This window comes from Alkalicoccobacillus murimartini, assembly GCF_030813245.1.
Classification (GTDB): Bacteria; Bacillota; Bacilli; order Bacillales; family Bacillaceae_D; genus Alkalicoccobacillus; species Alkalicoccobacillus murimartini.
The window spans coordinates 1-115,343 of the sequence record NZ_JAUSUA010000002.1; the positions used below are offsets into that span (position 1 = coordinate 1).

The window sequence follows — 115,343 nt, forward strand, 5'->3', positions numbered from 1 at the left end:
GCTGCATAATGATCAAATGTTGCTTGCACGTCATCTTCATGTGCTACAAGTGCTTCCTCTGCAGCTTCTTTCGGAAGATTTCCTTCTGTTGCCCCATCAAGGAACGTTGAGAATTCATCAGCGAAACCTGCGATGTTATCTTCTGCTTCTTGTTTAGCTGTATCATCACCATCTTTGACAGCTTTTACGTAATCATCGGTATATCCATTATGTGATTCAAAGATTCGAACGAATTCGTCTGCACCTTCTTCACCATATAAGGGCTCAAGGGCTGTCCCCATGTCCTGAACATTTTCATCAAGTGCCCATTCGACTTCTTCCCAATCTGGTGATTCATCGTATGCTTTTTGCATGGATGAAACGGCTAGAACAAAGTGCTCCGAAAGTAGATGATCAAGATCGGCACGTAAATCAGACGCTCCTGAGAATTGGCTTTCTCCTCCGTCTGCGGCTTGTGCGAATGATGGTACTACGAGTGCTGCACCAAGTGCAACGGCTGTGAATTTTTTAAACATGATTTGTTCTCCCCTTTTTCATTTTGGTTAAGCTACTAGGGTAACGAGAACTTTGGGCAAGTGGATCACTGTATATCAAATTAATTTCAAAGAATTTTTCTCCACATAAAAACAAAACAGCGGGAACCCTTATATAATAAGGCCTCCCACTGTTTTTAATGTGCTGATATGAGTGATGATTGTTGTTCAAATAATTTTACGGATTCTAGTAAAGACCTTTCAATAGGAAGAGATAACGGATTTCCTACTGATTGAACGCCTTCAATTTGTTGATTAAAATTCATTAAATGACTCACATCAATCGAGCGCAGTTCTCCACTTTCAAGCTCTTTTTTGACAGCTAGTTTCGGTAAAAACCCAATACCCGCTCGGTTAACAATTAATGATTTAGCGACTTCCATGTTTCCAACCCTATGCCTAATTGTTGGTTTCACATTGTGTGCTTCAAAAATTTTATGAACAAGATTCCAGTTAAAAGCTCCACATTCAAAGAAAACAAGTGGTTCTCGGGCAATTTTGTGGGCCGTGTACTGTAAAGTCGAGGAAAAGTGATGATCAGGGTGCACTACTAATAAAATCGAATTATCTAGAAATGGTCGAATAATTAAATCATCTAACTCCTTACCCTGCTGCCGAACAAAAGCAATATCTATTTCATTTCGGCTCACGGCTTCCATCATGCTTTCATTTCCTCCACAAACAACATCATATTCTAGATCGGGCTGCATCTCTTGAAAATAGCGTAGAAAATGAGGAAGTACATATTGAGCGGTAATAATATTGGCACCAAACGTAAACTTTCTTTCATCTGTTTTCGTCTGAAGCTTTTGTTTGCTTTGCTGATAGGTTCGAATCATTTGTTCTGCGAACGGAATAAACTCCTTACCCTTAGCTGTTAAGGTAACTCCTCTTCCTTGTCTTGTGAAAAGCTGGGTTTCAAGCTCACGTTCCAATCCTTTTATTCTAGCTGTAATAGATGGTTGAGATAAGTATAGAGCGTCGGCTGCTTTATGAAAGCTCTTAAATCTTACAACATACATAAAAGCTTCTAAGTAGTCAAAATTCATGAACCTTCCACCTCTTTCTTTATATATATCTACATCTAATGATTTGATTATGTCTTATTATCATATACCCAACTATTCTTATAAGCAATTAGTATTTTAAGGCAACCGCATCATTGATAGGTTTTTTTTATGGTTCCTCTCATAATCCTATCATTCTACCTGTTGATCTTTCTTTCATATAGGCGTAGGATAAACGAAATTATATTAATCCTACCTGTTAAATAGGAAAAGTTGATTTAGATCAAATTTATTGGAGGAGAGTTATGAAAAAAAACAACCAGTCCCTTTCACGTTCCGTACTCGTCTTAACCACAGCTATTGTTGTGCTTGCTGGCTGCGCAAGTGGAACCAGTCAATCCGGTGCAACCGAGGTAGAGCCAGAGGATACTACAAAAGGAGGAGACCTTACATATGCATTGGCCTCTATCCCTTCTAATCTAGATCCTGCTCGCAGTGGCTGGGCCGTAGAAAGTCGAGTGTATAAGCAGATTTTTGAAGGTCTAGTCACAAAACTACCTGATAATACAATCGTTCCTGAACTCGCGACCGATTGGGACATATCGGATGATGGGAAAACCTATACCTTTACCCTTCGAGAGGATGTTACGTTTCATGATGGAACGCCTCTAAATGCCGAAGCCGTTCAATATAGCTTCGATCGAATTCTAGATCCAGAAACACAAGCAGGAAATGCATTCAGTAGACTTCAACCTTATGAATCATCTGAAATCATTGATGAGTATACGATCGAACTGCACCTATCTACACCATCCGTTCCATTTATAGATAACTTAACTCAAGCCAACCTTTCTATTGTTTCTCCATCTGCTGCCGAGGAAAATGGTGATCAATTTGGTCAGAACCCAGTTGGTACAGGTCCTTTTGAATTTGTAAGTTTACAGGAAAATTCAAATATAAAATTGAAACGCTACGAGGATTACGATTGGGGCTCTGATAAGTACGAGAACAAAGGTCCTGCTTATCTAGATACATTAACCTTTAACATCATTACCGAAGAATCTACACGAATTGGGAGTTTACAAAGTAGTCAGGTATTAGCAGCAGAAGCGATCCCACCTCAAAATATTGAAGCTTTTGAAAGCGACCCTTCTCTCAATCTCTTAAGTCAGAATATCGAAGGATTGCCCTACACTTTATTTATTAACCCAGATCATGAACCGTGGGGAGAGCTTGAAGCTCGTCAAGCCTTGCAATACGGCATAGATGTCGACCATATTGTTGAAACACTTTATTTTGGCACTTACGACCGTGCATGGTCAGCCATTACACCTGGACTTCTTGGGTATGACGAATCACTTGAGGAATCCATTGAACCAGACGTTGAAAAAGCAAAAGAACTACTAGAAGACATTGGTTGGGAAGAAGGCAGTGATGGCATTCGAACACGTGATGGTGAACGTTTGACACTTCAGTATGTTGACATCACACCAAACCGTGAAAAACGAAACGACATTGCTGTCATGATCCAACAACAGCTAAAAGAAATTGGCATTGAAGTAGACATTGAATTAACAAAAGATGTAGCGACTACTATACACACCAACGGCGCTTATGATCTATACGGAAACAGCCAAGTAAATGGAGATCCAAATGCGTTGATTCAGTTTTACCATTCTCCAGCCGAAGGGGCGAGAGACACATTGTCAAAAGTAAATGACCCAGAAGTTGATCAATGGCTTCAGGATGCTGTAACTGAACAGGATGAGGATAAACGAGCTGAGTTGTACAAGAATGTTCAGCAATATATTCATAATGAAGCGATCATCCTTCCGATTTATGTACCAAATTATACGGTAGGTACTCAAGAATCGGTTCATGATATTACCTTTGATTATCTTGGTTACCCTCAATTTAATGATGCGTATGTTCAACCTTAATGCGATAAGGAGTTGGTATCATGGCTCGATCAATCATTGAACGAATCCTTACTGCCTTATTGGTTGTGTTTGGTTCAACCTTTCTTGTTTTTACTATCTTATATGTTCTTCCCGGTGATCCTGTTGACACTATTCTTGATCCTTCTGTCTCAACACCCGAAATGATTGAAAAGCTGCGTCAAGAGTTAGGCGTCGATCAACCTTTCCATATTCAGCTTTTTCAGTACTTTTCTGATTTGTTTCAGGGTAATTTTGGGCACTCTTTGGTCAACTCTACACCTGTGTTACCACAAATCTTAGAGCAGTTTCCTAAAACACTCGCATTAACATTAGCTAGTGCAAGTATCTCCATTGTCCTTGGATTAACACTTGGTGTCTTGTCAGCAATTCATCGCAATAAAGCGATTGATATTCTGGCGCGTGTCATCGGATTATTTGGCATCTCCATGCCAACCTTCTGGACAGGAATTCTTTTGATTCTTATCTTTTCCGTCCACCTAGGTTGGTTCCCTTCCCTAGGGTCTGATGGATGGCAGACACTTATCCTACCTGCTTTTACTCTTGGTGTTATTGGAGCAGGCTCTATCATTCGTATGGTTCGAAACAGTATGTTAGAGGTCATAAGTGAAAACTTCATTACAACACTTCGTTCAAAAGGATTGTCAGAGCGAGTGATCATGTATCGACATGCATTACGTAATGCGCTCATTCCTGCTCTCACAATGATGGGAATGATTATTGGCGACATGTTAGCAGGTACTGTAATCATTGAAACCGTGTTTTCCAGACAAGGTATCGGTCGGTTAATAGCTGATGCCATTATGGCTAGTGATTTGCCTGTTGTACAAGGCGTGATCTTTTTTACAGCGATTCTGTACATCACGATCAACTTGATTGTCGATATCTCGTACACGATCATTGATCCTCGTGTTAGAAGATCTATTTAATCGAGGAAAGGAGGCTTCAGATGAGAGAGACAACTTTAGAAAAAGAGTTTCTTACTACCCGTGAAAAATCACATGTTTCTAGTCAAAAACGGACTTTTTTTGGACTAACTGAACTATTTGTGGGAGCGGCAGGACTAGTCATTCTCATTATCATCATTTGTGCCCTATTCCCACAGCTTATCGCCCCTTATTCGCCAACAACTATGTCTCAAGATGCCATTCTTCAGCCACCAAGTTTGGCTCACCTCTTCGGCACGGATCAATTTGGCCGTGATGTCTTTAGTTTAGTTGTTTATGGAAGTCGTGACTCGCTTTTTATTGGAGTCTTATCCGTTATCGTTGGTGGTCTTGCAGGAGGAGGTATAGGTGCGCTCTCAGGATATCTCGGAGGTCGTATAGACGGAGTTCTCATGAGATTAATTGAAGTTCTCATGACCATTCCAGGTATCCTCCTGGCCCTGGCAATTGCAGCTTCACTTGGTCCAAGTCTTTTAAATATCGTCTTAGCCATTGCTATCTCTTCAATACCTGGATATGCCCGAGTCATGCGAGGACAAGTGATGAGCATAAAAGGTCGATCCTTTATCTCAGCCTCTCATTCGATTGGCGTATCAAAATGGAAGATCTTTACCTCACATGTTCTTCCTAACTCTTTTTCACCTATGCTTGTCATGGCGACGCTAGGAATCGGTTCAGCTATTCTTGCCGGTTCAGGATTAAGTTTTCTTGGCTTAGGTGTATTAAATGAAATTCCAGATTGGGGAGCGCTTCTTTCACAAGGAAGAGGATTTCTAACCGTAGCATGGTGGATCTGTACGTTTCCTGGACTTGCCATTACACTCTTTGTTCTCTCAGTAAACATAATAGGTGATTGGTTAAGAGATTACCTAGATCCAAAAAAACAACGAGCATAGGAGAATGAATAATGACTAACGTATTAGACATTCAACAATTAGATGTTGGATTCAATAATAAAAGTCGGAATCTCCAAGTACTCGACAATGTCTCTTTAACGATTAAGAAAGGAGAGACAGTCTGTCTTGTTGGAGAATCTGGTAGTGGTAAAACAATCACGTCTAAAGCAATTATGCGCTTAATTGATTACGAGCATGGATCGATAACTGGTGGTTCGATTAGCTTTAATGGGCAAGATATTGCTTCACTGTCACCTAAAGAACTGCTTGCGATTCGTGGCAAAAAAATCTCTATGGTGTTTCAGGAACCGATGTCTGCATTTGATCCAGTCTATACAATTGGGTTTCAATTAATAGAAACCATCATGAAACACGAACGAGTGAGTAAAAGAAAAGCTTGGGACCAAGCAATCAATCTGCTTACCCGGGTTGGCATTCCAGAGCCAGATGTGAGAATGAAGCAATATCCAGGTGAATTATCAGGAGGTATGCTTCAACGCGCGATGATTGCCATGGCGCTTTCCTGTAACCCAGAGTTACTTATTGTAGACGAACCCACTACAGCACTAGATGTAACCATTCAAGCTCAAATCCTGTTATTGTTGCAGGAACTTAAAGAAGAATTAGATATGTCAATTTTACTTATCACTCATGACCTCGGAATCGCGGCTGAAATTGCTGATCGAATCGTGGTGATGTATGCAGGCAAGGTATTGGAACAAGCAGATACCTTGTCTCTATTTGAAGCCCCATTCCACCCGTATACAAAAGGGTTACTGCAATCCGTCGCCACATTAGAAAAAAAACAAGATACAGAACTCTTTTCGATCAAAGGGACCATTCCTAGCTTAACCAATCTTCCATCAGGATGTTTATTTCACCCACGTTGCTCACATGCAACAGAGCTTTGTAAAACAGATGTTCCGCCATTAATCGAAAACAACCAACGGGAAGTGGCCTGCTGGCATGCAGAAAAGCTCAGGAACGAAACACCGAATGAAGAATCCAACGTAGCAGCACATACAACCTTTCAGCAGAAACCTGACACAGAGACACTTTTTGAATTAAAAAACGTCAGTAAGCACTATCCAGTTAAAGGACCTATTTTTTCACGTACACGGGAGCTCCGGGCCGTAGATAATATCAGCTTTTCCATTCAAAAAGGTGAAACCTTTGGTTTAGTAGGAGAATCAGGTAGTGGAAAGTCGACACTTGGTCGTATCCTATTACAGTTAGAAGCTGCAACAGCTGGGCAGGTGTTATTTAACGGAGAGGATCTGACTTCTCTCAGTTCTTCTCGTCTAAGATCATCACGGCAGAATATGCAAATGATCTTTCAGGATCCCTATGGCTCTCTCGACCCGCGATGGACCGTCGAAGAAATTATCTCAGAACCACTTCGTACTCATCAAACACACACAAAAAAGCAGCTAGCTGAACGTGTCGCAGAGCTACTTACGGCCGTAGGCTTAGATCCTGAATATGCATCTAGGCATCCTCATGAGTTTTCAGGTGGTCAAAGACAGCGCATTGGCATCGCTAGAGCCATTGCCTTAGAACCGTCATTTATATTAGCAGATGAAGCAGTGTCTGCTCTTGATGTCTCTGTTCAAGCTCAAATCGTTAACTTGCTTAAAGAACTGCAGAAGAATTTAGGGTTAACGTATCTCTTTATTGCTCATGGATTAAATGTTGTTCGATACATTTCAGATCGTATTGGTGTGATGTATTTAGGAAATATGGTGGAGGTTGGCCCAAGTGAAGAGCTCTTTCAAAACCCGGCACATCCCTACACTAAGGCTTTAATTGAATCAAACCCTAAATCAAATCCTAAAGAAAGGCGTTCTCACGTATCAATTGAAGGAGAGATTCCCTCTCCAATCAACCCACCTTCTGGATGTCGTTTCCACACTCGTTGCCCTTTTGCAACAGACACATGTCGAACTGAACAACCAAGCCTAGTTCCATACAAAGAGAATCGTTATGTCGCGTGCCACTACCCTCTCTAAAAGAGAGAACACCACTAGGAGGAGATTATTATGACAAAAAATCATCTTATTATTGGAACCATTCTACATGGAGCTGGAGGCAATATGGCTTCTTGGAAGCACCCTTCTGGACCGGCCGATGCAAGTGTAAATATTAAGCACTACCTTAATCTCGTTGAAAAAGCAGAAGGAGCTAAGTTAGACTTTGTTTTTGTTGCAGACGGCTTAGCAATAAATAAAGATGTCTTGCCTCACTTTTTGAATCGCTTTGAACCATTGACGATTCTTTCTGCACTAGCATCCGTTACATCCCATATTGGCTTGGTTGGTACCCTTTCGACATCATATACCCAACCTTTTACCGTAGCCCGCCAATTTGGTTCGCTCGATTTAATTAGTGGAGGAAGAGCCGGTTGGAATGTTGTGACCTCTCCTTCAACAGGAGCCGCTCACAATCATAGTCAATCTACTTTTCCAGACCATGCGCTGCGTTATGAAATAGCAGAAGAACATGTAGAGGTTGTAAAAGGATTATGGGATTCCTATGAAGACGACGCTTTTTTGTATGACCGTGAAAATGACACCTACTTTGATCCAGATAAAATGCACGCGATCCACCATCATGGCAAACACTTTCAAGTGGAAGGGCCACTAAACATTCAACGATCCCCCCAAGGACAAACGGTTGTCTTCCAAGCTGGCTCTTCCGATGCAGGACGAGAGCTCGCTGCAAAAACAGCTGATGCTGTATTCACAGGTCACAAAGATCTTGAACAGGCGCAGGCCTTTTATCAGGATGTGAAAAGCAGAGCAGAAGCCTATGGACGAAACCCAGACGAGATTGCCATCCTTCCTGGTATTGGGCCAATTATTGGAGAGACCGAAGAAGAGGTTGAAGAAAAATACGCAGCGTTGAGAAATGGTGTTTCCATTGATACTGCCTTAAATTATCTTGGTCGTTACTTTGATCACTTTGACTTTAGCGTCTATCCATTAGATGAACCGTTCCCCGATATTGGAGATGTAGGAGCTGAAGCATTCAAATCTATGACAGATCTAATCAAGACTGATGCTAAGCTACACGGCAAAACCTTACGTCAGATCGCTCTTGAAGCAACAACGCCAAGAAGCGCATTCTCCGGAACACCAGAGCATGTCGCTAATGAAATCGAAAAGTGGTTTAATGCCGGTGCCTTTGACGGAATTATATTCAGCTCACCTCTGCTGAATGACGGCATCCATTTATTTATTGAAAAAGTCTTACCTATCCTACAGGAGCGAGGAATAGCACAAACCGATTATGTAGGAACCACACTACGCGAGAACCTTGGTCTTCCATTTAAACAAAATCGATATACAAGGACACCAAGTAAAACGAGCGTATAATAATCCTAGAAAAGAACAGGAAAGTTAAAAAGCGAAGTCGAGATTACTCGACTTCGCTTTTATAAATGAACCTATGTTTACTTTAATTCCTCACCAGCTAATTGTAAGACACGATCGATCCGTTCTGTGATCTCAGTGGAAATGATAAACTGATCTTCTTCCACTCGTTCAATATGCGAATCTAGCACATAGGCTCCGCTTAATATATTCGTTGCACCAAGTGATGATAAAACAGGCTTAAGGGCATAATCAATTGCCAATAGGTGGCCAAAGGATCCACCTAGAACTAGCGGAAGAAGTGTTTTTCCTTCCAGTCCTTTTTGTGGTAGAAGATCAAGATAGGTTTTAAGAATACCTGAATACGCAGCTTTATAAACAGGCGTAATCACAACAACTAATGATGCTTGTTCTACTTTTGCATTAGCTTTTTGAATGTCTTCACTAGCAAAATTTGCAGTGATTAAGTCCTCAGCAGGCAGCTCATGAACAAAGATAGAACTTGTTTCATGACCCTCCGCTTTAAAATAACCCTCTGTTTTCTCAAAAAGTGCCTTTAATCTCGAACGATGACTATTTCCTCCGTATATGATGACTACATTTGCCAAAGTTGAATCATTCCTTTCCACTTAGATTTTTCGGTACGTTCAACTAGAGATGAACTGTACTAGGAGGTAACACGTTGTTTTTGATGAAGTTCCTTTAATAGTGTAGAACCACTCGTATATAAATATTCCGCTGCTTTAATAATTGCTGTTTCATCTAAGGTAAAGGCTGGATGATGCCAGTCTTCTGTACCACTCGTACCAAAAAAAGCAAAAGATCCAGGAATATCCTGTTGATACATTGAAAAATCCTCACCAGCCGTCGAAAGTGCGGGTTCAATTATTTGCAATCCTGCCGACTCTGCTGCTTCCTTTGCGATCTCTGTCACCCATGCATCATTTGACACAGGAGGTGCACCAGCGAACCAACGAACAGCTGCGTCTACTTGGTAGGCTTGACCAATTGACTCAGTTATCTCATAAAAACGCTTCTTCACTTGTTTGCGAGTTTCTGTATCAAATGTTCTAACTGTTCCTTCAAGCTCCACCTCTCCAGGGATGACATTCCATGTGCTTCCTCCAACAATTTTGGTTACACTGACGACAGCCTGATCCAGAGGGGAAACATTTCGACTAACAATAGACTGCAACGCTGTAATCATCTGAGCAGAAGCTACAATGGGATCCGTTGCTTTTTGCGGAAGACCCGCATGTCCACCAATCCCCTTAATTTTCACTGTAAAACGGTCTACTGCTGCCATTAAGGGTCCTTCCTTTAACCCAATTGTTCCAACCGGCAAATCCGGCTTATTATGTAGCCCAATAATCGCGTCTACTCCATCAAGCTGACCGTCTCGAACTACTTTTTGAGCACCTGCACCGATTTCCTCTGCTGGTTGAAAGATTAAACGGATCGTTCCGGCAAATTCTTGTTGATTTTGCTTAAATAGATAAGCCGCACCGATTAACGCCGTTGTATGAAAATCATGACCACACGCATGCATCTTGCCACTTACCTTTGAGGCATAAGGCAAATTCGTTTCTTCCTTAATAGGCAATGCATCGATATCGGCACGAATTGCAACTGTTGGACCTGGTTCGGCTCCAACAATGTCTGCAAAAACACCCGTTTGCAAGGAGGTTGATCTACTAATGATACCTTCCTCCTGCAACCAACTCTTTATTGATTTTGTCGTCTCAAATTCTTCTCTCGAGAGTTCCGGATACTGGTGCAGATGTCTTCGAATCGAGATGAGTCGTTGCTCTAGTTCCGGCAATATGTTCACGCTCCTCACTTAGATCAAAGTAATAACATCTTACAAGCGAGTTTCCATTACTAAATTCATTCTTCTGATCCCGTTTAAACCCTAACCACTCATAAAGAGCTCTTGCTTTTTCCATAATGTCACCCGTATGAAGATACAAATAGCTAGCCCCTCTAGATGCTGCAATATCTAAGCTCTCTCTTAATAAGATTTGAGCAACGCCAAGTCCGCGTGCATTAGGATGCACAGCAAGAAGCCGGACGACTGGATGCTGAATATCCAGTTCCGGCCGTTGATACGCTTTTTCACCTGACTCAAAAAATTGAATGGACCCTAAAATATTCTGCCCCTGCTTCGCAACTAAGATCTGCTCTACATTTGGGTTATCTAACGAGGATTTTATATTCTGCAAGTAGTTCTCCCATGCTTCTGGGCTTCTAAATACTTCTTCGTATTGGCTGTAGCTATCTATTAGTAGCTCTTTCACAATGTCTTTATCTTCATTCTGTAATGTACTCACCACAATTGGTTGAGGCATTGATCTAACCCCCTTATCGAATCTACTCACAGTATAAGACATTATTCCAAAGCACACTAGATATACAACTTGAAAAGTGTACTAGACGCCCGAAAGGTTTAACTAGGCGTTTCTTCAACCTGCAAAGCTTCTTTCAGGTATTCTAATCCTACCTTTGTGATCCCTTTATAAGTATGGCCTTCTCCAATTTCAACAACTGGCACATGTCGTACTCCATATTTAATGTCTAAAATATCGCGTCGTTCATCATGATTTGTTACATCAATGGTTTGATACGGGATGGATTTCTCATGTAAAAAATCTTTTACCTCTGCACAATAATGACAACCTTCCTTTGACCACACAATAACGGATTGAATCTCTGACATACTTTTTCCTCCTCCTGTTTACAATCATCTATTTTAGTATTGTTAGACCCCTTGGAAAAAAGTAAACTGAGTAAGAAAACGCTCTTTGAACTCAGCGTCCTCCTTTTGAGTATCATGTATCCATTCTTCTTTGCTTGCTTCATAGACCTTACCTAGCATTAAGGTTCGTGAAGCGATCCATTTCTCTTTTGTCATTCCAATTACACGTCTTATCATTTCATCCACTCCCTTTAATACTAAGTATATCAATAGGTTTTATTAGTTATTTCTTTTTTACATCGTATCGCTCTGTTGTTTTTACGTCAATAGATGAACTGATAGAATCATTCTATCAATTCACATCAATCTCTATAAGCGCCGAGAAAAGATACTAAAGAGAGCTGGAACAAATCTAAAACGAACGATCAGGTAGAGGGTTTATCTCACCGATCCAGGATAATCTATACTTAAAAAAACAAAAACAACGAACGGTCCCTTAAGGATTCGTTCGTTGCTTTGGTTCGTATACTTTTGTTCAAGCCTCTACTTGGTCAGACCATTATAAATCAGGTACCCATTGCAGAGTCTCATGATAGTACCGTAGCAACGTCCATCTGTCTCGAAGGTGATACGCCTTTAACAGACTCAATTGAATGAGCTCTTCGTCAATGGGTGCTTGTTCAGGATGCCAACCTGCTTTCCTAAGCAGTGCTTCAACCTCTGACACTTCTGGTAGTGAGTCGATTAGACTAATCAGTTGCTCACTTTTCTTATTTGCTTCGGTGCGTAAGCTTGCTCGAACAATTTCTTTATAATATTGAATAATTAGCAACGTAGACCGTCCAATTTTTGCCCCATGGTAAAGTTGCTTATGCCCTTCTTCTAAAAAGTGCATTTCCCAGTAATGAGACAAATGATGCTCAGCTCCAGAAGCGGGATGAGAGGCACCAAAAGCAGCCATCGCGATCCCTGATAGAACTAAGGCATTCATTAACGTTTCAATACCTTCTTTCTCTCGGTTCCCAATCTGATCTGCGACTTCAACACATGATTCCAATGCTTCTCTTGTTAAATCTGCAATCTCTTGGTCGTATGGCTCATTAGCAATAGCCGCGCCTGCCTGCCAATCTATTAAAGAAGTATACTTCCCAATCATATCTCCAAATCCTGCTGCAACAAGTGAACTAGGAGCCTGACAAAGAACCGTTAGATCAGCGAATAAAGCCACAGGAGATACCGTTTGAAAGGTAGTTTTTATGCCTTTTACAATAATCGGAGCTCCCTTAGAATTAAATCCATCAACAGAAGGAGCTGTAGGTACTGAAATAAATGGTTTCTCTGTTTTGGCACTGACAAAACGAACAACATCGTGAATCGTTCCAGAACCCACCGCCAGTAAACAATCGGTTTCAGGTTGAACATGGAGTAGGACATCAACAATTGACTGCTCATCTGCAATCACATCACCTTGTTGATTGGGTTGCAAACAATGAGTGGCTACTTTTATACCCTTTTCCGTCAGCATATGACCTACTTCTTGTCCTGCCGCTTGTAGCGTCTGCTCATCCACAACAACCAAAAGATGTTGAATGGGTTGCTCTGTTACATAGTCTACTAACGATTGTAGGGCACCTTCAGAAATAACAATAGGATTTGTCGACTGTGTAAATGAAGACTGAGTCAAAATCTCATCTAATCGTTTTTTTAGTTTCATAATTCTCCCCTTACATCAGCTAAACTTTGAAACACATAGTCCGGTTTACTGCGAGGTGCAGCCTGCTCTGCCATCGTTTGGGTTGTATTACCCGTCAAGACAAGTACAGTCCTCATTCCTTGCATTCTACCCATGGAAATATCAGTCCCTAGGCTATCACCGATTACCATACACTGAGAGGCCCTAAGGCCAATTTGTTCTAGTGCCGCCTCCACCATAAAACAAGAGGGTTTACCAATCACTAATTCTGTTTTTTGTCCGGTCGCAGATTCAATAGCTCCGATAAACCCGGCCACGTCAATAGCTGGCCCATTCTCATCTGGATAGGTCTTATCACTGTTAGTAGCAATGATCCTTGCTCCCGCTGAGGTAGCTCGAAACGCATCATTTAATTCAGCATAGTTAATTTCATCATGGAGTGTAATTACAACAAAATCCGCGTCCTCGGGTCTAGTAGATAGGGTCACATGATGCTCCACCATCTCATCGGCCAAACCTTTGTTACCAAGTATCCATACTTTAGCAAGTGGATAGTGTTTCTTAATAAACTGTGCTGTGACTGTTGATGAAAAGATGATGTCTTCCTTTTCAACGTCGATTCCGTGTTCTCTTAGCTTTGTAAGCCCAGCATTTCTCGAATGATTTCCTCTATTACTTAGATAAACTACTTTTCGTCCACTTTTTTGAATAGCAGATATTGCTTCTGCCGTTCCTTCAATTAGTTCTTTCCCTTGGAAAACGGTCCCATCTAAATCAATGAGTGCTCCTTCAATTCCTTCAAATAATGACACCTGTTACCCTCCTTAGGATAAGGAAGCTGGGCGATGCTGGGCTTTGTCTGCTTCTTTTGCATTAAGGGATGCCTCTTCACGGTTTTCCTTCATCTCATCGACAGACTTTGTTTTCAGACGGGCTGCTCCCTCATAAGTCTTGGTAGGAAGACGTGTTTCTGTTGTTCTTCTTACTTTCGCTTCCTGAATGCTTTTGCTGTACTGCGGAAGCCACTTCTCACCTGCAATGATCATGTCATCGACCATTTGCCAAATCTCAGGTGGTGTACATACGGCCCCAACTAACGGATCCATCATAAATGCCTGTCGTAATAACTGATCATTTCCTTCAATGGCTGCTTGAACAGCTAATCTCTGAACAGAGATACTTACTTGGCAAACAGCAGCACATCCAAGTGGCAACTCTCCTACTTGGGGCATGCTAATTCCATTTCGATCGACATAACCCGGTGCTTCAACAATTGCATCAGCAGGAAGATTAGAGATGATTCCGTTATTAACCGTATTAAAATGTCCCCGATAAGGTCGACCTGTTTCAAGAGCCTCAATGATATAAGAGCCGTGTTCTTCTCCACGCTTGTCGTCCTTATACTCATAGGCTGGTTCCTTTAGCCAATTTGGAAAGTCCTCCAGAAACCAATTACGCCCCTCCGTACACACCCTTAAATACCCGCCTGTTTCGCCATTTATCCAGCTTCCCAAATCAATCCAGTTTTTTATTTCTTCTGGTCTTTTTCGGTACCATGGTACATATTCACTTAAATGCCCGTTCGACTCTGTACTGTAATAACCAAAACGTCGAAGCATATCAATTCGAACTTTTTCCGTTTGACTAAACTCTTCATGCGCTTCAAATGCATCCAAAAGCTTACCTGTTAAGTCCTGTCCCTCATGCTTGATTTGAATATACCAGGTTTGATGATTAATTCCCGCACAGATAATATCCACATCTTGTTTCTCCAAACCAAACACGTCAGCGATTTGTTTGTGTCCACCTTGTACACCGTGACAGAGCCCAATCGTCCGAACACCTCCATAGTGGTTGCATGCCCAAGTAAGCATGGCCATAGGGTTCGCATAATTTAATAATAAACAGTCTGACTCAGCTACTTCACGAATATCTTGGCAAATGTTGAGCATCTCATAAATGCCTCGTTGCCCATACATAATGCCTCCAGCACTAAGTGTATCACCCACACATTGATCAACACCATATTGAAGAGGAATCGAGATATCTGTCTCAAATGCTTCTAATCCTCCAATGCGCACCACTGAAAAGATGTATCTCGCATTCTCTAATGCCTCACGTCGGTTAAGCGTAGATTGAATTGTGATTTGTAATCCATTTTCATCGATATCCCTTTGACAGAGCTCCGTCACCATCTGAAGATTTCGTTCATCAATATCAGTAAAAGCAACCTCAACGTTCGAGAACTCTTGAACAGCTAAGACATCCCTTACTAATGAACGGGTAAACCCAATACTACCTGCTCCTATAAAAGCAATCTTAAATGACACCGCCAATCACTCCTTCTTTTTTCGGTATTATCGTATCACTCCCCTTTAGATAACGCTTTCATTTTTCTTACCTTTGATTAACAGAATGTATAAAATGCTCACCTGTTGTTTCCGTATAGTCTCTAAATCTCGATTCTTTTCGATATTGTTTAGGTGTTGTACCTGTTTGTTGACGAAAGATCGTACTAAAATATTGCTGAGAATTCATTCCAATATAATGTGGAATGTCTGTAATTGTAATATTCGTTCGTGTTAATAACTCTTTCGCTTTATCCATCCGATGATTAATGAGGTACCCATTCACCGACGTGCCCATGGACTTTTTGAAGATGCGGTGAAGATAGCCTGGATGAAGGTGAACCGCATCTGCTACATCCTTCACACGGATGTCACGATCATAATTTCTGTGCATGTACTCAATTGATTTTTGGATGTACACATTTTGTTCTGGTGTATCCTGCTCCTGAGCCGCAAGTTCAGCCATTCTGATCAGGATCTGACTAAGCAATAGCTGCTGGGTAAATACCGAGTTCGTTTCCTTTCGGTCAAGCTCCAGGATCAGCGCATGCATGCATTGAGAGATATCACATGAATCATGAAATAACAGATACGAATGTGGGTTTTCGGTAAGTAACTTTAACGGATTATGTTCAGACACGATATCCTTAAAAGGTGGAAACACTGTCTGTAACTGTTGAAAATTAAATTCAATATTACTCATTCTACACGTCTTACCTGGTTCTACTTGAAGCCTATGGGGAATGTTTCCATCAATAAAAATAAACTGTCCCTTCTTAAGCTTAAGCATTTGTCCATCTACTTCAATTAAACAGTGTCCGGACAATACATACATGATTTCGATTGCTTCATGAGAATGAACAGGCATCTTAAAATCCCGCCACTCTTTGTAATAATAAAATCTAACGACAGGATAATAATCTTCTTCAAGAAGATAATGATGATAAAAACTCATTCAAATACTCCTCTCTTACGTATGAATCAAAACCGTAAATTAGTTGTAATACAAACGAAAATCAATATCCTGATTATAATTACCAAAAGAAGACCCAAATAATGTTACTCCACCAACGTATTGGGCAGAATCAGGAACGGCAATGGAAAAGATCCATTGTGGGTTGTGTATCTGTACTTGATGAATGGACACATCTGATATTTTCACACCATCAATAAATGTACCTCGCTCATTAATCCTTATCACTTTCAGTAAACCATACTGATTAACGGACCTCGGCCACCAATTAGGTGTATAGCGTCCAACTTGATCTCCAAAATCACCTGGGCTCCTCCATGTTCCTAACTCAACACGATTAAAGGAAAAAAGAATATCTGAAGGCCAATTTTCGTTTGTGAATGGAGCCTCAGAAGAAATTTCAAAAGAAATCTCAAGTTCCTTAGCTGTATGAGATGAGTGCAAAAAGTTTGGCAACTTATACTCAACAAAGCCTTTATAGAACCATAAAATCTTTGCATTCACCCGTTCTGTGTCCAAAAATGATCGCGGCTCATCAAACTCTCCAATAATTCTGTGTTCGGTAGCTAATCCACACGTAGGCTCAACATGAAAGTCAGTATAATGGCCAACAGACAACGTTGATTGCATATATGACCTTTGTTTTTTGGGACCAACAGGAAATCGGATATGCGCCTCTTCAAATCCTAGCGTACATAGCTTTTGTCTACCTGCTTTACCTGGGACCATCTCCGTCTGAATAAGTTCAGCTACCTCTAGCTTCTTAACATGTTTCGTCATAATTGCACTACTGAGGTTCAGAGCTTCAGCTAATTCTTTTACATTCATTGGCTTCTCACCAAGAAGCTTCAGGATACTCAGCCTTACTTCACTAGCCAAAGCCTCGTACACTGGCAAAGACTGCTTCGACCAATCTAAGGTTCTCATCGTTTCCACCTGCATCTTTCATTACGTGCAGTAATCATCTTAATATCATTATAGTATAGCTGGAACAAAAAGGAGAAGCAACGAAAAAAGAGACAGGTGTGAACCCATCTCTCACTAGGTTATTTGCCTAAACGAATGACATTCCATGAAGCCTTGGATAAATGGGTACATATGGTTCCCTTATCTAATGAGGCATCACCATTAGAATGCGGTTTGACAGCTTCTTGACGTACTGTATTTACTGCTTTCAAATCATCATTCTCTAACACGATATGTTCTTTCAGTTTATACTCTTCAAAACTTCGGACATCAATTGTTAAATCCAATGCATCCTGTAAGTGGCGGTTCAATAGGAAGATGGTTAACTCATCCTTCTCCTCATTCCAAACAACAGCTGAATCTAAGTACGGTACATCTGTAAAATCCTTTGAATCATATTTTGGAGAGGAAATGACTGGTTTTAGAGAAGTCCCTCGGCCAAAGATTGATACGTGCATATACGGATAGAAAATAGTCTGTTTCCACGCACTACCACCTGTCTCAGTCATAATTGGCGCAATCACGTTAACCAGTTGAGCCATACATGCCATTTTCACTCGATCAGCATGACGAACAAGTGTCATTAGAATGGACCCAACTAGGAGTGCATCTTCAAATGTGTACACATCTTCAAGCTGTGGCGGCGCAATACTCCAAGGTTCAATCTCTTGATCTGCCTGATTGGAATGAAACCATACATTCCATTCGTCAAAACTCAAATGCATTGTCTTCTTGCTGCGCTTTTTCGCTTTGATATAATCACAAGTTGCTGTAACTGTTTTGATGAAGTCATCCATTTCTAATGTCTTGGCCAGATAATTAGCTGTATCACCAGACCGATTCCCGTAGTATTGGTGGAGCGATAAATAGTCAACTTCTTCATACGTATGTTCAAGAGTTGTTGCTTCCCACTCAGGAAAAGTTGGCATATTAGCATTCGAACTACCGCAGGCGACAAGTTCAATCGTTGGATCAACAAGTCTCATCGCTTTCGCTGTTTCTAAAGCTAACCTTCCATATTCATCCGCTGTTTTGTGTCCTACTTGCCAAGGACCATCCATTTCATTTCCTAAGCACCATGTCTTAAACTTATGAGGCTCTTTATAACCATGGCTGCGTCGAAGGTCACTCCAATAGCTGCCACTAGGATGATTACAATATTCAAGTAAATTTCTCGCTGCATCGATTCCTCTTGTTCCTAAATTCACTGCCATCATTACTTCTGTGTTCGCTAGTTTGGCCCAATCAGCAAATTCATTTGTCCCAATATAATTTGGCTCGACAACACGCCAAGCGAGCTCTAGCTTTTTAGGTCGTTCTGAAACCGGCCCAACTCCATCCTCCCAATTGTAGGCAGAGACCATATTGCCTCCAGGGTACCTAACAATCGGTACTTGCAATTCCTTTACAAGCTCTATAACATCAGTCCGAAACCCTTGCTCTGTAGAATCTGGATGATTTAACTCATAGATTCCGCCATAAACTGCTCTTCCTAGGTGTTCAATAAACGAACCATATAATCTCTTATCAATGTCACCAATTTTAAATTCACGATCAATCGTTACTTTTGCTTTAAGTTGTTGTTCCGCCAAATGAACCAACCTCCTAGTATAAATTAGATAACGCTTACATTTTTCTGAATATAGTTAACAAAAACATTAATGATTAATACTTATGTTACTTACCCTCATTATAAGGAGAGCCTTTTCAGGCGTCAATCTTTATTTTGACAAAAAAGCTTGTCTTCATCACCATGAAGACAAGCCACTATTCCTCTAATTTGAGAGACTTTTTTTATTACTCATTTTCAACGTACGTACATCATATTTTTCTAACGTTACAGTAGTTGAGAGAGGTTTATCATCGATTAGATCGCTGACCTCACTACTGTCTGATAGATGGACTGTTTGTGTAGTCTCTGTAAAGTTCATCAGAAATACATAACTAGATTCACCATCTGTTCTTGTCTGAAGGCTTACTCCTTCAGGAAGCTCGGCACCCAGCAAATTACTTAAAGAATGCTCTTTGGCTAGTTTAAAGTAAAAGGTATCAAGGCATTTAGTTTCCATTCGTGCTGTCATATAATACGCCTTGCCTTCTTTATAATGATTTAATGTGAAGGCAGGAGTCCCTTTGTAAAAATCCTGCTCATACTCAGCCAATACTTCAGCAGAGGTTGGGGTTATGATTTCACAGAAGTCACTCGCCTCAAATGACTCTCCCTCCCATTTAATCGATTGACGATCGGTTTTATACAAGCTGTCAATCTCGTTCACTCTTAGCCCTAATACTTGATAAAGAGGATTAGGATCACTTTCAATGTAACAAAGGTCCGTTTCATCCACCATTCCGGACATATAGGTAGAAATGTATGTCCCGCCTTGCTCAACAAAAGATTCAATAGCTTTTGCCGTTTCACGCTTTAGCATATAAAGCATTGGAGCAATCACGATCTTATATTTACTAAGGTCATAATGAGCCGGAATGACATCAACAGGAATACCTTGCTTCCAAAAGGATTGATAATGCTCTTCGCATGTTTTCACATAATCCAAATGCTGCTTCGCAAATCCCTGTGCATCTTCCAACGCCCAACGATTCTCCCAATCATAGATCACTGCCACATGTGCCTCAACAGATGCCCCGGCAACCTCAGAAAGAGATTTTAATTGACTGCCTAGCTCGGCTGCTTCTTTGAACACACGTGTATGCTCGTTCCCATAGTGATCCACCACTGCACCGTGTAGCTTTTCAGATGAACCTCTTGATTTTCTCCACTGAAAGTACATCACGGCATCTGAACCATGCGCAACGGCCTGAAGCGATGACAAGAGATTCATTTTAGGACGCTGTAGCTTGTTAACCGGTTGCCAGTTTACCAAACTCGGTGTACTTTCTAGCAACAAAAACGGTTTGCCTCCTTTTAATGAACGATACAAGTCATGCACAAATGCCGTGTTCGCTGCCAACTGCCATGTCGCCTCACGATTATTATGCCAAGCTGGATAAGCGTCCCACGTAATAACATCCACATCATCTGCAAATCGACTGTAATCCAATCCACCAAACGGTCCCATATGTGGATTCTCACCCATGAAGTTTGTAGACACAGCAATGGTAGGTGTAAATTCTTTTAAAGGCTTAATTTCATTCCGGTAAAAATCTACAGTTTGAGCGGTCACAAAACGCTTCCAATCTAAAGTAAGACCGTGCAACTGATTTTCCCCTATGGAAGAAGGTGATTCTATTTGGTCCCATGATGTATAGGTATGGCTCCAAAAAGTGGCCCACCAAGCATGATTTAATTGATCCAAACTATTATTATACTTACCCTTGAGCCATGTTCTAAAAGCAGCTTGACACAAGTCACAGTGACAATCTCCGCTATATTCATTTGAGACGTGCCACATAATTAGAGCTGGATGGTCTTTATACCGTTTCGCCAGCTTTGAATTTAGCTCACTTGTTTTCTCACGATAGATAGGAGAAGTAAAACAATGATTATGTCTTTGTCCATGCAACTGCTTCTCACGCTTTTCACTTACACGTAATACTTCTGGATATTTTTTCGATAGCCACGCAGGTCGAGCCCCACTTGGTGTTGATAACAGGACATGTCCATTTATTGCAGCCATGCGGTCCATAATATCATCGAGCCATTCAAACGTATATGTTCCCTCTTCTGGTTCAAGTGCCGTCCAGCCGAAAATATTCACTGAGACTGCGTTGGCATTTGCAAGCTTCATCAATTCAAAGTCTTTATTAATGACTTCAGGATATTCTAGCCATTGGTCCGGGTTGTAATCACCCCCATATAATAAACCTTTTACACTCGGATGAATAAGAGGAAATCTTTTCATTCTTAGAACACTCCCTATGAATTAGTATGAATCTAATAAAGCCGTGCTGACATGCCTCCATCCATCGAATACCGTTGCACCTCTGTCTCAGCCATTACCTGAGCAATCGCATGTACAATGCCTTTTTCTGCTCCTGTAACAACATCCAGCTTTGTATGTAGATCCATATTAGATCAACTCCTGATGGTAACGCTTTCATATCATTATAGTAATAGAGTTCACTTTATGAAGTCAAGGATTTACTTAAGTTAGTTTAATAAATAGAATAATTATCGAGTTACTTCTATTATTTTTTGAGAACTCTAAAAAAAACGCCGATAAGGGCGCTAAATATTGGTTCGTATATTATCTAATCATCGATTAACCACTTTGAATTTACTATATAATTCTAATACCATGTTCATCCAATAACCAGAAACGATAGAGCAGATGATAACTGTAAATAACGTTAGTTGACTAGTAAAATCAAATAACCAGAAACAAAAAAACATGATTGAACAACAAATAATGAGTCTACATATTCCTTTCATTGTATCCCTCCCAAACGTCATTCAAAATTCTGCTTCGTATATTCTTCAATTTCAGCCTCAGTGAGAAGGCGATTTGCCTTTCCAATTGTGCCATCCTGTATATCCCAGATCTTGTTATGGTCTGCTACCGCATTGGAAAAATCATTTTCATTCCAACGTCCAAGCATTTCGATGTATAACTCACCGCGATCATATGTATCCTGCTGTTGTTCAGCGACCCATAGTAACCGTTCTACACGATCTTCAGTTATCTCAATCTTTCCCCATTTTTGCTCCGCTTGAACCAAGCCATGTGACATATGATGTATCGTATCCTGCATTTCCTTTTCAGTCATATCATCTGGGAACAATTCTTCCAAATTCTCGTTAATCGTTTCTTTAAGAATCACTTCTGGCACATCAACATCATCTATTACTTCCGTTTCTTCTGCTTCTACCGTTTTCGGTTCGACCGGTTTCTTTGCAAATTCTAGCATTCCAACTGACAAAGCAGCTGTAAGTGTTAAACATGCCAAAGTGATCCCGCTAATTTTAATTATTTTTTTCATCTTTTTGCTCCTATCTATGGATAATATTGTAGAGTATAAATGGGGAGTAAATGATTAGTAGAAAAGTAGGTCTCTTTTACAACCAATGTACCCATTGTACATTTCTAAATAATGGATAACAAGTGGTAAAACGGAAATTTTACAAATGGTCTTACTTGTAGGAATGATTGTAGCGTTTAGTGCGGTCTGTAGCAGCTGGCAGCCGCGCGAAGTGGTTTGAAGAGAGAATCTAAAGCTAAAGATGCCTACCTGGTTTTTCACTTCGAAAAAACTCTTGATGATTTGTCTTCAGTACTATATACTAATTGATGACAGATGTAGCGGAACGGTTGGTACATCGGTAATTTTAACGGGGCCATAGCTCAGCTGGGAGAGCGCCACGCTGGCAGCGTGGAGGTCAGGGGTTCGAGCCCCCTTGGCTCCATCTACTTAAAAACCTTGAATAATCAAGGTTTTTTCTTTTTGTCTACTTCTCTTTAGTCATCGTATTTTTTCCTCTTGAAGTAACATTTAATAATGAATACGTTGGATGCAGGCAAAGTTTATGAATAACATTATCAGTCTGTATTCATTGGCGTACTTGTCTTTCTGATCTCTTACCTTGTTCTCATACGTAGATCATAGTAAAATTGAACTATATTTTATTTATGTATGGAGGTAATCAAATGAAAAAGCTACTAGTTGCTTTAGGCTTGTCTACATTCTTAGCACTCAGTGCATGTAATACAGATAATCTAGAGGGCTCAAATACAGATGACTCAATTGGGGCACAGGATGACGTTTCTGAAGAAGTTGTGGATGCATCCGATACAGACTCTTCCAGTGAAGATCTCGAGGAAACAACGGATGTCGAAGAGTCTGATAGCTCGGTTGATGAGGATGAAAAAGCTCAACCATCTGATGATGATCGATATGAGTTATATGACTCATATCAAAACGAAATGGATTCCGTTTATTATTCGCTAGAAGAACTAAAAGCTGTATTATATGTAGGCATGAATTATGTCACATATCTTGATGAGACAACAGGAGAATTTCCGATCCTAGAAACATTTACAGATGAAAACACCGGTGACATTCTAGATGTTTTTATCGCTAATGACGGATTCTTAGGCGTTTTAAACACCCCAGAAGAAGGCATCAAAAACCTAATAAGTTTTCATGATATGCATGAGGCTGCTGATTATTTTGAGGAATGAAGTAAAAAAACTTAATAAACCTTTTTTACCCTTTAAGTAGAAGTAGCTCATTTACTGATCAGCTTAAACCCTCACCAGCCAGCTCGCGGGTGTGGAGTGTAGGTCCGGAGCGGTGGCCTTACTCTCATTTTATTGAAGAAAAACCGACCCACTATGCATAGTGGGTCGGTTTTTATAATGAATAAAACAGCTTTTTCTTCTTTAATCAATTCTGACGTGATAGTCTCCTACAGTTTCTTTCTCCTTTTTCAACTGTCCAGTGTTCACCATATCATCAATTATTTCATACGCCTCAAAAGATTCTAGATTTCTTGAGTGAATCATTTTTTCAGCTAATTCTATTTTCGTTGTGACTCCGTCTTTGATTGCTTTTATAATATCTTCTTCAATGTCTTGTTTTCTTCCCATGAGCATGTACCTCCAATGTTTTTATCTTCTATACCCTAAACATTTTAAATAAAAACGATAACTAGACCTTTTGATCTGGAAAAATTCTATGTTTTTAGTCTCTCTTTTCTGGGTATTAGATTGTTAATTAGTATTATTAGGAGGCGTACATATGAGCGTAACGAGTAGTAAGTTGTTAGACGGAGTGATTGCAGGGTTGTTTACAGCTGTTCTCTTAACGATGAAAGATCTAGTCATGTATCAAGTGGTGAACTGGTCTCTCACAATGACGATATCACTAGCTGCTTTTGCCGTTTGTGCATTGGTATTACCTACACTAAGGAAAAAGCCTCAGAGTAGAAGTCGTAGAATTGCAGGTTAGCTCTTATCCTTCTCTACATGATTCTTAAAGTATTCGATTATCTCAGCACGTTGTTCATTTGCTTTGCTTAATTTGCGCTCAATGGCAAACAGGGTAGACATTAGCAAGGCAAATGCAATAATTAACATAATAAACATATTCCTTTCACCTCGCTTTACATATCACATCATACCACTTGAGCCAAACTAAGAAAGTGGCATACAAAAAATACCTGAAATCCAAGTAGCTGGAGTTCAGGTATTTTTTTTAGTCAAAACAACCATTCAAGAAGAAACCAAAAGATCGCACCAACAAATCCGGCTACGAGTGATGTAACAATGGTTTCCATCTGAAGCTTCTTATGTTTTACAACATCTAAAATAATCCACCCTAAAAAGATGGCTACGCCAAATATAATTGCTGTGGTCATTCGTTCCCCCACTCTGCTCTTTTTCGTCAGTGTAACAGGTGAGTTCAGCAAAGACAATCATTTCTAAGGAAGAAGAACCGATTCAACCTCTTTAATTAAGTTCTCAGCAATGGGCAGATATTTTTCGTTGACCTTTGCGTCTTTCTCCGTTGGTTCAGAAAATTGGTTCACTACACTACTAACTTGTACAGGGACAGACCCACTTGAAGTATAGTCGTCAAGGTCCTCTTGATATTTATGAGCAAGTAAAAATGGAGTATCTAACGTAACGGTTGTTCCCTTTTGTCCCAGTTCACCATACTTAGTGTGAAATGGAAGTCGAAGTACTGTATACCCGCTCGCTTGATCAATCAAATAGTCAAAAAATCCGTGATCATATTCCCAGTTACTTCCTATCGTGTAGCCTAGCGATTTTAAATGGTCTTCCAAAGAATCAAATTTAAAGGTTTCTCCGGAAATCGTTGATTGTAATGGGATCATAAACGCATGCTCCTTTCCTAACTAAGGTAGCCTTAGTATCTCTTGAAAAGAAGTGGTTTATGTGGAGTCGATCATTAATGTAACTATTCAAACGTAAGTCGACTATAGGTATGTAAAAGAGAGTCTTCACTCTCTAATTTGAGGTTTTTGTGTGAATTATTTTGATGATGGCTGATCAGGACTTAATATATTTTCTAAAAAAAGAATATCTTCTTTTATATACGCTTTTAGATTATCGTTGCTTGTACTCTTATAGTCCAGCTTAAGCTTCCTGAGCTCACGTATGAACATATACACATCATGCCGTTCTATCATTATGTTCCTCTCCTAGATGAGACATCCCATTAGTATTAGGTATTCCCCAATATCATTTTCTTACACATTTATTTTATGACTTCATCATATTTCTCAAAAATCTAGAGTGAATAGATTGTGTTCTTTAATTGGTGTACACTTATGGTAAGCTGACTTTTTTAAACGGAGGGATTACGTTACATCATGATGAAACATGCTGAAGGACTTGGAATGATTTTGGGGCTTGTGATTGGAATGACAATTGGTCTGACTACAGGCAATATTGCCTTAGGTATAGGCGTTGGGATAGCAATAGGCGTAATCGGAAGTGTTATGTTTTCTAGAAGAAAAGAAGACTAAGCAGATCAAAAAAACGCAACCACATGGTTGCGTTTTTTTATTATTATAGACGTTTTTCTAACGCTTGCTTTTCTTCTTCATACCCTTTTTTACCAAGTAGTGCAAACATGTTTCGTTTGTAATCTTCTACACCTGGTTGGTTAAATGGATTAACACCTAGTAGATAACCACTGATTGCACAAGCCTTCTCAAAGAAATAAACCAAATATCCAAAGTGATATTCATTTAATTCAGGAATGTTCACCACTAGATTTGGTACGCCACCATCTGTGTGGGCAAGCATTGTACCTTGGAATGCCTTTTTATTAACAAAGTCCATGGTTTGACCTGAGAGATAGTTTAATCCATCAAGGTCAGACTCAGCTTTTTCAATAACTAGTTCTTCGCGAACGTTCGTGACATTTAAGATCGTTTCAAAGAGGTTTCTACGACCGTCTTGTACGTATTGTCCCATTGAGTGAAGATCCGTTGAAAAATCAACCGCTGCTGGGAAAATCCCTTTTTGATCCTTCCCTTCACTCTCACCAAACAATTGCTTCCACCATTCAGAAACATAATGCAACGAAGGCTCGTAGTTCACAAACAGCTCCGTCGTTTTCCCTTTGTTATACAGGAGATTACGAATCGCAGCATACTGATACGCCTCGTTCTCTTCAAGTTTAGGGCTGTTGTATGCTTTTCTTGCGTCTGCTGCACCTTCAAGCATAGTCTTGATATTTAGTCCGCTTACTGCAATAGGTAGAAGTCCTACAGCCGTTAGGACAGAGAAACGACCGCCTACGTCATCTGGAATGACAAACGATTCATAGCCCTCTTCTGTTGCAAGAGTTTTTAGTGCACCTCGTTTGCTATCTGTTGTTGCGTAGATACGTTTTCTTGCTTCTGCTTTTCCGTACTTTTGTTCAAGAAATTCACGGAAAATACGGAACGCAATGGCAGGTTCAGTGGTTGTGCCTGATTTTGAGATAACATTCACTGATACATCTTTGTCTTTTAGTAGATCAAATAGATCTCTTACATAGGTGGAGCTAATATTCTGACCAACAAAAAAGATTTGTGGTGACTTGCGGTCTTCAGAAGCTAATGTATTGTAGAAGCTATGTGTCAACGCTTCAATCGCAGCACGTGCCCCAAGGTAAGACCCACCGATTCCAACGACAAGTAATACATCTGAATCTTTGCGGATTTTTGCTGCTGACTTTTCTATACGTGCAAATTCTTCTTTGTCATACTCAACAGGTAGGTCAATCCAGCCTAAATAATCGCTGCCTGCCCCTGTTCCTTTGTGTAAGGAATGATGAGCTGCTTCCACAGCTGGTGCAAGATTACTGACCTCTTGCTCATTAAAAAACGATAGAGCTTGTGAATATTGAAATGTTATGTTCTCCATATTCCGAAGAACCTCCCTTACATTCTATTATGTATATAACTACTTTACCGAATAGGCTTTCAAAAGACAAGTATTACAATGGTAAAAAAGGCGGGAGTGTTCCCGCCTTTTTGCCACCTTACAGTGCCGCAGTAAGAATTCTCGCTGTATCATCTTTATTTAACACAGCATAGCGACCGAACTCTCCGTTCGCTGCCGCAATACCAGCCATGCGATCAATTTGACTTTCATCAATATCATAATCAGCTAATCTATTTGGAGCGCCTAAGCTTGTCCAGAATTCACTTAATTTCTGAATGCCTTCTTCTGCTATTTCCTGATCTGTTTTGCCTTCTGGATCCACGTTCAATACTCTTACAGCAAGCTGTACATGAGGCTTCGGATTGTCATCGATACTATTTCTTAGCCAATGTGGGAAGATAATAGCCAATCCTCCTGCATGTGGGATATCAGAAATAGCAGATACAGCATGCTCGATATTGTGGGAACCCCAGTCTCCTCTTGCTCCCATCTGAGTCACACCGTTTAATGCCATGGTTCCGCAATAAAGAATCGTTCCACGATGCTCCAGGTTTGTAGGGTCTTCGAGTAATTGTGGAGCTGTTTCGATAACTGTTTTTAAAATGGATTCGCAGATGCGATCTTGAAGTGGCGTGTTCTCCACACGATTAAAGTATGCTTCAAGAACATGACTCATCATGTCTACCATTCCGTATACCGTATGATCACGCGGAACAGATAGAGTGTTCTTTGGATCAAGAATAGAGAAGGTTGGGAATGAATATGGACTTCCCCAGCCAATTTTTTCATTGGTATCCCAGTTTGTAATAACCGATCCTGCATTCATTTCAGAACCTGTTGCTGCAAGTGTCAAAATAGTACCAAAAGGAAGTGCAGCTGTAGCTGTTTCTTTTTTGGTGATTACATCCCAAATATCCCCATCGAATTTGGCTCCAACAGCAATAGCTTTGGTTGCATCAATGACACTTCCACCACCTACGGCAAGAATAAATGAAATACCATTCTCTTTACATAGCTCAATGCCGCGACGAACAGTTTTCAAACGCGGGTTTGGTTCAATACCAGCAAGTTCTGTCACCTCAGCACCAGCTTGATTTAACTGATCAAGTACCGTGTCATACAGTCCATTTTTCTTAATACTACCTCCACCATAAACAAGTAAGATCTTCTCATTTTTAGGGAGCTGTGAAGCGAGCTCATGTGTTTGATCGATTCCATATATAAGTCGTGTTGGGTTATAGTACGTAAATGTTTCCAAGCTTAACGCCTCCTCATTGTTCTAAAACTTATCCTAATCAGTTCTACGCTGTGTGTAAAGAAACTTGCCTGAGCGCTTATTCTGACCCAATCCTTGCATCACTAATCTTCGTTCATGCATAATTTCATCTTTATTTTCTCATTCTAATGAAGAAGCACACCCTCACATCGACGGTTGTGCAAATCCTACAACAACGGAGGTGATTGATGTGAGTGGCATTCAACGGACTGCTCTTGTGCTAGCTATTATTGGAGCAATCAACTGGGGACTTATTGGTTTTTTCCGATTTGACTTAGTAGCAGCTTTATTTGGTGGTCAAGCAGCAGCTTTTTCAAGAGTAATTTATGCTTTAGTTGGACTAGCAGGACTTTATTGTATTTCAATACTGTTCAAGCCAGATGAAGAAATTGAGCGAATTCCTGAAACGGAAAGATAATTTTCTATTGGAAATAGAGGTGTACATCCGTGCACCTCTATTTTTGTACAAAAAAAGCCCCTGTAAACACAGGGACTTCTCCTTAAAACAAACTTACTTATTTCTTTGCACGTTTGTTTAGGTCTGCTTGAATTTCGTTAGACTGCTTCAACCACTCTTTAAGCTTATCTTCAAGTGTGTTAAAGCCTTGTTTTTGTTGCTGTTGAGGTGGTTTACGTGAACCGCCTCCACCGTAGCTTCCGCCACCGCCGCCGCTTGGACGAGGTTTGCTTGCTGGACGAGCTGGTGCTTCCTGAGTTGCACGGATTGATAGAGAAATTTTTCCTGAGTTCTCATCAATAGAGATAACTTTAACTTTCACTTCATCTCCAACAGTCAGAACATCATTGATATCCTTAACAAAGCCGTGAGCCACCTCCGAAATGTGTACTAACCCCTGCTTTTGTTCATCGATCGCAACGAAGGCTCCGAAAGGTTTGATTCCTGTGATTTTTCCTTCGATGATACTGCCTACTTCATAATTAGCCATGCACATACATCTCCCAACTATTTTTTAACCTTTTGATTTTAACATAGGTTTGTGATTTATGCAAAAAGCGTTTAAATAAGAAATTTTATGGTCCATTTTTGTCTATATAATACATATAAACGAATCTTTCATCGACTAAACCTGCGATCGAAAAGACGAGCTATTTCGCTTCTTCGATCAAACGGCCACCTCTTACTATTGCTTTATTCAAGGTTAGGTCGAGACCACGTTTTAATTTTTCTAATTTGTATGCTTGATGCTGTTCTAACAAAGTAAATACACGTCCTGATTTTCCAACTCTTCCCGTTCGTCCTGCACGATGCAGATATGAATCGGTTTCGGCTGGTGCATCCAACTGAATAATATGTGTAATATCTTCCACATCTAATCCACGAGCTGCGATATCTGTTGCCACAAGTATATGTAGCTCACCTTGACGAAACGCTTTAAGAACTTTTTCACGCTCTTGCTTTGTACTCTCAGAAGAAAGAGATGCTGCTTTTAACCCTCGATACTTCAGCTTTTCCGTTGTTTCAGTAAGGCGTTCTAATTGGTTCACAAAAACAATACCCCTTTGAACGTCTTCAGCATGAATAAGTCTACGTACAGTATCAATTTTGTCACGGGCTTCACACTCAATATAAAAGTGTGACACAAGCTCAGCATTTATTATTTGACCCGAAGCTTCTATTTGCACAGTAAATGGAGCAAACATCGCTGTCTTTTCGGACAATGATTCTGGAATAGTAGCTGAAACAAATAAAAATTGCTTATCTCGGCCAATTCGTTTTGATATTTCCGTTACCGCGTCCCATGAGGACTTTTCACCAAGCATCCGATCGGCCTCATCAACCGTTACACAGATTACATCTTTTAGCTTAAGCTTTTTTAGTTCAATAAGCTCTAGAATTCTACCGGGTGTACCCACAGCAATATGAGGCTTTTGCTTCTTCAGCTTTTCTAGCTGTCGATTAATATTGGCGCCACCTATAAAAGCAGCAATCTCAAGTGGCTCTTCGGCTGATAGCTTTTTGGCCACATCAAGAATCTGCATCCCTAATTCCTGAGTCGGTGCCAGGATAACAGCTTGTAATCCTTTTTTTGAAGCATCCACACGAGAAAGAATCGGTAGCAAGTACGCCAACGTTTTTCCTGTACCCGTTTGTGAACGTGCAATAATACTTTGACCTTCCAGCGCCTCTGGAATCATCTTTTGTTGAATATCAGTTGGTTCCGTAATATTCATCGCTACCAAAGACTCCTGGATAAACGCAGGCAATTGATCTGATTGAAATAAATTACTCATCCTTCTTATGCCACACTTTCTTTTCGATCTATTTTAAGATTCTACTTTACGTAGCTTCAAAACCTCTTCTTCAGTTACTATGCCCAGTTGGTCTATAAAAGCCTGTCCAAATGAACCAAAGCCTTTGTTCGACTGCTCAAACGCCTTCTCAGCAGCTACTCCATAAGATGACACAGCAAATGCCGAAGCTTCTACATACTGATCAGGCTTGACTGTTGCCGCAAACGCTGCAACCACACCACCCAACAAACAACCTGTACCAACTACTTTCGTTAACCAGCTATGCCCGTTGGAAACAGAATAGACCTTTTCTCCGTCAGTAATGATATCTACTTCGCCAGTAACCACAGCTACACAAGTATACGCGTTAGCAAGCTTTTTTGCTACGAGTAGTTTATCACCATCTAAAGAACCATCTACACCTTTTACAACACCATCCATTCCAACAAGAGCCGCAACTTCTCCCGCATTCCCTCTTACAATGGATACATCAACTTCTTCAAGAATTCGATGACAAATGTCCGTTCGAAAAGTGGTAGCGCCTGCCCCTACTGGATCGAGGATCACAGGAGTACCAGCCTTATTGGCCGCTTTTCCAGCTAGAATCATCGCCTCAGTTAATTCTACAGAAGGTGTACCGATATTTAGCAGAAGAGCTCCAGCAGCAGTTGCCATATCTTCTACTTCCTCTTTTGCGTAGGCCATAACGGGAGATGCACCAATAGCGAGTAGTCCATTAGCTGTATAGGTTGTTACTACCATGTTGGTCATACAATGAACCAACGGATTCACTTCTTTTAGGTTGTTTAACACGGTGTATTCCTCCTTTTAACTTTAGACACGAGAAGAAACCACCTATTAGAATGATCTAATAAGTAGTTTTCTCCATTACGCATATTTTGTTAGAAAACGATCTAATCGAGTCATCGCTTCCTGCAAATTTTCCATTGAAGTTGCATAAGAACAGCGGATATACCCTTCTCCACCTTCTCCAAATACATGTCCTGGTACAACAGCGACACGTTCCTCAAGAAGTAACTTCTCTGCGAATTCTTCCGACGTAAAGCCTGTACTTTGAACAGAAGGAAATGCATAAAAAGCTCCACCTGGTGAGTGACAAGATAAACCAATCTCTGCAAAAGTCTTTACTACATAATTGCGACGCTGACGATAGGAGTCACGCATTTGCTGCAAGTCCTCCATGCCATTCTCTAAAGCTTCAATAGCACCGTATTGAGCCATGGTCGGCGCACACATGAGCGTGTATTGATGAATTTTGAGCATAGCAGCCAGAATATCTGGAGGGGCTAATACAAACCCTAATCTCCAGCCCGTCATCGCAAATGATTTTGAGAACCCTGAGATTAAAATCGTTCGATTCTTCATGCCTTCCAGTTCAGCGATGCTAATATGTGGTTCATCATAGGAAAGCTCTGCGTAGATTTCATCAGAGAACACAAGTAAATTATGCTCATTTGCCAATTTAGCAATACCCTCTAACTCATCGCGCCCAACTGTCGAGCCTGTTGGATTATTAGGGAAACAAATCATTAAGGCTTTGGTTCGTGGCGTAATCGCTTGTTTGATTAAATCAGCGGTCACTTTAAAGTTATCTTCAATGCCCGTACGAATTGGTACCGGCACTCCACCAGCCATGGAAACCAACGAACGATAGGATACGAAAGTCGGCTCTACAATGATCACTTCATCACCAGGATTTAGTATGGCTCGCATCCCTATATCAATTGCTTCACTAGCTCCTACTGTAACGAGTACTTCAGTATCAGGGTCATAAGAAACAGAAAAACGAGTGTGCATATAATCGGCAATCGAGCGGCGTAATTCCAGCACACCTGCATTTGCAGAATAAGACGTGAATCCGCGCTCCAACGATGAAATACTCGCTTCTCTCACTTTCCAAGGAGTAACAAAATCAGGTTCTCCTACACCTAATGAAATGACATTCTCCATAGTGGATGCCAAATCAAAAAAACGCCGGATACCTGAAGGAGGAATTTCTTGAACACGCTCTGACAATCTAGATGTTTGATTAACACTAACGGAACTCATGGAGACACCACCATACGTCGATCTTTATCAGGCTCATCAAAAACCACACCATCATGCTTGTATTTCTTAAGTTGAAAGTGTGTCGTTGTGGAAATCACAGAGTCAATCGTCGATAGTTTGTCGGATACAAATCGTGCACTTTCAGACATTGTTTTACTCTCAATTACAACAGACAAATCATATGCTCCTGACATCAAATACAGGGCTTTCACTTCTGGAAAACGATAAATTCGTTCTGCCACTGCATCAAATCCAACGCCACGCTTTGGCGTTACTTTCACATCTATTACTGCCGTAACACCCTCTTGATTTCGTACCTTGGTCCAATCAATAACGGCTGAATAACTAAGGATCACACGTTCCTTTTCCAGCTCTTTGAGGTATTGCTTTACTTCTTCTTCTGTAACCTCTACCATTTTAGCTAAGATCGGTATTTCTACTCGACCATTTGATTCTATAATATGGAGAATTTCAATTGCTTTTTGATCCATCATGATGGCCCCTTCCAGTGCAAGGATGTTATCTTTATATTTTGTTTATCATAACATAGTGGACAGCATTGAACGAATACTCTTTTTTACAATTTGGAGGTGTTTCACATCGAAAAAACATCAAAGTCAAAAAATAAAACAGCCTTAATTATTATTGATATGATTAATTCTATGGAGTTTGAAGATGGAGACAAGCTATATGAACGCGCATTGCCTTGTGCAGAGAATATTGCTGAATTAAAAAGGCGAACAAAGGATGCTGGGATTCCTACCATCTATGTCAATGATAACTACGGAAGATGGCAATCAGACTTCAAGGAAATTGTTGAGTACATTATTGAAGAAGATACACGTGGAAAACCAATTACAGAGCTTCTTAAACCGGTTGAAGAAGATTATTTTGTACTGAAACCTAAATTCTCAGGTTTCTTTGCGACTCCCCTTCACCTATTACTTGAGCATCTAATGGTTGAAACCGTTATTTTAACGGGAGTGGCTGGCAACATGTGTGTTCATTTCACCGCAAATGATGCCTATATGCGTGATTACAAAATTTTCGTACCAGAAGATTGTACAGCTTCTAATACGATCCCAGCCAACGAAGAGGCCCTTCACCTCATGAGGGATGTTTTAAAAGGGAGCATCACTCCTTCTTCCAAGCTGACGTTTAAAGGAGACACATCCGCAGATATTATCGATCATGGGTAACAAGCTAGCAGAGCTTGGGACATCGGCAATTTGAGTAAAGCTCACCTACCTTTACGTAACTCAAAGGTTAGGATGATTGGACAAAAAAACGAACCATTATGCTCGTTAACTCAGCATAATGGTTCGTTTTATATGAAGACTAAAATAGTTCTATCTAGTAGATCTCACGAAGTACTTGCTTATCCTGAGATAACCAATACTTCATTAGCTTTTTTGCTCCCTCGAGATCATGGAGCTTCGCTTGGCCACATTGCTTTTCCGTTGCAGCAGGCACTTCTTCAATCTCCAATGAGTACTTCATCGTTTCATCCAAAACATCAATAATCTCGTCTACACTAGGAGTTCCGTGCATAATAAGATAAAACCCAGTCTGACATCCCATTGGTGAGAGATCAATGACATCAAAATGATTGTAAGGTTCCGCAAAGCGACGAATATTTAACGCAAGCAAATGCTCCATCGTATGAATAACGTCTGGCTTCATCGCTCCTTTATTTGGCTGAATAAAACGAATATCAAACTTTCTTACTTCTCCGTCCGTCCCCACTTGTATAGTCCCACATGGACGTACAAACGGTGCTTTTACAATGGTATGATCTAGTTCAAAACTTTCCACTGTTGGCAAGTTGATCACTCCTTTGATTAGTATCTGATTAGTATATCTAAGAAGTGCATGAATGTCACTTTCTCTGTTTTATAAAGCTAGTCTCTTCTGTCGCCACATCGTGCTCCTCAGCAAACTCTTGAAGCTCCTGAATATAGTCACTAGGCTGGAATCGATGTAGCTTTAATCGAAGGCCTTTATGGAGCTGAACAAGCGCAATGGTTTGCCTAGAGGACGTAATAAACAGAATCTTTTTAATCGATTCGGCTTGAATGCTCCGCTTAAAAATTTGGATACCTGCCACATGATAACGCATAGTTAGCGTTGTCTCATCTATTGTAAATGTATAGTGAGAAAACATAATGATCACTAAAACAACAGACACTAACACAAATACAACGAGGTACTGCCCTTCTAAGAACAGGGCATACAATAACGTTGTTAAGAACAATAATATCCATAAAAGTTTTGGTTCTTTTGCTTTATACATAGGGGAATTTCCTCTCTCCTTACCTTCTATTCTCTACTTTTCATTATACAGGAGTTTAGCCTTAGGAAAAGAAGGGGATTTAAGTTCAGAAGCACTTATCACAACTTATTTATTTAAAGGATGATGCATATGAGAAAAAGATCATTTTCTAAACAGCTTTTTACAAAGCTGCAGACGGATCCGATTCCTGATTGGTCCGCTACACTAGCGTATTATTTTATGCTTTCTATTTTTCCACTCATGATTTTTCTGTTAGCTATTATTCCTTACTTCAATTTAGATAATAATGTAATTGAGGGCTTTATTGGAGATTACCTACCTGATGAAATAGGAGCTCTATTTTCAGAAACCATCATTGAAACCGTGAACCAACCATCAGGAGGCTTACTTTCCTTTGGTGTGTTGGCCACCATCTGGTCAGCATCGAATGGATTAAATGCCCTAATCCGAGCGATCAACCGCTCGTACGATATTGAGGAAACACGTAACTTTGTAAAGCTACGACTATTTTCAATCTTGATGACCATTGGGATGATTGTCACAATCGTTATTACGTTAATTATGCCGGTGTTTGGAAATGTCATTATTGGCTTTTTTGAAACATACCTGGCTCTTCCAGAAGCAACAGCTTCTTTACTAAATGCTTTACGCTATCCTGTTGGTGTTATATTCATGATACTGTTACTGACCCTTGTGTATTGGATTGCTCCAAATGTAAAACTGAAATTTAAGGAAGTAATTATCGGTGCGGTTGTGGCTACACTAGGCTGGCAACTTGTTTCCTTTTTCTTCTCTCTCTATATCAGTAATTTTGCCAATTATTCAGCAACCTATGGAAGTCTAGGTGGTGTCATCATCCTTATGCTTTGGTTCTTTATTACAGGAATCATGCTCGTTTTAGGTGGTCAAATCAACGCTGTGATTTATCAGCGCAAGCGATTTGTTTAATATTTTTCTGCCAAATGTATAATTCCTTTTTAAAAGGGAAAGGATGGTAGCAGATCGCAACCTAGAAAAAAGGAGTTGGTAATACATGAATAAATCAGAACTTATCCATGCAGTCGCAGAACGTGCTCAACTAACAAAAAAGGATGCTGGATCAGCCATTCAGTCAGCTTTTGATATTATTTCAGAATCACTGGAAAAGGGAGAAACCGTTCAGCTTATCGGATTTGGTAATTTCGAAGTAAGAGAACGTGCAGCCAGAAAAGGTCGTAATCCTCAAACCGGTGAAGAAATCAGTATTGCAGCTACAAAAACTCCAGCTTTTAAAGCTGGAAAACAGTTAAAAGACGCTGTGAAATAAGTACAATTTACTGAAAAAAGCCAGCGGATCAGAAGATCCGCTGGCTTTTTGTGTAAATGAATTAAGTATGAGAAACAACAAGTCTTGTTAAAGTACGAGCCATGACTCCTGTTGCTCCTGCAGGTCCATTTGTCGATGGCTTATCCTGCCAAGCTGTTCCTGCAATATCTAAGTGAACCCATGGCGTGTTCTCAACAAACTCTCCAATGAACAATCCAGCTGTAATACTGCCACCAGCACGACCCGGTGCATTATTAAGATCAGCTACATTACTAGTCTGAAGCATTTTCTGATAAGGCTTATGACTTGGCAACTGCCAGATCCATTCTCCTGCCGTCTCTGATGCCTCTGTAACCTTTTGCATCCACTCATCGTTGTTCGTAATCGCACCCGTTGTATAATCTCCTAGTGCAACCACAACAGCCCCTGTAAGCGTCGCTACATCTACTAGATAGTCGACACCCAGCTGACGAGCATAAGCCACACCATCCGCAAGAATTAAACGACCTTCAGCATCCGTATTACGGATTTCAATTGTTTTACCAGTCATCGCCCGGATAACATCTCCTGGCTTCAAAGCAGAACCATTAATCATGTTCTCCGCTGATGGAATCACTGCAACAATGTTTACTGCTGGTTTGAGCTGCCCAATAGACTCCATCGCTCCAAGTACAGCACCTGCACCACCCATATCCATCTTCATTTCATGCATACCTAGCGCAGGCTTAAGCGAAACACCACCCGCATCAAACGTCATACCTTTTCCTACTAAACCAATGGCATTCTCCCACTTGTCTGTTCCTTGATATGTTAAGACAATCATCTTAGCTGGTTGATCACTTCCCGCCGTGACAGCAAGCAATGCTCCCATACCAAGTCTCTTCATGTCTTCTTCTTCAAGAACCTCAAGCTTAAAACCATAACGCTCAGACAACTTATGTGCTTCCTCTGCTAGATCAGTAGGCGTTAAAAGATTGGCTGGAGTATTCACAAGAGTCCTTGCGTAATTTGTACCCTCTGCATAAGCCTTTCCTTCTACCGCTGATTGAGCTACATCATCTGAGGCCTCTGTGTATAAGGTAACAGCTTCAAGATGCTTCTCTGGCTTATTAGACTTTTCCTTATAATCGACTACTTCATATGTACTTAACCCTAAACCTTCACCAATCAAAAAAGCAATATCGCTGGCATCTGTTTGATCTGCTGCTAAGAAAGCATCAAGACTAATCGCTACATCTGTTACACGATCTTCTTTCAACTTTTTGCCAAGCTTGCCTGCAAGCTCGCGAATAACCTCAGCATCTACTTCCTTTTTATCTCCTAAACCAATGGTATAAACAGTAGCTGTTTTAGCTTGACCAAACGTATAGAATGAACGAAGCTCACCCTTATCAGAAGAAAGCAAGCCTTGCTTCTTTAACTCTTCGATCTGACCATTCAACATTTCATTAAGATCAGAAGCTGCTGTATCTAATCCACCATTCTTTAATAGCCCAATAACAAACACGTCATGTGATGACTCTTTCGTAAACTGTCTCGCTTGTGTATACAAACTGATCCCTCCTTATTATTACACTAGTATAACATAATTCCCTAAAAAACAGCGTAATCTAATGAATACTATCTTTTTAATCCATGGGGTGTCTGTGCTATAATAATGATATTGAATACGTGATTTTGTTTCGTAGGAAAGGACGTCATCGCATACATGGAGATTTTTCAAAACTTACCTTTGTGGTCTGCACTAATTGCCATTATTGTGGCTCAATTCATCAAAATCCCCTTAGCCTTTATTGCAACAAGAAAGCTTAACTTTGAACTTTTCACCAGTACCGGCGGCATGCCCAGCTCTCACTCCGCCGCAGTAACAGCCCTTTCCACTGCCGTTGCCATTGAACTCGGACTAGACTCTCCTGTATTTGCGGCAACAGCCATTCTAGGTATCATCGTAATGTTTGATGCTACAGGTGTCAGAAGACATGCAGGCTATCACGCAACTGTCTTGAACCAGCTTGTGGCAGATTTCAACAAGCTTGTGGACGAAGTGAAGACATGGCCAAAAAAAGAAGATGCAGACAAACTAAAAGAACTACTCGGACACCAACCCATTGAAGTATTTTTCGGCGCATTACTTGGGATCTTCTTAACACTTGGACTATACGCTTGGATTTTTTAATATTAGAGTTAATGCAAAAAAGGCATGGATTTCGGTTGAGACCGGATTCGTGTCTTTTTTTTGGTGGGTGGGAGGGGAGTATTTGTGTGGAGATTTGTTAAGATGGATCAACGTTTATCAAGAGGAGGTGGGGCTTGGTAAGAGAGACGTTCGAGAGAGCATGAGCATGCTCCATTTATTGTGGTGATATCAAGAAGGTTGAGCTCTGGGGCAAGAGCAGACGCGTATTTGGCAAGAGGGGATTGGCCTTATCAAGAGGGATATCCGCTTTATCAAGCCCGACCGCCTTTTACCACGATGGGAGCGGTGTCATCAAGAAGGTTGAACTTTGGGGCAAGAGCAAGAGCATAATTATCAAGAACTCGGATCCTTTATTAAGAGCAAACACACTTTTGGCAAGAGATAGTGCGTCGTGACCAAGACCTTCCACATCTCATGCCTGGTTCACACCCTCATCGGATAAAAATGGTCATTTTTTTAGAGATTATTTAGTTTGAGGGGTTTATCACGAAGAAGGCACCACCCACCACGATAGATCATCGTTTATCAAGAGGAGGTGGGCCTTATCAAGAGGGACATCCGCTTTACCATGATCGACCGCCTTTTACCACGATGGGAGCTGTTTCATCAAGAAGGTTGGGCTTTAGGGCAAGAGCAGACGCGGATTTACCAAGAACTCGGATCCTTTATTAAGAGCACACGTACTTTTACCAAACCCCAAAACGCCGTTACCAAGACCCTCCTCCCCCGCTTGCCTCGTTCACCCACCCATCGGATAAAAATGTACATTTTTTAAGACCTTATTTAGTTTGAGGGGTTTACCACGAAGAAGGTACCATACACCACGATCGATCATCGTTTATCAAGAGGAGATGGGCCTTATCAAGAGGGACATCGGATTTACCAAGATCGACCGCCTTTTACCACGAGAAGAACCGTCTTATCAAGAATTTTGACCATGGGACCAAGAACTCCCACGCCGCACCAAGAACCCACCCCCTTTGTCACGAGCAACCCCACTTTTACCAAGAAACAGTATGCCGTTATCAAGAACCCGCACCCTCTCTAACCTCGATCACCCACCCATCGTATAAAAATGTACATTTTTTAAGACCTTATTTGATTTGAGAGCTTTATCACGAAGTAGGCACCACCCACCACGATAGATCATCGTTTATCAAGAGGAGATGGGTCTTATCAAGAGGGACATCGGATTTACCAAGCCCGACCTCCTTTTACCACGAGGAGGAACGCCTTATCACGAAGATTGACCATGGGACCAAGAACACCCACGCTCGCACCAAGAACCCACCCCCTTTGTCACGAGCGACCCCACTTTTACCAAGAAACAGTGCGCCGTTATCAAGAACCTGCACCCTCTCTAACCTAGTTCACCCACCATAGGATAAAAATGTACATTTTTTAAGACCTTATTTGCTTTGAGGGCTTTATCACGAAGTAGGCACCATCCACCACGATAGATCATCGTTTACCAAGAGGAGATGGGCCTTGTCAAGAGGGACATCCGTTTTACCAAGCCCGACCGCCTTTTACCACGAGGAGGAACACCTTATCACGAAGATTGACCATGGGACCAAGAACATCCACGCTCGCACCAAGAACCCACCCCTTTACCACGAACAACTGCACTTTTTATCAAGCGCCAGAACTCGTTTACCAAGCACCACAGCTACTTTACCAAGACCGCCCACTCCGCCCCCCCTCAAACAACCTTCACCAAACCAATAAAACAAAAAAAGCCACTCCATTAGTCCTTTTCTGACTAATGAGATGACCTTTGTTTATTTTATGGATCGATTTGTCCTCGGAATACTTGGACAGCTTCGTCTTGATTCATCGCTTCTAGTTCGTCTTGACTTAAGGAACCTGAGCCTTGTTCTACGATAAAGACATCTAATTCTTTTTTGCCCCAGCGTTCATAGACGTCATCGACGGTATGGTAGTAGAGGTCAATTTTGTTTCCTTTGATGGCTGAGCCTGTGTCTGCGACTACTCCATATCCATATCCAGGTATAAAGAGCACTGTGCCTAATGGGAAGACACTTGTGTCGGCCGCTATGGTTGAAAAGACGTCTCTTGTGACGGGTACGCCGGAGTATGTAATCCCATACGCGGCATCGCCGGGAACTTTACCTGTTGATTCGTAGCCTGCTGTATAGCCTGTTGCTTCTACTCGATGGGCAGGATACTTTGACCAGTCCTCTAAATAATCAAGACTATTTTGGTCTGCCTCACCAGAAGTAGTGACCTCTGCTGACATGGTGGCATGTGCCGTTTGATAGGTCGGCAGTTCTTTTTGCGCCAATGATACTTGTTTGTGCTCATGGTCGCTTGCTTGGTAAGGGAACTGTTCTGATTTGGTTAGTTCTGTTCTGACCCATGTATTTACTTGATTTGGTTGTACACCTGAAATGGTTGTAAATGTTGCCCAAATCGCCACAAGTAAAAGCACAGTCATCGCTGCTCGACTTGTTATGTTTCTAGAATGACGCCTTTTTGGCAGATTCAAGAATACTCACTCCTCTCACAGAACAGCTTTTCCAAAACATTGGAGAAGTATTCATTTGAGAGAGGAGTCAAAAAGGTTTAGAACATTTGGTAGCCACGTACGCGGAGCATTTTAATAACAATGCCCGCTATAATTGAGCCTATGAGTCCAAAGGATAATACAAGGTGATCGACCACTTTCAAATTCAATAGAGCGTATCCGAGGTTCTGTAATTCGCTTAATGGTTGTGTCAGGTACCCACCCAGCGGACTTTGATTTACTATAATTAATACAACAAGCGGATAAATAAAAGCCATCAGCCATGTTGAACGTAATAGCATATTCAATAAGAAACCGATTCCAAAAAACATGACTAGAAAAATCAGCATAGAAATAACCAGCTGAGGAATATTCATATACCTTCACTCCTATCTTCTTTTCTAGTTTACAAAACAGAATAGATTTCAGTCAATCTCAAGTTTTAAAAGAAAGCTTAATTGAGCAGATCCTTAAGGAGATAGCCCAATAGTCTGGTTGGTTGGTCCTCTTGTATGAGGTGTCCAGCAAAAGGTACATTCATAAATGTTGACGTCTTTATCCTTTGATGTAATTCCTCACCTTTTTTAATAGGAATCCACTGATCTTCTTCTCCCCAAATAAGTAAGGTAGGGATCTCAATCGTCTGATAAAGAGGCTCCAATTCATCTGTATATGATTGGTTGGCTTGGGCAATTTGACGGTAGAACGCAGCTTGTCCAGAAATGCCTAACCATGGATCTAGAATTCCTTCCATCGTTTCAGTGCTCATAGGATGATACATAGCTCCTTGAATATAATCAGTCACAATGGCCCGATGGATTTTCTCAGGAAGACCAGTAAAGGCAGATTCAAATTTATTTACATGGGAGAAAAAAGGAGAACCCCACGGCGCAAGCGCGACTGGATCAATCAGAATCATCTTTTTAAATGCCACTTTTTCTAGCAAATGCGTACGTAGAACCGTTGTTCCACCAAAGTCATGTCCAATTACAATTGGGTTATCTAATTTCCAATAAGTAAGAAGTTCCTTAAGAACCTTACTTTGTATATCTAAGGAAACCGCCTCAGCTTTCTCTGATTTTCCATAACCCACTAGATCGTAATAATAAACAGTAAACCACTGACTTAGTGATGGAATGATGTGTCTCCAATTAAAGGAGGACCAAGGTGTACCATGAACCAAAACAAGTGCTGGGCCATCCCCCTTTTTTTCAAATTGGATCTCTCCGAATGTTGATGTAAACCTCTTTGTTAATTCAAAATGACCCATTGCCTTTGCCTCCATTTTTATTTCTTTTTTGAATGATAAAACCTCTTGGCCTTTTCTCGATTCCCACAAACATCCATGGTGCACCACTGTTTACTTTGATTTTTTGTCTTATCAATAAACAACCATTCGCAACGTTCACTATTGCATTGCTTCACCTTTTTTATGTGTGATGAGGTAAGAAGTTCTTCAAAGGCAAGTACAACTGGAAAGACTATTTGTTTTAATCCTTTTAGATTTTTTAACTCTTTGACGAATGTACCATCTTCTGTCTGCGAAATTCTTACGTATGCAGCAACTTGCTGTAACCAGTGGTTCACTGTCGTCAAATGATCTTCATTTATAGTCGTTTGATGCAACGTTCCAATTATGATGCCATACATTGACTCTCTTAGCTTGAGTATTTCTTTTAAATCAATATCTCCAGCTTGAACTACATCATTTGCTCGTAACCCTATAAATTCTGACCACTCTACTAAGTCCGCTTGAGTCTTCAACCATTCTTGATGATGCTCGGTTCCATGAAAATTAGCCGTGTTCATAAAATCTAAGCTGATATCCCCTCCAGCTTTAGTTAATTCAAATGGTTTTGTAGATTCCATATTGGTCCTCCCACTATTATAACTTGCTAAATACATTATAAGTGGTTATATTTATAACTGTCAAAATGATTTTAGGAGGTTATTTAATTCATTTCATATGTTTACTTAATTCTAGCCATTTCTATCGAAGTATTTGCTTCCATTCAATTAAAGCGATCTAATGGCTTACGAAAGATCCTTCCAAGTATTTTTACTTTCGCGGGTTATGGATTCTGTTTTTACTTTTTAGCAAAATCATTAACTTCATTGCCAATGAGCCTTGTATTCGCAACCTGGTCTGGTCTTGGAATTGCTTCAACCGTTCTATTTTCAATTTTATTTTTAAAGGAAACGGCTGATTTCAAAAGAGTCTTTGGGCTCGGGATCTTGCTTTCTGGCATCCTGTTATTAAATTTCGCAGCTTAAGTAGTGACTTTAGGGAGGGGGAGGAGGATTGAACATCTATTCCGTTTATTTAGTATCAGCTATCTTTTTTGGAGTGAACGGTCAGATTGCACTTAATTACTCAGCTGGCTTTACTCAAGTTGGATTTACGATCTACTCGCTTGTATGTTACTTTATAGCCTTTAGTTTCTTATCGTTAGCTGTTAGAGGCATTCCGCTTTCCATTGCCTATGCAATTTGGGGAGGTACTGGGGCAGCTCTGTCCATTTTTATAGGACGATTTCTTTTTGGTGAATCTCTTTCGTTTATTAAGTTTTTAGCTCTCTTCATGATTGTTTTTGGCATCGTTTTTTTGCATGTAACGAGAAGATTCGATTCAGAAAACAAAAAAGCCCCCAAAATTGGGGGCTAAAGATTAGTACGATTTATTAAAATGGCTTTTTCCCTTTTTTCAGAACAAGACCTACTCCACCAAGCATTAGCAGGTAGCGGTTATCAATCATCTTCTTCATGAAGTTAGCTGTTCCACCGTAAAGTTTACGTGACCCAACAGCTCCAATGGCTTCTTTGCCTCCAAGTGACGCTACTGTTCCTTTGATGTCTGGCTTAAAGGTTTTTAACTCGCCACCATTAACCAACGCATTCAAGTTGCTCGCACACACTTCTGCCATCTGCATTGCAATTTGAGCAGTTGGAGGATAAGGACGATTAATTTCTTCGTTAATCAGTAGTGCACAGTCCCCAATAATAAAGATATCGCTAAATCCAGGTGCACGAAGATCAGCTTCTACCTTAATACGACCACGCATGTTTTCAAAACCAGAACGCTCGATAATAGAACTGCCTCGAACTCCTGTTGCCCATACGATTGTAGAGGCCTTAATTTCTTCGCCTTCACCAACCACAACGCCAGCTGCGGTTACTTCTTTAATCGGCGTATTGATCTTAAATTCAACCCCACGGCTTTCAAGCAAATTCATTGCGTACTCGACTAGCTCCGGATCAAATCCAGGTAATGCTGTTGGAGCTGCCTCCACTACATATAACTTTACTTGATCACGCGGAATGTCATACTGCTTACAGAGCTGAGGAACACGTTCAGAAAGCTCACCAATAAACTCGATCCCTGTGAATCCGGCTCCAGCTACTACAAAAGTAAGCAATCCTTCTTCTTTTTCTACTTGGTTATTGTATTTAGCGAAACAATTTTCGATATGGTCTTTAATCTGACGAGCACCATTCACTGTCCATTTGCTGTATGCATGTTCTTTAACGCCAGGTACGCCAAATGTTTCAGCTTCAGCTCCAAGCCCAACAACAAGATAATCGTAATCTAGCTCTCCATCTTTAAGTAGAACCTTCTTTTCTTCTGTCTTGATTTCAACTACTTCGTCTTGAACAAAGTTAATTTTGCGGAAATCCAGTACGCTATTAATAGGCATTCTTGTTTTTTCCGGAAGCATGGTACCGGCTGCTGGTTCGTGTAACCATGTTGTTTGATAATGGTAATCATGTTTGTTTACAAGCGTGACTTTCGCTTCATTATCTCCAACTTTTTTTTGAAGCTTTGTAGCTGTGATCATTCCACCATAGCCTGCGCCTAAGATTACAATATGCGGCTTATTCACAATATCACTTCCATCGATTTATTTTTTAACGTTCACTTGTGATCTATTTCACGAACTAATATACAGGTATACATTTGTACAGAAATCGCCCCAAAATAGACACAACTTATCTATATTCTATAATATGTGTTTTCTCTAGACTTTTCAACAAGTTTCGTGTTATTTATGAAAGAATTTCTGACAATAGTTGATGGCCATCCTAAATTATATGAAAATCGAAACTCATAAAAAGAAAAATGAATGAAAAAGATTCTCAACCTTTGTTTTTCCTATTAAGTATCGCTATAATGGATAAGGCAGATATTATTTCGGAGGTGTCCATTCATGTCAGAACAAGAAGAATTATATGATATTACAATTATTGGGGGAGGGCCAACTGGTTTATTCGCTGCTTTCTATGCAGGCATGCGAAAGGCTAAGGTGAAAATTATTGAAAGTATGCCACAACTAGGTGGACAGCTTTCAGCTCTATACCCTGAAAAATATATATACGATGTAGCTGGATTTCCTAAGGTAAAAGCTCAGGATCTTGTTGAACAATTAACAATTCAAGCTCAGCAATTCAACCCAGAGATCGTCCTTGAACAGGCTGTAAGCGAGCTTGTAAAACAAGATGATGAGACGTTCAAGATTCAAACCGATAAAGAAACGCACTACTCTAAAGCTGTTATTATTACAGCAGGAGCTGGAGCATTCCAGCCACGCCGCCTACAATTAGAAGGCGCAGAAGCCTACGAAAATACAAACCTACATTATTTTATAAAAGACTTAAGTGCGTTTGCCGGCAAAAAAGTGGTTGTTTTAGGTGGAGGCGACTCTGCATTAGATTGGTCTCTTATGCTTGAGCCACTAGCAAAAGAAGTAACGATTGTGCATCGTCGTGACAAGTTCCGTGCTCATGAACACAGTGTGCAGTTACTTGAACAGTCGAATGTGAACATTGTCACTCCTTATGAAATCACTGGTCTAAATAGCGAAGACGGCGCGATTACGCAGGTTGAGTTAAGTGAAGTCAAAGGAGAAGGCAAGAAAACAATTGATGTCGATGCATTAATTGTGAATTACGGATTCGTTTCTTCGCTTGGTCCGATTAAAGAGTGGGGAATTGAGATTGAGAAGAATTCAATTGTAGTGAATTCTAAAATGGAAACAAATATTAAAGGTATTTATGGCGCTGGTGATATTTGTACCTACGATGGAAAAGTAAAACTGATTGCTACTGGTTTTGGTGAAGCCCCAACAGCGGTAAACAACGCTAAGGCTTATATTGATCCAAAAGCTCGTCTACACCCTGGGCACAGTACAAGTTTATTTTAAAAACAGCAAAAAAAGCCTGCCGATTTGGCAGGCTTTTTTGTATTAACTAGATAAGCGCTTGGATTAAAGGATGGTTTTCCTGTAATCCAGTCACTTGAATAAGTGTTTCTTTCTTACCCTTTTCTTTCAGCAACTTCTGTAACTCCTGGCTCTCCGTATCATCTGCAACATCAAAATGAAGTGCTGCCTCAATAACCTGAAGAAGAACCGTTGGCACATGACCTTGGTCAAACAGCATCCTCGCTGGTTTGATTAGTCGATCATCAAAGCCTAACTTTCTGATCGGACCGCGTCCGACGCGTACGATTTCATCAGATAGATACGGGTTTTGAAAACGGCCAATGATTTTAGTGATGTATGCTTCATGCTCTGACTGATCGAATCCATACTCTTCAACTAAAACTTGCTTCGTTTCATTCAGGCCATCTTGCACCTTTTGATAAACCTCAGCATCTTCCATTGCCTCTTTAATCGTTGTAAGCCCGTTCTCATAGCCGAAGTATGCTGCTAATGCATGACCAGTATTCACAGTAAACAGCTTACGTTCAATAAATGGAATCAGATCGTCTACATACGTGACACCTTCGATCGCTGTGTTGTCACCTTTTAAAGAAGGTTTCTCCACTACCCATTCAAAAAATGGCTCTACAGAAACGGCCAGAATATCTTCATTTTTTTGATTAGGTACAATCCGATCTACTGCTGCATCGGCGAAGCCTGTCTTATGACTGATTTCAGCCCATTCATCTTCGGAAACCTGATCCTTAGTGTACTCCTTTAACATTGACGTTGCCCGGATTGCATTCTCACAGGCAATGACATCTAAAGGTTTTGCATCCGCTGCACGAGCTTTTAGACCTTTTGCTAATGTTGGTGCGATGAATTTCAACACCGCCGGTCCGACAGCTGTTGTAATAAGATCAGCTGTGGCAATTTCCTTCACTAAGGCGTCTTCATCATGATTACTATGCAGTCCACGTACACCTGTGACATGCTCCTGACCACCTTGTTCACTGGCAATGGTCACGGTATACTCTCCACGCTTATTGATCTCAGTGATCACCGCGTCATTTACATCAGCAAATATGACTTCATATCCTGCACGGCTTAAGAGAGCGCCGATAAATCCGCGCCCTATGTTACCAGCTCCGAAATGTACTGCCTTCATTACTCATTCACCTCTGAGAAGAATTGAAGAACTTCTTCTGATGTTTTAGATGCTAATAGCTTTTCTACATTTTCTTCCTCTGAGCAAGCAATAGCAATTTTCGATAAAATTTCAAGGTGTTCGTTTCCTTTACCTGCAATTCCAATGACTAAGCGTACATCGTTGCCATCCCAATCAATCGCTTCGTTATAAAGTAGGATAGAAATGCCCGATTCCTTTACTTCCGTTTTTGCTTCCTCTGTTCCATGAGGAATCGCAAGCATGTTGCCCATAAATGTGGAAGTCAGCTCTTCACGCTCGTGCATTTTTACAACGTATTCAGCTGTTACGTACCCACGTTCAGAGAGGATTTTCCCTGCCTCATCAATCGCCTCTTTTTTTGATTTTGCTTGCGCGTTTACTACAATATTATCTTGTTTCAGAATGTTATTTGTCATGTTCAATGCACTCCTTTTAGTAGTAGCTTTTGTATATATTCAAAACAATGCTGACTAATCAGTTTCTTAATCTCTGCCTCTGTACCTGTCTCTACAATCCGTGTGTACTCATCACTTGAGATTAACATCACACTTAAACTACTTAACAAATCAAGTAGGCTCTGATGGGCTTGTAAAGGGGCCAGCATCAGGATTACCCTACTCACATGTACAGGTTTATCTCCCATTGAGGCAATCGATTCTTCCACATCTAGTTCGAGCATTGTAAAGACCGGTTTTAGAACCTCTTCTGTTCGGGTGTGAAATAACGCTAGAGATGTATCTGGTATGCCAAGCCCACCAAGTCGTTCTCTTTGCAATAATGCCTCAAACACAGGCACAGCATCTGTTAGTGCCCCACCCTCTTCTAAATTGGTACAAAGCTCAGCAAGACTCTCGTTCATTACTTTACCCTTTTTTAGGTTAAATGAATCTATAACCAAGGCAATATCATGACTAAGTATCGATAATTGCTCAAAAAAAGTCTCCGGAATATGATCGACACTGATGCTCTGTTTAATCTGAGGGACGCTACTAACAATGGGACGTTTTTTCTTTAATGTTTTGATATGCTGTCTAATTTGTTCGGTTTCTTCTTTTGATAAAAATGGTTTGACCAAAAAGTACTGCTCACTTTGTGTTAATGGCACAGTTGAGATGATTAGATCATAAAATCTTGCTTCTCGCTCATTAAAGTCAAACAATGAAACATTCTCAATCTGTTCGATCTCTGGAAACTCTTTTTCTAAACGACTAGCCAGCAGTTTTGAGGAACCAATACCGCTCGAACAGATAACCATGGCTTTAAGAGGGTTCTTCTGTTGCTGACGTTCTATTGCTGAGCCAAAATGCATCACCAAAAATCCGATTTCTTCCTCTGGTACGGTTATTGACTCAAATACTTGTTCCGATACCTGTTTGACCTTTTTATATAAACTGGCATAGTTTTGCTTGATTCTGGCAAGTAAAGGATTATGAATCTTCATGCCATGATTCATTCGATACATCGCCGGCTCAAGATGCGAGATAAGCCCCGGATAAAGGGAATCGTCGTCAAAAACAAGATCCAGTTGTTTCTCCATCTGCTTAATTAATCGATCTGCAAAGTAAGAAAGCTCTGTGTATGTTTCGTTCGTGAACAGATTCGTTTCCTTTTGAATCTTGGCCCCTCGTAAGTGCATGACAATATAGCCTACTTCTTCTTCTGGAATACGAATGGAAAAAATTGATTCTAGAGAATTCGCAAGCGTTTTGGCTAATTCATACACGGACTCTTGTTGAAGTGACCTTAGTTGTTCCTCATCCATTTGAACATTTTCACCTTGTTGAATTCGTTCAATGGCTAATGCTAGATGAACAATTAGTCCAATGTACGATGAATCCGCCATTTGACCGTTTGAGTGCGTTCGAAGATTTTCCACCGCTTCCTGAACACGTTGAATCTTTTTAGCATCAACAATATCAAGTAGTCTTTCTGATATCGATTCTGTATTTGGATCAGCTGATGCATCCTCACCTAATGATTGATAGAACTTACCCTCGCTTATGTTCTCTGTAATCAAGCTGCTTAAGCTACGTCGAATATTTGTTTCAGAACCAGCAACCTCGACTCCATACCCACGACGCCTAATTAAAGTGAGGTGAAATGAAGATAGCCACTCCTCGACTTTCGTCAAATCATGGCTGACTGTTGCAACAGTTACATTTAGTTCCTCCGCAAGAGAAAAAAGCTTCACTGGTTCCTGCTTTTCAAGCAAGGCTACAAGCAAAAGCAATTGTCTTTCTTCTGGAGTGAATTCACTTGGTTCAAGCGAAGCTAGATCTACTTTCAATCGAGTTAGATGTTCCTGCGCTCCGTGAATATAATAACGATTACTTACATCTTTATGTAAAGTGAGGTCATAGTCTGACATGACCCCACCTAAACCTTTTAAATCACGTTGAATGGTTCGCGTACTAACATCAAGAGAAGAGGCTAACTCACGTACATCAAGATGATCCTGCTCGTTAAGCAAAAGCTTCAACAGCCGTCTTTCTCTAGCTGGGATATACATGAGTGCCCCCTCCTCTCTTTTTGTCTTATTTCAAATTGTCTTATTTCAAACGATTAATAAACTCGTCATACTTTGGACTGTTCATAAAGTTCTCTACTGAAATGTGCTCAGCAGCTGGTTGCTTTTGTTTCGCACGATCTGTTAAGTCCTTATGAGTGAAAACAACATCAGCATCTTCAGGAATATTACTAATAGATGTGTTTGAAACAGCTACATCTAGATCAGCTTTTTTCACTTTATTCTTAAGAATGGAAGCACCCATGGCACTTGATCCCATCCCCGCATCACAAGCAAAGATTACTTTTTTAATTTCATCTTTAGACTTTTGACCGCCTGCCGCTGGAGCAGAAGATTCGCTACCTCCATTTTGAAGGTCTTCTACAATTTCATTATAACGCGGACTGTTCATAAAGTTCTCTACAGAAACGTGAATCGCATTTGATTTCTTTGCTTTTGCACGGTCCGTGAGATCTTTGTGCGTAATAATCAAATCAGCGTCATCCGGAATATTACTAATAGATGTGTTTATAACCTCTGTATCAAGACCCGCTTTCTTCACACGATCACGCATAATGGAAGCACCCATCGCACTTGATCCCATACCTGCATCACAAGCGAAGACAATTTTGTTTACATTCGCGTAAGAAGTTGCGCCTGATCCGGAAAGAGTAGAAGATACACCGCTCTTTTTCCCTTTCATCGCTTCCATCTTACTTGTAGCATCCGCTAAATCTTCTTCACCTTTACGGTCAAATTTAAGAATAATTGAACCAATGACAAACGATACGGCTGCTGCAGATAACACACCAGCAAGAACACCTAAGTGGTCACCGGGAGCTGCTAGACCCATAATCGGAATAATACTTCCTGGAGAAGCTGGACTTACAAGACCTACGTCAAACAGTGTAAACATGAATACTCCAGTCATACCACCAAAGATAACTGCAATAAACATAAGTGGTTTCATTAGAACGTAAGGGAAATAAATTTCATGAATTCCACCGACGAAATGAATAATACCTGCGCCATATGCAGACGCTTTTGAAGCTCCTTTACCAAAGATCATAAATGCTAATAGAATCCCAAGACCTGGACCCGGATTTGCTTCTAATAGATAAAAGATTGATTTACCCGTCTCAGCATAATCATTTAATGCTAATGGAGTAAGAATTCCGTGGTTAATCGCATTGTTTAAGAACATAATTTTAGCTGGCTCAATAACGATACTTGCTAAAGGAAGAAGTCCCCATCCAATAATAGCGTCCGCTCCAACACCCATTACATATGTTAGACCAGAAACAAGTGGAGCAATTCCTAATGAACCAAAACAAGCTAGAAGGGCTGCCAAAATACCAGCAGAGAAGTTATTAACAAGCATTTCAAACCCTTGTTTTACTTTACCATCTAATGCTTGGTCAACCTTCTTGATTAAGTAACCACCTAGTGGACCCATAATCATCGCACCAATAAACATTGGTACATCTGTTGCAGCAATAACACCCATTGCTGCTGTGGCACCTACAACCCCGCCTCGGAAGTCATGAATCATACGTCCACCTGTATAAGCAATAAGTAAAGGCAATAGATAGAAAATCATTGGTTCAACCATATCACCAAGGAATTCAATTCCTAATGATTCTCCAAAAAATGCATTGATTGCTGTAATGATACCCCATGCAATAAAAGCACCAATATTCGGCATAATCATGCCACTCAAGTTACTACCAAACTTCTGAACCTTCGAACGAATGCTGGTTTTTTCAGCCATCACTGTTCCCCCTTTTTACATATGAATGATATAAATGCTATTTCATATCCTTATTTTATACGCTTGTAAACGCTTCATTCAACCAAATGTTCATACAGTTTCGTCACAACGACCCGCGACAAGATTTAATAACTATAGACCTATGTAATTGTCAAACTTGTCTCACTTTTATCGTTTCCCTATATTGTTCTCACTTAACCATAAAAAAACCCACTTAACAGATAAACTGTTAAGCAGGATTAGAGTTGTATTCATTATTAAATTTCAATCTTTAGCAATCACCAGGTGCCCCAGCATTTGTTGCTGTTCGGAATGAAGTACCACAACCACATGATGCGATCGCATTAGGGTTATCAATTGTAAACCCTCCACCCATCATGTTCTGCTTATAATCTATCACTAATCCTTTTATGACTGGTGCACTTTCCTCGTCCACTAGTACAGTGAGCCCGTTAATTTCTACTTTTGTATCTTCAGCCGTTTGTTCGTTATCAAAACCCATTCCGTAAGAGAGCCCACTACATCCGCCACCCTTAACTCCGACTCGAAGCATCAACGTATCATCTTCTTCAGCTGTCATCATTTCTTTGATATGACTAACCGCTGCATCTGTTAATGTAATCATAATTGACCTCCTAACGTTTCACTATATGTTTATTATAGTACGATAGGTGCACAATCTCAACCAACCTGCCTGTCTTTGCTCATTCGAGCCAACAAACCAGTATGAAGCTTATCTAACTCCTGACTAAAAAAAAGAACCTGAGGATGATTCAAACCAAGCTTGCCTGCAGCTTGAAGCATTTTTTCTCGAGTGTGTTCAATCTGATCCTTGTAAGATTCGACCGTACCAAAACTGCTCATAGCCAATCCTCCTCTTTTATCCAGTAAAAAGGAAACTTGTTACTTTTAGTCTACTGAAATATACCTGCATTTGCAAGAAGCTTTCCATAAAACAAATAGAATATATAATTTATTCTTCTAGAGATCGACAATAAGGCTCAAGTCTTTTAATCAGTAGACGACGGTAGTATAATAGTGAGAGATTACACATTATCAAGATAAGTCAAATAGAATGTAATCCAGCTGGCCCATTAGGAAGGTCAACTAGAGAGCAGGAGATGAATAACATGAGTATATTGTTAACAGATACAAAGTTGGAAGGTATTAAGGAAAAAGTTTTACACGGTGAAAGATTATCGATTGAAGATGGTCTATATTTATACGAAACTCCAGATCTTCTTGGTGTAGCTCAATTAGCCAACCAAGTAAACCTTAAGAAAAACGGAGACAATGTCTATTTTATTCAAAATATGTACATTAATCCAACCAACGTGTGTGAAGCATCATGTAGCTTCTGCGGATTCAAACGTAAGCCTGGGCAAGAAGGCGCTTATACGATGGATTCAGAAGCTCTACTAAAATACGTTGGAGAACGTTGGAATGACAACATTCGTGAGTTTCATATTGTTGGAGGTCATAACGTCGAAGTAGGATTCGAATACTATCTTGATACCATTCGTACCCTTAAGAAGCATTATCCTAGTGCAACCGTTAAGGCATATACTGGCGCTGAAATTGAATTCTTCTCTCGTATTTCAGGACTAAGTATGAAGAATGTACTAGAAGAACTTATTAAAGCTGGACTTGATACACTTCCTGGTGGCGGTGCTGAAATTCTAACTGAAAACTATCGTGCGAAGATGAGCCCAGACAAAGCATCTACAGACCAGTGGCTTGAAGCACACGAAATTGCTCACTCACTAGGCTTACGTACTCACGCAACCATGTTATACGGATCAATTGAATCAAAAGAAGAACGCTTGATTCATATGGATCGTGTACGTCAACTCCAAGACCGCACAAACGGCTTTATGGTATTTATCCCATTAGCTATGCAGCCACGGAGCGTGAATGCCAACCTAAAACGCAGAACATCAGCATTTGATGATATGCGCACACTTGCAATCAGCCGCCTAATGTTAGATAACTTTGATCATATCAAAGCATACTGGATTAACATTGGTGTTCAACTAACACAAATGGCCCTTACCTTTGGATCAAGTGATATTCACGGTACACTTATTGAAGAGCGTATCTCACATTCTGTTGGAGCACTAACTTCAGCAGGAATTACCCGTGATGAACTTATCCACTTAATTAAAAGTGCCAACAAAACACCAATTGAACGCGATACATTCTACAATGTGATCAAAACATACTAAAACGTATCTTATAAGAAAGAAAACGCAGCGGACATGATGTCCGTTGCGTTTTTTGTATTTTGTGAGGGTGGTTCTTGGTGGAACTGTGTGCTTTCTTGGTGCTGGGGTGGTTTCTTTTGGTAAGGGTCTTCTCTTCTTGGTAGATCCCTATGTTGCTTGGTGCTTGAGCGTTTTCTCTTGGTAAGGGTCTTCTCTTCTTGGTAGGTCCCTGTGTTGCTTGGTGCTGGTGCGTTTCCTCTTGGTAAGGGTCTTCTCTTCTTAGTAGATCTATGTGCTTCTTGGTACTTGAGCGTTTCCTCTTGGTAAGCTCTCTTTTCGTGGTAAATCTTCATCCTTCTTGCTGCTTGAGCGTTCCGTCTTGGAAAGGGCCTTCTCTTCTTGGTAGATCTCCATGTTTCTTGATGCTAGAGCATTTCCCCTTGATAAAGACCTTCTCTCCTTGGTATATCTCCATACTTCTTGGTGCTCAAGCATTCGCTCTTGATAAGATCTCTCTCTTCTTGATAGATCTCCGTACTTCTTGGTACTTGAGCGGTTCCTCTTGATAAGCTCTCTCTTCTTGATGAATCTCCGTATTTCTTGGTGCCGGAGCACTTCCCCTTGATAAAGGTTCTTCTCTTCTTGATATTTCATCATACTTCTTGGTGCTTGAGCCTTTCCTTCTAAGTAGGCTCATTCTTCTTGATAAAATCCCATACTTCCTGACCCAAGAGCACCTCATCTTTAATAAGATACCTCAGTTCGAGCTTATAAAAGCCATTCCCCCTCAAAAATAGTCTCTGCTGCGCCATTCATTAACACATCGCCATTTTCTAACCAGGTAATCATTAAATCTCCACCTAACAAATGGACGGTGATTTCTTTGCCTCGTTGCGAGTGTCCGTTTAAAATGGACGCCACAGCAGCAGCGCATGCTCCCGTTCCACATGCTTGTGTAATGCCTGTTCCACGTTCCCAAACCCGAAAGTGTAGCTCATCGTTAGTAACAACTTCTACATACTCCACATTCACCCATTCCGGGAAGCGTTCGTGCTTCTCTAACGCTGGACCTACTTCGTATAGAGGAATGTTTTCAATATCCTCTGTAAAAATAACAGCATGTGGATTTCCCATAGATACTGCCGTTAGCTTTATTTCCTTGTCCTGCAAAACAAAGGTTTCATTTACTACCTGATCCACTGCGGAACCACTCATAGGGATTTCGGCTCTACTCAATCGAGGAGCACCCATATTTATAGTGACTGTGGGTACTTGGTTGTTCGCATCTGGATGAACCGTCGCCTCCACCAATCCACCTTTGGTTTCGATTTTAAATACTTTCTGATCAACATAGTTATGCTCGTAAGCGAACTTGGCCACACAGCGCAAACCATTTCCACAGTTCATCGCTTCCGATCCATCATTGTTAAAGACCCTCATGCTGACATCTGCTGAATCAGATGGCCCAATCAAGATCATCCCATCTGAACCAATGCCTTTATTCTTGTCCGCTAGTTTGACCGCCAACTCAGGCAATGTGTCTTCATCTAACGTTTCTTTAAATAAATCAATATAAATATAGCTGTTTCCTAGTCCATGCATTTTCGTAAATTTCATTATGAGCGATCCTCCCTCAACGACTGATTTGTCCAAAAGTAATCTTCATCCGCTTCAAGAATCGTTAACCTTGCGTGACAACAAGGTAAATTCAACTGCTTTTTGATTCCTTCCTTCGCTTCTTCTAAATCCCTTATTTTCATATGAGTTAAGACTTGATCCTCACCACAGAAAGGACATTCATGAAGGTATATATCTTGATATTGCTTTTCATAGGGCCATGAATTAGCAAAAGGGATAATTGACATACTATGCGGCCTCCTTCTTTAATTGCGCAAAAAAGCTTCTAGTCTCCGGCTAGAAGCAAGACGACGATCTATACAGTTAAAACATTGGATTCTCTTCAAGAAAAACATATATATTGTTCACTAGCTCATCTGCCGTTTCACCCGACACATACTCACCATTTACGAGAGCAAATGGTTCCATAGCACAGGCGCCGCAGTGGCTTAAACATCCATAATCTAATATATCCAAGTTAGGATCTTTTTCAAGCTGTTCCATCGCACCTTGAGACACACTCGCAAGATTGCTGAAACAGAACTCTATAATTGGTCTCATGTCTTCACCTCAAATTCTACCTATAGACTACCTTTTAGGAAAAAAGAAGTCAATGAAGAGTCACTACTTGACAGATTAACCTTGTTTTCTACATGAATGGTCGGTATAATTTGAAAATGACCGGGGTCATTTAAGGAGAGAGGCAAGTGAAACAGAAAGTAAAAAAAGTCGAAACAAAGGAACGAATTGAAAACGCTGCATTATCACTTTTTCGGGAAAAAGGGTTTGATCGAACTACGGTTCAAGAGATTACAACTTTAGCACATGTTGCCAAAGGAACTTTTTTTAATTACTTTCCGACAAAAGAATCCATTATGCACTCCTTAGCGAAAGAACGACTTTCGGGTGTCATGAGGCATATTCAACAATACCCTCAAAATCAATTGCAGCTTTCCAGACGCATTCATTCCTATTTATATTTTATCTTAAACGATTATGACCAACATCCAACGCTGACCATTCAGATCTGGCGCTTTGTCTTAGATGACGAGCAGCTACTTCTATCACATTGGAGAGAAATCATTCAAGCTGCGATTGTTCGCGAAGAGCTTTTGCCTGACACAGTTGTTGATCTCTGGTCACATATTATTCATTCCCATGTTTCATACGGTATTCACCTGTACTCTAAAGAACCCACACGCACACAATTACTGAATCGCGTAATGACTTTGGTCGATGCAAGCTTATCAGCCATTACTGCGAAAAGGAGTTCACCTAAAATGGAAAAACTAGTTATTCTCGGTGCCGGTTACGGTGGTATGCGTGTCATGCAACGCCTTCTACCCAATGACCTTCCAGAAAATGTAGAAATTACGTTAATTGACCGCTTACCCTACCACTGTCTGAAAACTGAATATTATGCTCTAGCTGCTGGGACTGCCGCTGATCATCACTTACGCGTGGCATTCCCCGAGGACTCTCGCTTAAAGATAACCTACGCTAACGTCAAAGCTGTTCAGCTTGAAGAGAAATCTGTTTTGCTCGAAAGCGGTGAATCCATTCCTTACGATAAACTTATTGTTGGACTTGGATGTGAGGACAAATATCACGGAGTTCCTGGTGCCAAAGAGCACGCTTATGGCATTCAAACCATGGGGGCCACACGAAAAACCTATGAAGCCATAAATAATGTTCGACCTGAAGGCGTAGTTTCCATTGTAGGTGGTGGCTTAAGTGGAGTCGAATTAGCAAGCGAACTTCGAGAAAGCCGACCTGACTTGACCATAAAATTATTTGACCGTGGGGAGATCATCCTCTCTGCTTTTCCACGAAAGCTTAGTACCTATGTACAAGGATGGTTCCTTGAACACGGTGTTGAAATTATTAATAAATCGAACATTACCAAAGTTGAACCAGATGCGATCTATAATCATGACGATCGAATTGAAGCAGATGCTGTCATCTGGACAGCCGGAGTTCAACCTGTTGATGTCGTTAGAAATCTAGACGTCGCAAAAGATTCTTCAGGCCGTGTCGAGCTCACACCACAACATTTTCTTCCTAATAATGAAGATGTATTTATCGTTGGTGACTGTGCGAGCCTGCCTCATGCACCAAGCGCCCAATTAGCAGAGGGGCAGGCCGAACAAATCGTTCAGATGCTGAAATTACAGTGGAAGGGCGAAACGTTACCCGAACAGCTACCAAAAATTAAGCTGAAGGGTGTACTAGGATCTCTAGGCAAGAAGCACGGATTCGGACTCATGGGCGAGCGAACATTACTCGGACGAGTTCCCCGCGTTCTTAAAAGCGGCGTGCTCTGGATGTACAAATATCATTCCTAATGAACTATATTCAAAAGGCGAGAGCATCTTGAGATGCCCTCGCCTTTTTTGGTGTCAATAGAGTTTGGAGCCTTGATTTCAAACCTAGATCAGGATCGCTCTTGATATGTGTGATTTCTCTCTTGCTAAAATTCGCTTGGCTCTTTGTATAGTGGTCTAGCTCTTGGCCTTTCCTGATTGAGCTTGGTATTTTCATCTTCTCTCTTGATATCCAGTGCTCGCTCTTGGTCTTTTCAGTCTAGGCTTGGTGTTTCCGTGTTCTCTCTTGATGCCGGTCTTCCGCTCTTTCTAAATCCAGATCCTTCTTGATATCCCGCTGCTCTCTCTTCGTATCTCATACACCCTTATTTAAATCGAAAAATGAACATTTTTCTTCCTTACATCTCTTGATTTAAGAACTAAATCAGGACCGGTCTTGATATGTATGATTTCCCTCTTACTAAACATTGCATGGCTCTTTGTATAGAGATCCGGATCTTGGTCTTTCCAGAATGAGCTTGATGTCACAATGTTCTCTCTTGATATCCAGTGCTCGCTCTTAGTGTTTCCAGTCTCGGCTTGGTGTTTCCGTGTTCTCTCTTGATACCGCTCTCCAGCTCTTTCTAAATCCAGATCCTTCTTGATAGCCCGCTGCTCTCTCTTCGTACCTCACCCATCCTTATTCAAATCGAAAAATGAACATTTTTCTTCCTTACATCTCTTGATTTCAAACCTTAATTAAGATCGCTCTTGATATGTTAAATTCCTTCTTACTAAACATCGCATGGCTCTTTGTATGGAGGTCTGGCTCTTGGCATTTCCTGATTCAGCTTGGTATTTTCCTCTTCTCTCTTGATATCCAGTCCTCGCTCTTGGTCTTTCCAGTCTCAGCTTGGTGTTTCCGTGTTCTCTCTTGATATCGAACTCTAGCTCTTTCTAAATCCTAAATCAAGATCGCTCTTGATAAATTTAATTCCCTCTTACTAAATCCCGCATGGCTCTTTGTATCAACTTCTGGCTCTTGGTCTTTCCTGATCCAACTTGGTATCGCCACGTTCTCTCTTTATATCCACTGCCAGCTCTTGGTATTTCCGTTCTCGGCTTGGTGTCCCCTCATTTTCTCTTAACACCCCGCACACGCTCTTACTAAATCCCGTTCTATCTTGATATCCAACTTTTCCTCCAACACAAAAACCCCTCATCCAAAACAAGGGGTTTTCATCCAATGTGATTTAAAGAGCCGCTTCAAGCTTGGCAGAAACGGTTTTAAGATTTGGATTTCCTTCTGCTATGACTTCACCGTTTAGTACAACGAGTGGGTAAAAATATTCGTCGTTTAAGATGGCTTCGGCAAAGGATTCCTGTTCTTCTCCTTTTGGTTGTTCTATATCTACGTAAAGAACGGTTAGGCCTGCTTCTGGGAATTTTCTTATCAAGGCAGCTTCTAGCCATTCCTTTGTTTCTAATGCGCTTGGTAAATGTACGCAACTTGCACACTTTTGTTCGGCACCATATACGGTCATTGTGATTCCGATTATCCTCACACCCTCTCCTTTGCAGATTACATAAAAAAGAGAGAACATTCAATAAAAGAATCTTCAAAGTTGGCTTGATTTCAAGGTTTTATTGCCTTACTTGAGAACATTTCTCGAAAAATCATTCAGGATGATGGATTTTTTTCGTTCAGACGATTATAATAGGGGCTAGAAAGGAGTGTTGACCCATGGAAACAAGTACTGACATGTTAGAAGAAGTACAAGAAGTATTGGAGAAGCTTCGTCCTTTTTTACTTCGTGATGGTGGAGATGTTGAGCTAGTAGGAATTGAAGATGGAATTGTTCGCGTTCGTCTTTTAGGCGCTTGCGGATCATGCCCAAGTTCAACGATCACCCTGAAAGCTGGAATCGAACGCGCGCTTCTTGAGGAAGTGCCGGGAGTAAAAGAGCTAGAGCAAGTATTTTAATAAAGATGAAACGCCTGGTCTATATAGACCAGGCGTTTTTTTTGATTACATCATAAACTGATCGTATAGTTGTTCAGCTGATTCATAGGTTGCAAAGATGGCATCGTCTTCTTCAATCGGATGGTAATAATCGTAGAGAAGCAAAGACAATACAGATGGGTCCATCGGATCTCTCGCGATTGTAGCTTCTTGAATCGTCGCTACAGTTGGTGTGTGTGGATTCCTGTAGATAATATAAACGGACTGCCCTTCGTATAAGCTATTTACATCTAACATCTCAACCACCTCCAGCCTATTTGAGTTCAGCCGTAGTATATGCAGATATTATGTAAATATTCCTAATACGTTAATCGAGTGAACGATTAGTTAATTGGACACCGTCTGGAGCAGGGCTTAGTACATCAATTTCAACTTCGCCAAATGCCAACCTCATTTTTTCGGATACTTGTTTTCCATCGCCTTGTTTCGTGATACAAAGTATGGTTGGTCCGGCTCCACTTAAGGCTGCCCCATAAATATCTTCTTCGCTTGCAGCATAGGTTAATACTTTATCCAATATAGGAATTAATTGTTTCCGATAAGGCTGATGGTACAAATCCTCGCCCATCATCTCACCTGCTAACTCCCAATTATTAGTCAAGACAGCTGCGGTCAACATGTTACCAATGCTTCCTGCCTGTACAGCCTTTGCAAAAGGAAGTTCAGCTGGTAGAACATTTCGAGCTGTTTTAGTCATCACTTCTTCTTTTGGAATGATACAGACTAAATCAAGCTTTGGAACGCCTGCAGGAATAACTCTGGTAAACGCGTCACTATGTGTACCGATGACTAAACCTCCGTACACAGAGGCTGCTACGTTATCAGGATGACCTTCCCATAAACTTGCGATACGTACTTTTTCCTCGTTTGAAACTGCTTCCGTATGAAAATAACAACCAAGCTCAATACCTGCTACGATTGCCGCCGCACTGCTCCCAAGTCCACGTGCTAATGGAATGTTACTTGTCATCTCCACTTGGCATGGGGGAATACGTATGCCGAATAATTGTCCGACATATTTAGCGACTTCACATACAAGATTGTCTTCACCTGGTGGAATACCCACCAAGTCAGCTGAATGTGAATGAAACGACCATGATTTTGCAGTGCGCACGTCTAGCTCCAGGTATCTACTAACAGCCATTCCGATTGAATCAAACCCAGGTCCCAGATTAGCGGTACTGCCTGGAACCTTGATTAAAAAGGATGATTCGCTCATTAGCCTGTCACACCTTGTTTAAGGTGAGCAAGGAAGGCTTCTTTTTCGTTTGGAAGCAGTGTTGGTTTAACCTTCACGCTCTCAATGGCTGTGGCTGGATCTTTTAATCCATTACCTGTCAGCACGCAGACAACCTTAGATCCTGGCTTGATTTCACCTGAATCAATCTGTTTCTTTAGACCTGCAAGGGATGCAGCTGAAGCCGGTTCGGCAAATACGCCTTCTTTTGTAGCTAATGTTTGATACGCTTCAATAATTTCCTCATCTGTTACAAAGTCAATCTTACCGTTCGACTCGTTTACTGCTGAAATTGCCTTATCCCAGCTAGCAGGATTTCCGATACGAATGGCTGTAGCAATGGTTTCAGGTTCTTCGATGATCTCGTCTCGAACAATAGCCGCTGCCCCTTCCGCTTCAAACCCTCTCATTTGCGGAAGTCCAGTGCCTTTTGCTTCATGATACTCTTTGAAGCCTTTCCAGTATGCCGTAATGTTTCCGGCGTTCCCTACTGGAATACATAACACATCTGGCGCTTGTCCTAGAGCATCACATACTTCGAAAGCCGCCGTTTTTTGACCTTCAATTCGGTAAGGGTTCACTGAATTTACAAGTGTAATCGGCTCAACCTCGCTGATTGCACGCACAATCTCTAGGGCGTGATCAAAGTTTCCTTTAATCTCTAGCACCTCAGCTCCATACATGACGGCCTGTGCTAACTTCCCAAGAGCGATCTTGCCTTCTGGAATTACTACGATACAACGAAGCCCTGCGCGCGCGCCGTATGCTGCAGCTGCTGCTGAGGTGTTACCTGTAGAAGCACAAATGATGGCTTTGCTGCCTTCTTCTTTGGCTTTAGCAACGGCCATGACCATGCCTCGATCTTTAAATGATCCAGTAGGATTAGCGCCCTCGTATTTGACGTGAATATCTACGCCCCATTCCTTAGAAAGCCTCTCTAACGGTACAAGTGGTGTATTCCCTTCCGATAACGATAGAGATGGTGTATCTTCTGAGACAGGCAGATATTCCTGATATTCTTTAATAAGACCCTTCCAGCTACTCATGTTAATTTCCCCCTTCAACGCAATAACTGCTTTCAACTGACTCCACGACTTCAACATTTTTTAATCGCTCAAGTAGACCTTCAAATGTTTGTTTGCTTGTTTTGTGAGTGACTACAATGATTTCTGCTAGCTCTTCTCCTTCAACAGGTAATTGCAAAAGCTTTTCAAAGCTAACATCATATTCAGCAAACAAAGAAGTAATAGCAGAGAATGTACCCGTACGATCAGGCACTTTAAGTCGGATGAAATACTGTGAGTTAATCTCCTCAGAAGACTTTAACAACTTTTCATTCATCGGAGCGAGTACACTTTTCCCATTAACTCCAAGTCTCATATTCTTCATAACAGTTACTAAATCCGAGACTACAGCTGTTGCTGTTGGAAGTGAGCCAGCACCCGGTCCATAAAACATCGTCTCTCCAACGGCCTCACCATGAATGTATACAGCATTATATTCATTATGAACCGAGGACAATGGATGTTCATTTGGCAATAACGTTGGACGCACACTGACATCAATTTTTCCTTTTGTCCGATCAGCTATTCCAATTAATTTGACCGTGTAACCGAGTCGATCTGCATACTTAAGGTCCACATCAGAAATGGTGCTAATCCCTTGAACAGAGACATCATCCAGACTAATTGGAGAAGAGAATCCAAGTGTTGCAAGGATCGCCATTTTTCGTGCTGCGTCTAATCCTTCCACATCAGCAGTTGGATCGCTCTCAGCAAATCCAAGCTCTTGCGCCTGTTTTAGTACTTCATCATAAGAGCTTCCTTTTGTACTCATCTTCGTTAATATATAGTTTGTTGTTCCATTAACAATTCCCATGATTTTTGTAATGCGGTCAGCTGATAACCCGTCTGACAAGCTACGAAGGATAGGAATTCCTCCTGCTACACTTGCCTCGTAATAAAGGTCACAGTCGTTTTCAACAGCTGCTTTGAGCAGCTCGGCACCATGAATGGCCATTAAGTCTTTGTTGGCTGTTACTACGTGTTTATGATTCAAAAGAGCACGTAAGAGCCACTCCTTTGTCTGCTCGACCCCACCTATTACTTCAACGATTACATCGATGTCTTCATCATTAATTACCTCGTATGGATCTTCAGTCAAAAGAGTATCCTCAAATGAGTTCTCTCTTAACTTCTGCTTATCACGCACAAGCACCTTTTTAATCTCCACTGGGCAGCCTACTTGATGCTGCAACTCTTTTTGGTGGCGAGTAATGATAGATGCCACCCCTGTTCCTACCGTTCCAAGCCCAAGTAGTCCTACTTTTACAGACTCTGCCACAACTCCCACTCCCATCTACTCTCTAAAAATACAGTTGTATATATATACTGGACATTATAGACCTGATTCCTGCTTAAAACAAGAACCTTCTGAAAGTTTACGCACAACCTGTCTGTATATTCAAAATAAAAAACCGTTTCTATAATAGAAGCGGTTTTTCGGCTTAAAGCCAATCAACTTTAGGGAATCCAGTTGGGGTGTTCGGAAGATGTCGTTCTTGGGCAAAACGATGGAGAAATGTCTCATTCACCTTTTCATCCTCAATTAAACGTAAAAATGACTGACCAAGCTTTTGTTGTTCAATTGGAATTTGACAGCGATAATAGTCTTCAATCAATTCAAAATAATGAACAGGATATAGTAAACGTGCATACATTAACCGCCAACTATTTGCCGAGATCGATTGATGCTGTTGGTACCCTTCAAGAAAATCATGCGCTTCCTTCCAGCTTCTATCATCTGAAAGTTGTTGCCTCCTGCCACGCATCCATTCGGCAAGATCTCTCGCTGGGTGATCAAAGACAAACGCTGTAGGTGGTTTAATCATTCCACCATAAGAAGAGAGTGAGATCCACGCCTTATCAGAGAAGCGTCTGTGACAAAGCGTACCGGCCTGGTATTCATCGCCCGCTCCATCCAAATTTGTGTCCACAACGTACTGAATGGCGTTCTCGGATAATCCCATAAAATAAGGATAGGTAGTCAGGAATGTTTCATCTACTATGGTCTGAGGACCTTGCATATATAGTTGTTCATACCAATCTTCAAGCTGTTCTAATCTAGTTGTCCAGATCCTGCCCCACTGACCAAACAGCTCCTGCTGACTAACTCTTGATTGAACCTGTCTACCAAAATGATGCCATGAAGCCAAATGTTCTCCCATTTCTCTGCCGTGTCTAGGAAGTGGTTGAAGCCTCACTTGATTAGGTGCAGGCAGTTGGCATAGATACATTTCTGTGCCTTCAATTAACCCAACATTTGCTCCATGTACTGTAGGAATTAACTCTGGAACTGTCGTATCCCCGGCACCTCGTAAAAATGAAACAAATGTCATCATGTCAGTCTCTGCTGAAGCACTCTCGTCTTTTGGAAACAAAATATAAGCCTGCCCACCTGCCTCAAAACACTCATACCCATCAAGTGTAAATCGTTTTTCACTGTACAAACGATAACTATCGTAGATGTTTCGTTCAAACATAAATACCCTCCTTCCACCCTGCTTCGTTATATGTAGTCTATGACCCATTCGCATAAAATGTGTTCAGCAATCGTAGACTAGAAAAAGTAGTTTGGGATAAAGGAGCGATTGTATGAAAAAAGACAAACCAAGTGAAGAGCTTGAGACAAAAGCAAGAGAGTGGTTGCTGGCTAGAGGGGTAACTATTGACCATATCGCTGAATTAGTTCATTTCCTTCAGGTAGCCTATCATCCCACGCTAACTCTTGATTTGTGTAAAGTGAATGTAGAGCGTGTGATATCCAAAAGAGAAGTTCAAAATGCCATCCTTACTGGTATTCAACTTGATATATTAACTGAACAAAATTTACTGGAGTCTCCACTTCAAGGAATCTTAGAGAGGGACGAAGGCTTATATGGAATTGACGAAATTATTGCCCTGTCCATTGTAAATATCTATGGTTCCATTGGGTTCACTAATTACGGCTATATCGATAAATTAAAGCCGGGCATCTTAAAAGAATTAAATAATAAAACAGATGGAGCATGTCATACATTTCTTGATGATATTGTAGGTGCCATAGCAGCGGCAGCTTCAAGCAGACTGGCCCACAGTATGGAAGCAGCAGAGATTAATCAAACAGATTCCACTCAGCCAGAGATCGATGGGTGAACGTAGGTCTTACTTTTACCGATTGTAAATCTTCTTCAGATGTTACTCCTGAATAGACAAGCAATGTATCCAACCCACCATGAATACCAGCAAGAATATCTGTTTGATAATTGTCTCCGATCATAAGCGTGTCTTCAATTGTTGTGCCTAAAACGTCTATTGCTTGTTCAATGATGATGGACTCAGGTTTGCCTGCAAAAATAGGCTGTGTTTTAGATGCTGTTGCAATCGCAGCCACAATTGATCCATTTCCCGGAATTAATCCTTCTTCACTTGGAATCGCATTGTCTCCATTTGTGGCAATAAACGTGGCCCCCTGTTGAATAAGAAGCGAAGCACGTTTGATTTTCTCATACGTAACCTCACGATCGAGTCCCACCACAACGTAGTCTACACCTTGAGAAGCTTCTACATGACCTGCCTGACTTAGCGCTGCTCGTAATCCTGTTTCACCGATGATATAGACTCGAGCGTTGGGCTTCTGTTCACTTAAGTAAGCAGCCGTTGCCATGCCTGAGGTAAAAACATGCTTTTCATCAGCTGGTACAGAAAACCCACGTAAGTGAGATGCAACCGCCTCTGGTGTTTTGGTAGAATTATTTGTGACAAAAAGATACGGTAGATTTCTTTTCTTTAGTTCATGTACAAAGGCAACGGCTTCTGGTATAGCCGTTCCGCCTCTATACATTGTTCCATCTAGGTCAATCAAATAGCCTTTGTAGCTCATACGTATGCTCCTCTCGCTCAAAACAAGCCGCCCATTATTGGACGGCTTGTTTTGGCTTATGTTGTTTGTTTCTTAATCGTATAGATACAGTGTGCGTCTCCATTTTCCGCCATACAGGTATCGCGCTCTACTTCATCCGTACCAAGCAGCTCCTTAAACAGACGTTTCTCACAGGTACATGCAATTGGATACGATTTAGCAACTTGAGCAATGGGACAGTTATATTCAATAAATTGGAAAGAACCATCTTCCTTTTCGTTCCATTCAACCATGTATCCCTGTTCATTCTGTATTGTAGCGAGTGCTTCCACGCGTTCACTCAAATCTCCTGTCACCATAGGTTTATAGGATTGGTGAAGCCTTGTATGACGTTTCTCAAACAACTGATTAATGGTTTCTGCTCCGTACATGGAGCGTAAATCCTCTAAAAAACCTAAAGACAAATGACTATAGTTTCGTGGAAAGTTTTCACTGCCCAAGTCAGTCAGATAGTATTTATGAACAGGTCGGCCCATCGTTTGACGCACGACACGAGACGTGATGAGTTGTTCTTCTTCCAACCCACGTAAGTGACGCCTAACAGCCATCTCTGTGATATTTAGTTCCGCAGCAAGCTCTGCTGTAGTCAGCTCGTGCCAACGCTTTAACAGTGTTAATACGGTTGAGCGAGTCGAAGTTGTTTGGTCTCTCATTCCGTCCACCACCTTACGTTCATTGTAAGCGATGGATGTTCTTTTTGTAAAATAACAGGACTTGATCAGTCTTTTGGAAGGAAAGCAGATACAGGTCCAAGCTCGTTTTCTATATACGTGCGGACATTCATTGGAAAATCCGTTAATGCTTGCTTTTGATGTTGAAGGATCTCATATAATTGGTCATGATCTATTTTCCCCGAAGGTTGAATGATGTCTTTTCTACACTCTAAAACCACTTTAAGTGACTCGCCATTATCATGACTGATAACTTTTTCGTCAACAAGTATATCCACAATATCAGCATAGCTGCCCGGGTCACGCATAATAAATCCATCAATAATATTATTGCCAACATCAATTATGGATTCAATCAACATATAACACACACGTTCGAGAGCCAGATCCTGTATGGCATCCTCTCTCTTTTTAAGCTTTTCCAATAACAGAAAAAGCGACTCCATATAGTTCAGGGTCGTATCAATTGTTTTTCGATCAACAAAATACATGACTTTGCCATCCTTTCATCTGTAAGCGTGCTCAATAAAACGTAATGGCTAAGGGCACCCTAGAAAGTAGGAGGTGTCGTATGGCCAAGAAACCAGATCAACCTGATTATCATGACTTCAAAAACGTTGAAGACATGCACAATTATATCATTCCAGAAGGTACACCCGAAGGTCCCTATGGTTCGCCAATTGGTAAGCATACACCCGTTGAGGGAAAAAGCACCGAGTGGGAACATGGGCAGCGAACGTACAGCGCCTTTAATTATGTAAATAAGGACCTGCATCAGCATACTCCTCGGAAGTATCCTGGCCATCATCCTCCACATGATTCCTCATCAAAATGAAGTCAGCATGAATTAGAGAGGGCTTATTTGCCCTCTTTTTGCTTATTTTTGCCCTTCTCTGTACGCTTTTTCACACGCTTCAAAACAAAATACGCACAACCAAAATTACAGTATTCATATAAATAATCAGGAAGTGTGCTTATTTTTGAATCATAGGTTGATTTTTTATGTTTATCCTCAAAAAAACCTCTAAGCCTTAACTGGTTATAACCCCAGTCGCCAACAATATAGTCGTATTTATTTAAAATATCGCTGTACCGCGATTTGAAGGCTTCTTCATCCCATCCTTGCTTAATATCCTCAACCAATTCAAATTGAAGTTCTTGAATTGTAACCATCGCGCACACCTCACGTTTCTTTTTTTCATTGTATCACAAGCATACATTGGCAGGAAATGATCTATTAAGACATAAAAACAGATAGCTAACGTGTATGACCACACGAGCTATCTGCTCATTCAACTCATCTTATTTAACAGCCGTTTCATTTTGAACTTTTTTCGCCTCTTCATTTACTTGAGCTTGGTTCACTTGCTCATCCGCATGATAGGAAGAACGGACTAATGGACCAGCTTCACAATGACTGAAACCTTTGCTCATGGCAATTTCGCGTAACTCTGCAAACTCATCCGGGTGGTAATATTTCTGTACCTTCAAATGTTTCTTTGTTGGCTGAAGATACTGACCAATCGTCATGATGTTCACATTATTTGCACGCAAGTCATCCATGGTTTCAATGATTTCTTCCTTTGTTTCGCCAAGACCAATCATTAAGCTTGATTTGGTTGGAATATCCTCATGCATTTCTTTTGCACGACGAAGAAATTCAAGCGTGCGATCATAGGTTGCACGCGCACGAACTCTTGGTGAAAGTCTGCGAACCGTTTCAATATTATGATTCATGATATTTGGTCGCGCTCCCATTAATGTACGCAAGCTCTCTTCATTACCTAACATATCTGATGGTAAGACTTCAATTGTACAAAATGGATTCTTGCGACGAATCGCTCGAACCGTCTCTGCAAATACTTCTGCTCCGCCATCCTTTAGATCATCTCTTGCAACGGCTGTAATGACCACGTGCTTCAGCCCCATATCACCCACTGAATCAGCCACGCGTTCTGGCTCTTCTAAATCAAGCTCGGTTGGAAGACCTGTTTTAACCGCACAGAAGCGACAGGCCCTTGTACAGATATCCCCAAGGATCATAAATGTAGCTGTCTTTCTTACAGCCCAGCATTCATGAATGTTTGGACATCGCGCTTCCTCACACACCGTATGTAGTTTTTTCTCACGCATCATCTTCTTTAGACCTTTATAGGAATCATTAGTATTAAGCTTGATTTTAAGCCATTCTGGCTTGCGAATATGCTCCTCTTTCTTTGACAACCTATTCACCATCCTTACTAATCACATCTATTTTTGTATCTATTCTCATTATTACTTTATCATGAACCCATTCAATAGCCAAATCACACTTTTTAAAAATTCCCAAAGTTTCTCTGCAATATTTTTTCCTTGTCCGCTCAAACTACTGACAAACCCCTATTTTTGGAAGGAGCAGTTTATTTATGCACCGCAACCGTCTTTTTTTTATCGTACTCACTATTTTACTCTGCGTTCAATGGCTGCTTCCTCAAACAGGACATGCAGCAGAACAGACAGACACAACCTATGAAGATCGATTCACCCTCTACAAAACGACAGAGACACTTACAAACGTTCCATGGTATTACCTTGCAGCTGTAGATACGTACGAACGAGGACTTAGAAAGGCTCTTCGCGACAGAGATGAGGAGCAAGGACTTATCTCCATTTTCTATTCTCCTTCTCAATGGGCAGGTCCCCTAAATCCTGACTTGGGAGATACCAATCCTTTATCGATTAGCGTGTTTGGTGGGGTTGGTATGGATGGGGATGGAGATGGGATTGCAGATCGGTTTAATGATGCTGATATTTTATATACATTCGCTCATTTTCTAGAAAAATACGGATTTAAACAAGAAGATATGCGCATTGCCCTTTGGGAGTATTATAAGCGCGAGCAATCCGTTAACATTGTGCAATCACATGCCAAGACGTATAAAACCTTTGGCCATCTTGACCTCCATAAACATAGCTTTGTAATGCCACTACACGCAAACTATAGTTATCGAAGCACATGGGGAGCTAAACGTGGCTGGGGTGGACGTCGAATACATGAAGGCACTGATTTATTCGCAGGCTACGGTGTCCCTATTCAGTCCGCTTCTTATGGAACAGTTGAGCTAATTGGCTGGAACAATTATGGCGGATGGAGAGTAGGTATCCGTGATTTGGATAACAACTACCATTATTACGCCCACCTTAGCGGCTTCGAAAAAGGCTTAAAAAAAGGGGATGTCGTTAAAGCTGGTCAAGTTGTCGGGTACTGCGGAAGCTCCGGATATGGAAAACCAGGTACACAAGGCAAATTCCCTCCGCACCTTCACTATGGAATGTATCGAGATAATGGTGTAACCGAATGGTCCTTTGATCCCTATCCTCTGCTAAAAAGCTGGGAGAGACAGGCGTATAAGGATAGGAAGAAATAACTTCCTAAAAAAGAGGAGCTATCCACATTGGGACAGCTCCTTTTGTTTATTTATTTTCAGCTTCTCTTCGTTTTGTTGCTTTCTTAGCATTCATAATACTGAAGATCAAACCGCCCCAAACAATAGAGGTACTTAGAATAAGCATGACAATTGCACTTGTACTCATTAGTCATCCTTCCCTTCTTGAATCTCTTTCACAGTTAAAGTATTTTTTCCGGTTTGCCATTTTAATGCTGTTACAACAAATCCGAAGACAACCACTAACACAGCCACACTCCAACCAAATGTGAGTAAGAATCCAGTTGATAGATCTTCATAATTACTCGTTAGATTTGTGTAAAGATTTTGTACAAACATTACTCCTAGAATAACTGGAGTTACAATCATTAAGCAGAATGTCCACCAGCTTCCGATTCTGAAGTCAGATACACGGTTCGTATGATCTTTGATTTCAGGAAGCTTACGAAGTACCCAGCCCATCGCAACTACAGATACTAAACCAGAAACAGCAACACCGAAGTTATTAATGAAATAATCAACTGCATCTAAAATATTTACTCCATTTTGTGTAGCAAAAAGTAATGAAATAAGCGCAGAAAGTCCTCCACCAAACAATACGGCTTTCGTACGGCTTACATTGAATTTATCTTGAATACCTGCCACATACGTTTCTACAATAGAAATTAATGAGGTGATTCCTGCAAGAACCAAACATCCAAAGAAAAGAACGCCGAAGAACTCATTAAATGCTGGGAATGTATTTATAATTTCCGGGAAGACCACAAAAGCAAGACCAACTCCACCTTGTGCTACTTCATCAACTCCCACGCCGCTTGATACAGCCATAAATCCTAATACAGCAAATACTCCAATCCCCGCTAGAATTTCAAAGCCAGAGTTACTGAAAGCTGTAATAAAAGCATTATTATTAATATCTGCTTTCTTAGGTAAATAACTCGCGTACGTAATCATAATGGCAAAAGCTACAGATAAACTAAAGAAAATATGGCCATAAGCAGCTACCCAAACTTTTGGATTTGCAAGACCTTCCCAATCTGGTCTGAAGAAAGCATCTAAGCCTAACCCAGCCCCTTCAAGAGTTAATGCACGAATAACTATACATAAGAACATGAGAATTAAGGTTGGAATCAGAACGCGGTTCGCAAGCTCAATTCCTTTTTTTACTCCTTTAAATAAAACCCCTAATGTTACAGCCCATACGATTAATAAAGGAATTAACACGCCCGGAACTAAAGAACCTAGATAACCCGTTGTATCGGTCTCCTGCAAAAAGTCCGTCATTAAAAATGTTCCTGGATCATTTCCCCAACTTAAATTAAACGAAAAATAAGTATATGAGATCGCCCATGCAATGATAACAGAATAATAAGTCGAGATGACAAATGCTATCCCAACCTGCCACCATCCTAACCATTCTGCTTTTTTATTAATTCGGGCATATGTTAATGGAGATGATCCACGGAATCGCTGCCCCATCGTAAATTCCATAATTAAAATCGGAATCCCCGCTGTTAATAATGCAAAGAGATAAGGAATTAAAAAAGCTCCTCCTCCATTCTCATATGCTACATAAGGGAACCTCCAGATATTCCCTAGACCTACTGCTGAACCAATTGCTGCTAATATAAAGCCTGCTCTTGACCCCCATTGTTCTCTTTCTGCCATACTCTTCCAATCTCCCTTCGTCTCGTTCAACAACATCCGTCTACTTTAGTCAAAATGATCTGATAATTCAATGTAGACACCAAATATGAACATTCAACGTGTTTCGATCTTTTTTATTGTCAGTTATACATTATAGACATGCCTTTAAGCAGTTGTCAAAGTTAGTTCTAGCCAATTCCTTTATACCAAAAAGGGTGCCCCTAAGGACACCCTCCCATCCATATCTAAGACTGCTGCGTTCGTTTAATGACCCATGCTAGGATAAACAGTACCACAATCGAGATAAAGAAAGCAGCAATGGTTCCTAATAAAGGAAGAAGGACAAAGCCAATAGCCGCTGCTATGGCAGCTAGTATTGCATATGGAAGCTGTGTTAGTACATGATCAATGTGATGGCTTCCTGATCCAGCTGCTGAAAGGATCGTCGTATCAGAGATAGGCGACACATGGTCTCCGAAAATTGAACCAGCCAAAACAGCTGCAAGCATTGGCAGTAATAACGAGCTGTCTACATTGGCACCCATATCCCCTGCGATCGGCAAAAGAATAGCAAACGTGCCCCATGAAGTCCCAGTGGAGACAGCTGAGATACCTGCGATAATAAAGAGCATAACCGGAAGTAAAAATGGCGGAATCCCATCTTCTACTAACGATGCTAAATACGCACCCGTTCCAAGACTGTCAATAATAGAGCTAATTGTCCATGCTAGGAGTAAAATAAGCACGGCTGGCAACATGGACTTAGCCCCAGCTTTAGCAACAGTCCAAACATCCTTTGCAGTTGGTTTGGTCAGAAGTGTACATATTAAAGCCGATAATAAGCCAATGATCGCTCCATATAAGAGAGAACGAGAAATATCAGCAAACTCTAGAATCGACAACGCCGTTACTGCTTCTCCCTCATCTTGTGCTCCAGCCATACCTGTTAGGACTAGAGAGCCGACTGTTACTACTACAAGTGTCAAAATCGGCAAAATCAGATTAATAATTTTACCTTGTTGCTCACCTGCTCCTGTTTCAGCAGAACCTTCAGGCTCTCCCTTCGCAAGGTCGTAAAGAACACCTTCTCTTATAGCTAAATCCTCATGCTTCTTCATTAATCCAAAGTCAAACTTATACAATGCCACAATAAACACCATCGCTAAAGCGGTCATGGCATAAAGGTTCATTGGAATCATCATCAAAAACGCTTGGAAAGCTCCATACTCTGTGACGCTGTTTTTATCTAAGATTCCAGCAATAATAGTGATAATATAGGCTCCCCAACTAGACAGAGGAACAATCACACATATTGGAGCAGCTGTAGAATCAACATAGTAGGCAAGCTTGGCTCTTGATATTCGATGTCGATCCGTTACCGGGCGGCTCACATTTCCTACAGTTAAGCTGTTAAAATAATCATCAATAAAAATAATAAAACCTAAAAAAATTGGTAAAAGCTGTGCACCCGTTCGAGTTTTGATTCGTTTTACAGCCCATTCTCCAAAAGCAGTACCTCCTCCCGAGAACGAGATAAAGGAAGCGACCATGCCTAGAAAAATAAGAAAGAGAAGAATAAAGAACTCCCAATCATTTATCGCAAATCCACTGTCAACGATACCTGCCCAAATTCCGCTCACTGTGACAGGCTCAGCCACCTCATAACTTAAAAATAGGGAACTAAAAACATGAAGTAGCTCTACTGCTGCTTTTGTGACCGAAAAGTCATACAGCATTAATGCCCCAAGTAAAATACTGACCCCTAATGACAGTAAAACCCTACGCGTAAGAATAACTAAGATAAGAGCAAGAAGAGGAGGAATAATAGAATAAATCGATTCAACCATGTATACCTATTCCTTTCTATTTCAATTTACAAAAATAAGGGCCATCATGGATATCCCATGATGGCCCTCTACAAGCAAAAGCACCCAAACATTGATGATAGTCCTCCACAGCCGTAAAGCTGTGACAGTCCAGTATTTCTTAAACACTGACCCAATAGAATCCATCTGCAAATCGATCCTATTTCGGCGAACCTTCCTTTTTGTTACTCTCATCGCTACCGCTCAACTAACATACTGATAAGATTCGCGCCTCTACCCCATATGATATGAGGTTTTTGCTATTTAATTAAAATCAACTTGTTTACCTTATCATAAAGCATATAGGAAGATCAATAGCTATCAGGCAATCTAATCCACTGATTCTTCCACTGATTCAGGTGGTACAACTGGTGCCGGCATGATCGCTCCACCACCACCCTGCATATAGTAATTAGGAACGGGTCCATTAATCACCGAAAACCCTGCAGGTAAGGTTACACTAATGGTATCTGTTGTAATCGCAAACGGGATAATGACTTCTACATCAATATCAATTTCAATATTTAATGATACCCGTGTACTATTGATGTTCACCGGTTCTACTTTATCACTCATATTCACTTTTACATGACTGATCGTTTGAAAGCGAACAGGAATGGTAGGTCCCAAATCAGCTAGTAATGAGTTATTTAAGGCGCGTCCAAGTGGGATCTCATAGAGAATGGCACTATCACCTTCTACGACTTTTTCCCCTTCACGATTTAGATGTCCAGCCTTTAACAATTCAAGCTGATCATGCACTTCCGTTAAGGTCTCACCCAGGATTCGATTATATTCTCCCGCATCAAAACTGAGCATTGATACATACCCTGTCTCTTCTTTTTCAATGACTAACAACTGGTCCATATCAATAATTTGTCCAAGCTTATTATTTAATGCGCCTTCAAGCGAATGAGTCGCAATGTTCTTTAGCTCCACCTTAGCAATTTGTGTTAGGACCGGACGGATCTTTTGGTCTATCAGCCAAATCCCCTGGTACGTCATAACAATAAAGATGAATGTTGATAGCAAGAGAACATACCGAAACGGCAATGGACCCTTTTGCTTTGTGCGTCGAATGGGACGTCTTTTGATCATACCAAATTCCCCCTCCTGTATTATCTCTATGCAGAGAGGAGGGGGTTTTGACCTGTTATCTTTGAACAACCTTAGACTCGGTCATAAACCTCGTACTGATGTTTATGGATGTTCTTTTCATCCACCACACCTTCACGACTTGATACTAACTTCCAATCTTCCTCTGGCACTTCAGGGAAGAAGGTATCCCCATTAAAGACTCCTTCAATACGAGTTACATACATCCGGTCTGCCTTATCCATAAATAGTTTAAATAGCTCTGTGCCACCAATGACAAAGATCTCTTCATTATGGTCAAATAACGTTTCTGCTTCTTCGACTGTATGTACGACTTCACACCCCTCGGCTTCATAGGCCGTGTTACGTGTCACAACGATATTACGGCGATGTGGTAGAGGTTTCTTACCTAGTGAATCAAAGGTTTTTCGCCCCATCACAATCGTGTGATGTTTTGTCGTGTCTTTAAAAAATTGAAAATCTGCTGGCAAATGCCAAGGAAGGTCATTGTTCTTCCCTATTGCTCGTTCTTCATCCATTGCAAATATAAAGGAAATCATTTGTCTTACTCCTCCGTCTCTCATTTAGCTTGTCTATTTTGTCGCCAAGCAAGGAAAAATCCTCACTCGGCACTTGGTGAAATCCCATGTAAAAGCAGCATGGCATCTCTGCCTATGGTTCCTTTTTTGACACCCTTTTCTTCGGCTGCCAAGGTCACTGATTCAAGAGGTGCATCTAACAGCTGATCGATAGTTCGTACTCCAACGGCTCGACCTGCCAAAATGCCTCTTTCTTTCAGCTTTTCATTTAACAAGCCAACATCCAGTGCTCCACACATAATATACCCATCATCACCTGTCACAGCCATAAAATTCGTTTTCGGAAGTTTCACTGTGATAGCTATAAATCCAATGCCCTCTATCGTAATCGGTTGAACCTCAATCATGGTGAACACCCCTTTCTCCCTATCCTATGGATGTTAGGAGTGGGGTGTTCCTTCATTTTATAACTGATTAAGCTTCCAAGCGAGAATATCCCTTAAAAATTCAGGCATCAGATATGCTTTGTTTTCTGAATCGGTTAATTCAGGATATAAGAATCCAAATGTATACATATCCAAGGTCGCGAGTTCATACTCTGCATCAAGCTGGAGCGGTTTACCTAGGACTTGAATGGATGTGACCTTTTCTTCATTCTTTGGGTCATATTCAACGGATATCCCAGTATAGATCATTTTGCCAAGCACCTGGCCACGGAATCCAAAGCCTTTTAGTTCTAAGTTTATTAATTCAAAGCTTGATGCTCTCTCAATCGTTGTCTTTAGCTCTTTGCCTGTTAATCGAATCACGCATGGATTAATAGGATGTGGACAAATCTGGTGAATAGCCCCTCTTGATAACATCCCTTTTGGTAAGTCACTAAGTAACACTCCTGCGTTTAACATCCCAATAGATGTTCCGCACCATTCTGTTAAGCCATCACAGATCAATCGACTGGCCTTTGTTTCCTTAAACCAATCAACGGGCAACTCTTCAGGAAGTGTCGCCAGTGGTTGCTCAAGAATTTGATCCGCACGTTGTTTGGCCTGATCAAGGTATACCATCGTCTCATCGTCAGCCGCCATATCTTTCGCTTCATGTAACAGTGCATCCGCAGAACATACGGTATGTGCTTCATCAAACTCTAACGTAATTTCACCGAGATAATGACCATGTTTCCCAGCCTGAACAATAAGTGTGTCCTTAATTTTCTCTCCATGCTCCAACACATGATGAGTGTGTGCACCAACAATCACATCAATACCATCAATGGTCTCAGCAATTTTCTCATCCTTAAATAATCCAAGATGAGATAATAGAATGACGACATCTACCTGAGGTTTTAATTGCTTCACTTGTTCTTCAATACATGCGTTCAGATCAAGCACGTTCCAACCTAGCTTCTCATAAAAATGAGAGAGTGGGGCTGTGACTCCAAATAGTCCAACCTTAATCCCATTAGCCATTGTTGTAATAACAGAAGGGGCTGACCAGCTTGGTTGCTGACCCGTTACTTCTGTTAAATTCGCAAGTAAGATAGGGAATTCTGCTTTCTCATACAACTTGTCTAGCTGTTCCTTTGAAAAGGTCACGCCTTCGTTATTACCAATCGTTGCATAATCAACACCGGCAATATTTAATAACTCAATATTAGCCTGACCATCTGTTGCTTCTGTAATAGGATGACTTCTATCCGCGTGGTCACCCAGGTCCAAAAAAAGTGTGTCCTGTGTACGATGTTCCTTTACATAACGAACAATGCCTGGCCAATGATGAAAATCACTATGAATATCATTCGTATGAAAAAGAGTGAGATGCTTCTGTCCCATAACTGATCCCCCTCTCTAGCTTAGTTTTTCTCTTTACCCATTTATCCCTTGAAATATTAAACGGATGGCGATAATCACCATAAAAATACGCAAAATATAAATTAATCGATCACTTGAAATCCGGCGATTAATGGCTGCTCCAAGCTGCCCACCAAACCACGCACCTGGAACTAGTGCTAAAGCATAAAGCCAGTTAACATGACCTGCAGCCATATGAGAAATCGAACCAATAAATGCCGAGACCAATATGACAAACATTGACGTAGCTACTGCCAGGTGAGCCGGAAATCCAAATAAAATGATCATAATTGGCACCATTAACGCTCCTCCACCTACCCCAAAAAGGCTGGAGATAATACCAACAAAAAAACTAAGTACGATTGCAAATACCGGCTGATAGCCATATGTAAATTCCTTACCATCACGATCAAGAACAGTACGTTTATATCCTTTTGGACGAATCGGCATCGGCTTCAAATATTTTCTGATAAAAAAAGTGAACGCAACAACTAGCATAAATATACCAAAATACATTAAAAAGTCATCTGTGTTTACAGCTCGGTTAATAATAACTCCACAAATGGCCCCTGGTACAATACCGATTGAAAAGATTGCACCACTTTTAAAATCAATCGTTTTCTGCTTGGCATAAGCCAGTGTAGACGAAATCCCTGTAAAAATCATAATTAATAATGATGTGCCCGCAGCAACCTGTGGTGTCACATCACGCAGAATTGGCAAAATCCCATCTAACGTTAATAGGGCCGGTACAACAATAATGCCTCCACCAAGACCCATTAAACTACCTACCGTACCTGCTGCCAAGCCTACAACTACTAATAACAACCAACCCATTGTGACAACCCTTCTTACTCAAGTATGTTATTTTTCTTCTGCGTCAATCAAACAAGTCAAGCTGACGGGGTGCCAAACCTTCATACGTAATCCCAAGAGATTGAATGAGCTGTTTCGCATTATCAGCCGCATCTCCGCCAGAATTATTATTAAAGATGACATAGATGTCCTTACATTGCTTACTTAATTCTAATACATGTTGACGCCATTCATCCAGTTCAGCTTCATTATAACGATAAAGATACCGAACTTCCCGCCATTTTCCGTCCTTTGTATCATTCCATCCATAGACATTTCGTCCATGCAGTCGGACTAATGTTTTCTCTGAATGTGTGGGATGAAGGACCGTCGGAATCGAACCATTACCCGCCTGAGGTTCATCACAAATGGAATGAATCCAGCCCTCCTGTTCCATAAAAGAAAGAGTACGCTCCTTCATCGACTTACTAAACCAGCTTTGGTTGCGGAACTCTAATGCAACGGGATATCCATGTAACTTCTCCTTCACATAGCGTACCCATTGAACATTCTCTTTACGACAATCAAACCATGGTGGAAACTGACAAAGCACCATGGAGAGCTTTGGACCTAATGGCTGTAAGGAATCAATAAAAGCCTCAAACATAGCTTCTTTATCTTCAAACGGACCAAACCCTGATTGATGGCCTGTCATGCACTGATAGGCTTTCACAATAAACGAAAAAGACTCCGGTGTCTCACTCGCCCACTTCGCCATCGTGCGCTCCGGTTGCACTGCATAAAAGGAAGAATCCAGCTCCACAATCGGAAAATGGCCCGCATAGGTTCCCAGCTTCTCCGAGCTCGGTGTTCCTTCATATAATGAATCATGATCCCCCCAGCCAGTTAATCCGATGTAGATCATACTCGTAGCCCCTTTGTCTTGAATGTATGTATAGATAGAAGAAAAGCGAATCCGCAGGGACTCGCTTTAGACTCTCAAATTCATCCATCGTATGTAAGTGACTTAATCATAATACTCTTTTTTCTTTGGAGCAAGCATTGTTGATCATATTTTGTTACCCCATCATCTGTATGACAATAATCGTTTGATTGCTTTAATTTGACCACAATGGTTCATCTCGTCTTCCATTACATGAAACCATAGATAGTAATAATTAATTGGAACCCCATTTGGCCAAGTATCTTCTATATAAAGCCAGTCTTCCTTAATGGTGCTAAACAAGTCCAACGTATCATTTCTTACCGCCATCAATTGGTTCATGTAATAATCTAATGGTTGATTTTTAATGATATTCCGTCCACTTTCACCAAGTTCGAGAGGAACCTGCCATTTCAAGTTTTCACTTTCCGATAAATCTCTGTCTTTAAAAGTTATGATTTGGTGAGCATATTCAATTGATGCGATATGTATCAATAAAGCACCAATTGTATTTCCATGAGAATGCGATAGATAATCCAAATCATCTTGAGTAAGAGTAGCTACTTCTTTTAAGGTTGCAGCTCTTGCAAAATCAAGCATAGACAGTAGGTCACCAATCTTCCCATCATAGCTTTCTTTAGAGATTAATCGATATTCCTTGATCCTAATCGCCTCCTTAGTATATACATCTAAGTCTAGCAATCATCAAGAAAAATCACAGTCTTATTTTGCTCTATAAAGAGTGGTATAATTAAGATGAACATAGAGGATTTTCCTTACGCTAATATATAAGTGTTTCAATTAATATAAAACCCTAACCATTATGCTGTTTAACGAGCATAATGATTAGGGTTTTTGTTCATTCATAGTTAGGGAGTAGCTACCGCTCCGGACATACACTCCGCTAGTTTAAGCTGGTTTGAATAACTGTTGAGTTTATTCAGATTTGTCGCAACTAAACCTTAATGTGCAATCATTTCGTGAGCGATTTCATCTGCATCTAAATCAGATGGATAATAGGTAGGCCAATTTGTGACTTCATCTAATAATGCTTCACGATCGTCTCCCCAATACAAGTGATAATGGTGTGAATCTGTTGGGAAGATACTATGATCACTAAACTGGATGTAGCCAGGCATGCCTTCTGCTTCTCCCTCTAATTTGAATATAAACCTAACTCCTCTGTTTCCTTTTTCATAAGTTAATATCTCATACCCATCATACGTATAGTCTCCTGAAGATTCTTGGCCTTCTTCAAAGAAGGTAAATGTATTGTTTTCAATCACAATACGATCAACATCCGTTTCATATCCTATTTCATAATACTCTTTGTATTCCTCAGCTGTCATATCTCCTTCTTCAGCTTTGTGTGTGAAGACTTCATCCAAGTCACCACTCTGCAAGTAAGGATACACTGATTGCCAATCTCCCTGCCAATCAGAGAGCGTACGATCCTCTATTTGGTCGTCTTCAAAATAACCCTCATAGATCTTTTGAGATTCTTCATCATGCGCATGACTATGATCATGTCCATGATCGTCAATGACAACTTCTATCGGTTCTGATTGAACATAGGCTTCGTGATCATTATCAAAAAGAACAGCTTTGATTTCTTGACCGTCGACCGTAGCCTCACCTTGATAGTCTGTTCCACCTAGATCCGGAACGGCTTCCCATTCGTCGTCATGATCCTCTCTTATGTACCAATGCCAGTGATCATATTCAGTATCTTCCTCAAGTTCTGCTGTAAGTTCAATCGTATCCCCTGTGTGGTAATGATCTGCTAACCCTGTAATGATCACATCTTCAGGAGCATTATCATCGTTACCATGCTCATGTTCACTTTCTTCTACTTCCTCCGTTGCCTGTGGTTCTGCATTGGCCGACTCTCCACCATCTGATCCAGAAGTCTGACACCCTACAAGTAAAAATATAATAGCTGTTAAACTGGACCATTCCATCATTACCTTTTTCATCTGTACACTCCTCTATTAAATCGTAATCTTTACGATTTAATAGTATAGGTAATTATAGATATCGTCAAGTTAAAGTTAGTCACTTCTTAAACTCAGTTTCAGATACGAAAAAAAGAACCGTAATTTTTCATTACGGTTCACGTTGTGTCATCAAGTATTACTTAGTCAAAAACGGATAATCTGTATATCCCTTTTCTCCACCCACATATAATGTCGTTGGATCTGGATCATTAAGTGGTTCGTCTTTAGTCAATCTATCAACAAAGTCAGGGTTTGCCAGTGCCCAAATCCCTACTGATGCAACGTCTGCTAGATTATTATCTATATCCACAGATAGTTGATCTAGTGGACGCCCCATTCTATTAACGATGAGTGGTTGTGTCCAAAGCTGACGGACTTCTTTAAGTAATGGTTCATTTCCAAAATGCATGATGTGAAGATAAGCCATACCTAGTCCGCTTAATTCTTTCACTAAATAGCGATAAAGATCATTACCTGTTTCACCTTCTAAGATCCCGTTTAGTGTACCTTCTGGTGAGAACCTGATGCCGGTTTTCTCAGCTCCTATTTCTTCAATAACAGCCTTTGTGACTTCAATCGCAAATCTTGCGCGATTTTCAATCGTTCCACCATACTCATCCGTTCGTTGGTTGGAGTTTTCACTCATAAACTGCTGAAGTAAATATCCATTTGCTCCATGGATCTCTACACCATCTGCGCCAGCTTGAATGGCTGCAGCGGCAGCTAAACGAAATTCATTCACAACTTCTTTGATTTCTTTTTTGCTTAACTCTCTAGGTGTTGGTATATCCTTCATACCCTCAGCTGTAAACATTTCTGCTCCAGGTGCAATAGCTGAAGGGACAACAGGTTGTCGGTGATGTGGTGTATTATCAGGATGGGAAACTCGTCCAGCATGCATCAGTTGAATGAAAATACGTCCACCTTCTTGATGAACTCGGCTCGTTACCTGTTTCCACCCATCAATATGAGCTTGTGTATAGATTCCTGGTGTATTTAAGTATCCTTGACCATCATCTGAAGGTTGAGTTCCTTCTGTTATGATTAAACCAAATGAAGCACGTTGTCCATAATACTCTGCGGCTAACTCTCCTGGCGTACCATCAACCTGTGCTCTGCTTCTAGTCATCGGCGCCATCGCCAGTCTATTTTTCAACGAAACATTTCCTATTTTTGTTTCTTCCACAATCTTCTTCATCGTTATTCCCCTTTGTTGTTTTATAGTTATCCTCTTCTTTTTAAGAAGACACCTCGACCATTTGCTATTGCATTTTGCATGAGAGACACCCAAACGTTGTGGTTCGGATTGGGAGATTTCAACTTACCCATTCTCGCCAGCTGCTGTTCATACCAGCCAAGTTCAAGCATAGAAGCGGCCTTATCTACCATGTTAATTCCTGTTTTTATTGGTTTCGTATGAACGGTTTCGTACGTACCTTGAAAGATCCTGTTTGGTAAGTCGGGAACAAGTGCAAGTGGTTTTGCAATTCCAATCATATCGACAGCTCCACTTTCAATCGCTTCTGTCATACCAACCTCTGTCCGAAATCCACCTGTCACAACAAGTGGAGTAGGGATTAATTCTTTAGCTTTACTTGCATAGTCAATGAAATACGCCTCACGTTTTTTAGTCGATTCTTTTGCATCCCCCACTATCATTTTGGGATTCTCATAATTCCCTCCCGAAATCTCAATAAGATCGATACCAATTTCGGACATTTTCGTAAGAACCTCCATCGATTCCTCTTCTGTGAACCCACCACGTTGAAAATCAGCTGAATTCAATTTAATGCCAATCGGATAGTGATCTCCGACTTGACCCCGTATTTCTTTATACGTTTCAAGTAGAAACCTCATACGGTTCTCTAAACTTCCACCCCATTCATCCGTGCGCTGGTTGTAGTGGGGCGATAAGAACTGACTAATAAGATAGCCGTGAGCTGCATGGATTTGCACTCCAGTAAAACCAGCTTTCTTAGCCACTCGTGCAGCCTCTCCAAAACGAGTAATTAAGTCTTCAATTTCACTACCAAGAAGTGGACGCGGTTGATTAAAAAACGTCTTAAGACTACCTGAAAGTGAAACAGCACTTGGAGCTACAGGTTCCTTTGATAAGGTTTTAGGTGACTGCCCACCTGGGTGATTTAGCTGCATCCAAAGGTGCGTTCCATCTTTGGTTCCAGCTTCCGCCCACTTTTTAAGCATCTCTAAATCCCGTTCATCCTCCACAACTACGTTTCCGGGTTCTCCTAATGCATTTCGATCAATCATGACATTGCCTGTCATAACCAGACCGCTCCCACCCTTAGCCCACGTCTCATATAAATGAATTAAGGACTTTGAGGTGTTATGATTTTTCGAAGCCAATGCTTCACTCATTGCTGACTTAAAAAAACGATTCTTAATGGTAGTCCCATTTGAAAGCTTTAATTCATTAGCTAAAATAGATTGAGTCTGTTTCATTACACTTCTCCTTTTAGAACATTCATTCTAAAATGACCAAAAATTAAAATCCAAATGAAGGATAGATTTGTTTTCTTAATTGAAATTCATAATTCTCGTCTACAATTCCCACTACTTCATTGCTATCATAAAGATTGATCATAAAACCAGCCATTTGTTTTGCTGTATGGAATTTAGGTGTGATCGAACTATAATCTACTTTTCCGGTAATACCTGGGCTCATAAACTCCGTCTCTGTTATCGCCGGTGCTAAAATTTTCGCCTTTAATGTTGCACCAGATTTTTCAAGTTCCGTTGCAAGGCCTTCTGTAAATGCACTGACATAATACTTTGATGCTGAATAGGCAACACTTCCTAGAGCAATAACGTAGCCTAGTGCTGAAGATACATTTATTAACTGAGTACCTTCAACATTGGCATAATCTCGTGCATACAATGTTGAAAGAATCGTTAACGATTGAATATTCACTTGCAGCATGGTATCTACGTTATCTAGATCTTGAGTTAAAACAGAAGAGGAAGATTCTCCAAGACCAGCATTGTTAATCCACGTCTCTATTTTATATTCTTTCAATTGATGATATAGCGTATACGCCTGTTCACTCTGTGATAAATCGGCCGTTTGAATCACTACATCTAATTCTGGATTGATTGTTTGAATCGTAGCTTTAAGTTCTTCTAATTTATTTTCTCTTCTAGCAACAATGATTAGATTTTTTCCTTTTGCTGCAAATGCCAATGCTGACTCGTACCCTATCCCTGAGCTTGCTCCTGTAATAACTGTATAATTCATATAACTTTCTCCTCGTTTAATCTAATGTAGACAGCGTTACATCTACAATCGATTTCATTTTTTTTTGATCTTCTGTAGTCTTTGCTATCACTCTTAATCCTACAAGTGAGTTATGAATAAAATGTGCGTATCCTTTAGCATCAATCGTTGTAGAGATTTCTCCAGTTTCTTGACCATGTCGAATCAAGTCATAAAAAAGAGTTTCTGTCTTATCAAACATTTCCGTAACCTTTTTAGATACGTCTGAATCGAGTAATGATAACTCTACAGCTGCATTCACCGTCAAACACCCTCTAGGATTCTGATCATCTGGATAGATAATCACGTCAAAAACATCCCTTATCGCTTGCTTGACCTTTATTTTTGATTCTACTTTTTTCTGTATCCTTTTAGTTATTGTTTCCTCATAGTGCATTAATGCTTTTATAAATAGAGCGCGTTTATCACCAAATGTGTCATAAATACTTCTTCGGTGGATGCCCATATGATCTACTAAATCCTGCAACGATGTTTTTTCATATCCTTGTTTCCAGAATACTTCCATCGCTTTACTCAATACTTCTTGTTCATCGAACTCTTTATTTCTTGCCATAATAGCCTCCTTTACTCAACGAAGGAATCAATAACTCCCTCCTAACCTTTTTAGAATGATCGTTCTTAAATACACTATACCAATAATAGAACGATCAGTAAAGAATTTTGTTTCAACATTTCATTTAACAACTAATTCCAATTATGATATATTTACGATATAGAATACATTTCGTTAGGGAGGATCTATGAGTCCAAAGGAAGAACAAAGAAAAGATGAACAACCCCAGTCCGAGTGGCCGCTTTTGATTGTTGAGATCATTCTCTTTATTCCTCGTCAAATTGTTTGGGTATGTAAGTGGCTCATTAACCTACTAAATTAATATCAAGGAGGTCACCCGTGAATGCCTATTGTAAAAGTGCACTGAACCAAATTAAAATAGCCTTACAAAAAACGGCTGTAATCATGGACCATCTATCAGAAGATGACCTATCAAAAAGACCCACCCCTACTAAACATTCAATTGGCGAATTGCTCGAACACATCGCCTTGATTTGTAAAGCTGATCTCCTTATTGCATCAGAAGCCACACAAGCTGAGATGGAAGAGTTTTATTCTTTTCACTCACTTACCCACCTACCCGAACTAAAAAAAGCCATGCTTGATAATTTCCGCACTCTTGAGGAAGTCTACTTATCCTATTCTGAAGAAGATTTATCACAAGAGTTAACTTCTTTTTGGGGTGTCACCTATACAAGATATGAATGGCTCTTGGAGATTTTAGCTCATGTATATCACCATAGAGGCCAATTACACGCCATCCTGGTTCATTATTATCAAAAAGATGTAGATATTATGCTGTTTGAATAATGTAGTGGTTGTTTTAAAGCCACAAAACTAGTACGATTAGCCGTACATCAAACATTTTACAGAGCTATCAACATTCTGTTATTTATATAACTAGAAATGATCGATACAGAGATAGAATGATCACTAATGTTGTAAGGAAGTGGCTTTATGAAAGACTACGCTTTAATGATACTCGGTACATTTTTCTTCTCGCTCTCCATCTCCATTTTTGCTATGCCAAACTCTCTTGCTGAAGGTGGCGTTGCAGGGCTTGCCCTTTTGCTTTACTTTGGCCTTGATTGGTCTCCAGCGCTTGTAACCCTAATTGCTAATGGAATTATTCTACTCATTGGATATCGTTATCTTCCCAAATCAATGATCGTCAAATCAATTATTACGGTCCCACTGTTTTCATTTTTCCTATTTATTCTACAAGACATCGCAAATCCAATTGACGACGCACTTCTTGCTGCTTTATATGCCGGAGTGTTCACTGGCATCGGATTTGGATTTATCTTCCGCTCAGGCAGCACGATGAGTGGGACCTCTACCATTGCAAAAATGTTAAATTATAAGTTCGGCTGGGACCTGACCGGTACAAACTTCATATTAGATACACTCGTTGTTCTAGCAGGGATCTTTGTCATTGGCCCACTGTTAACGATGTATACGGTTGTAGCGCTTTTTATCGGAAAACGTGTCACAGATTATGTATTAGAAGGCTTCGAATCCAAGAAAATCGTTCACATCTTCTCAAATCAACATGAATCCATTGCACGCTCGGTTCAAAAGAACTTAGGTGCACATGCGACCATTTTGCAAGGGAAGAATTATGATGTAAATGAAGAAGAGAACCTAGTCTATGTCGTCGTCAAAAAACAACAGCTATTCTTCCTCAAAAAATTAATACGTGAAATCGACATCGACGCCTTTACCGTGGTCCACACCGTAAAAGACGTAAGTGGTGGATCATTTAACAAAGCTCACTACCCAACACAAGTAACATTTAGCAGTGAAAAAGAAGAGAAGAAGTTTTACAAAGAACAGGCTGAGGAATGAGTATGATACAAAAAGGAGGACACATGAAAGCTATTATGTGTCCTCCTTTTTCTCTTATGTTAGAACTTTGAGGCATTGAATAAGTCAAATTGAAAGAGGAAACCTCCGGAAACTCAGTCGACCGTCGCCTTTGTGAATGTTATAATGAAAGCGATATCTTTAAAAGGATCAGGAGGTTATCTAGTGAGCTCAATTCTTAAAGAACTCGAATCACAAATCAATCACCATCAAACTAATGTAAACGGTACATCATTACATTATGTTACAGGAGGATTAGAAAATGGTCCTGTTTGCGTCTTGCTTCATGGGTTCCCACAGAATTGGTTGACTTGGCGTTATGTCATTCCAAAGCTTCTTACCACCCATAAAGTTATTGCCATTGATTTAAAAGGATATGGAGAATCTGATAAGCCTAGTGATATGGAAAGCTATGATACTAGTATTGTAGCGAGTGAAATATTCGAACTCTTACAGCACTTAAAAATCAAACAAGCACTAATTGTTGGACATGATCGTGGGGCTAGGATAGCAAGAAGGCTAGCTTCAGACTCTCCTGATGTGGTAGCAGGGCTTATTTTTATTGACGTTTTACCAACAGAGTACGTTTATGGAGAATTATCAGCAGCTGATGCAGCGACAAAATACTGGCATTGGACATTTCAAGTGGTTAACGGACTTCCTGAAGAACTAATTAAAGGAAAAGAGGATATCTATTTAAAATTTTTATTAAGTAGAGGCGATGGTTTATTTGAATTATTACAAAGCGATGGATCATGGGAAGCATACTTAAAATCATGGATGCAACCCGGTGCCGTTTTAGGTGCTCTTAATGATTACAGAGCAACGTATCATATTGATCTGCCACGTTATGAAATTGAAGCCACTTCTAAAAGGATGCTTGATAAAAAGACACTGATTCTATGGGGAGAACAAGGAAACTTACACAGCTTGCCTGTTTTAGATGTGTGGAAGCGCTCAATTACAAACATTACTGGTCATCAGATATCTGGTTGTGGCCATTATATTCCCGAAGAGAAACCGGATGAAGTTGCAAATCATATTATAAAATTTTCAAAATCAATTGAGTGGTCAGGATAAGCCTTTTCAGCCATCTCCCTCTCTTTCCAATCGACTCCATAGAAAAAGCGAATCCATAAGGACTCGCTTTTATTTCTATAGTTACCCGATTGAACCTTCCATTTCGAACTTGATTAATTAGGGATTTCAGAGTGTATCATTACTATCTGGAATCCTTATTCTTTAATATTTTTTAAAATACACCCTTCAAAACATATCAGGTCATGTCAAACTTGATCGGCACAAAATCGGCACGTTTTTATTTAAGATGAGGTTACACTTATATAGTAGAAGAAAGTAGGTTATTTTAGGACCCCCCCCCCACTAGTCCCTCAAATTTGTGTATAGGTGAAAATGACTCTTTCTATTTGTAATTGATGTTTTAATGAAGAATTTTTACACCTAATTTATTTATATTAATTGTACTTTGGAAAGAGCTAGGTAAGTTTTAAACCATGAAATAACGAATAATATTTAACGATTCAGTTCAATTATTCGTTATTCCATTAAACTTTGTTTTTATCCAATCTTAAACTGCACAATCAAAAAAAGACTTCGGTGTTCTTAAGCAAACAAATCAAAGTAAATTCCTTTTTTCTAAAAGCTTGTTCGCCACATATTTATAAACATCGTCTATCTTTTTTTCACTGTTTGAACATTCATTGTATTTAGGAGGTAAAGTCAATTGATTTAATGATTTATCTTTCAATATCTCATTAACTGATTTTAGTACCCATTCATTAATTCGTATTGGTTCAATTGTTAGAGTAACATGAATACTTAATTCCTCTGAAGCAAAAGCATTATGTGGTACTCCATAAGGCAAATATAAAAAATTATTTTTTGACAGAGTTCCATCAAATGTTTTTAATCCTAATTGATTTGGGTCTACTTCTTGACCTTTTCTAAAGTTACTAGGTATTTCATATACATTCCATTTCTTCTCTCCAGAACATTGAATCACAATTTGTTCTGTACTATCAATATGTGGCACAAACCCTGTTGCATATGGTGGAGATACCACCGCAAATGAAGATACTCTGGTTCCTAATTCTTTAGTTAGCTCTTTGCAGAGCTTTGTTAAAGGTGGCCAAAATTCTTCGAGAGAAGACAATATTAATGAGAAATTATTCTTCAGACCATCTGCAACTTTTTTTCCATCTAGAACTTTTGCTGCGGGTTTCTCACCTACGTATATTGTTCTACTGAATTTACTATGGTGTAACATTGTCCCATTGTCCACCATTCTAAAACAATTTAATGGTATTCTGCTCTCAGTAAGTATATGCTGTAGCGCTTCAACGTCAAACAAACCCTCAATTGTATTATTTTCTTGATTAAAGTTTGGTTTATTTGTCCAGTATTGCTCGTTTTTTAGAAATCTAATATAACTAATTAGTTCATCATTTAATAGCAAACTACTCCCCCCCGTTGGTTAGTTCAATCAAACCCAACTGAAACAGTTGACCTATAGAAACTAGTATTGAATTTTCAAATTCACTTTCTTTTTCTTTAGAATTTAGTTCGATAATTTTTGTTAACTTATTAACTACATCAATTACTCTAGTTGAAACACCGTTACATTCAGACGACTCTATCAACTTATATATTGATAAAGAAATTGGCCCGATAATACTTACTTTAAATGGGGATTTATTAAAAACAAATGCAGAATTTCCTTCAGCCATTGGACTAACCTTACAATTTTTATTTAGAATGATAAAATTATTATTCATTTTATAATCTCCTTACTTATATTTCGATTATTATGAGATTAAATGGGGCATTCTCAGCGCCTCCACCTTTGACTTCACTTTTCTTTATTGAACTCACTTTAAATCCGTAGGATTGAGCGCGCGTTATTATTTCACTCGTTGTCCATATTCTATCTATTGTAAAACTAAATTCGTGCTCTAATTCCCCTTCGTTAACATTGGATATTAAGGTTGGTTGTAATAAGCTTTTTTTACTCACATCGTATAATAGACTAGTCCAAGCTATTAAATCCCTTTCATTATGATCTTTGAAACAGTGAACTGAATAAGATCCTTTAAAATTATTCTCAAAAAAATTAACTGATTCATCAGAGAAGACCGGGAAATATAAATATCCCTTTTGTTTTTCTCTTTTATTTGAGAAAGTTTTTTTAAGGTTTGAAAAAAGCACATCTAATTGTTCGTCATTAAAGCAATTTAAGGTGCCAGCAGTTGTAGTTATTACATTAATATCTTTATCATTTACTATTTTATTAAAGTCCTCAAAATCCAATACATTACCTAATATAAAATTCCGAGAAATTTTAGGTTGTAACTCTCGAGCTTTTTTTATTTGGTCTTCAGAATAATCTAAACCATAACAAGTAATTGAATTCTTATTTAGGAACTTGGTTAACCTGCCATCTCCACACCCTAAGTCCAAAACAGTTAAATCAACTTTTTTATCCTTTAAACTATTACCTACTAATTCTAAATCCCAAACAACATCTCTATTTAAATCGGCTATGAAATGGATAAAAGATCCTTCATAAAAGCTCTCTCTCAAAATTAAATTGTCCGTCACTTCTAAAACTCTTTGGAAATTTGCAAACTGTCGATATTCTTTTAATTCATCTATTATATTTAAAGAGGACCTCATTTTTCATCTCCTGCTATTCAGACTAATAATGCGTTGCGTTTATTAATTAACTCCTTCACTTCGTTCTGATTTGAAATAAGGCTTAGACTAGTTTTAAGCCAACTAAGAAATTTAAGACCATCTATACCTAACTCATGTCTAAAGTGATCCATCATCAAGGTTTGAACTAAATAATTTGCTCTAGTATAACTTTGATTTAGTTCCTTAAAATTTTCAGGTTCCCCATGCAATATTGATCCTTTAGCATGAAATAGAGTTAGGTGCACATATACATGAGCAGCTGCGAGCCCTCGCCCGACTGAGAACATTCTATAATTTTCATTTCCCCAAGGTATTGGAACCGGAATACCTGCGAAATCATTATATCCTGGTCTTAACAATCGTTTAGAAAGCCTAATATTCAGTAGTTTTTGGTGTAGAGCTTCATGAAATATAGCATCTGCCAGTTTCAAAGTGCTTTTGAATTGAGTCTGATCAATATATATAACTAATGGTGTGGTAGAGATAAAAGCTGATTCAACCCCTGATTTAATTGGTAAAATAGCTTCGACTGCATTTAGTGCATCTTTGCTTAGCAAAGGTAGGTATTCAAACATTAATTCTAAACTTTCACTTATGTGCTTTAAGTTTTCTTCAGTAATTTCACTATGTAATATTTTTGTATTAACTCCACTAGCAGAGAGATTTTCTTCAAAACGATTTAGAATAATATCTAATAGTCCTTCTCTTTTAGTTTCAGGTACATTTAAAACTTCCAAGGGGTATTTTTGATTTATAGTTTCCGAATCTATATTAGGAAGATTTTGAATTCTACTCGTAGTCTCAATTAATTCTACTAAATCTCCTTTTGTAGATTCAGAAAAACGAGAGGCTGACATTAAAGCAGCTCCCGATCCAACAATTTTTTTTGCTATACTTAGATCCTGTATTAATGAAATCTTATTATCAAAAAGCATATCTATCATACCGTTTGAAAAAATATTGAAGTTCGCTTTTAAATTAATCCCATCTCCAAAATCACCTTTTAGTAGAAATTCTTCCGCTTCTTTTAAACTCATATTTACACCCCTTTTTGGAATAATAAAAGGAGAGAAATTAATCTCTCCTAATTATTTTACAATTCAAACTCATTAGTTTCACTGTCATTGACAGGATCTACAACAGTAATAGTTGGGTATTGGGACTGAGCTTCTTGTTCAATTCCTACCTCAAAACTACTAGCATCAAAATTATCTTCTTCTTTTACAAAATTTAAAATGTCTTTTATATCTTTAACCATATTTTCACCTCCTTTAAATAATAATCATTAGTTTAGATGGTAGTGACACTTTCACCTTTAGAAACATTTTGCTCTTTGAGATCCATTTTCAGGATTGGTAGTGCGATTATTGAAGTGCTCATAATTACTATCCCACCAGCAACACCTATCCAAATTGGGTTTAACAACCCTGCTAGTACTCCTGTAGATATCATTGAAACTGAGATAATTACACTTGATGTAGTATCACACATTGCAAATGCTCGCCCATGAACTCTGGATGGTACAGTTTTCATTATCAAGGTGTTAACAGCAACATTTCCAATACCTGCTCCAATTGTGGCAATAATTATGAAGAAGCTTGCTATAAATATAGTAGGTGACAAGCTGAAAAGTATATGGCAGCCACCTTCAATAATTCCTGCCATTATGACTGCAAGCTTTAATTTTCTACTCAATTTGTGCGCAATAAGTCCGCTAATTAAGAATCCAGCCCCTAATGCACTATATAAAATTCCTACACCTACGTTTCCACCATCCAATACCTCGAATCCATAAATGCTTATTAAAACATTTATTGCTCCGCCCCCTATGGGCCATAGTATAGCTTGGAGAAAAATAATCCTTATAAACTTGGATTCTTTAAAAACATCTCTAAACCTAATTAACTCCTCTTTTTCATAATCGTTAATACTATTTTCCTCAGCTTTTTTTGAGCTGAACACTATTCTAGATATAAAAATAGCAGATATTAAAAAAGTACAAGAGTTTATAATAAATGATACATTTGATCCGAATAGCGCAGCTACAATACCACCTAATGCAGCTCCAAGAGTCATCACTGTCCCACTTATTACTTGTTCCAGCGAGTTTGCCATAGCTATATTTTTATCGCTAACTATTACAGGTATCATAGAAGCTCTAGCAGGAATAGCCAAAGCTGAGAAAACTACTAACGCAACTGTAGTAGTATATACAATCCAAAGATCGTTTGTTGTATTAACAAACAAGAATGAAAGAATTATAAATCCTCTTACAATATCTACAGTGAATAGTATTTTCTTCTTATTAAACTTATCAGCTAATATCCCACCGATCGGTCCCATAATTAACATAGGAAGTGTTCTCGCAGCCAATGTAATACCAACTGCTAAGCCTGTTCCTGTTAATTGGAGTAATAATGTTAAAATTGCAATGCTACTAAACCAGTCTCCGATACCGCCTACAAAACGAGCGATCATTAAATTTTTAAACGATCGTTCTTCTTTCAGCATCATTAGTATATCTTTCAATTAAATACCTCCGAAAAATCTAAAATTAACCATTTAATGATCTTATACACTATACATTACAATAGATTCCTCACCAAAAAAAGACATATTTGGTCAAAAAAATATTTCCCAACATATGAAATTTTGTAAATACTATTGAGTCCTCATCTAATATTTTTATAATCTGAGTTAATACACCTCTAGTTGATGTATAAACTATATTTTCCCAACTACAACTGTTATATATTGATAGAGAATATCTAATTTAATTCACGGTATAAATTTTTCTGAAAATAAAAAAAGCACCAAAGCTTTAAAGGCTTTGATACTTCAGGGACGCAGTAGAGAGTACTCGAACCCCCACTGCGAAAAGAATAGGAAAGAACAAATTCAATAAAAATCGAACATTCATATCTATCCACTTATATTATTCATAATTTAAAGAATTCTTCTCTGCATTAATAAATTCTTTAACTGGAGCAGAAAAGTTCATCAAATATTACCAAGCCATTTCTAAATCTAAGGCTCATAATAGAAAAACAAACATTAAAAAATTCGTTATTTTAATTTGGACAGTATATCTTCTAATAGTTTCATATCTAGATCCATTTCATCTTGAGATGGCGTAGGTCTACCTATAGCTCCAGATTCATCATGTACATATTTTGAAGCTTCTGTCATTCCTTTCTCTACACTAGTAAGGGAATAATAAAAATGGATAAAAGAAAAATTTGGTTTATCACTAGACCCGAGAGAGACCCTAAATATCACATTGATGCACTTAAAGCTCTAAAAATAGCTACAAATGATTTTCTACAAAAATCGAACATACATTCTTACAAAAGGAGAAAATATATATGGCAACCTTTAGAAAGCTTAAAAGCGGTCGTTGGCAAGCGCGAGTATCAAAAGAAGGTAAGGAATTCTCAATTGGAACGTTTAAGCAAAAAAAAGAAGCTGAGAATCGAAGCGGGACGTGTTGAAGAGAGGATTATTTATGGACATACTATAAAAGATAAAAATATTCTATTTGAAGAACTAGCTTTAGATTGGCTAAATAATCATAAGAAAACAGAGTTAGAAAGCTCAACATATGAACAATATGAGATGGCAATTCGTTTGCATATATTACCCGAGTTTGGAAGAAGAAAAGCCATGCTTATTAAGAGAACTGATATCAAGAAATGGGTCAATCAATATTCTGAGATTAAAAAACCTAATGGTGATCTTAAATATTCTTATGGCACTAGAATAAGATATCTTTCTGTCTTAAAAAGTAAATTTCATTATGCCGTTCACGAAATTGAATTATTAGAAAAAAGCCTAGCCATCAAATTATCTCCTCCTAAGGTTACTAGGATATCAACTAAGCAGATAAAATATTTTAGTTTAAATGAGTTAAACCAGTTACTCGATTACATGGATGGTTACAAGACACAACGTTTTAGTGAGTACAATTACTACCGAATGTTAATGTATTTTTTAAGTCAACCAGGTTTAAGGATAAGCGAAGCATTAGCTCTGAGATGGTCAGATATCCATGATGGAAAGGTAACTGTTGAGAGACAAACAAGCAGAGGAAATAATAATCAAATTGTCTTAAAGACGCTAAAAAGTACATCTAGTTATCGAACTATAGGTTTGAATCCTGACCTCATTGAAGAATTAAGTCAGTTCAAATGGTTGCAAGAGAAATTAAGCTCTATGTACGATACTTTTAAAACAAACAGTGATGAAATAATTTTTCAAAATTCTATGGGTAACTATTTAACTCCATCTGTCGTTAGAGAAGTCATTAAAGGTCACTGCAAGCGTGCAGGTGTCTCGTATAAAGGTACTCATGGATTCAGACACACACATGCTGTATTACTATTAGAGGCAGTCTCAAGCTTATTATATGTATCGAAATGGCTAGGTTATAAATTCAAAGATATTACCTCCAGCACTTATTAAAATGCCACTAAAAAAATAGAAGAAGACGAACTAGAAAAGTTCGCCTCCTACACTAAAAGGTAATCTGAATCGGCACAAAATCGGCATCCCACTATATAAATCCACCCACAAAAAAAGCGAATCCCTAAGGATTCGCTTTTATCATTACATATTAACCGATTGAACCTTCCATTTCGAACTTAATCAGTCTGTTCATCTCAACTGCATATTCCATTGGAAGTTCTTTTGTGAATGGCTCGATGAAGCCCATAACGATCATCTCTGTTGCTTCTTGCTCAGAGATTCCGCGGCTCATTAGGTAGAAGAGTTGATCTTCTGATACTTTTGATACCGTTGCTTCGTGCTCGAGTGTGATGTTGTTGTTTAAGATTTCGTTGTACGGGATTGTGTCTGATGTGGATTGGTTATCCATGATCAGGGTATCGCACTCAATCTTGGATTTTGATCCTTCAGAGCGTCGTCCGAAGTGACAGATTCCACGATAGGTTACTTTACCGCCGTGTTTTGAAATCGATTTTGAAACAATGGTTGAAGAACAGTTAGGTGCAAGGTGTGTAACTTTTGCGCCTGCATCTTGGTGCTGTCCTTTACCAGCGATTGCGATTGAAAGGATTGTACCTTTTGCTCCTTCCCCACGCATGATTACTGCTGGGTATTTCATTGTTAGTTTTGAACCGATGTTACCATCAACCCATTCCATTGTAGCGCCTGCATCTGCAACTGCACGTTTTGTAACGAGGTTGAAGATGTTTGGTGCCCAGTTCTGGATTGTTGTGTAACGGCAGTACGCATTGTCTTTAACGATGATTTCTACTACGGCACTGTGTAGAGAGTTCGTTGTGTACACAGGTGCTGTACAGCCTTCTACATAGTGTACAGAGCTATCTTCATCCGCAATGATTAGCGTACGCTCAAATTGACCCATGTTCTCTGAGTTAATACGGAAATACGCTTGAAGTGGTGTTTCCGTTTTAACACCTTTAGGAATGTAGATAAATGATCCACCAGACCAAACAGCTGAGTTTAGGGCTGCGAACTTATTATCCGCTGGAGGGATAATGGTTCCAAAGTGCTTTCTAAAGATATCTTCGTTTTCGCGAAGAGCTGAATCCGTATCTTTGAAAATGATCCCAAGATCAGTTAGCTCTTGCTTCATGTTGTGATACACAACCTCAGATTCATACTGAGCGGATACACCAGCTAGATACTTTTGTTCAGCTTCAGGAATACCAAGCTTATCAAATGTGTTCTTGATCTCTTCTGGTACCTCATCCCACGAACGCTCTGTTTGCTCAGAAGCCTTTACGTAGTAAGTGATATCATCAAAGTTTAGTTCAGTTAAATCGCCGCCCCATTGTGGCATCGGCATTTTGTAGAACATCTCAAGTGACTTCAGACGGAAATCTAACATCCACTGAGGCTCATCTTTCATGCGTGAGATTTCTTCTACGATTTCTTTCGTAAGACCACGTCCTGAACGAAAAATCGATACATCACGATCCGAAAATCCATATTTATATTCGCCAATATCCGGCATTTTCTTAGCCATTATGAAACCCTCCTTAAGAGAATGAACGTACTATTTGTCTTGCTTATTCAGCCCTTGTTCCATTGCCTTCCAGGCAAGTGTCGCGCACTTGATTCGTGCAGGGAATTTCGCTACGCCCGCAAGCGCCTCGATATCACCTAAATCGAACAAATCCTCATCGTATTCCTTACCAAGCATGATATCTGAGAAAATCTCAGACATTTTTAATGCATCCTCAACCTTCAAGCCTTTCACAGCTTGAGTCATCATTGATGCTGATGCCAGACTGATGGAGCAGCCTTCACCTTCAAACTTGGCTGTTTCTACCTGTCCATCTTCAATTTTCATTTGAATTTGAACGCGGTCTCCGCAGGTTGGATTATTAAGGTTCACTGTTAGTGTATCATCAGATAGCTCCCCACGGTTACGCGGGTTTTTGTAGTGATCCATAATAACCTGCCGATAGAGCGTGTCGAGATTATGAGAAGACATCACCGAAATACTCCTTTGTTTTAACTAAACCATCTTTTAAGGCGTCGATATCTTCCTCTGTGTTGTACACATAATAGCTGGCACGTGCCGTAGCCGTTACATTCAGCCATTTCATTAAGAGCTGTGCACAATGGTGTCCTGCCCGCACTGCGATACCTTCTGCATCAAGTACAGTCGCTACATCATGCGGATGGATATCATCCAGTTGGAACGTTACAACTCCTGCCCGTTTTTTCGGGCCAAAGATCGTTAGTCCTTCAATTTCTGTCAAACGTTCAAAGCTATATGTCACTAGTTCCTGCTCATGTTGCTCAATTGCATCGAAACCTAGATCGTTTATGAAATCAATGGCTGCTCCAAGTCCAATCGCCCCAGCAATGATCGGGGTTCCACCTTCGAATTTCCACGGCAACTCTTTCCAAGTTGATTCATATAAACCAACAAAGTCAATCATCTCTCCGCCAAATTCAAATGGTTCCATGTTCTCAAGCAGATGCTTCTTCCCATATAATACACCGATTCCTGTTGGTCCACCAAGCTTATGACCTGAAAAGGCAAAGAAATCGCAATCCAAATCTTGGACATCAATTTTGATGTGAGGAGCACTTTGTGCACCATCCACGACCATGACAGCTCCGTTTTTGTGTGCAAGCTGTGTTAGTTCTTTGATCGGATTAATCGTCCCAAGAACATTGGACACCTGCATCACAGAAACAATCTTTGTATTGGACGTAATGATCGTTTCTGCTTCAGCCATATCAATGGTCCCATCCTCAAGTAAGCTTAAGTACTTGAGTGTTGCTCCAGTCGACTTAGCCACCTGCTGCCAAGGAATGATATTACTATGGTGCTCCATTGGCGTGATGACAATTTCATCACCTTCCGCCAAGTTAGCTTTTCCATAGCTAGAAGCCACCATATTAATCGCAGTGGTTGTTCCTCTAGTAAAGATCACTTCTTGTGTGGTTTTAGCACCTAGGAACGAGCGAACCTTTTCTCTAGCTCCCTCGTACTCATCCGTTGCCATTGTCCCAAGGGTGTGAACACCTCTGTGAACATTTGAATTGTAACGACGATAATAGTCATCCAGCTTCTCAATCACTGTATAAGGTTTTTGAGAAGTTGCTGAGCTGTCCAAGTACACTAATGGTTTGCCGTTGACGTTTTGGTCAAGAAGCGGAAAGAGCTTCTTGATTTCCTTGGCATTCATTACTTAACTTTCCTTTCAATCGCTTCACGTAAACGTTCTTTTACGGACTCGATTGGAAGTTCGTTCACTACAGGTGCAAGGAAACCATGAATAACTAGGCGCTCTGCTTCATGACGAGAAATACCACGGCTCATTAGATAGAACATTTGAAGAGGATCAATACGTCCAACTGATGCAGCGTGACCAGCTGTTACATCATCTTCATCAATAAGAAGGATTGGGTTTGCATCCCCTCTTGCCTTCTCACTAAGCATCAGAATACGTTCTGTCTGCTCACCATTAGATTTTGTTGCTCCGTGCTCAATCTTAGAAATTCCGTTAAAGATCACAGATGCGGCTTCTTTCATTACACCGTGTTTTAGAATCTGTCCATCAGAATTCTTCCCATGATGATAAACCGTTGTTGTGATATTTTGCTTCTGCTTACCTGTTCCAACTGTTACAGACTTCGTATCAGCTGTTGAACCGTCACCGATAAGATGTGTAGAGTTCTCAGATACAGTATCTCCGTTGTTCATTAGGCCAAGTGCCCATTCTAAACGGCCATCACGAGCCACATGTCCGCGACGAACAATATAAGATGTAACTTGATCATCTAAGTTATCAACTGCACCAAATGAAACTCGAGCGTTAGCTCCTACATGAACTTCAGCAATGATGTTAGCAAGTGATGCTTTTTCACCTGTAGATGCATAGTTCTCTACATACGTTACAGAGCTGTTATCTTCAGCTACGATCACCACGTGGTTGAACAATCCGCCATCTGCTTGGTTTTGTGCAAATACAGCTTGAAGTGGTAGTTCTACTTCTACATTCTTTGGAACATAAACGAATACTCCACCAGCCATTAATGCTGCATTAATAGCAGTCAAACGATTCTCTGTTGAATCAACAACATCTTTGAAAAGGTATTTCTGAAGTAAGTCGCCATGTTCTTGTACAGCGGTCTTAAGATCAGTGAAGATAACCCCTTGCTTAGCAAGAGTCTCAGAAACCTTGCTGAATGTTGTATCTCCATTTTCTTGAACGATTACATTCTCAACATCTTTTTCAATAAGTGATTGGATGCCTTCTGGAAGTGCATCAAGTGACGCAACCACTTTATTATCTACTAATTCATGTGTAAAAGATGTGAAGTTCCATTTTACAATCTTTGTTTTATCTGGCTTAGGCAGTTCAAGTGTTTCCACTTGAGACACTGCGTTTAGACGCAGTTCGTGAAGCCATTTTGGTTCATTCAGTTCTTTAGATAGTGTTTGAACAGCATCCTGCCAAACCTGTACGTTTGTCTCAACTGGCATATATACCCACCCTTTATTTGTTGATCTACTTTTTATTATGCTTCCTGATTTACACGCTCGTCTTCAATACCAAGCTCTGTTTTGATCCAGTCATACCCTTCAGCTTCAAGACGTTCAGCAAGCTCAGCTCCACCGGATTTAACGATACGTCCTTGCATCATTACATGGACTTTATCAGGAGTGATGTAGTTCAACAGACGTTGGTAGTGAGTGATGATTAGACAGCCAAAGTCCTCGCTGCGCATTTCATTGATCCCTTTAGATACAACTTTTAGTGCATCAATATCAAGACCAGAGTCAATCTCATCTAAGATCGCGATTTTAGGCTCAAGCATAAGAAGTTGAAGAATTTCATTACGTTTCTTCTCTCCACCTGAGAACCCCTCGTTTAGGTAACGTTGTGAAAATGACTGATCCATATCAAGAACATCCATTTTCTTATCCATTTTGCGGATAAATTTCATTAGAGAGATTTCTTCGCCCTCTTCGCGTCCTGAGTTAATAGCAGAACGAAGGAAGTCAGCGTTTGTGATTCCACTGATTTCACTTGGGTATTGCATAGCTAGGAATAATCCAGCTTTAGCGCGCTCGTCTACTTCCATTTCAAGAACATCTTCCCCGTCAATGTGAATCGATCCGCTAGTGATCTCATACTTAGGGTGTCCCATAATTGCAGAAGCCAACGTTGATTTACCTGTTCCGTTTGGTCCCATGATTGCGTGAATTTCTCCGCCTTTAACCTCTAAGTTAAAGTCTCTGAGAATGTGTTTTCCTTCTATTGATACATTCAAGTTCTCAATTTTTAAATGTGATGCTGCCATTTTTACTACCTCCAATTTATAATGCTGCGCAAGAAAAGAAATACGCAACCGTTCTGTTTTACTAATTATCATTCTATTCTCATTCTAATCTTATAACAAATCCAACCTGAGTTCAAGGAGTCCAACCTATTTACGAAACTCTATTGTAACAAAAAAAGTAGCAACACCAAAAGGTGCTGCTAGATCGTATGTTTACTTATTGAAACGCTTTATCAGAAGCCGGACTTTTTAATTTCTGAATGGCTTCCTGAACCAACGTCACACCCTGGCTCATCGCTGCTCCACCACCAAATGCAGCGGCTACCCCAACAGACTCAAGAATTTCATCCTCACTGCATCCTTGGTCTAGGCAACCTTTTGTATGGTAAATGATGCAATACTCGTCTTGAGAGTAGACGCTTATGCCAAGTGCAATGAGCTGCTTTCCTTTTTTAGTGAGTGTTCCTTCTTCAAAGCATGTTTCTGTAAATTTATTATAACTCTTTGCAATATGAGGTAGCTTCTGTGTAAAGGATTGTAAGCCTTCCTTATACGTATGAAGTGCCTCTTGTATTGTATTATCCTGCTGGGATTGCTGTTGATCCATTTTAATCAAACCCCTTCTACTTAGCTTAGTATGCCAGTAGTATGAGCTATTTTTATTAGAGTTATGCGGTAAAAAAAGTCATGAGAGGATAAATGATGATAGAGGCTCCGACATCGCTCCCGGGATGGGGGCACGCTTTCCGAGGGAGGGCGTTGAACTAAACTGCCTTCGCCAGTGTATTTCAACCTTGCCCTTTTCTCCCTTCGGAGTCGGCCTCCCATCCCGTCCGCTTGGAGAGAGGACGATGCCGAAGCCTCTTCTAAACATAAAAAAGCACACCTACTATCAGGTGTGCTACATAAGATGATTGTTATTCAGTTACAGGTACAACGGCACCTTCGTAGTTTTCGTTAATGAAGCTTGTGATTTCTTCAGAGTGAAGCACTTCAACTAACTTCTGAATGTCTTCACGGTCTTCATCTCCAGCGCGCACAACGATTAAGTTAGCAAATGGGTTATCAGAATCGCCTGACTCAGTGATTAGACCATCATTTGTTGGATTCAGGTCAATCTCAAGTGCATAGTTCGCATTGATAATGATTCCGTCCGCTTCGTTATTTTCATAAGCCTGAGGAAGCAACGCTGGTTCAACATTGTTTACAAATTCAAGATTTTTCGGGTTCTCTTCAATATCATCTAATGTCGCTTCATATCCAACACCGTCAGCAAGAGTAATTAACCCTTCTTGAGCTAGGAGATGAAGAGCACGTCCTTCTTCAGCTACGTTATTACTGAAAATAATCGTTCCACCATCAGGAATCTCGTCAGCACTATCGTATTCAGAGGAATACAATGCATACGGTTCGATGTGAATCGCTCCAGCTACAGCAAATTCATAACCGAAATCTTCTACTTGTTGATCAAGGTAAGGCTGATGCTGGAAGAAGTTTGCATCCACTTCTTCTCCATCTAAAGCAACGTTAGGAATAACATAGTCTTGTGCAATCACAATATCAAGTTCAATTCCTTCATCCTCTAATGCACTAGCTGCTTCCTCAAGAATTTCAGCATGAGGTGTATTTGAAGCACTAATTGTAATCGTTGACGTCTCCTCTTCAGCCGGAGCGTCTCCACCCGTACTACCATTGTCACCGTTATCGCTTTCCTCATAGTCAGATGTTCCACAAGCTGCTAAAGCTAACACAAGTCCTGCTGTGCCAAGTGTACCTAAGAATTTTTTCATGTCTCTTTCCCCCATCTCATTTTTTATCTTTTGTCTGTACTATATGTGAATAAATCGCCAATCCACTGAATGATAAACACAATCAGAAGAATAACAATTGTTGCCACCAAAGTTACATCACCATTACCTCGTTGAAATCCTTCCTGATAAGCCAGTGTACCCAAACCACCGCCACCTACAATACCAGCCATAGCTGTATAGCCGATCATCGCAATCGTGGTTACTGTAATACCCGATATTAATGCCGGTGTTGATTCTGGCAATAACACCTTAAAAATAATGGTGGATGAGGATGCACCCATTGACTGGGCGGCTTCTATTACACCTTTGTCAATCTCACGCAAAGCAATTTCAACCATACGTGCATAGAAAGGTGCTGCACCAATAATTAAAGCAGGCAATGCAGCAGTTGGTCCCAGAATGGTTCCGACAATCAATTTGGTGAATGGAATAATAAGAATTAACAAGATTACAAAGGGGATGGACCTTGTTACGTTTACATAAGCTCCGATCACCGCATTCACTGGCCGATTCGCCCAGATGTTACCCCTTGCAGTTAAATATAACAGTAAACCGAGCAGAATACCAAGGATAAATGTGGCGACTAATGAAATTCCCGTCATATAGAGTGTTTCAAGTGTTGCATCCCACATTCTATCCCAGCGAACATTCGGAAATAATGTCTCAATCACGGCTTAACACCTCCGCTTCAACCTCTTTGGTCATGATAAACTCCAATGCTTTTTTCTTTTCCGACTGATCACCTGTAATTTGAATAAATAAGGTTCCATATGATCCACCTTGAACCTTTGTAATTTTCCCATGAAGAATGGACACGTCAATTTGGAACGTACGAATTAATTCCGAAATTAAAGGACGCTCCGCACTAGTACCTGAGAAAGTGAGCTGAATAATATCACCAGAACCTGCATCATTTAAAAGCTCTTGGATGGTTTCATCTGTGTCATCCTGTTCGGTGATTTGTTTTAAGAACTCCTTCGTCATCTGTTCTTTTGGGTGACGGAAGACATCTAATACCCGCCCTTTTTCAACCACTCGACCATTATCCATCACGGCAACTTCTGTACAGATTTTGCGAATGACGTGCATCTCATGAGTAATAAGCACAATGGTTAATTTCAGCTTTTTGTTAATATCTACGAGAAGATCTAAAATTGAATCGGTTGTTTTTGGATCCAATGCGGACGTAGCTTCATCACAGAGAAGAACTTTAGGATTATTAGCCAAGGCTCTCGCAATACCTACCCGTTGTTTTTGTCCACCACTCAGCTGTGAAGGGTAACTTTTGTCACGTCCCTCTAAGCCGACAAGCTGGATAAGCTCTTTCACACGTTCATGCCTCTTCTCACCCTTTACTCCGGCGATCTCAAGCGGAAAAGCGATATTATCATACACAGTTCGTGACCAAAGCAAGTTAAAGTGCTGAAAGATCATACCCATTTCTTGGCGCGATTTTCGTAGTTCTTTGTTTGTAAACTTCGCTAGGTTCTGACCATCTATTTCGACTTCACCCTCGGTCGGACGTTCAAGCATGTTCAACATACGGATGAGTGTACTTTTACCAGCACCACTGTACCCAATAATGCCAAAAATCCCACCTCGATCAATCGTTAAATTGACATCGTCAACCGCTGTTACATTTCCACTTTTCAGTTCAAAAACTTTTCGTAAGCTTTTTAAAGTAATCATGTATAAATCCTCACTTTCTTTTAGCTTAAATATCAAAAAAACCTTCTCGCAGATTAGCAGAAGGTTTTCATTTATCCCTCTCTCATCTGTCGAAGTGAAACTCACTCCGCTGGATTTAGCACCTGCAAAACAGTTTCCTGTTAAGTGGTTGCCGGGCATCAAAGGGCCAGTCCCTCCGCCTCTCTCGATAAGAGTCTATTAAATTAGTTGTGTACGATAATATAACAAGATGGAAGAATCATAGCATGACTTGGAATTTCGGTCAATTCTTTTCCATTACCAGTGCTTCTGGAGTATGTTTTACCCGACGTCCAAAAACAAAATAAAAGTAAATGGACCCGATCAGATAGAGGCCTGCTGTGATTGAAAAGACAATCGCATACCCTGTATACGAACCATACAGAAGCACGATGCCCATAGATACAGGACCCATCACGGCCCAGCCTAATTGAAAGACCATTTGCCCAATTGAATTGGCTAATCCACGCATGGAAGGATCAACAATACGCATCATAAGCGCTGATTGAATCGGATTCCCTGCGTTCATTAAGGCTTGTCTAAATAAGAAGCCAATGACTGCTAGCCAGAGAATTTCTGTATACGCACTTAGTAATAAAAATGGTAGGGACCCCAGCTGCAAGATGACCACTGCTTTTACTTCTCCAAAGCGTTTTACAACACTTGGCCCAATCAGCATAGCAACAGCCGTCATGCCTTGTCCAAGAGCTAGGATAATTCCAACTAAAGAATAACTAATGTCAAAACGATCCGTGAAATATAAATTTAAATACGGGATAACCAAACCTGAGCCAAAGCCAATTAAAATACTGGCAATCGCAAATAATCCAATAAGCTTTAACGATTCTTTTTTCTCCGCTAATTGTTTCCATCCGGATAATCGCCTTGTTTTAATTTCATGTATTTTTCGTTCTTCCTTAATTTTAAATAGAGGCATTAAACCAAAACAAACAATCAATACGCCAATAAGTAGCGTAATTCGAACACTTTCAAGCATAGTAAAATCAAACCAGACGTGTAATGAATCGGTCACGATCCCACCAAGCAAGTTTCCAATGACGTTGGCAGCCATCATAAAAGCGGCATTCAAACTAAAAAGATGGACTCTTTCTGATTCCTTCGAGTTCTCCGCCAAAAGCGGGATGGAGGTCACTTGAATAAATGCCATAAAAAATCCTGTCATGAAGGCACCAGAAATCAGTAGATCCTCTGATACACCAACACTACGCAAGATCAAACTAAACATGACTGCTACAGCGCCGATGACTATTAAGCGCTTGCGACCGATTCGATCACTCATCAATCCAACTGGAAGAAGGGCAATCGCTGTGGCAGTAGCCTGTATAGCGATCACTCGTCCATTTACATCATCCGAATAGCCTAATTCACGAATATAATAATTATAAATCACCATAAAAATACCCATACCTACATTCAACAAAAAAGACGAAAAGAGAAATAGACGGATGTTTTTATTATATTTTTTTATTTGTTGTATCCACGTAGAAGCAAATTGAGTCATGTCTATTCACCTAAACCCATTCTTATTTCGTTACCCTAAATAATGATATACGAACTCTCTCAGGAATAGAAGACTTAATTGCCAAGTATCGTAAAAAACCCTCAAGGCACATAAGCCTCAAGGGTTTTATTTTGAGATAGATTAATCTTCGCTAATCATTGTGTTATATTCTTCAGCTGACATCAGCTTTTCTAGCTCTGATGCATCCTTAGGTTCAACAACGATCATCCATGCTTTTTCGTATGGTGATTCATTAACGAACTCTGGAGAATCATCCAGCTCTTCATTGATCTCAACAACTTTACCGCTAATTGGAGCATATAGCTCAGAAACTGTCTTAACAGACTCAACACTACCAAAAGGCTCGTCCGCTTCGATTTCGTCTCCAACCTCTGGAAGCTCAACAAATACGATATCTCCAAGTTCAGATTGAGCAAAGTCTGTAATACCAATACGGACTTTCTCTCCTTCTGTTTTAACCCACTCGTGCTCTTCTGAATATTTAAGTTCTGCTGGTAATTTGTTGCTCATGTCAAAATCCCTCCATCTACTAGTTCCATTCTGCATTCATTATAACTGAACTTCCTCATAAAAAAAACGAGTTAGCTCCAGGTTTTTTCAAATTGTTCTTCTTTGAACCCAAGTGTTACCTTTTGTCCGTCTGTAGTGATTGGTCGCTTAATCAACATTCCGTCTGACGCCAACACCTCAAGCATCTCACTCTCACTCATTGAAGCGAGCTTATCCTTCAACCCTAATTCACGGTATTTTTGACCACTTGTGTTAAAGAATTTCTTCAGCTCTAATCCACTTTTTTCATATAAGTCTTTTAAAGTAGCTGCAGAAGGCGGTTCTTCAACAATATGTAAAGCTTGTACGTCAACATTATGTTCTTCTAACCATTTATTTGCTTTACGACACGTCCCACACTTTGGGTAATGGTAAAACGTTACACTCATTCAAGGCACCTCCTTTGAGATTATATCCACTGTTATTATGTCCGATTTTCGAACGATCTACAATTGATACGCTTTTTCATGGATAAAAACCGTCTTCTTTTTTCAAACTAATGATGTATGTCAATCTAATGTAGCAAGGAGGAAGTACACATGCAACAGCAACCATCCACACAATCAAATCAGCAGCAAGGGTTTATCTCAGAGCCCCCACAAGTTATCTCCACAAAGGACCATTCGTACATTAATGACATGTTATCTTGGAACCTTTTGGCGATGAAAAAAGCCTATTTCTACGCTGAAAATTGCCAAGATCCAGAGATCAAAGAAGCCATCACACAAGCTGGTCAAATGCATCAACGTCATTACGAACGCATGCTGACCCATTTAAAACCAACAACTGAACAACCAACCGTTCAATAAAAAATGAAAGGAGAATGACCATGAAAATCCAAAACCAAGAAACGCCATTTCCCAAAGACACACACATGACGGACCGTGAATTTATTACGGATATGCTTACTACAGAAAAGTATATGACGTCTTCCTATGACATTGCAGAAAATGAAGCTAGCCATTCTCAGCTGTACCAAGATATCAACACGCTCTACCAAGAATCACAGAATTGTCAGCGAACGCTTTATAACTTAATGTTCCGCAAAGGCTTGTACGCGATTGAAAGTGAAACTCCGCAGAAGCTGCAACAAAGCTACCAACAGTTCTCCGGTTACAGTAACCAGTTCCCATACTCAAATACGCATTAACTCCTTTGCCTGAGCAGCTTTGCTCAGGTTTTTTTATGTGCTCTGAATATAGTTAGAATTATCCTTAGATAGAGTATCTATTGATATGAAAAAAAGCTCCGTGATTTACCAAGAATGACTTCATATTAAAAAGCAGTGGACACCGAGTCCACTGCTTTTTCGCTTATTGGGCTGCTTCAATGACACCGCAGGCTACTCGATCTCCTGCATCACCCGTTGATAATGTTTCTTCATCAGGGCCAGACTCGTCTTGCTCACTTGATTGATATCTATCTGGAATATGACCGAGATTATCAGGATCTTCATGTATCATTACAGAAGCTTCGCCAATCAAATCATCTGCATCTAAGCGATCATAGCTAAACGTCATTTGCGCTGTTCCATCCTCATTAACGTATAGAGGTGGCATGTCCCCTGCGTGATTCCCATGCTCGGAATCGTCAGGGTTGTAATGACCTTCTGCTGAAGTGAAGGCACCATCACTATGATCGTGGTCACAACTTGGTGCTTCATGAAGATGAAAACCATGAAACCCTTGTTCCATTCCACTTACAGAAGCTTCTACAAATAGTTTTCCATCAGGGGAAAGAATAAAGCTTACCATCCCTATTGAATGTCCTTCATCATTCATTAGTTCCGCTCTTGCCTCTGCTTCGATGGACTCCGGTACATCTACCTCAGATTCAGGCTCAAACGCATCCGTTGTCGGTTCATCATTCCCACAAGCTGCTAGACCTAACGTAAAAACCATCATCATTGCTAGTACGTATTTCATGCTGCGTAACCCCTTTCAATATGTATCTATCCCTCTATAACCTGTATAGGGGGTCCGTAAAACATAGATACATATTGGGAAAATAAAAAAAGACCCAGTAGTGTCTGGGTCTAGTGAACATTATTTAGTTCAATGTCTCAGATAATGGAGGCACAACTTGTTTCTTTCTTGAAACAACGCCTGGTAAGCTTGCAACATGGTTATCTAATGTCACATTAAACGCTGACTCAACCGCACTTGTCGCTGATCCAAGAGCCAACACAACAGAGTCATTAGCAAGGATATCTGTAATGACAAATACAAACAGGTCTAAGCCTTTATCCGTAATAACCGTTGTTACTTCCGCTTCAATTTCCGCTTGACGAGCAAGAACATCTTGCACATCTACCGTATTCACTTGAGCGATCTCCACTTTCTTATCTCCCATAGAAAATTCCTTCGCATCTAAAGAAATAAGTTCTTTCACTGTTTTTTGACTTAGATCCGCTCCGGCTTTTAACATATCTAATCCGTATACAGCACTGTCCACACCTGCAATAACTTCAAGTTCCTTTGCAGCTGCAACATCTTGATCTGTGCAAGTTGGTGATTTGAACAGAAGAGAATCTGAAATAATCGCAGAAAGCATTAATCCAGCAAGCTCTTTTGTCACCGCTACATTGTTCTCTTTAAACAATTTCAGCAAAATCGTTGCTGTACAACCAACAGGTTCAGCACGATAATAAAGAGCCTCGTTCGTTTCAAAGTTAGCAATACGGTGGTGATCAATCACTTCAACAACACGTACATCATCAATATCATCCGCACTTTGTTGTCTCTCGTTGTGATCAACAAGAATGACATCAGACACTTCATTAGCCACTGTGTCTACCAAACGTGGTGCTTCTGCCTTAAAGTAGTCCAAAGCAAACGCCGTTTCCCCATTCACTTCACCAAGACGAACCGCCTCAACATCTGCACCTAACTGTCTTTTAAGTTCCGCATATACAATCGCAGATGTAATCGTGTCTGTATCAGGGTTTTTGTGTCCAAATACTAATTGTTTGCTCATAACTCTCTCCCTTTTTATCCTACGTAATAGATGATTATTCCCATACGATCATACCAAATCTTTTCCTTTAGGGAAACAATCGTGTCTAATTATTAGGAAAACACTGTCGGAATACTTTGATTTAAAATATAGTCGTGATCTCGGTTTGTTTATTTTTGAAAATCTCAGCCACTGTCACGCCTTCAATTGTAGCTGTGTAAACAAACTCCTCGTTACGATCATCATAATAGTTAGTCAATTTCACTGTCCCACTCCAAACCGCTCTACCTTCTAACGCGTGACAAATAAAGTATCCTGTTTTATTATACATAAACTCGATCTCTCGACCCTGTTTAAGATAATAGAGTAAATGTTCATCACTAATAGTGCCACCTGCAGGTACATCATCAGAATCATCAAATTCATCAACTTTCTTCTTTTTAAGCCACTTTTTATATCTTAACCCTAAACTCCTCACGTAAGATCGCGTAATAATACTCGTCCCACCACTCATCTTTATATGGGATGCATTTTTTGAAATGCCCTTCTCTTCTCATGCCGACTTTCTCCATAATTTTATAGGAGTCGGGATTTTCTGGTTGGCAGGTGCAATAATCCGGTGAACATCCATTGATTGAAAAGCATAGGCAATCATTGCAGATGCGCCCTCTGTTGCATAACCTTTATGATAATAAGTCGGATTAAACACCCAACCAATTTCATACGTATGATCTCCGAAATAAGGGAAAAAAGAGAGGTGTCCAATTAATTAGTTCGTTTCACGGATCGTAACTGCAAATTGCTTTGCATTTCCACCTGCATGTTCTTGTACAAACTGTTTTGCCACCTCTTCAGTAAACACTTCTTCAGGAAGAAAATGCATGACTTCTTGGTTGGACGTATAGGCAAGGACATTCTGCCAATTAGCGAATCTGAATGGACGAATGATCAGCCTTTTTGTTTGGATAAGCATCAGAGCCTCCACTCTAACTCTTCAATATGAGTTTTTTAAATCTTCATCTATGTTTTTATTCCAAACTTTATTAGACTTACAGCTAAATTGGGGTTTGGCCTTGGTAAAGTCAGTGTTCTTCTTATAAAGACAGCTATCACTCTTAATAACGTCCTGTCGCTCGTGATAAATCTTATTCTGTCTTGATGTAAATGAACTTTCTCTTGGTAACAGCCTCTTGCTCTTACTAGATTCCGATCAGTCTTGCTCTCATACCCATTCTTCTTGGTAACGCCCTCAACTCCAAGATCCTCACACCCAATGCCCTGGCTTATTTAATCCAGTAGGCAATTTTGTTTCCTGATCTCCTTTTGCCGCATTCACTTGTGCTTGCGTCAAAAAGATTGCCTCCGTTAAGTCGGCGCCACTTAGATCCGCATCGCGCAAGTCAGCACCCAGTAATTCTGCTGCTCTCATGTCTGCTCCACGTAAGTCAGCAGCTAGAAAGAGTATTCCTCTTAGGTTTGCACCTTGGAAGTTTTTATTTTTAAGCTTTGCGCCAATAAAATCGATTGTTTTATATTTTGTTCTCTGCTTGTTTGCTCTAGTATTCCCGACTAACTCTCCAGCCATTGATAGCCATTTACTGATCCCTGCCCTAAGAGTCGGAATATCTAGTTTTAGGACCGCCTCCGGTGAAAGAAGTGTATACACCTTAGTCTCTTGATATGCTTCTTTTAACTGAGCATGAATAGCCTTTGTTTCTTCTCTTCTTAACGCTTCATCGAGATAGGAAAGCATCTCATGAAGCTGCTGCATGATCGGGAAGACCTTAAACATTTGCTCAGTAACCTCTGAATCCCCGCGCCAGCTTGTACCTGCATACGTAATTTGTGATACCTTCTGCCCTGCACCGAAGCATTCATATACCGTACAGCCTTTAAACCCCTTGTCACGCAACTGTGAATGAATACCGCATAGATAATCTTCCCGTAAATTCACACACGGCGTTCCTCCGTCTTTATCCATCGCAAAATCAGCAGACTTAGCGAATGGCAAGGCGACACAGCATAAGCCAAAGCACTGCGAGCAATCTGCGTGAAGATCATTTTGACGTTCAATCATTTGATTAGACAAACCGTCCACTTCCCAAATCTAGTATAGTTGTCATTTATTATAGCACGCAGCTTTTAAGAGGAAACCAAATGATTTCGTTCATTACAGACGAAGAAACCGCTTGCAAAACTTATAAATGAAACTCATACTAATATAGAGATATTTTCCAAATGTATAATTAGCTATAAAGTCCTTAGTAGAAAGGTTGAGATGATTGGAAATTAGTATCGATACACCAAACAACCTAAAAGAACTCGCTTCTTTCCTAGAAAAAATGAACAATCAGAGTACCTCGCATATTGGATTTTGCGGCGAAGAACAAAATGAAATCTATGATACGTTAGTGCACGACTTCTCCGATTTAGACATAAACGATTCATTTTTAGTTGCATATGAACATTCAGAAATAGTTGGTGCAATCGGTGTAGATGTTGACTCAGAAAAAAAGTACGCGGATGTTTTGGGACCATTCGTTGCAAATAACGACCTACAAATCGCTCAGAGTCTATGGGAAAAAATGATGACAAACATGCCTGATGAAATCAAAACATTTTCGTTCTTTTTTAATCAAGAGAACACCTTTGTACTGAATTTCCTAGTAGAAAACAAAGGAATTGATCAAGGATCAGATGTTGTTTTGAAACGAACTAGAGACAGCCAAGCAATACATACTCAAGATTCTATAAAAAATTACTCTGATCTCTATCAAAAATCTTTTGTGAATTTGCACAATCAAGTCTTTCCTACAACCTATTTTGATGCAGCTACTATTCTTAAAAGACTACATTCGTTTAATCATTTATTTATCGTTCCAGAAAATGAGAGAGGCATTAAAGGGTACGTATACTTAGAGGCAAATCCTAAGCATCAAGAATCAAACATTGAATACATTGCGGTATCAGAGAAGTATAGAAAAGAAGGGGTAGGAAAAACCTTACTTCTAAAAGCGATCGATCAATTATTCTCTTATCCTGAAATAGAAGAAATAACTATATGTGTTGGAGGAGAAAATGAGGCCGCGATCGCTTTATATCGATCTGTTGGTTTTGTGGAGAAATACCAGTTACTGAGTTATAAGATAGTGAGGCAGTAGAATCTTTGAGTATTCTCTCAAACAAAAATAACCTCCTTAGATGATAGCATCTAAGGAGGTTTTCATTCATTTGAATACTTTGAATGCAGACAATAGGAATTGAACTGACTATAAGATCACTCTAGCAGTTGTTATTAATTACTCATCTAAAAAGTTGCCCCCACGTATTAGGACCAGCAACCCCATCTACATTGATATTACGTGATCGCTGAAATGATATCACTGCATTTTCAGTAGCGGTACCAAAGGATCCATCAATTGATAGCTTGTAGCCTTTTGCGTTAAGGGAAGACTGTAAAAGTCGCACCCACCATTGAGAAGCAGTTCCGCGACGTAACGTATTAGCCGCTCTTTTACTTCGCGGTCCATATTTTCCATCAATCGTGACATTGGCAAAGTATTGATAAATACGAATCAGAGCGTTATTCGTCAAAGGTCCAGCAAACCCATCTACAACAAGCGTCTTAAAGTTTGCTTTAGCACGTGTTGGATAATCGCGGCTATTAGCAAAAGTCTGCGCAGCTCTAATGTGAACAGAACCATTTGGTGTGAGGATAGATGGTTCATCACCCATTACTCGGTTCCCTCCTATCTCTGTATTAACGTCCTCTACCTTTGTAGGAGTAAAGTTCATCTTGAGGTTAGGTCGTTGCCCTGCTCTCATCTGCGCGGTAGATAGACCACCCGTCATTTGAAGATGAGGAAAGTCTTTAAAACTCGTCCAATCTCCGCCCCAACTGAAACCGAGTTGCTTACCAATTGCCGCTACTCTACGCCATTGTGCGTTAACTGTCCAAATAGCCTCTGAGCCGTCATGCGAAGTTAAGAAATAATCAATGGCTACTCCAAAGTTATGATTGCTATACCCTGCTTTTGCGTTCGTTACAATGTTCCCAGGAGAAGTTCTACCTTGATTATAAATTCGAGTTTGATCAGCATAAGAACGAAACCCCGAACTAATCTGGACGTTAATCTCCTCACCATACGCCCTCTTAATCATTTCTATGGTGCTTTCCCTAATTACGTTGTGGACTGCTCCCATGTTCCGAACGGACCGATCAATTAATGTTTGTAATCTTACTCTACTCATATTATTTTCCTTCCTTCGTTTCACCTTTTCGGCTGTTTCCTAGTTCAAATAATCCAACAGAAGCTAATCCTGCTATTCCTCCAGCCCACAGACGAGCAGCCGTATCAATATCACTAAACGGATAAGCCACAAAGCCAAGTGCTACACCCAAAACCATTGCGATCAAGGGTAGGAAGTTTTTTGTAACTGTGAATCCAACCTTTACAGCTTGTACAACCCCAGTAACAATTGGCACGATTAATGTCGCCAACAATAAGATCCATATACTCATCTCCTTTACAAAAAAAAGCACAGCTTTTCAGCTGCGCTTGTAGTGATGGTTTTCCATTTTTTCTACTCGATCCTCAAGAGAACCAAGATTATTTCTAATCTGCTTTAATGTCTTGCCTATTTCTTGTTGATTGTTATTTGATTCTTTCAAATGTTCCAAAAGAGCTGCTTCTCTTGCCTCTGCCTGTTTAGCATGTTGTTGATATAGACCCAAAAGATCATTCTCTCTTTTTACGTTTTCTTTTCTCATTTCTCTGATTACTAACGCAGCTAATATGATACATAAAATGGACCACACGAACTGACTCATTGCAATCTGTGTAATTACGTCCACGATAAGTCCCCATCCCCCCTTTTTATATAAGAAAAGAGCCTACTCTTCAGTAGTCTCTTCCTCCTCGGTTACAGTCAACCGCTCAATAAACTTCTCTTTTACAATATCCGCCATTGCAGCTAAGTTATTTGCTTGAAAGTATTCTTCTGCTGGGATTGGAGTTCTTCCACTTGCGTAAATCAGTTGTTGAGAATCTGTGGTTGAAAAGTTTAAATCTACATACTCATTATTCCCTTGATCATCATACTGAAAATTAACACCTGTAATACGAAATTTTACTGCCATGTTGCATCTCTCCCTTATTTTGTTTTTGATTATTCTACTTCTTCTAGTTGGTCATACAGATAATCGTATAATGTTGCTTCTTGACCGCTAAATTCCTTTTCGCAATTAACAACAATGTCTTTAATAGTTTTAAGATAGCCAGTCACATTCCCCCCTTCGAGAATAAACTCTTCTTGATAAAGTTCTAATTTGTCATGCTTGAATGCTTCAATATCTTTGACGTCCCACTCTTTACCGTCATTCAGCATTTTAGGCTTTTCATCCTCATCTAAATGACAATGTTCTTTAATAAGCTCTTGTTCTTCCTCGGCAACCTCTTGTAAACGATCGTTTAGTTCCTTAATAAATTTACTGCGGTGACGCGATTCTTTCCCTTTCAAAGACAAATCAAAAAGCAGGTCGATGACCTGCCCGATCTTAGCATTTTCAATTTTTACTTGCATGTAAATTCCTCCGTTTATGCTGATTTTAATTTGTGAATTTCATTTTCAAGCTCACTTATTTTTTGATTTAACTGATCTACTTGTGATTGAGTGTTTAATTGACGCTTATGAAGCTCCTGAATACTCTTAGTGTTTAAAGCTCTCAATTGATAGCTATCAATAGCTTTCAGATCGGGTGTTGCTATGAATGGAGAGTCTTCTGCTATGAAACCTATCTCCTTTTCATTAATACCCTCAACCAGTTTATCTTTCCAATTGTATTCAACTACTGTCAGTTTCATTAATTCAGACAAACCTATGTCTTTGATAGGTTTAATATTTGTCTTAAATTCCTTACTGGAACTATCAAAGAACCGTCTAGCTCTAACATCTCGGTAATCATCATTACCATAGTCTCTAATTCTAACCTCTGAGTTATTTCCACTTGGTCTCAAATATAGATGTGTACCTGCTGTATGCCCATTGATTGCAATGTGATTAGCGTGAACCCAATCAGTTCTAAGCGTTCCATACGAGTCACTTCTGCCTGGTCCTCCTGCTATTCTAACCTCACCAGAAGCACCCAAATGTATATGTGGGTGTCCACCAGTATTAATGCCAAGACCATTGGAGTCAATTCTTGTTGTGTGTAAACCCCACACCCTCATGTCACAGTATCTATCTATTGTATGAGTTCTTGTACATCTCACTTCTGCGTCATAATCTGGTCTTAAGTAAATATTTACTCCCGGTGTACCTGCATTAAAATTCAGGAAATTCCCATAAAAACCTTGCGCTCTGTGCGGTTGGTATAAATAATCCTCTACCCTGCCATTACCACTCATAGCTGTTTCATATGTCACTGATCTAGATTCATTAAAACATGCTAAATATGCATTTGTGTCTGATGTTCCAAATACATATGAATTGATTACTTTTGTAGTTGCTTGGAATGCCATAACACCGTTTGCGTGTCTAAAATAAATTCCAGTCTCA

Annotated in this window: 129 protein-coding genes, 1 tRNA gene, 3 pseudogenes and 2 riboswitches (1 of these 135 running past the window's edge); of the genes and pseudogenes, 32 read left to right on the forward strand and 101 right to left on the reverse strand. The window is 40.1% G+C overall.

The window, feature by feature from the left end:
- Nucleotides 1–515: pseudogene (locus tag J2S05_RS06555) on the reverse strand (hypothetical protein); the annotation flags it as partial.
- 155 nt (nt 516–670) lie between these two features.
- Nucleotides 671–1,582 (reverse strand): LysR family transcriptional regulator, encoded by a 912-nt coding sequence (locus J2S05_RS06560; protein WP_306981128.1) that lies wholly within the window; start codon nt 1,580–1,582, stop codon nt 671–673.
- Nucleotides 1,583–1,845: 263 nt separating this feature from the next.
- On the opposite strand from J2S05_RS06560, the gene J2S05_RS06565 reads away from it, so the two are divergent.
- The 5 genes from J2S05_RS06565 to J2S05_RS06585 are packed head-to-tail and all read left to right on the forward strand — an operon-like array spanning nt 1,846 to nt 8,715.
- Complete coding sequence (locus tag J2S05_RS06565) at nt 1,846–3,480, forward strand: ABC transporter substrate-binding protein (protein ID WP_306981130.1); 1,635 nt, start codon at nt 1,846–1,848, stop codon at nt 3,478–3,480.
- 20 nt (nt 3,481–3,500) lie between these two features.
- Nucleotides 3,501–4,427 (forward strand): ABC transporter permease, encoded by a 927-nt coding sequence (locus J2S05_RS06570; protein WP_306981132.1) that lies wholly within the window; start codon nt 3,501–3,503, stop codon nt 4,425–4,427.
- 20 nt (nt 4,428–4,447) lie between these two features.
- Nucleotides 4,448–5,341 (forward strand): ABC transporter permease, encoded by an 894-nt coding sequence (locus tag J2S05_RS06575; protein ID WP_306981133.1) that lies wholly within the window; start codon nt 4,448–4,450, stop codon nt 5,339–5,341.
- A gap of 11 nt (nt 5,342–5,352) precedes the next feature.
- Entirely contained in the window at nt 5,353–7,350 is a 1,998-nt protein-coding gene (locus tag J2S05_RS06580; protein ID WP_306981135.1) for an ABC transporter ATP-binding protein, read from the forward strand.
- A 30-nt stretch (nt 7,351–7,380) separates the two neighbouring features.
- A complete protein-coding gene (locus J2S05_RS06585; RefSeq protein WP_306981137.1) occupies nt 7,381–8,715 on the forward strand; it encodes an LLM class flavin-dependent oxidoreductase in 1,335 nt (444 codons plus the stop codon).
- Between the two features lie 77 nt (nt 8,716–8,792).
- Here J2S05_RS06585 and ssuE read toward each other — a convergent pair whose 3' ends face one another.
- The 15 genes from ssuE to J2S05_RS06660 form a co-directional block, all read right to left on the reverse strand.
- The gene (ssuE, locus tag J2S05_RS06590; RefSeq protein WP_306981138.1) at nt 8,793–9,320 is read right to left on the reverse strand and encodes an NADPH-dependent FMN reductase; all 528 of its coding nucleotides are present in this window, start codon (nt 9,318–9,320) and stop codon (nt 8,793–8,795) included.
- A gap of 59 nt (nt 9,321–9,379) precedes the next feature.
- A complete protein-coding gene (locus tag J2S05_RS06595; RefSeq protein WP_370873629.1) occupies nt 9,380–10,537 on the reverse strand; it encodes an amidohydrolase in 1,158 nt (385 codons plus the stop codon).
- A complete protein-coding gene (locus J2S05_RS06600) occupies nt 10,455–11,060 on the reverse strand; it encodes a GNAT family N-acetyltransferase (protein WP_306981143.1) in 606 nt (201 codons plus the stop codon). The genes J2S05_RS06595 and J2S05_RS06600 overlap by 83 nt, the downstream gene beginning before the upstream one ends.
- Before the next feature lie 98 nt (nt 11,061–11,158).
- A complete protein-coding gene (locus J2S05_RS06605; RefSeq protein WP_306981145.1) occupies nt 11,159–11,428 on the reverse strand; it encodes a glutaredoxin family protein in 270 nt (89 codons plus the stop codon).
- 42 nt (nt 11,429–11,470) lie between these two features.
- Nucleotides 11,471–11,644 (reverse strand): hypothetical protein, encoded by a 174-nt coding sequence (locus tag J2S05_RS06610; RefSeq protein ID WP_306981146.1) that lies wholly within the window; start codon nt 11,642–11,644, stop codon nt 11,471–11,473.
- Between the two features lie 322 nt (nt 11,645–11,966).
- Entirely contained in the window at nt 11,967–13,121 is a 1,155-nt protein-coding gene (locus J2S05_RS06615; RefSeq protein WP_306981148.1) for a sn-glycerol-1-phosphate dehydrogenase, read from the reverse strand.
- Nucleotides 13,118–13,912: an HAD-IIA family hydrolase gene (locus J2S05_RS06620; protein ID WP_306981150.1), complete on the reverse strand. Its 795-nt coding sequence runs from the start codon at nt 13,910–13,912 to the stop codon at nt 13,118–13,120. Before J2S05_RS06620 ends, J2S05_RS06615 begins: the two co-directional genes overlap by 4 nt.
- 12 nt (nt 13,913–13,924) lie before the next feature.
- A complete protein-coding gene (gene melA / locus J2S05_RS06625; protein ID WP_306981152.1) occupies nt 13,925–15,430 on the reverse strand; it encodes an alpha-glucosidase/alpha-galactosidase in 1,506 nt (501 codons plus the stop codon).
- Nucleotides 15,431–15,497: 67 nt separating this feature from the next.
- Nucleotides 15,498–16,403 carry an AraC family transcriptional regulator gene (locus tag J2S05_RS06630; protein WP_306981154.1) on the reverse strand — a complete coding sequence of 302 codons (906 nt, stop codon included), beginning with the start codon at nt 16,401–16,403 and terminating at the stop codon, nt 15,498–15,500.
- 39 nt (nt 16,404–16,442) lie between these two features.
- A complete protein-coding gene (locus J2S05_RS06635; protein ID WP_306981157.1) occupies nt 16,443–17,348 on the reverse strand; it encodes an ArsR/SmtB family transcription factor in 906 nt (301 codons plus the stop codon).
- Between the two features lie 119 nt (nt 17,349–17,467).
- Nucleotides 17,468–18,979: an arabinosylfuranosidase ArfA gene (arfA, locus tag J2S05_RS06640; protein ID WP_306981158.1), complete on the reverse strand. Its 1,512-nt coding sequence runs from the start codon at nt 18,977–18,979 to the stop codon at nt 17,468–17,470.
- Between the two features lie 183 nt (nt 18,980–19,162).
- Nucleotides 19,163–21,247: a beta-galactosidase gene (locus tag J2S05_RS06645; protein WP_306981160.1), complete on the reverse strand. Its 2,085-nt coding sequence runs from the start codon at nt 21,245–21,247 to the stop codon at nt 19,163–19,165.
- A gap of 32 nt (nt 21,248–21,279) precedes the next feature.
- Nucleotides 21,280–21,414: a hypothetical protein gene (locus J2S05_RS06650; protein WP_306981163.1), complete on the reverse strand. Its 135-nt coding sequence runs from the start codon at nt 21,412–21,414 to the stop codon at nt 21,280–21,282.
- A 186-nt stretch (nt 21,415–21,600) separates the two neighbouring features.
- On the reverse strand, nt 21,601–21,777 hold the full coding sequence (locus tag J2S05_RS06655; RefSeq protein WP_306981165.1) for a hypothetical protein: 177 nt from the start codon (nt 21,775–21,777) through the stop codon (nt 21,601–21,603).
- Nucleotides 21,778–21,794: 17 nt separating this feature from the next.
- On the reverse strand, nt 21,795–22,325 hold the full coding sequence (locus tag J2S05_RS06660; protein ID WP_306981167.1) for a DUF6241 domain-containing protein: 531 nt from the start codon (nt 22,323–22,325) through the stop codon (nt 21,795–21,797).
- 351 nt (nt 22,326–22,676) lie between these two features.
- Here J2S05_RS06660 and J2S05_RS06665 point away from each other — a divergent pair.
- Nucleotides 22,677–22,749: transfer RNA gene (locus tag J2S05_RS06665), tRNA-Ala, on the forward strand.
- A 241-nt stretch (nt 22,750–22,990) separates the two neighbouring features.
- Complete coding sequence (locus tag J2S05_RS06670) at nt 22,991–23,524, forward strand: hypothetical protein (RefSeq protein ID WP_306981169.1); 534 nt, start codon at nt 22,991–22,993, stop codon at nt 23,522–23,524.
- 201 nt (nt 23,525–23,725) lie between these two features.
- Here the strand turns inward: J2S05_RS06670 and J2S05_RS06675 are convergent, their stop codons facing one another.
- Nucleotides 23,726–23,932 (reverse strand): hypothetical protein, encoded by a 207-nt coding sequence (locus J2S05_RS06675; protein ID WP_306981171.1) that lies wholly within the window; start codon nt 23,930–23,932, stop codon nt 23,726–23,728.
- A gap of 151 nt (nt 23,933–24,083) precedes the next feature.
- On the opposite strand from J2S05_RS06675, the gene J2S05_RS06680 reads away from it, so the two are divergent.
- Entirely contained in the window at nt 24,084–24,293 is a 210-nt protein-coding gene (locus tag J2S05_RS06680) for a hypothetical protein (protein WP_306981172.1), read from the forward strand.
- Here J2S05_RS06680 and J2S05_RS06685 read toward each other — a convergent pair.
- The 4 genes from J2S05_RS06685 to J2S05_RS06700 all read right to left on the reverse strand — a co-directional run bounded on the left by J2S05_RS06685 (nt 24,290) and on the right by J2S05_RS06700 (nt 25,497).
- The gene (locus J2S05_RS06685) at nt 24,290–24,430 is read right to left on the reverse strand and encodes a hypothetical protein (protein WP_306981175.1); all 141 of its coding nucleotides are present in this window, start codon (nt 24,428–24,430) and stop codon (nt 24,290–24,292) included. The two genes, J2S05_RS06680 and J2S05_RS06685, sit on opposite strands and share 4 nt — an antisense overlap.
- A 113-nt stretch (nt 24,431–24,543) precedes the next feature.
- A complete protein-coding gene (locus tag J2S05_RS06690; RefSeq protein ID WP_306981177.1) occupies nt 24,544–24,702 on the reverse strand; it encodes a hypothetical protein in 159 nt (52 codons plus the stop codon).
- Between the two features lie 63 nt (nt 24,703–24,765).
- The gene (locus J2S05_RS06695) at nt 24,766–25,182 is read right to left on the reverse strand and encodes a YugN family protein (protein WP_306981179.1); all 417 of its coding nucleotides are present in this window, start codon (nt 25,180–25,182) and stop codon (nt 24,766–24,768) included.
- Between the two features lie 156 nt (nt 25,183–25,338).
- On the reverse strand, nt 25,339–25,497 hold the full coding sequence (locus J2S05_RS06700) for a hypothetical protein (protein ID WP_306981181.1): 159 nt from the start codon (nt 25,495–25,497) through the stop codon (nt 25,339–25,341).
- A 183-nt stretch (nt 25,498–25,680) separates the two neighbouring features.
- On the opposite strand from J2S05_RS06700, the gene J2S05_RS06705 reads away from it, so the two are divergent.
- Nucleotides 25,681–25,836, forward strand: coding sequence for a hypothetical protein (locus J2S05_RS06705; RefSeq protein ID WP_306981183.1), 156 nt, complete (start codon nt 25,681–25,683; stop codon nt 25,834–25,836).
- Between the two features lie 43 nt (nt 25,837–25,879).
- On the opposite strand, the gene J2S05_RS06710 is transcribed toward J2S05_RS06705, so the two are convergent.
- Entirely contained in the window at nt 25,880–27,226 is a 1,347-nt protein-coding gene (locus J2S05_RS06710) for a glucose-6-phosphate isomerase (protein WP_306981185.1), read from the reverse strand.
- A 118-nt stretch (nt 27,227–27,344) separates the two neighbouring features.
- Nucleotides 27,345–28,505 (reverse strand): iron-containing alcohol dehydrogenase, encoded by a 1,161-nt coding sequence (locus tag J2S05_RS06715; RefSeq protein ID WP_306981187.1) that lies wholly within the window; start codon nt 28,503–28,505, stop codon nt 27,345–27,347.
- Nucleotides 28,506–28,713: 208 nt separating this feature from the next.
- Here J2S05_RS06715 and J2S05_RS06720 point away from each other — a divergent pair, with 208 nt between their 5' ends.
- Entirely contained in the window at nt 28,714–28,941 is a 228-nt protein-coding gene (locus J2S05_RS06720) for a DUF378 domain-containing protein (RefSeq protein ID WP_143846529.1), read from the forward strand.
- Between the two features lie 97 nt (nt 28,942–29,038).
- On the opposite strand, the gene yugI is transcribed toward J2S05_RS06720, so the two are convergent.
- From yugI to J2S05_RS06745, 5 genes are all read right to left on the reverse strand, one after another.
- Nucleotides 29,039–29,470, reverse strand: a complete 432-nt coding sequence (yugI, locus tag J2S05_RS06725) for a S1 domain-containing post-transcriptional regulator GSP13 (RefSeq protein WP_306981192.1) — start codon at nt 29,468–29,470, stop codon at nt 29,039–29,041.
- 160 nt (nt 29,471–29,630) lie between these two features.
- Nucleotides 29,631–30,776 carry a DEAD/DEAH box helicase gene (locus J2S05_RS06730; RefSeq protein ID WP_306981194.1) on the reverse strand — a complete coding sequence of 382 codons (1,146 nt, stop codon included), beginning with the start codon at nt 30,774–30,776 and terminating at the stop codon, nt 29,631–29,633.
- A 33-nt stretch (nt 30,777–30,809) separates the two neighbouring features.
- Nucleotides 30,810–31,589: a hydroxyethylthiazole kinase gene (gene thiM / locus J2S05_RS06735; RefSeq protein WP_306981196.1), complete on the reverse strand. Its 780-nt coding sequence runs from the start codon at nt 31,587–31,589 to the stop codon at nt 30,810–30,812.
- A 75-nt stretch (nt 31,590–31,664) separates the two neighbouring features.
- Entirely contained in the window at nt 31,665–32,846 is a 1,182-nt protein-coding gene (locus tag J2S05_RS06740) for an aminotransferase (protein WP_306981197.1), read from the reverse strand.
- Nucleotides 32,843–33,337: an Lrp/AsnC family transcriptional regulator gene (locus J2S05_RS06745; protein WP_306982630.1), complete on the reverse strand. Its 495-nt coding sequence runs from the start codon at nt 33,335–33,337 to the stop codon at nt 32,843–32,845. The genes J2S05_RS06740 and J2S05_RS06745 overlap by 4 nt, the downstream gene beginning before the upstream one ends.
- A 99-nt stretch (nt 33,338–33,436) precedes the next feature.
- Between J2S05_RS06745 and J2S05_RS06750 the strand changes: the two genes are divergently transcribed.
- The gene (locus tag J2S05_RS06750; RefSeq protein WP_306981199.1) at nt 33,437–34,045 is read left to right on the forward strand and encodes a cysteine hydrolase family protein; all 609 of its coding nucleotides are present in this window, start codon (nt 33,437–33,439) and stop codon (nt 34,043–34,045) included.
- A 154-nt stretch (nt 34,046–34,199) separates the two neighbouring features.
- Here J2S05_RS06750 and J2S05_RS06755 read toward each other — a convergent pair whose 3' ends face one another.
- Both J2S05_RS06755 and J2S05_RS06760 read right to left on the reverse strand, forming a co-directional pair.
- Entirely contained in the window at nt 34,200–34,670 is a 471-nt protein-coding gene (locus tag J2S05_RS06755; protein ID WP_306981201.1) for an S-ribosylhomocysteine lyase, read from the reverse strand.
- Nucleotides 34,671–34,725: 55 nt separating this feature from the next.
- Entirely contained in the window at nt 34,726–35,139 is a 414-nt protein-coding gene (locus J2S05_RS06760) for a hypothetical protein (protein ID WP_306981203.1), read from the reverse strand.
- 129 nt (nt 35,140–35,268) lie between these two features.
- Here J2S05_RS06760 and J2S05_RS06765 point away from each other — a divergent pair, with 129 nt between their 5' ends.
- Nucleotides 35,269–36,087: a YihY/virulence factor BrkB family protein gene (locus tag J2S05_RS06765; RefSeq protein ID WP_306981205.1), complete on the forward strand. Its 819-nt coding sequence runs from the start codon at nt 35,269–35,271 to the stop codon at nt 36,085–36,087.
- Nucleotides 36,088–36,172: 85 nt separating this feature from the next.
- Nucleotides 36,173–36,445, forward strand: coding sequence for an HU family DNA-binding protein (locus tag J2S05_RS06770; RefSeq protein WP_306981207.1), 273 nt, complete (start codon nt 36,173–36,175; stop codon nt 36,443–36,445).
- Nucleotides 36,446–36,506: 61 nt separating this feature from the next.
- On the opposite strand, the gene J2S05_RS06775 is transcribed toward J2S05_RS06770, so the two are convergent.
- On the reverse strand, nt 36,507–37,997 hold the full coding sequence (locus tag J2S05_RS06775) for a leucyl aminopeptidase (protein WP_306981209.1): 1,491 nt from the start codon (nt 37,995–37,997) through the stop codon (nt 36,507–36,509).
- Nucleotides 37,998–38,153: 156 nt separating this feature from the next.
- On the opposite strand from J2S05_RS06775, the gene J2S05_RS06780 reads away from it, so the two are divergent.
- On the forward strand, nt 38,154–38,621 hold the full coding sequence (locus tag J2S05_RS06780; protein WP_306981210.1) for a divergent PAP2 family protein: 468 nt from the start codon (nt 38,154–38,156) through the stop codon (nt 38,619–38,621).
- A 1,807-nt stretch (nt 38,622–40,428) separates the two neighbouring features.
- Here J2S05_RS06780 and J2S05_RS06785 read toward each other — a convergent pair.
- The 4 genes from J2S05_RS06785 to J2S05_RS06800 form a co-directional block, all read right to left on the reverse strand.
- Nucleotides 40,429–41,151 carry a 3D domain-containing protein gene (locus J2S05_RS06785; protein WP_306981213.1) on the reverse strand — a complete coding sequence of 241 codons (723 nt, stop codon included), beginning with the start codon at nt 41,149–41,151 and terminating at the stop codon, nt 40,429–40,431.
- A gap of 77 nt (nt 41,152–41,228) precedes the next feature.
- A complete protein-coding gene (locus J2S05_RS06790) occupies nt 41,229–41,546 on the reverse strand; it encodes a YuiB family protein (protein WP_306981215.1) in 318 nt (105 codons plus the stop codon).
- Between the two features lie 77 nt (nt 41,547–41,623).
- Complete coding sequence (locus tag J2S05_RS06795) at nt 41,624–42,439, reverse strand: alpha/beta fold hydrolase (RefSeq protein WP_306981218.1); 816 nt, start codon at nt 42,437–42,439, stop codon at nt 41,624–41,626.
- A 17-nt stretch (nt 42,440–42,456) separates the two neighbouring features.
- On the reverse strand, nt 42,457–43,038 hold the full coding sequence (locus tag J2S05_RS06800) for a CGNR zinc finger domain-containing protein (RefSeq protein WP_306981220.1): 582 nt from the start codon (nt 43,036–43,038) through the stop codon (nt 42,457–42,459).
- A 90-nt stretch (nt 43,039–43,128) separates the two neighbouring features.
- On the opposite strand from J2S05_RS06800, the gene J2S05_RS20480 reads away from it, so the two are divergent.
- Together J2S05_RS20480 and J2S05_RS06805 are read left to right on the forward strand one after the other, a co-directional pair.
- Complete coding sequence (locus tag J2S05_RS20480; protein ID WP_370873630.1) at nt 43,129–43,443, forward strand: DMT family transporter; 315 nt, start codon at nt 43,129–43,131, stop codon at nt 43,441–43,443.
- Nucleotides 43,444–43,471: 28 nt separating this feature from the next.
- A complete protein-coding gene (locus J2S05_RS06805) occupies nt 43,472–43,834 on the forward strand; it encodes a DMT family transporter (RefSeq protein ID WP_306981222.1) in 363 nt (120 codons plus the stop codon).
- A gap of 16 nt (nt 43,835–43,850) precedes the next feature.
- On the opposite strand, the gene J2S05_RS06810 is transcribed toward J2S05_RS06805, so the two are convergent.
- Nucleotides 43,851–45,050: an NAD(P)/FAD-dependent oxidoreductase gene (locus J2S05_RS06810; protein WP_306981224.1), complete on the reverse strand. Its 1,200-nt coding sequence runs from the start codon at nt 45,048–45,050 to the stop codon at nt 43,851–43,853.
- A 324-nt stretch (nt 45,051–45,374) separates the two neighbouring features.
- On the opposite strand from J2S05_RS06810, the gene J2S05_RS06815 reads away from it, so the two are divergent.
- A complete protein-coding gene (locus J2S05_RS06815; RefSeq protein WP_306981225.1) occupies nt 45,375–46,367 on the forward strand; it encodes an NAD(P)/FAD-dependent oxidoreductase in 993 nt (330 codons plus the stop codon).
- Between the two features lie 46 nt (nt 46,368–46,413).
- Here the strand turns inward: J2S05_RS06815 and J2S05_RS06820 are convergent, their stop codons facing one another.
- The 6 genes from J2S05_RS06820 to J2S05_RS06845 form a co-directional block, all read right to left on the reverse strand.
- Entirely contained in the window at nt 46,414–47,535 is a 1,122-nt protein-coding gene (locus tag J2S05_RS06820) for a mannitol-1-phosphate 5-dehydrogenase (protein WP_306981228.1), read from the reverse strand.
- The gene (locus J2S05_RS06825; protein WP_306981230.1) at nt 47,535–47,972 is read right to left on the reverse strand and encodes a PTS sugar transporter subunit IIA; all 438 of its coding nucleotides are present in this window, start codon (nt 47,970–47,972) and stop codon (nt 47,535–47,537) included. The genes J2S05_RS06820 and J2S05_RS06825 overlap by 1 nt, the downstream gene beginning before the upstream one ends.
- A 2-nt stretch (nt 47,973–47,974) precedes the next feature.
- Nucleotides 47,975–50,065: a BglG family transcription antiterminator gene (locus J2S05_RS06830; RefSeq protein ID WP_306981232.1), complete on the reverse strand. Its 2,091-nt coding sequence runs from the start codon at nt 50,063–50,065 to the stop codon at nt 47,975–47,977.
- A 40-nt stretch (nt 50,066–50,105) separates the two neighbouring features.
- The gene (locus J2S05_RS06835) at nt 50,106–51,833 is read right to left on the reverse strand and encodes a PTS mannitol-specific transporter subunit IIBC (RefSeq protein WP_306981234.1); all 1,728 of its coding nucleotides are present in this window, start codon (nt 51,831–51,833) and stop codon (nt 50,106–50,108) included.
- 271 nt (nt 51,834–52,104) lie between these two features.
- Complete coding sequence (locus J2S05_RS06840; protein ID WP_306981236.1) at nt 52,105–52,458, reverse strand: HesB/IscA family protein; 354 nt, start codon at nt 52,456–52,458, stop codon at nt 52,105–52,107.
- A gap of 56 nt (nt 52,459–52,514) precedes the next feature.
- Entirely contained in the window at nt 52,515–52,697 is a 183-nt protein-coding gene (locus tag J2S05_RS06845) for an aspartyl-phosphate phosphatase Spo0E family protein (RefSeq protein WP_306981238.1), read from the reverse strand.
- A gap of 266 nt (nt 52,698–52,963) precedes the next feature.
- Between J2S05_RS06845 and mqnE the strand changes: the two genes are divergently transcribed.
- A complete protein-coding gene (gene mqnE, locus J2S05_RS06850; protein WP_306981240.1) occupies nt 52,964–54,058 on the forward strand; it encodes an aminofutalosine synthase MqnE in 1,095 nt (364 codons plus the stop codon).
- A 747-nt stretch (nt 54,059–54,805) separates the two neighbouring features.
- Here mqnE and dapF read toward each other — a convergent pair.
- The 3 genes from dapF to J2S05_RS06865 all read right to left on the reverse strand — a co-directional run bounded on the left by dapF (nt 54,806) and on the right by J2S05_RS06865 (nt 56,215).
- Nucleotides 54,806–55,654: a diaminopimelate epimerase gene (dapF, locus tag J2S05_RS06855; protein WP_306981241.1), complete on the reverse strand. Its 849-nt coding sequence runs from the start codon at nt 55,652–55,654 to the stop codon at nt 54,806–54,808.
- Nucleotides 55,654–55,902, reverse strand: a complete 249-nt coding sequence (locus J2S05_RS06860; protein WP_306981243.1) for a hypothetical protein — start codon at nt 55,900–55,902, stop codon at nt 55,654–55,656. The genes dapF and J2S05_RS06860 overlap by 1 nt, the downstream gene beginning before the upstream one ends.
- A 76-nt stretch (nt 55,903–55,978) precedes the next feature.
- On the reverse strand, nt 55,979–56,215 hold the full coding sequence (locus tag J2S05_RS06865) for a YuzB family protein (RefSeq protein WP_306981245.1): 237 nt from the start codon (nt 56,213–56,215) through the stop codon (nt 55,979–55,981).
- A gap of 146 nt (nt 56,216–56,361) precedes the next feature.
- Between J2S05_RS06865 and J2S05_RS06870 the strand changes: the two are divergent.
- Together J2S05_RS06870 and J2S05_RS06875 are read left to right on the forward strand one after the other, a co-directional pair.
- Nucleotides 56,362–56,523 (forward strand): annotated as a pseudogene (locus tag J2S05_RS06870) (TetR/AcrR family transcriptional regulator); the annotation flags it as partial.
- A 411-nt stretch (nt 56,524–56,934) separates the two neighbouring features.
- Nucleotides 56,935–57,999 (forward strand): NAD(P)/FAD-dependent oxidoreductase, encoded by a 1,065-nt coding sequence (locus J2S05_RS06875; RefSeq protein WP_306982633.1) that lies wholly within the window; start codon nt 56,935–56,937, stop codon nt 57,997–57,999.
- 1,211 nt (nt 58,000–59,210) lie between these two features.
- On the opposite strand, the gene J2S05_RS06880 is transcribed toward J2S05_RS06875, so the two are convergent.
- Complete coding sequence (locus J2S05_RS06880; protein ID WP_370873615.1) at nt 59,211–59,522, reverse strand: YuzD family protein; 312 nt, start codon at nt 59,520–59,522, stop codon at nt 59,211–59,213.
- Nucleotides 59,523–59,701: 179 nt separating this feature from the next.
- Here J2S05_RS06880 and J2S05_RS06885 point away from each other — a divergent pair, with 179 nt between their 5' ends.
- On the forward strand, nt 59,702–59,941 hold the full coding sequence (locus J2S05_RS06885; protein ID WP_203088335.1) for a NifU family protein: 240 nt from the start codon (nt 59,702–59,704) through the stop codon (nt 59,939–59,941).
- A 45-nt stretch (nt 59,942–59,986) separates the two neighbouring features.
- Here J2S05_RS06885 and J2S05_RS06890 read toward each other — a convergent pair whose 3' ends face one another.
- The 5 genes from J2S05_RS06890 to yutH all read right to left on the reverse strand — a co-directional run bounded on the left by J2S05_RS06890 (nt 59,987) and on the right by yutH (nt 64,758).
- Nucleotides 59,987–60,217 (reverse strand): transcriptional regulator SplA domain-containing protein, encoded by a 231-nt coding sequence (locus J2S05_RS06890; protein ID WP_306981247.1) that lies wholly within the window; start codon nt 60,215–60,217, stop codon nt 59,987–59,989.
- A 70-nt stretch (nt 60,218–60,287) separates the two neighbouring features.
- Nucleotides 60,288–61,199, reverse strand: coding sequence for a homoserine kinase (thrB, locus tag J2S05_RS06895; RefSeq protein WP_306981248.1), 912 nt, complete (start codon nt 61,197–61,199; stop codon nt 60,288–60,290).
- The gene (gene thrC / locus J2S05_RS06900; protein WP_306981249.1) at nt 61,199–62,263 is read right to left on the reverse strand and encodes a threonine synthase; all 1,065 of its coding nucleotides are present in this window, start codon (nt 62,261–62,263) and stop codon (nt 61,199–61,201) included. Before thrC ends, thrB begins: the two co-directional genes overlap by 1 nt.
- A 1-nt stretch (nt 62,264) precedes the next feature.
- The gene (locus J2S05_RS06905) at nt 62,265–63,560 is read right to left on the reverse strand and encodes a homoserine dehydrogenase (RefSeq protein ID WP_306981251.1); all 1,296 of its coding nucleotides are present in this window, start codon (nt 63,558–63,560) and stop codon (nt 62,265–62,267) included.
- A gap of 163 nt (nt 63,561–63,723) precedes the next feature.
- Nucleotides 63,724–64,758 (reverse strand): spore coat putative kinase YutH, encoded by a 1,035-nt coding sequence (gene yutH, locus J2S05_RS06910; RefSeq protein WP_306981253.1) that lies wholly within the window; start codon nt 64,756–64,758, stop codon nt 63,724–63,726.
- A 112-nt stretch (nt 64,759–64,870) separates the two neighbouring features.
- Between yutH and J2S05_RS06915 the strand changes: the two genes are divergently transcribed.
- Complete coding sequence (locus J2S05_RS06915; RefSeq protein WP_306981255.1) at nt 64,871–65,410, forward strand: phosphatidylglycerophosphatase A family protein; 540 nt, start codon at nt 64,871–64,873, stop codon at nt 65,408–65,410.
- On the opposite strand, the gene J2S05_RS06920 is transcribed toward J2S05_RS06915, so the two are convergent.
- From J2S05_RS06920 to J2S05_RS06930, 3 genes are all read right to left on the reverse strand, one after another.
- The gene (locus J2S05_RS06920; protein ID WP_306981256.1) at nt 65,370–66,137 is read right to left on the reverse strand and encodes a TIGR01457 family HAD-type hydrolase; all 768 of its coding nucleotides are present in this window, start codon (nt 66,135–66,137) and stop codon (nt 65,370–65,372) included. The two genes, J2S05_RS06915 and J2S05_RS06920, sit on opposite strands and share 41 nt — an antisense overlap.
- 56 nt (nt 66,138–66,193) lie before the next feature.
- The gene (locus J2S05_RS06925) at nt 66,194–66,829 is read right to left on the reverse strand and encodes a helix-turn-helix transcriptional regulator (protein ID WP_306981258.1); all 636 of its coding nucleotides are present in this window, start codon (nt 66,827–66,829) and stop codon (nt 66,194–66,196) included.
- Nucleotides 66,830–66,894: 65 nt separating this feature from the next.
- Nucleotides 66,895–67,338, reverse strand: a complete 444-nt coding sequence (locus J2S05_RS06930; protein WP_306981260.1) for a DUF86 domain-containing protein — start codon at nt 67,336–67,338, stop codon at nt 66,895–66,897.
- An 80-nt stretch (nt 67,339–67,418) separates the two neighbouring features.
- Between J2S05_RS06930 and J2S05_RS06935 the strand changes: the two genes are divergently transcribed.
- Complete coding sequence (locus tag J2S05_RS06935) at nt 67,419–67,682, forward strand: hypothetical protein (RefSeq protein ID WP_306981262.1); 264 nt, start codon at nt 67,419–67,421, stop codon at nt 67,680–67,682.
- A gap of 23 nt (nt 67,683–67,705) precedes the next feature.
- Here the strand turns inward: J2S05_RS06935 and J2S05_RS06940 are convergent, their stop codons facing one another.
- Together J2S05_RS06940 and lipA are read right to left on the reverse strand one after the other, a co-directional pair.
- Nucleotides 67,706–68,020: a YutD family protein gene (locus tag J2S05_RS06940; RefSeq protein ID WP_306981263.1), complete on the reverse strand. Its 315-nt coding sequence runs from the start codon at nt 68,018–68,020 to the stop codon at nt 67,706–67,708.
- Between the two features lie 129 nt (nt 68,021–68,149).
- Nucleotides 68,150–69,070, reverse strand: coding sequence for a lipoyl synthase (gene lipA / locus J2S05_RS06945; protein WP_306981265.1), 921 nt, complete (start codon nt 69,068–69,070; stop codon nt 68,150–68,152).
- A gap of 182 nt (nt 69,071–69,252) precedes the next feature.
- On the opposite strand from lipA, the gene J2S05_RS06950 reads away from it, so the two are divergent.
- Complete coding sequence (locus tag J2S05_RS06950) at nt 69,253–70,254, forward strand: M23 family metallopeptidase (RefSeq protein WP_306981266.1); 1,002 nt, start codon at nt 69,253–69,255, stop codon at nt 70,252–70,254.
- Nucleotides 70,255–70,300: 46 nt separating this feature from the next.
- Here J2S05_RS06950 and J2S05_RS06955 read toward each other — a convergent pair whose 3' ends face one another.
- From J2S05_RS06955 to J2S05_RS07025, 15 genes are all read right to left on the reverse strand, one after another.
- Complete coding sequence (locus J2S05_RS06955) at nt 70,301–70,420, reverse strand: methionine/alanine import family NSS transporter small subunit (RefSeq protein ID WP_306981267.1); 120 nt, start codon at nt 70,418–70,420, stop codon at nt 70,301–70,303.
- Nucleotides 70,420–71,940, reverse strand: a complete 1,521-nt coding sequence (locus J2S05_RS06960) for a sodium-dependent transporter (RefSeq protein ID WP_306981269.1) — start codon at nt 71,938–71,940, stop codon at nt 70,420–70,422. Before J2S05_RS06960 ends, J2S05_RS06955 begins: the two co-directional genes overlap by 1 nt.
- A gap of 224 nt (nt 71,941–72,164) precedes the next feature.
- Nucleotides 72,165–73,766 (reverse strand): Na+/H+ antiporter NhaC family protein, encoded by a 1,602-nt coding sequence (locus tag J2S05_RS06965; RefSeq protein ID WP_306981271.1) that lies wholly within the window; start codon nt 73,764–73,766, stop codon nt 72,165–72,167.
- A 90-nt stretch (nt 73,767–73,856) separates the two neighbouring features.
- Nucleotides 73,857–74,029: riboswitch (Lysine riboswitch) on the reverse strand.
- A gap of 85 nt (nt 74,030–74,114) precedes the next feature.
- Complete coding sequence (gene yunB, locus J2S05_RS06970) at nt 74,115–74,882, reverse strand: sporulation protein YunB (protein ID WP_306981273.1); 768 nt, start codon at nt 74,880–74,882, stop codon at nt 74,115–74,117.
- Nucleotides 74,883–74,953: 71 nt separating this feature from the next.
- Nucleotides 74,954–75,439: a dihydrofolate reductase gene (locus J2S05_RS06975; protein ID WP_306981275.1), complete on the reverse strand. Its 486-nt coding sequence runs from the start codon at nt 75,437–75,439 to the stop codon at nt 74,954–74,956.
- 62 nt (nt 75,440–75,501) lie between these two features.
- Nucleotides 75,502–75,825: a YunC family protein gene (locus tag J2S05_RS06980; RefSeq protein ID WP_306981277.1), complete on the reverse strand. Its 324-nt coding sequence runs from the start codon at nt 75,823–75,825 to the stop codon at nt 75,502–75,504.
- Nucleotides 75,826–75,882: 57 nt separating this feature from the next.
- The gene (locus tag J2S05_RS06985; protein WP_306981280.1) at nt 75,883–77,247 is read right to left on the reverse strand and encodes a bifunctional metallophosphatase/5'-nucleotidase; all 1,365 of its coding nucleotides are present in this window, start codon (nt 77,245–77,247) and stop codon (nt 75,883–75,885) included.
- Nucleotides 77,248–77,280: 33 nt separating this feature from the next.
- The gene (locus J2S05_RS06990) at nt 77,281–78,102 is read right to left on the reverse strand and encodes a sulfite exporter TauE/SafE family protein (protein WP_306981281.1); all 822 of its coding nucleotides are present in this window, start codon (nt 78,100–78,102) and stop codon (nt 77,281–77,283) included.
- Nucleotides 78,103–78,145: 43 nt separating this feature from the next.
- Complete coding sequence (locus tag J2S05_RS06995; protein ID WP_306981283.1) at nt 78,146–78,985, reverse strand: DUF72 domain-containing protein; 840 nt, start codon at nt 78,983–78,985, stop codon at nt 78,146–78,148.
- A gap of 162 nt (nt 78,986–79,147) precedes the next feature.
- The gene (locus tag J2S05_RS07000) at nt 79,148–79,603 is read right to left on the reverse strand and encodes a mycothiol transferase (RefSeq protein WP_306981285.1); all 456 of its coding nucleotides are present in this window, start codon (nt 79,601–79,603) and stop codon (nt 79,148–79,150) included.
- Nucleotides 79,604–79,965: 362 nt separating this feature from the next.
- On the reverse strand, nt 79,966–80,979 hold the full coding sequence (locus J2S05_RS07005) for a ZinT family metal-binding protein (RefSeq protein ID WP_306981287.1): 1,014 nt from the start codon (nt 80,977–80,979) through the stop codon (nt 79,966–79,968).
- Nucleotides 80,980–81,136: 157 nt separating this feature from the next.
- Nucleotides 81,137–82,198: an alkene reductase gene (locus tag J2S05_RS07010; protein WP_306981289.1), complete on the reverse strand. Its 1,062-nt coding sequence runs from the start codon at nt 82,196–82,198 to the stop codon at nt 81,137–81,139.
- Nucleotides 82,199–82,224: 26 nt separating this feature from the next.
- Nucleotides 82,225–83,463: an NADH:flavin oxidoreductase/NADH oxidase family protein gene (locus tag J2S05_RS07015; protein WP_306981291.1), complete on the reverse strand. Its 1,239-nt coding sequence runs from the start codon at nt 83,461–83,463 to the stop codon at nt 82,225–82,227.
- Between the two features lie 43 nt (nt 83,464–83,506).
- Nucleotides 83,507–84,256, reverse strand: a complete 750-nt coding sequence (locus tag J2S05_RS07020; RefSeq protein ID WP_306981294.1) for an SDR family NAD(P)-dependent oxidoreductase — start codon at nt 84,254–84,256, stop codon at nt 83,507–83,509.
- A 16-nt stretch (nt 84,257–84,272) separates the two neighbouring features.
- Complete coding sequence (locus tag J2S05_RS07025; protein WP_306981296.1) at nt 84,273–84,848, reverse strand: TetR/AcrR family transcriptional regulator; 576 nt, start codon at nt 84,846–84,848, stop codon at nt 84,273–84,275.
- A gap of 187 nt (nt 84,849–85,035) precedes the next feature.
- Here J2S05_RS07025 and J2S05_RS07030 point away from each other — a divergent pair, with 187 nt between their 5' ends.
- From J2S05_RS07030 to J2S05_RS07045, 4 genes are all read left to right on the forward strand, one after another.
- Entirely contained in the window at nt 85,036–85,170 is a 135-nt protein-coding gene (locus tag J2S05_RS07030) for a hypothetical protein (RefSeq protein WP_306981297.1), read from the forward strand.
- 17 nt (nt 85,171–85,187) lie between these two features.
- Complete coding sequence (locus tag J2S05_RS07035; protein WP_306981299.1) at nt 85,188–85,658, forward strand: DinB family protein; 471 nt, start codon at nt 85,188–85,190, stop codon at nt 85,656–85,658.
- A 147-nt stretch (nt 85,659–85,805) separates the two neighbouring features.
- A complete protein-coding gene (locus J2S05_RS07040) occupies nt 85,806–86,696 on the forward strand; it encodes a YitT family protein (RefSeq protein ID WP_306981301.1) in 891 nt (296 codons plus the stop codon).
- Nucleotides 86,697–86,879: 183 nt separating this feature from the next.
- On the forward strand, nt 86,880–87,794 hold the full coding sequence (locus J2S05_RS07045; protein ID WP_306981303.1) for an alpha/beta fold hydrolase: 915 nt from the start codon (nt 86,880–86,882) through the stop codon (nt 87,792–87,794).
- A gap of 556 nt (nt 87,795–88,350) precedes the next feature.
- Here J2S05_RS07045 and J2S05_RS07050 read toward each other — a convergent pair.
- The 6 genes from J2S05_RS07050 to J2S05_RS07075 are packed head-to-tail and all read right to left on the reverse strand — an operon-like array spanning nt 88,351 to nt 92,957.
- Nucleotides 88,351–89,190 carry a JmjC domain-containing protein gene (locus J2S05_RS07050; protein ID WP_306981305.1) on the reverse strand — a complete coding sequence of 280 codons (840 nt, stop codon included), beginning with the start codon at nt 89,188–89,190 and terminating at the stop codon, nt 88,351–88,353.
- A gap of 1 nt (nt 89,191) precedes the next feature.
- Entirely contained in the window at nt 89,192–89,509 is a 318-nt protein-coding gene (locus J2S05_RS07055; RefSeq protein WP_306981307.1) for a hypothetical protein, read from the reverse strand.
- 16 nt (nt 89,510–89,525) lie between these two features.
- Nucleotides 89,526–90,407 (reverse strand): class I SAM-dependent methyltransferase, encoded by an 882-nt coding sequence (locus tag J2S05_RS07060; RefSeq protein ID WP_306981309.1) that lies wholly within the window; start codon nt 90,405–90,407, stop codon nt 89,526–89,528.
- A gap of 17 nt (nt 90,408–90,424) precedes the next feature.
- On the reverse strand, nt 90,425–91,465 hold the full coding sequence (locus J2S05_RS07065) for a hypothetical protein (protein ID WP_306981311.1): 1,041 nt from the start codon (nt 91,463–91,465) through the stop codon (nt 90,425–90,427).
- 56 nt (nt 91,466–91,521) lie between these two features.
- Nucleotides 91,522–91,686: a hypothetical protein gene (locus J2S05_RS07070; protein WP_306981313.1), complete on the reverse strand. Its 165-nt coding sequence runs from the start codon at nt 91,684–91,686 to the stop codon at nt 91,522–91,524.
- A gap of 32 nt (nt 91,687–91,718) precedes the next feature.
- Nucleotides 91,719–92,957, reverse strand: a complete 1,239-nt coding sequence (locus tag J2S05_RS07075) for an MFS transporter (RefSeq protein ID WP_306981315.1) — start codon at nt 92,955–92,957, stop codon at nt 91,719–91,721.
- 693 nt (nt 92,958–93,650) lie between these two features.
- On the opposite strand from J2S05_RS07075, the gene J2S05_RS07080 reads away from it, so the two are divergent.
- Entirely contained in the window at nt 93,651–94,889 is a 1,239-nt protein-coding gene (locus tag J2S05_RS07080) for a tyrosine-type recombinase/integrase (protein WP_306981317.1), read from the forward strand.
- Nucleotides 94,890–95,040: 151 nt separating this feature from the next.
- On the opposite strand, the gene sufB is transcribed toward J2S05_RS07080, so the two are convergent.
- The 12 genes from sufB to J2S05_RS07140 all read right to left on the reverse strand — a co-directional run bounded on the left by sufB (nt 95,041) and on the right by J2S05_RS07140 (nt 106,219).
- Nucleotides 95,041–96,438: a Fe-S cluster assembly protein SufB gene (sufB, locus tag J2S05_RS07085; protein WP_306981319.1), complete on the reverse strand. Its 1,398-nt coding sequence runs from the start codon at nt 96,436–96,438 to the stop codon at nt 95,041–95,043.
- Nucleotides 96,439–96,468: 30 nt separating this feature from the next.
- On the reverse strand, nt 96,469–96,909 hold the full coding sequence (sufU, locus tag J2S05_RS07090; protein ID WP_306981320.1) for a Fe-S cluster assembly sulfur transfer protein SufU: 441 nt from the start codon (nt 96,907–96,909) through the stop codon (nt 96,469–96,471).
- Nucleotides 96,896–98,119, reverse strand: a complete 1,224-nt coding sequence (locus J2S05_RS07095; protein WP_306981322.1) for a cysteine desulfurase — start codon at nt 98,117–98,119, stop codon at nt 96,896–96,898. The genes sufU and J2S05_RS07095 overlap by 14 nt, the downstream gene beginning before the upstream one ends.
- A complete protein-coding gene (gene sufD, locus J2S05_RS07100; RefSeq protein ID WP_306981324.1) occupies nt 98,119–99,420 on the reverse strand; it encodes a Fe-S cluster assembly protein SufD in 1,302 nt (433 codons plus the stop codon). Before sufD ends, J2S05_RS07095 begins: the two co-directional genes overlap by 1 nt.
- 35 nt (nt 99,421–99,455) lie before the next feature.
- The gene (sufC, locus tag J2S05_RS07105) at nt 99,456–100,241 is read right to left on the reverse strand and encodes a Fe-S cluster assembly ATPase SufC (protein ID WP_306981326.1); all 786 of its coding nucleotides are present in this window, start codon (nt 100,239–100,241) and stop codon (nt 99,456–99,458) included.
- Between the two features lie 196 nt (nt 100,242–100,437).
- A complete protein-coding gene (locus J2S05_RS07110) occupies nt 100,438–100,827 on the reverse strand; it encodes a carboxymuconolactone decarboxylase family protein (RefSeq protein WP_306981328.1) in 390 nt (129 codons plus the stop codon).
- Nucleotides 100,828–101,137: 310 nt separating this feature from the next.
- A complete protein-coding gene (locus J2S05_RS07115; protein WP_306981330.1) occupies nt 101,138–102,010 on the reverse strand; it encodes a MetQ/NlpA family ABC transporter substrate-binding protein in 873 nt (290 codons plus the stop codon).
- 23 nt (nt 102,011–102,033) lie between these two features.
- Nucleotides 102,034–102,702 carry a methionine ABC transporter permease gene (locus J2S05_RS07120; protein ID WP_306981331.1) on the reverse strand — a complete coding sequence of 223 codons (669 nt, stop codon included), beginning with the start codon at nt 102,700–102,702 and terminating at the stop codon, nt 102,034–102,036.
- Nucleotides 102,695–103,720 (reverse strand): methionine ABC transporter ATP-binding protein, encoded by a 1,026-nt coding sequence (locus J2S05_RS07125; RefSeq protein WP_306981332.1) that lies wholly within the window; start codon nt 103,718–103,720, stop codon nt 102,695–102,697. Before J2S05_RS07125 ends, J2S05_RS07120 begins: the two co-directional genes overlap by 8 nt.
- A 79-nt stretch (nt 103,721–103,799) precedes the next feature.
- A riboswitch (SAM riboswitch) is annotated at nt 103,800–103,914 on the reverse strand.
- Nucleotides 103,915–103,982: 68 nt separating this feature from the next.
- On the reverse strand, nt 103,983–105,260 hold the full coding sequence (locus J2S05_RS07130) for an MFS transporter (protein ID WP_306981334.1): 1,278 nt from the start codon (nt 105,258–105,260) through the stop codon (nt 103,983–103,985).
- 141 nt (nt 105,261–105,401) lie between these two features.
- Entirely contained in the window at nt 105,402–105,791 is a 390-nt protein-coding gene (gcvH, locus tag J2S05_RS07135) for a glycine cleavage system protein GcvH (RefSeq protein WP_306981335.1), read from the reverse strand.
- 71 nt (nt 105,792–105,862) lie between these two features.
- Entirely contained in the window at nt 105,863–106,219 is a 357-nt protein-coding gene (locus J2S05_RS07140) for an arsenate reductase family protein (protein ID WP_306981336.1), read from the reverse strand.
- 150 nt (nt 106,220–106,369) lie between these two features.
- On the opposite strand from J2S05_RS07140, the gene J2S05_RS07145 reads away from it, so the two are divergent.
- A complete protein-coding gene (locus J2S05_RS07145; protein WP_306981338.1) occupies nt 106,370–106,639 on the forward strand; it encodes a hypothetical protein in 270 nt (89 codons plus the stop codon).
- A 20-nt stretch (nt 106,640–106,659) separates the two neighbouring features.
- A complete protein-coding gene (locus J2S05_RS07150) occupies nt 106,660–106,980 on the forward strand; it encodes a spore coat protein (protein ID WP_306981340.1) in 321 nt (106 codons plus the stop codon).
- A 163-nt stretch (nt 106,981–107,143) separates the two neighbouring features.
- Here the strand turns inward: J2S05_RS07150 and J2S05_RS07155 are convergent, their stop codons facing one another.
- The 5 genes and pseudogenes from J2S05_RS07155 to J2S05_RS07175 all read right to left on the reverse strand — a co-directional run bounded on the left by J2S05_RS07155 (nt 107,144) and on the right by J2S05_RS07175 (nt 110,862).
- Nucleotides 107,144–107,755: a superoxide dismutase family protein gene (locus J2S05_RS07155; RefSeq protein ID WP_306981342.1), complete on the reverse strand. Its 612-nt coding sequence runs from the start codon at nt 107,753–107,755 to the stop codon at nt 107,144–107,146.
- A gap of 124 nt (nt 107,756–107,879) precedes the next feature.
- Nucleotides 107,880–108,806 carry a manganese-dependent inorganic pyrophosphatase gene (locus J2S05_RS07160; RefSeq protein ID WP_306981343.1) on the reverse strand — a complete coding sequence of 309 codons (927 nt, stop codon included), beginning with the start codon at nt 108,804–108,806 and terminating at the stop codon, nt 107,880–107,882.
- Nucleotides 108,807–108,927: 121 nt separating this feature from the next.
- On the reverse strand, nt 108,928–109,263 hold the full coding sequence (locus J2S05_RS07165; protein WP_306981344.1) for a hypothetical protein: 336 nt from the start codon (nt 109,261–109,263) through the stop codon (nt 108,928–108,930).
- Nucleotides 109,238–109,758 (reverse strand): annotated as a pseudogene (locus J2S05_RS07170) (GNAT family N-acetyltransferase). The gene J2S05_RS07165 and the pseudogene J2S05_RS07170 overlap by 26 nt, the downstream one beginning before the upstream one ends.
- Before the next feature lie 291 nt (nt 109,759–110,049).
- A complete protein-coding gene (locus J2S05_RS07175; protein WP_306982637.1) occupies nt 110,050–110,862 on the reverse strand; it encodes a pentapeptide repeat-containing protein in 813 nt (270 codons plus the stop codon).
- Between the two features lie 205 nt (nt 110,863–111,067).
- Here J2S05_RS07175 and J2S05_RS07180 point away from each other — a divergent pair, with 205 nt between their 5' ends.
- Complete coding sequence (locus J2S05_RS07180) at nt 111,068–111,946, forward strand: GNAT family N-acetyltransferase (protein WP_306981346.1); 879 nt, start codon at nt 111,068–111,070, stop codon at nt 111,944–111,946.
- Nucleotides 111,947–112,088: 142 nt separating this feature from the next.
- On the opposite strand, the gene J2S05_RS07185 is transcribed toward J2S05_RS07180, so the two are convergent.
- The 6 genes in view from J2S05_RS07185 to J2S05_RS07210 are tightly spaced (at most 48 nt apart) and all read right to left on the reverse strand, a layout consistent with a single transcriptional unit that may run on beyond the window.
- Complete coding sequence (locus tag J2S05_RS07185) at nt 112,089–113,036, reverse strand: peptidoglycan-binding protein (protein WP_306981348.1); 948 nt, start codon at nt 113,034–113,036, stop codon at nt 112,089–112,091.
- Between the two features lies 1 nt (nt 113,037).
- Nucleotides 113,038–113,286: a holin gene (locus J2S05_RS07190; RefSeq protein WP_306981350.1), complete on the reverse strand. Its 249-nt coding sequence runs from the start codon at nt 113,284–113,286 to the stop codon at nt 113,038–113,040.
- Nucleotides 113,287–113,334: 48 nt separating this feature from the next.
- Nucleotides 113,335–113,640 (reverse strand): hypothetical protein, encoded by a 306-nt coding sequence (locus J2S05_RS07195; RefSeq protein ID WP_306981352.1) that lies wholly within the window; start codon nt 113,638–113,640, stop codon nt 113,335–113,337.
- A gap of 39 nt (nt 113,641–113,679) precedes the next feature.
- Nucleotides 113,680–113,925: a hypothetical protein gene (locus J2S05_RS07200; protein WP_306981354.1), complete on the reverse strand. Its 246-nt coding sequence runs from the start codon at nt 113,923–113,925 to the stop codon at nt 113,680–113,682.
- Nucleotides 113,926–113,954: 29 nt separating this feature from the next.
- Nucleotides 113,955–114,368, reverse strand: coding sequence for a DUF1617 family protein (locus J2S05_RS07205; protein ID WP_306981356.1), 414 nt, complete (start codon nt 114,366–114,368; stop codon nt 113,955–113,957).
- A 14-nt stretch (nt 114,369–114,382) separates the two neighbouring features.
- Nucleotides 114,383–115,343, reverse strand: the end of a protein-coding gene (locus J2S05_RS07210) for a phage tail spike protein (protein WP_306981358.1). The gene runs 4,856 nt beyond the window's last position; the window shows 961 of its 5,817 coding nt (coding positions 4,857–5,817); its start codon lies beyond the right edge, outside the window; it ends in the stop codon at nt 114,383–114,385.

Bases quoted from the DNA above. Each gene is read 5' to 3' on its own strand.
- J2S05_RS06560 (WP_306981128.1), bottom strand. From the start codon at position 1,582: ATGAATTTTGACTACTTAGAAGCTTTTATGTATGTTGTAAGATTTAAG.
- J2S05_RS06565 (WP_306981130.1), top strand. From the start codon at position 1,846: ATGAAAAAAAACAACCAGTCCCTTTCACGTTCCGTACTCGTCTTAACC.
- J2S05_RS06570 (WP_306981132.1), top strand. From the start codon at position 3,501: ATGGCTCGATCAATCATTGAACGAATCCTTACTGCCTTATTGGTTGTG.
- J2S05_RS06575 (WP_306981133.1), top strand. From the start codon at position 4,448: ATGAGAGAGACAACTTTAGAAAAAGAGTTTCTTACTACCCGTGAAAAA.
- J2S05_RS06580 (WP_306981135.1), top strand. From the start codon at position 5,353: ATGACTAACGTATTAGACATTCAACAATTAGATGTTGGATTCAATAAT.
- J2S05_RS06585 (WP_306981137.1), top strand. From the start codon at position 7,381: ATGACAAAAAATCATCTTATTATTGGAACCATTCTACATGGAGCTGGA.
- J2S05_RS06600 (WP_306981143.1), bottom strand. From the start codon at position 11,060: ATGCCTCAACCAATTGTGGTGAGTACATTACAGAATGAAGATAAAGAC.
- J2S05_RS06605 (WP_306981145.1), bottom strand. From the start codon at position 11,428: ATGTCAGAGATTCAATCCGTTATTGTGTGGTCAAAGGAAGGTTGTCAT.
- J2S05_RS06610 (WP_306981146.1), bottom strand. From the start codon at position 11,644: ATGATAAGACGTGTAATTGGAATGACAAAAGAGAAATGGATCGCTTCA.
- J2S05_RS06615 (WP_306981148.1), bottom strand. From the start codon at position 13,121: ATGAAACTAAAAAAACGATTAGATGAGATTTTGACTCAGTCTTCATTT.
- J2S05_RS06630 (WP_306981154.1), bottom strand. From the start codon at position 16,403: ATGAGTTTTTATCATCATTATCTTCTTGAAGAAGATTATTATCCTGTC.
- J2S05_RS06635 (WP_306981157.1), bottom strand. From the start codon at position 17,348: ATGAGAACCTTAGATTGGTCGAAGCAGTCTTTGCCAGTGTACGAGGCT.
- J2S05_RS06645 (WP_306981160.1), bottom strand. From the start codon at position 21,247: ATGAAAAGATTTCCTCTTATTCATCCGAGTGTAAAAGGTTTATTATAT.
- J2S05_RS06650 (WP_306981163.1), bottom strand. From the start codon at position 21,414: ATGGATCTACATACAAAGCTGGATGTTGTTACAGGAGCAGAAAAAGGC.
- J2S05_RS06655 (WP_306981165.1), bottom strand. From the start codon at position 21,777: ATGAAAGGAATATGTAGACTCATTATTTGTTGTTCAATCATGTTTTTT.
- J2S05_RS06660 (WP_306981167.1), bottom strand. From the start codon at position 22,325: ATGAAAAAAATAATTAAAATTAGCGGGATCACTTTGGCATGTTTAACA.
- J2S05_RS06670 (WP_306981169.1), top strand. From the start codon at position 22,991: ATGAAAAAGCTACTAGTTGCTTTAGGCTTGTCTACATTCTTAGCACTC.
- J2S05_RS06675 (WP_306981171.1), bottom strand. From the start codon at position 23,932: ATGGGAAGAAAACAAGACATTGAAGAAGATATTATAAAAGCAATCAAA.
- J2S05_RS06680 (WP_306981172.1), top strand. From the start codon at position 24,084: ATGAGCGTAACGAGTAGTAAGTTGTTAGACGGAGTGATTGCAGGGTTG.
- J2S05_RS06685 (WP_306981175.1), bottom strand. From the start codon at position 24,430: ATGTTTATTATGTTAATTATTGCATTTGCCTTGCTAATGTCTACCCTG.
- J2S05_RS06690 (WP_306981177.1), bottom strand. From the start codon at position 24,702: ATGACCACAGCAATTATATTTGGCGTAGCCATCTTTTTAGGGTGGATT.
- J2S05_RS06695 (WP_306981179.1), bottom strand. From the start codon at position 25,182: ATGATCCCATTACAATCAACGATTTCCGGAGAAACCTTTAAATTTGAT.
- J2S05_RS06700 (WP_306981181.1), bottom strand. From the start codon at position 25,497: ATGATAGAACGGCATGATGTGTATATGTTCATACGTGAGCTCAGGAAG.
- J2S05_RS06705 (WP_306981183.1), top strand. From the start codon at position 25,681: ATGATGAAACATGCTGAAGGACTTGGAATGATTTTGGGGCTTGTGATT.
- J2S05_RS06710 (WP_306981185.1), bottom strand. From the start codon at position 27,226: ATGGAGAACATAACATTTCAATATTCACAAGCTCTATCGTTTTTTAAT.
- yugI (WP_306981192.1), bottom strand. From the start codon at position 29,470: ATGGCTAATTATGAAGTAGGCAGTATCATCGAAGGAAAAATCACAGGA.
- J2S05_RS06730 (WP_306981194.1), bottom strand. From the start codon at position 30,776: ATGAGTAATTTATTTCAATCAGATCAATTGCCTGCGTTTATCCAGGAG.
- J2S05_RS06740 (WP_306981197.1), bottom strand. From the start codon at position 32,846: ATGAGTTCCGTTAGTGTTAATCAAACATCTAGATTGTCAGAGCGTGTT.
- J2S05_RS06745 (WP_306982630.1), bottom strand. From the start codon at position 33,337: ATGGATCAAAAAGCAATTGAAATTCTCCATATTATAGAATCAAATGGT.
- J2S05_RS06760 (WP_306981203.1), bottom strand. From the start codon at position 35,139: ATGTATAAAGCAAAAGAACCAAAACTTTTATGGATATTATTGTTCTTA.
- J2S05_RS06765 (WP_306981205.1), top strand. From the start codon at position 35,269: ATGAGAAAAAGATCATTTTCTAAACAGCTTTTTACAAAGCTGCAGACG.
- J2S05_RS06770 (WP_306981207.1), top strand. From the start codon at position 36,173: ATGAATAAATCAGAACTTATCCATGCAGTCGCAGAACGTGCTCAACTA.
- J2S05_RS06780 (WP_306981210.1), top strand. From the start codon at position 38,154: ATGGAGATTTTTCAAAACTTACCTTTGTGGTCTGCACTAATTGCCATT.
- J2S05_RS06790 (WP_306981215.1), bottom strand. From the start codon at position 41,546: ATGAATATTCCTCAGCTGGTTATTTCTATGCTGATTTTTCTAGTCATG.
- J2S05_RS06795 (WP_306981218.1), bottom strand. From the start codon at position 42,439: ATGGGTCATTTTGAATTAACAAAGAGGTTTACATCAACATTCGGAGAG.
- J2S05_RS06800 (WP_306981220.1), bottom strand. From the start codon at position 43,038: ATGGAATCTACAAAACCATTTGAATTAACTAAAGCTGGAGGGGATATC.
- J2S05_RS06815 (WP_306981225.1), top strand. From the start codon at position 45,375: ATGTCAGAACAAGAAGAATTATATGATATTACAATTATTGGGGGAGGG.
- J2S05_RS06820 (WP_306981228.1), bottom strand. From the start codon at position 47,535: ATGAAGGCAGTACATTTCGGAGCTGGTAACATAGGGCGCGGATTTATC.
- J2S05_RS06825 (WP_306981230.1), bottom strand. From the start codon at position 47,972: ATGACAAATAACATTCTGAAACAAGATAATATTGTAGTAAACGCGCAA.
- J2S05_RS06830 (WP_306981232.1), bottom strand. From the start codon at position 50,065: ATGTATATCCCAGCTAGAGAAAGACGGCTGTTGAAGCTTTTGCTTAAC.
- J2S05_RS06835 (WP_306981234.1), bottom strand. From the start codon at position 51,833: ATGGCTGAAAAAACCAGCATTCGTTCGAAGGTTCAGAAGTTTGGTAGT.
- J2S05_RS06840 (WP_306981236.1), bottom strand. From the start codon at position 52,458: ATGATTACATTAACAGATGCAGCGGTTAGTCATATCAAAGAAATGATG.
- J2S05_RS06845 (WP_306981238.1), bottom strand. From the start codon at position 52,697: ATGAGCAGTTTTGGTACGGTCGAATCTTACAAGGATCAGATTGAACAC.
- mqnE (WP_306981240.1), top strand. From the start codon at position 52,964: ATGAGTATATTGTTAACAGATACAAAGTTGGAAGGTATTAAGGAAAAA.
- dapF (WP_306981241.1), bottom strand. From the start codon at position 55,654: ATGAAATTTACGAAAATGCATGGACTAGGAAACAGCTATATTTATATT.
- J2S05_RS06860 (WP_306981243.1), bottom strand. From the start codon at position 55,902: ATGTCAATTATCCCTTTTGCTAATTCATGGCCCTATGAAAAGCAATAT.
- J2S05_RS06865 (WP_306981245.1), bottom strand. From the start codon at position 56,215: ATGAGACCAATTATAGAGTTCTGTTTCAGCAATCTTGCGAGTGTGTCT.
- J2S05_RS06875 (WP_306982633.1), top strand. From the start codon at position 56,935: ATGGAAAAACTAGTTATTCTCGGTGCCGGTTACGGTGGTATGCGTGTC.
- J2S05_RS06885 (WP_203088335.1), top strand. From the start codon at position 59,702: ATGGAAACAAGTACTGACATGTTAGAAGAAGTACAAGAAGTATTGGAG.
- J2S05_RS06890 (WP_306981247.1), bottom strand. From the start codon at position 60,217: ATGTTAGATGTAAATAGCTTATACGAAGGGCAGTCCGTTTATATTATC.
- thrB (WP_306981248.1), bottom strand. From the start codon at position 61,199: ATGAGCGAATCATCCTTTTTAATCAAGGTTCCAGGCAGTACCGCTAAT.
- thrC (WP_306981249.1), bottom strand. From the start codon at position 62,263: ATGAGTAGCTGGAAGGGTCTTATTAAAGAATATCAGGAATATCTGCCT.
- yutH (WP_306981253.1), bottom strand. From the start codon at position 64,758: ATGTTTGAACGAAACATCTACGATAGTTATCGTTTGTACAGTGAAAAA.
- J2S05_RS06915 (WP_306981255.1), top strand. From the start codon at position 64,871: ATGAAAAAAGACAAACCAAGTGAAGAGCTTGAGACAAAAGCAAGAGAG.
- J2S05_RS06920 (WP_306981256.1), bottom strand. From the start codon at position 66,137: ATGAGCTACAAAGGCTATTTGATTGACCTAGATGGAACAATGTATAGA.
- J2S05_RS06925 (WP_306981258.1), bottom strand. From the start codon at position 66,829: ATGAGAGACCAAACAACTTCGACTCGCTCAACCGTATTAACACTGTTA.
- J2S05_RS06930 (WP_306981260.1), bottom strand. From the start codon at position 67,338: ATGTATTTTGTTGATCGAAAAACAATTGATACGACCCTGAACTATATG.
- J2S05_RS06935 (WP_306981262.1), top strand. From the start codon at position 67,419: ATGGCCAAGAAACCAGATCAACCTGATTATCATGACTTCAAAAACGTT.
- J2S05_RS06940 (WP_306981263.1), bottom strand. From the start codon at position 68,020: ATGGTTACAATTCAAGAACTTCAATTTGAATTGGTTGAGGATATTAAG.
- J2S05_RS06950 (WP_306981266.1), top strand. From the start codon at position 69,253: ATGCACCGCAACCGTCTTTTTTTTATCGTACTCACTATTTTACTCTGC.
- J2S05_RS06955 (WP_306981267.1), bottom strand. From the start codon at position 70,420: ATGAGTACAAGTGCAATTGTCATGCTTATTCTAAGTACCTCTATTGTT.
- J2S05_RS06960 (WP_306981269.1), bottom strand. From the start codon at position 71,940: ATGGCAGAAAGAGAACAATGGGGGTCAAGAGCAGGCTTTATATTAGCA.
- J2S05_RS06965 (WP_306981271.1), bottom strand. From the start codon at position 73,766: ATGGTTGAATCGATTTATTCTATTATTCCTCCTCTTCTTGCTCTTATC.
- yunB (WP_306981273.1), bottom strand. From the start codon at position 74,882: ATGATCAAAAGACGTCCCATTCGACGCACAAAGCAAAAGGGTCCATTG.
- J2S05_RS06975 (WP_306981275.1), bottom strand. From the start codon at position 75,439: ATGATTTCCTTTATATTTGCAATGGATGAAGAACGAGCAATAGGGAAG.
- J2S05_RS06980 (WP_306981277.1), bottom strand. From the start codon at position 75,825: ATGATTGAGGTTCAACCGATTACGATAGAGGGCATTGGATTTATAGCT.
- J2S05_RS06985 (WP_306981280.1), bottom strand. From the start codon at position 77,247: ATGGGACAGAAGCATCTCACTCTTTTTCATACGAATGATATTCATAGT.
- J2S05_RS06990 (WP_306981281.1), bottom strand. From the start codon at position 78,102: ATGGGTTGGTTGTTATTAGTAGTTGTAGGCTTGGCAGCAGGTACGGTA.
- J2S05_RS06995 (WP_306981283.1), bottom strand. From the start codon at position 78,985: ATGATCTACATCGGATTAACTGGCTGGGGGGATCATGATTCATTATAT.
- J2S05_RS07000 (WP_306981285.1), bottom strand. From the start codon at position 79,603: ATGCTTGATTTTGCAAGAGCTGCAACCTTAAAAGAAGTAGCTACTCTT.
- J2S05_RS07005 (WP_306981287.1), bottom strand. From the start codon at position 80,979: ATGAAAAAGGTAATGATGGAATGGTCCAGTTTAACAGCTATTATATTT.
- J2S05_RS07010 (WP_306981289.1), bottom strand. From the start codon at position 82,198: ATGAAGAAGATTGTGGAAGAAACAAAAATAGGAAATGTTTCGTTGAAA.
- J2S05_RS07015 (WP_306981291.1), bottom strand. From the start codon at position 83,463: ATGAAACAGACTCAATCTATTTTAGCTAATGAATTAAAGCTTTCAAAT.
- J2S05_RS07020 (WP_306981294.1), bottom strand. From the start codon at position 84,256: ATGAATTATACAGTTATTACAGGAGCAAGCTCAGGGATAGGGTACGAG.
- J2S05_RS07025 (WP_306981296.1), bottom strand. From the start codon at position 84,848: ATGGCAAGAAATAAAGAGTTCGATGAACAAGAAGTATTGAGTAAAGCG.
- J2S05_RS07030 (WP_306981297.1), top strand. From the start codon at position 85,036: ATGAGTCCAAAGGAAGAACAAAGAAAAGATGAACAACCCCAGTCCGAG.
- J2S05_RS07040 (WP_306981301.1), top strand. From the start codon at position 85,806: ATGAAAGACTACGCTTTAATGATACTCGGTACATTTTTCTTCTCGCTC.
- J2S05_RS07055 (WP_306981307.1), bottom strand. From the start codon at position 89,509: ATGAATAATAATTTTATCATTCTAAATAAAAATTGTAAGGTTAGTCCA.
- J2S05_RS07060 (WP_306981309.1), bottom strand. From the start codon at position 90,407: ATGAGGTCCTCTTTAAATATAATAGATGAATTAAAAGAATATCGACAG.
- J2S05_RS07065 (WP_306981311.1), bottom strand. From the start codon at position 91,465: ATGAGTTTAAAAGAAGCGGAAGAATTTCTACTAAAAGGTGATTTTGGA.
- J2S05_RS07070 (WP_306981313.1), bottom strand. From the start codon at position 91,686: ATGGTTAAAGATATAAAAGACATTTTAAATTTTGTAAAAGAAGAAGAT.
- J2S05_RS07080 (WP_306981317.1), top strand. From the start codon at position 93,651: ATGGATAAAAGAAAAATTTGGTTTATCACTAGACCCGAGAGAGACCCT.
- sufB (WP_306981319.1), bottom strand. From the start codon at position 96,438: ATGGCTAAGAAAATGCCGGATATTGGCGAATATAAATATGGATTTTCG.
- sufU (WP_306981320.1), bottom strand. From the start codon at position 96,909: ATGTCTTCTCATAATCTCGACACGCTCTATCGGCAGGTTATTATGGAT.
- J2S05_RS07095 (WP_306981322.1), bottom strand. From the start codon at position 98,119: ATGAATGCCAAGGAAATCAAGAAGCTCTTTCCGCTTCTTGACCAAAAC.
- sufD (WP_306981324.1), bottom strand. From the start codon at position 99,420: ATGCCAGTTGAGACAAACGTACAGGTTTGGCAGGATGCTGTTCAAACA.
- sufC (WP_306981326.1), bottom strand. From the start codon at position 100,241: ATGGCAGCATCACATTTAAAAATTGAGAACTTGAATGTATCAATAGAA.
- J2S05_RS07110 (WP_306981328.1), bottom strand. From the start codon at position 100,827: ATGGATCAACAGCAATCCCAGCAGGATAATACAATACAAGAGGCACTT.
- J2S05_RS07115 (WP_306981330.1), bottom strand. From the start codon at position 102,010: ATGAAAAAATTCTTAGGTACACTTGGCACAGCAGGACTTGTGTTAGCT.
- J2S05_RS07125 (WP_306981332.1), bottom strand. From the start codon at position 103,720: ATGATTACTTTAAAAAGCTTACGAAAAGTTTTTGAACTGAAAAGTGGA.
- J2S05_RS07130 (WP_306981334.1), bottom strand. From the start codon at position 105,260: ATGACTCAATTTGCTTCTACGTGGATACAACAAATAAAAAAATATAAT.
- gcvH (WP_306981335.1), bottom strand. From the start codon at position 105,791: ATGAGCAACAAATTACCAGCAGAACTTAAATATTCAGAAGAGCACGAG.
- J2S05_RS07140 (WP_306981336.1), bottom strand. From the start codon at position 106,219: ATGAGTGTAACGTTTTACCATTACCCAAAGTGTGGGACGTGTCGTAAA.
- J2S05_RS07145 (WP_306981338.1), top strand. From the start codon at position 106,370: ATGCAACAGCAACCATCCACACAATCAAATCAGCAGCAAGGGTTTATC.
- J2S05_RS07150 (WP_306981340.1), top strand. From the start codon at position 106,660: ATGAAAATCCAAAACCAAGAAACGCCATTTCCCAAAGACACACACATG.
- J2S05_RS07155 (WP_306981342.1), bottom strand. From the start codon at position 107,755: ATGAAATACGTACTAGCAATGATGATGGTTTTTACGTTAGGTCTAGCA.
- J2S05_RS07160 (WP_306981343.1), bottom strand. From the start codon at position 108,806: ATGAGCAAACAATTAGTATTTGGACACAAAAACCCTGATACAGACACG.
- J2S05_RS07175 (WP_306982637.1), bottom strand. From the start codon at position 110,862: ATGATTGAACGTCAAAATGATCTTCACGCAGATTGCTCGCAGTGCTTT.
- J2S05_RS07185 (WP_306981348.1), bottom strand. From the start codon at position 113,036: ATGAGTAGAGTAAGATTACAAACATTAATTGATCGGTCCGTTCGGAAC.
- J2S05_RS07200 (WP_306981354.1), bottom strand. From the start codon at position 113,925: ATGGCAGTAAAATTTCGTATTACAGGTGTTAATTTTCAGTATGATGAT.
- J2S05_RS07205 (WP_306981356.1), bottom strand. From the start codon at position 114,368: ATGCAAGTAAAAATTGAAAATGCTAAGATCGGGCAGGTCATCGACCTG.